This window comes from Rhizobium rhizoryzae (assembly GCF_011046895.1).
GTDB classification, from domain to species: domain Bacteria; phylum Pseudomonadota; class Alphaproteobacteria; order Rhizobiales; family Rhizobiaceae; genus Neorhizobium; species Neorhizobium rhizoryzae.
The window spans coordinates 57,672-171,830 of the sequence record NZ_CP049250.1 but is presented as its reverse complement, the minus strand read 5'-3'; the positions used below and the strand labels follow the sequence as shown (position 1 = coordinate 171,830).

Annotated in this window: 103 protein-coding genes and 2 pseudogenes (2 of these 105 running past the window's edge); 57 read left to right on the top strand and 48 right to left on the bottom strand. The window is 59.2% G+C overall.

Annotation, left to right across the window (positions count from 1 at the left end; all coding sequences use genetic code 11):
* A protein-coding gene (mutL, locus tag G6N80_RS07135) for a DNA mismatch repair endonuclease MutL (RefSeq protein WP_062553104.1) crosses the window boundary here: on the bottom strand, nucleotides 1-1,151 show its 5' portion. 682 nt of this gene lie to the left of the window's left edge; only the first 1,151 of its 1,833 coding nucleotides appear in the window; its start codon is at nucleotides 1,149-1,151; the stop codon falls past the left edge of the window.
* A 288-nt stretch (nucleotides 1,152-1,439) separates the two neighbouring features.
* Here mutL and G6N80_RS07130 point away from each other — a divergent pair, with 288 nt between their 5' ends.
* Nucleotides 1,440-3,104: a response regulator gene (locus G6N80_RS07130; protein WP_165132630.1), complete on the top strand. Its 1,665-nt coding sequence runs from the start codon at nucleotides 1,440-1,442 to the stop codon at nucleotides 3,102-3,104.
* A gap of 108 nt (nucleotides 3,105-3,212) precedes the next feature.
* Nucleotides 3,213-4,553 (top strand): putative bifunctional diguanylate cyclase/phosphodiesterase, encoded by a 1,341-nt coding sequence (locus G6N80_RS07125; RefSeq protein WP_165132627.1) that lies wholly within the window; start codon nucleotides 3,213-3,215, stop codon nucleotides 4,551-4,553.
* A gap of 83 nt (nucleotides 4,554-4,636) precedes the next feature.
* Here G6N80_RS07125 and G6N80_RS07120 read toward each other — a convergent pair whose 3' ends face one another.
* From G6N80_RS07120 to G6N80_RS07100, 5 genes are all read right to left on the bottom strand, one after another.
* Entirely contained in the window at nucleotides 4,637-5,269 is a 633-nt protein-coding gene (locus G6N80_RS07120; RefSeq protein ID WP_165132624.1) for a PRC-barrel domain-containing protein, read from the bottom strand.
* 206 nt (nucleotides 5,270-5,475) lie between these two features.
* On the bottom strand, nucleotides 5,476-6,363 hold the full coding sequence (locus G6N80_RS07115) for an SMP-30/gluconolactonase/LRE family protein (RefSeq protein WP_062553101.1): 888 nt from the start codon (nucleotides 6,361-6,363) through the stop codon (nucleotides 5,476-5,478).
* The gene (locus G6N80_RS07110) at nucleotides 6,360-6,998 is read right to left on the bottom strand and encodes a 2-dehydro-3-deoxy-6-phosphogalactonate aldolase (RefSeq protein ID WP_165132621.1); all 639 of its coding nucleotides are present in this window, start codon (nucleotides 6,996-6,998) and stop codon (nucleotides 6,360-6,362) included. The genes G6N80_RS07115 and G6N80_RS07110 overlap by 4 nt, the downstream gene beginning before the upstream one ends.
* Before the next feature lie 12 nt (nucleotides 6,999-7,010).
* Complete coding sequence (locus G6N80_RS07105) at nucleotides 7,011-7,925, bottom strand: 2-dehydro-3-deoxygalactonokinase (protein WP_165132618.1); 915 nt, start codon at nucleotides 7,923-7,925, stop codon at nucleotides 7,011-7,013.
* The gene (locus G6N80_RS07100) at nucleotides 7,925-8,701 is read right to left on the bottom strand and encodes an SDR family NAD(P)-dependent oxidoreductase (protein ID WP_165132615.1); all 777 of its coding nucleotides are present in this window, start codon (nucleotides 8,699-8,701) and stop codon (nucleotides 7,925-7,927) included. Before G6N80_RS07100 ends, G6N80_RS07105 begins: the two co-directional genes overlap by 1 nt.
* A 118-nt stretch (nucleotides 8,702-8,819) precedes the next feature.
* Between G6N80_RS07100 and G6N80_RS07095 the strand changes: the two genes are divergently transcribed.
* From G6N80_RS07095 to G6N80_RS07045, 11 genes are all read left to right on the top strand, one after another.
* Nucleotides 8,820-9,605 (top strand): IclR family transcriptional regulator, encoded by a 786-nt coding sequence (locus tag G6N80_RS07095; RefSeq protein ID WP_165132612.1) that lies wholly within the window; start codon nucleotides 8,820-8,822, stop codon nucleotides 9,603-9,605.
* Nucleotides 9,606-9,770: 165 nt separating this feature from the next.
* Entirely contained in the window at nucleotides 9,771-10,505 is a 735-nt protein-coding gene (locus tag G6N80_RS07090; RefSeq protein ID WP_062553096.1) for a helix-turn-helix transcriptional regulator, read from the top strand.
* A 391-nt stretch (nucleotides 10,506-10,896) separates the two neighbouring features.
* Nucleotides 10,897-12,084, top strand: a complete 1,188-nt coding sequence (locus tag G6N80_RS07085; RefSeq protein WP_165132609.1) for an Mrp/NBP35 family ATP-binding protein — start codon at nucleotides 10,897-10,899, stop codon at nucleotides 12,082-12,084.
* A 168-nt stretch (nucleotides 12,085-12,252) separates the two neighbouring features.
* On the top strand, nucleotides 12,253-13,224 hold the full coding sequence (locus G6N80_RS07080) for a magnesium transporter CorA family protein (RefSeq protein ID WP_246251461.1): 972 nt from the start codon (nucleotides 12,253-12,255) through the stop codon (nucleotides 13,222-13,224).
* A 15-nt stretch (nucleotides 13,225-13,239) separates the two neighbouring features.
* Nucleotides 13,240-15,153, top strand: a complete 1,914-nt coding sequence (locus tag G6N80_RS07075; protein ID WP_062553093.1) for a potassium transporter Kup — start codon at nucleotides 13,240-13,242, stop codon at nucleotides 15,151-15,153.
* A gap of 398 nt (nucleotides 15,154-15,551) precedes the next feature.
* The gene (locus tag G6N80_RS07070; protein ID WP_165136939.1) at nucleotides 15,552-16,724 is read left to right on the top strand and encodes a cell wall hydrolase; all 1,173 of its coding nucleotides are present in this window, start codon (nucleotides 15,552-15,554) and stop codon (nucleotides 16,722-16,724) included.
* Nucleotides 16,725-16,955: 231 nt separating this feature from the next.
* Nucleotides 16,956-17,312: an AtpZ/AtpI family protein gene (locus tag G6N80_RS07065; RefSeq protein WP_062553092.1), complete on the top strand. Its 357-nt coding sequence runs from the start codon at nucleotides 16,956-16,958 to the stop codon at nucleotides 17,310-17,312.
* Between the two features lie 61 nt (nucleotides 17,313-17,373).
* Nucleotides 17,374-18,126 (top strand): F0F1 ATP synthase subunit A, encoded by a 753-nt coding sequence (locus G6N80_RS07060; RefSeq protein WP_062553091.1) that lies wholly within the window; start codon nucleotides 17,374-17,376, stop codon nucleotides 18,124-18,126.
* A gap of 66 nt (nucleotides 18,127-18,192) precedes the next feature.
* Entirely contained in the window at nucleotides 18,193-18,420 is a 228-nt protein-coding gene (locus tag G6N80_RS07055; RefSeq protein WP_010026583.1) for a F0F1 ATP synthase subunit C, read from the top strand.
* Nucleotides 18,421-18,497: 77 nt separating this feature from the next.
* Nucleotides 18,498-19,100, top strand: coding sequence for a F0F1 ATP synthase subunit B (locus G6N80_RS07050; protein ID WP_183898012.1), 603 nt, complete (start codon nucleotides 18,498-18,500; stop codon nucleotides 19,098-19,100).
* A gap of 4 nt (nucleotides 19,101-19,104) precedes the next feature.
* Nucleotides 19,105-19,590, top strand: coding sequence for a F0F1 ATP synthase subunit B (locus G6N80_RS07045; RefSeq protein ID WP_165132603.1), 486 nt, complete (start codon nucleotides 19,105-19,107; stop codon nucleotides 19,588-19,590).
* 346 nt (nucleotides 19,591-19,936) lie between these two features.
* Here G6N80_RS07045 and G6N80_RS07040 read toward each other — a convergent pair whose 3' ends face one another.
* On the bottom strand, nucleotides 19,937-20,593 hold the full coding sequence (locus G6N80_RS07040; RefSeq protein ID WP_165132601.1) for a ribonuclease HII: 657 nt from the start codon (nucleotides 20,591-20,593) through the stop codon (nucleotides 19,937-19,939).
* A gap of 331 nt (nucleotides 20,594-20,924) precedes the next feature.
* Nucleotides 20,925-22,082, bottom strand: coding sequence for a PA0069 family radical SAM protein (locus G6N80_RS07035; RefSeq protein ID WP_062553087.1), 1,158 nt, complete (start codon nucleotides 22,080-22,082; stop codon nucleotides 20,925-20,927).
* 130 nt (nucleotides 22,083-22,212) lie between these two features.
* On the opposite strand from G6N80_RS07035, the gene G6N80_RS07030 reads away from it, so the two are divergent.
* Nucleotides 22,213-22,728 carry a glycosyl transferase gene (locus G6N80_RS07030; protein ID WP_165132598.1) on the top strand — a complete coding sequence of 172 codons (516 nt, stop codon included), beginning with the start codon at nucleotides 22,213-22,215 and terminating at the stop codon, nucleotides 22,726-22,728.
* Nucleotides 22,729-22,748: 20 nt separating this feature from the next.
* Here G6N80_RS07030 and moaB read toward each other — a convergent pair whose 3' ends face one another.
* From moaB to G6N80_RS07010, 4 genes and pseudogenes are all read right to left on the bottom strand, one after another.
* A complete protein-coding gene (gene moaB, locus G6N80_RS07025) occupies nucleotides 22,749-23,300 on the bottom strand; it encodes a molybdenum cofactor biosynthesis protein B (protein WP_062553085.1) in 552 nt (183 codons plus the stop codon).
* Nucleotides 23,297-24,166 carry a 4-(cytidine 5'-diphospho)-2-C-methyl-D-erythritol kinase gene (locus G6N80_RS07020; protein WP_165132595.1) on the bottom strand — a complete coding sequence of 290 codons (870 nt, stop codon included), beginning with the start codon at nucleotides 24,164-24,166 and terminating at the stop codon, nucleotides 23,297-23,299. The genes moaB and G6N80_RS07020 overlap by 4 nt, the downstream gene beginning before the upstream one ends.
* Before the next feature lie 209 nt (nucleotides 24,167-24,375).
* Nucleotides 24,376-26,196: pseudogene (locus G6N80_RS07015) on the bottom strand (tetratricopeptide repeat protein); the annotation flags it as partial.
* Nucleotides 26,197-26,376: 180 nt separating this feature from the next.
* Nucleotides 26,377-27,393, bottom strand: coding sequence for a polyprenyl synthetase family protein (locus G6N80_RS07010; RefSeq protein ID WP_062553083.1), 1,017 nt, complete (start codon nucleotides 27,391-27,393; stop codon nucleotides 26,377-26,379).
* A 104-nt stretch (nucleotides 27,394-27,497) separates the two neighbouring features.
* Between G6N80_RS07010 and G6N80_RS07005 the strand changes: the two genes are divergently transcribed.
* The 11 genes and pseudogenes from G6N80_RS07005 to G6N80_RS23530 all read left to right on the top strand — a co-directional run.
* A complete protein-coding gene (locus tag G6N80_RS07005; RefSeq protein ID WP_062553082.1) occupies nucleotides 27,498-27,725 on the top strand; it encodes a putative signal transducing protein in 228 nt (75 codons plus the stop codon).
* Nucleotides 27,722-28,492 (top strand): tRNA1(Val) (adenine(37)-N6)-methyltransferase, encoded by a 771-nt coding sequence (locus G6N80_RS07000; protein WP_062553081.1) that lies wholly within the window; start codon nucleotides 27,722-27,724, stop codon nucleotides 28,490-28,492. Before G6N80_RS07005 ends, G6N80_RS07000 begins: the two co-directional genes overlap by 4 nt.
* 96 nt (nucleotides 28,493-28,588) lie before the next feature.
* Nucleotides 28,589-29,461 (top strand): S49 family peptidase, encoded by an 873-nt coding sequence (locus tag G6N80_RS06995; RefSeq protein WP_062553080.1) that lies wholly within the window; start codon nucleotides 28,589-28,591, stop codon nucleotides 29,459-29,461.
* Nucleotides 29,462-29,595: 134 nt separating this feature from the next.
* Nucleotides 29,596-29,790 carry a hypothetical protein gene (locus G6N80_RS06990; RefSeq protein ID WP_062553079.1) on the top strand — a complete coding sequence of 65 codons (195 nt, stop codon included), beginning with the start codon at nucleotides 29,596-29,598 and terminating at the stop codon, nucleotides 29,788-29,790.
* A 119-nt stretch (nucleotides 29,791-29,909) separates the two neighbouring features.
* Nucleotides 29,910-30,842 carry a glycine--tRNA ligase subunit alpha gene (locus G6N80_RS06985; protein ID WP_183898023.1) on the top strand — a complete coding sequence of 311 codons (933 nt, stop codon included), beginning with the start codon at nucleotides 29,910-29,912 and terminating at the stop codon, nucleotides 30,840-30,842.
* A gap of 103 nt (nucleotides 30,843-30,945) precedes the next feature.
* On the top strand, nucleotides 30,946-31,497 hold the full coding sequence (locus tag G6N80_RS06980) for a LemA family protein (protein ID WP_062553077.1): 552 nt from the start codon (nucleotides 30,946-30,948) through the stop codon (nucleotides 31,495-31,497).
* Nucleotides 31,498-31,559: 62 nt separating this feature from the next.
* On the top strand, nucleotides 31,560-32,816 hold the full coding sequence (locus G6N80_RS06975; protein WP_165132591.1) for a 3-phosphoshikimate 1-carboxyvinyltransferase: 1,257 nt from the start codon (nucleotides 31,560-31,562) through the stop codon (nucleotides 32,814-32,816).
* Between the two features lie 27 nt (nucleotides 32,817-32,843).
* Complete coding sequence (locus G6N80_RS06970; RefSeq protein ID WP_165136933.1) at nucleotides 32,844-34,772, top strand: DUF2207 domain-containing protein; 1,929 nt, start codon at nucleotides 32,844-32,846, stop codon at nucleotides 34,770-34,772.
* Between the two features lie 126 nt (nucleotides 34,773-34,898).
* Entirely contained in the window at nucleotides 34,899-37,052 is a 2,154-nt protein-coding gene (gene glyS, locus G6N80_RS06965) for a glycine--tRNA ligase subunit beta (RefSeq protein ID WP_165132589.1), read from the top strand.
* A 7-nt stretch (nucleotides 37,053-37,059) separates the two neighbouring features.
* The gene (locus tag G6N80_RS06960; RefSeq protein WP_165132587.1) at nucleotides 37,060-37,548 is read left to right on the top strand and encodes a 2-thiouracil desulfurase family protein; all 489 of its coding nucleotides are present in this window, start codon (nucleotides 37,060-37,062) and stop codon (nucleotides 37,546-37,548) included.
* 149 nt (nucleotides 37,549-37,697) lie between these two features.
* Nucleotides 37,698-37,850 (top strand): annotated as a pseudogene (locus G6N80_RS23530) (DALR anticodon-binding domain-containing protein); the annotation flags it as partial.
* A 67-nt stretch (nucleotides 37,851-37,917) separates the two neighbouring features.
* Here G6N80_RS23530 and G6N80_RS06955 read toward each other — a convergent pair.
* The 5 genes from G6N80_RS06955 to purD form a co-directional block, all read right to left on the bottom strand.
* Nucleotides 37,918-38,454 (bottom strand): SRPBCC family protein, encoded by a 537-nt coding sequence (locus tag G6N80_RS06955; RefSeq protein WP_062553073.1) that lies wholly within the window; start codon nucleotides 38,452-38,454, stop codon nucleotides 37,918-37,920.
* Nucleotides 38,451-38,813 (bottom strand): ArsR/SmtB family transcription factor, encoded by a 363-nt coding sequence (locus G6N80_RS06950; RefSeq protein ID WP_062553072.1) that lies wholly within the window; start codon nucleotides 38,811-38,813, stop codon nucleotides 38,451-38,453. Before G6N80_RS06950 ends, G6N80_RS06955 begins: the two co-directional genes overlap by 4 nt.
* A 153-nt stretch (nucleotides 38,814-38,966) precedes the next feature.
* Complete coding sequence (locus G6N80_RS06945) at nucleotides 38,967-40,802, bottom strand: methyl-accepting chemotaxis protein (RefSeq protein WP_062553071.1); 1,836 nt, start codon at nucleotides 40,800-40,802, stop codon at nucleotides 38,967-38,969.
* A 390-nt stretch (nucleotides 40,803-41,192) separates the two neighbouring features.
* The gene (locus G6N80_RS06940; protein WP_165132585.1) at nucleotides 41,193-41,678 is read right to left on the bottom strand and encodes a plant virulence effector HPE1-like domain-containing protein; all 486 of its coding nucleotides are present in this window, start codon (nucleotides 41,676-41,678) and stop codon (nucleotides 41,193-41,195) included.
* A gap of 109 nt (nucleotides 41,679-41,787) precedes the next feature.
* Nucleotides 41,788-43,053: a phosphoribosylamine--glycine ligase gene (purD, locus tag G6N80_RS06935; RefSeq protein WP_165132583.1), complete on the bottom strand. Its 1,266-nt coding sequence runs from the start codon at nucleotides 43,051-43,053 to the stop codon at nucleotides 41,788-41,790.
* A gap of 172 nt (nucleotides 43,054-43,225) precedes the next feature.
* On the opposite strand from purD, the gene G6N80_RS06930 reads away from it, so the two are divergent.
* The 5 genes from G6N80_RS06930 to G6N80_RS06910 all read left to right on the top strand — a co-directional run bounded on the left by G6N80_RS06930 (nucleotide 43,226) and on the right by G6N80_RS06910 (nucleotide 50,937).
* Entirely contained in the window at nucleotides 43,226-45,544 is a 2,319-nt protein-coding gene (locus G6N80_RS06930; RefSeq protein WP_165132581.1) for a Tex family protein, read from the top strand.
* A gap of 479 nt (nucleotides 45,545-46,023) precedes the next feature.
* Nucleotides 46,024-46,404 carry a hypothetical protein gene (locus G6N80_RS06925; protein WP_165132579.1) on the top strand — a complete coding sequence of 127 codons (381 nt, stop codon included), beginning with the start codon at nucleotides 46,024-46,026 and terminating at the stop codon, nucleotides 46,402-46,404.
* A gap of 41 nt (nucleotides 46,405-46,445) precedes the next feature.
* Entirely contained in the window at nucleotides 46,446-49,442 is a 2,997-nt protein-coding gene (locus tag G6N80_RS06920; RefSeq protein ID WP_165132577.1) for a hypothetical protein, read from the top strand.
* Nucleotides 49,443-49,607: 165 nt separating this feature from the next.
* Complete coding sequence (gene ubiA, locus G6N80_RS06915; protein WP_062553065.1) at nucleotides 49,608-50,576, top strand: 4-hydroxybenzoate octaprenyltransferase; 969 nt, start codon at nucleotides 49,608-49,610, stop codon at nucleotides 50,574-50,576.
* 43 nt (nucleotides 50,577-50,619) lie between these two features.
* A complete protein-coding gene (locus G6N80_RS06910) occupies nucleotides 50,620-50,937 on the top strand; it encodes a hypothetical protein (RefSeq protein WP_165132575.1) in 318 nt (105 codons plus the stop codon).
* A gap of 78 nt (nucleotides 50,938-51,015) precedes the next feature.
* On the opposite strand, the gene G6N80_RS06905 is transcribed toward G6N80_RS06910, so the two are convergent.
* Complete coding sequence (locus G6N80_RS06905) at nucleotides 51,016-51,582, bottom strand: DUF6101 family protein (protein WP_062553063.1); 567 nt, start codon at nucleotides 51,580-51,582, stop codon at nucleotides 51,016-51,018.
* A 329-nt stretch (nucleotides 51,583-51,911) separates the two neighbouring features.
* On the opposite strand from G6N80_RS06905, the gene G6N80_RS06900 reads away from it, so the two are divergent.
* Nucleotides 51,912-54,209 carry a DUF1217 domain-containing protein gene (locus G6N80_RS06900; RefSeq protein WP_165132573.1) on the top strand — a complete coding sequence of 766 codons (2,298 nt, stop codon included), beginning with the start codon at nucleotides 51,912-51,914 and terminating at the stop codon, nucleotides 54,207-54,209.
* A 6-nt stretch (nucleotides 54,210-54,215) separates the two neighbouring features.
* Here the strand turns inward: G6N80_RS06900 and G6N80_RS06895 are convergent, their stop codons facing one another.
* The 3 genes from G6N80_RS06895 to G6N80_RS06885 are packed head-to-tail and all read right to left on the bottom strand — an operon-like array spanning nucleotide 54,216 to nucleotide 57,294.
* Nucleotides 54,216-55,643, bottom strand: a complete 1,428-nt coding sequence (locus tag G6N80_RS06895; RefSeq protein ID WP_062553061.1) for an FAD-binding oxidoreductase — start codon at nucleotides 55,641-55,643, stop codon at nucleotides 54,216-54,218.
* A gap of 12 nt (nucleotides 55,644-55,655) precedes the next feature.
* Entirely contained in the window at nucleotides 55,656-56,636 is a 981-nt protein-coding gene (locus G6N80_RS06890; RefSeq protein ID WP_165132571.1) for an L-threonylcarbamoyladenylate synthase, read from the bottom strand.
* A gap of 46 nt (nucleotides 56,637-56,682) precedes the next feature.
* Nucleotides 56,683-57,294, bottom strand: coding sequence for a DUF6656 family protein (locus tag G6N80_RS06885; RefSeq protein WP_165132569.1), 612 nt, complete (start codon nucleotides 57,292-57,294; stop codon nucleotides 56,683-56,685).
* 304 nt (nucleotides 57,295-57,598) lie between these two features.
* On the opposite strand from G6N80_RS06885, the gene G6N80_RS06880 reads away from it, so the two are divergent.
* The 4 genes from G6N80_RS06880 (at nucleotide 57,599) to G6N80_RS06865 (ending at nucleotide 61,258) form a co-directional block, all read left to right on the top strand.
* A complete protein-coding gene (locus G6N80_RS06880) occupies nucleotides 57,599-58,843 on the top strand; it encodes an aromatic ring-hydroxylating oxygenase subunit alpha (RefSeq protein WP_062553058.1) in 1,245 nt (414 codons plus the stop codon).
* A gap of 5 nt (nucleotides 58,844-58,848) precedes the next feature.
* Nucleotides 58,849-59,931 carry an FAD-binding oxidoreductase gene (locus G6N80_RS06875; protein ID WP_062553057.1) on the top strand — a complete coding sequence of 361 codons (1,083 nt, stop codon included), beginning with the start codon at nucleotides 58,849-58,851 and terminating at the stop codon, nucleotides 59,929-59,931.
* 82 nt (nucleotides 59,932-60,013) lie between these two features.
* Nucleotides 60,014-60,484 (top strand): BA14K family protein, encoded by a 471-nt coding sequence (locus G6N80_RS06870; protein WP_062553261.1) that lies wholly within the window; start codon nucleotides 60,014-60,016, stop codon nucleotides 60,482-60,484.
* 309 nt (nucleotides 60,485-60,793) lie between these two features.
* On the top strand, nucleotides 60,794-61,258 hold the full coding sequence (locus tag G6N80_RS06865; RefSeq protein ID WP_062553260.1) for a BA14K family protein: 465 nt from the start codon (nucleotides 60,794-60,796) through the stop codon (nucleotides 61,256-61,258).
* Between the two features lie 52 nt (nucleotides 61,259-61,310).
* Here G6N80_RS06865 and G6N80_RS06860 read toward each other — a convergent pair whose 3' ends face one another.
* Nucleotides 61,311-62,309, bottom strand: a complete 999-nt coding sequence (locus G6N80_RS06860; RefSeq protein ID WP_246251523.1) for a transporter — start codon at nucleotides 62,307-62,309, stop codon at nucleotides 61,311-61,313.
* A 236-nt stretch (nucleotides 62,310-62,545) separates the two neighbouring features.
* Between G6N80_RS06860 and G6N80_RS06855 the strand changes: the two genes are divergently transcribed.
* The 5 genes from G6N80_RS06855 to G6N80_RS06835 all read left to right on the top strand — a co-directional run bounded on the left by G6N80_RS06855 (nucleotide 62,546) and on the right by G6N80_RS06835 (nucleotide 70,009).
* On the top strand, nucleotides 62,546-64,324 hold the full coding sequence (locus G6N80_RS06855; RefSeq protein WP_165132565.1) for an acyl-CoA dehydrogenase family protein: 1,779 nt from the start codon (nucleotides 62,546-62,548) through the stop codon (nucleotides 64,322-64,324).
* A 24-nt stretch (nucleotides 64,325-64,348) separates the two neighbouring features.
* The gene (locus G6N80_RS06850; RefSeq protein ID WP_062553055.1) at nucleotides 64,349-65,104 is read left to right on the top strand and encodes a crotonase/enoyl-CoA hydratase family protein; all 756 of its coding nucleotides are present in this window, start codon (nucleotides 64,349-64,351) and stop codon (nucleotides 65,102-65,104) included.
* 330 nt (nucleotides 65,105-65,434) lie between these two features.
* The gene (locus G6N80_RS06845; RefSeq protein ID WP_062553054.1) at nucleotides 65,435-67,516 is read left to right on the top strand and encodes a methyl-accepting chemotaxis protein; all 2,082 of its coding nucleotides are present in this window, start codon (nucleotides 65,435-65,437) and stop codon (nucleotides 67,514-67,516) included.
* 138 nt (nucleotides 67,517-67,654) lie between these two features.
* Entirely contained in the window at nucleotides 67,655-67,933 is a 279-nt protein-coding gene (locus tag G6N80_RS06840; protein WP_062553053.1) for a hypothetical protein, read from the top strand.
* A 279-nt stretch (nucleotides 67,934-68,212) separates the two neighbouring features.
* On the top strand, nucleotides 68,213-70,009 hold the full coding sequence (locus tag G6N80_RS06835) for a methyl-accepting chemotaxis protein (protein WP_062553052.1): 1,797 nt from the start codon (nucleotides 68,213-68,215) through the stop codon (nucleotides 70,007-70,009).
* A gap of 31 nt (nucleotides 70,010-70,040) precedes the next feature.
* Here G6N80_RS06835 and G6N80_RS06830 read toward each other — a convergent pair whose 3' ends face one another.
* Nucleotides 70,041-71,288, bottom strand: a complete 1,248-nt coding sequence (locus tag G6N80_RS06830; RefSeq protein WP_165132562.1) for a class I SAM-dependent RNA methyltransferase — start codon at nucleotides 71,286-71,288, stop codon at nucleotides 70,041-70,043.
* Entirely contained in the window at nucleotides 71,285-72,073 is a 789-nt protein-coding gene (locus G6N80_RS06825; RefSeq protein ID WP_165132559.1) for a TlyA family RNA methyltransferase, read from the bottom strand. The genes G6N80_RS06830 and G6N80_RS06825 overlap by 4 nt, the downstream gene beginning before the upstream one ends.
* Nucleotides 72,074-72,311: 238 nt before the next feature.
* On the opposite strand from G6N80_RS06825, the gene G6N80_RS06820 reads away from it, so the two are divergent.
* The 3 genes from G6N80_RS06820 (at nucleotide 72,312) to G6N80_RS06810 (ending at nucleotide 76,378) form a co-directional block, all read left to right on the top strand.
* Nucleotides 72,312-74,357, top strand: coding sequence for a methyl-accepting chemotaxis protein (locus tag G6N80_RS06820; protein WP_165132556.1), 2,046 nt, complete (start codon nucleotides 72,312-72,314; stop codon nucleotides 74,355-74,357).
* A 297-nt stretch (nucleotides 74,358-74,654) separates the two neighbouring features.
* The gene (locus tag G6N80_RS06815; RefSeq protein WP_165132553.1) at nucleotides 74,655-75,662 is read left to right on the top strand and encodes a DUF4424 domain-containing protein; all 1,008 of its coding nucleotides are present in this window, start codon (nucleotides 74,655-74,657) and stop codon (nucleotides 75,660-75,662) included.
* A gap of 104 nt (nucleotides 75,663-75,766) precedes the next feature.
* On the top strand, nucleotides 75,767-76,378 hold the full coding sequence (locus tag G6N80_RS06810; RefSeq protein WP_062553048.1) for a 3'-5' exonuclease: 612 nt from the start codon (nucleotides 75,767-75,769) through the stop codon (nucleotides 76,376-76,378).
* A gap of 57 nt (nucleotides 76,379-76,435) precedes the next feature.
* Here the strand turns inward: G6N80_RS06810 and dxs are convergent, their stop codons facing one another.
* Both dxs and G6N80_RS06800 read right to left on the bottom strand, forming a co-directional pair.
* Entirely contained in the window at nucleotides 76,436-78,352 is a 1,917-nt protein-coding gene (gene dxs, locus G6N80_RS06805; protein WP_062553047.1) for a 1-deoxy-D-xylulose-5-phosphate synthase, read from the bottom strand.
* Between the two features lie 110 nt (nucleotides 78,353-78,462).
* On the bottom strand, nucleotides 78,463-79,380 hold the full coding sequence (locus tag G6N80_RS06800; protein ID WP_062553046.1) for a pirin family protein: 918 nt from the start codon (nucleotides 79,378-79,380) through the stop codon (nucleotides 78,463-78,465).
* 255 nt (nucleotides 79,381-79,635) lie between these two features.
* Between G6N80_RS06800 and G6N80_RS06795 the strand changes: the two genes are divergently transcribed.
* A complete protein-coding gene (locus G6N80_RS06795) occupies nucleotides 79,636-81,654 on the top strand; it encodes a DEAD/DEAH box helicase (protein ID WP_165132550.1) in 2,019 nt (672 codons plus the stop codon).
* Between the two features lie 226 nt (nucleotides 81,655-81,880).
* On the opposite strand, the gene G6N80_RS06790 is transcribed toward G6N80_RS06795, so the two are convergent.
* Entirely contained in the window at nucleotides 81,881-82,351 is a 471-nt protein-coding gene (locus tag G6N80_RS06790) for an Lrp/AsnC family transcriptional regulator (protein WP_062553044.1), read from the bottom strand.
* Between the two features lie 193 nt (nucleotides 82,352-82,544).
* Here G6N80_RS06790 and G6N80_RS06785 point away from each other — a divergent pair, with 193 nt between their 5' ends.
* The 5 genes from G6N80_RS06785 to G6N80_RS06765 are packed head-to-tail and all read left to right on the top strand — an operon-like array spanning nucleotide 82,545 to nucleotide 86,503.
* Nucleotides 82,545-83,324: an ABC transporter ATP-binding protein gene (locus G6N80_RS06785; RefSeq protein ID WP_165132547.1), complete on the top strand. Its 780-nt coding sequence runs from the start codon at nucleotides 82,545-82,547 to the stop codon at nucleotides 83,322-83,324.
* A 28-nt stretch (nucleotides 83,325-83,352) separates the two neighbouring features.
* Nucleotides 83,353-84,126 carry a transporter substrate-binding domain-containing protein gene (locus G6N80_RS06780; RefSeq protein WP_165132544.1) on the top strand — a complete coding sequence of 258 codons (774 nt, stop codon included), beginning with the start codon at nucleotides 83,353-83,355 and terminating at the stop codon, nucleotides 84,124-84,126.
* A gap of 12 nt (nucleotides 84,127-84,138) precedes the next feature.
* Nucleotides 84,139-84,864: an ABC transporter permease gene (locus G6N80_RS06775; RefSeq protein ID WP_165132541.1), complete on the top strand. Its 726-nt coding sequence runs from the start codon at nucleotides 84,139-84,141 to the stop codon at nucleotides 84,862-84,864.
* Nucleotides 84,865-84,874: 10 nt separating this feature from the next.
* The gene (locus tag G6N80_RS06770; RefSeq protein ID WP_062553040.1) at nucleotides 84,875-85,564 is read left to right on the top strand and encodes an ABC transporter permease; all 690 of its coding nucleotides are present in this window, start codon (nucleotides 84,875-84,877) and stop codon (nucleotides 85,562-85,564) included.
* A gap of 30 nt (nucleotides 85,565-85,594) precedes the next feature.
* Complete coding sequence (locus G6N80_RS06765) at nucleotides 85,595-86,503, top strand: homocysteine S-methyltransferase family protein (protein WP_165132538.1); 909 nt, start codon at nucleotides 85,595-85,597, stop codon at nucleotides 86,501-86,503.
* Between the two features lie 273 nt (nucleotides 86,504-86,776).
* On the opposite strand, the gene G6N80_RS06760 is transcribed toward G6N80_RS06765, so the two are convergent.
* From G6N80_RS06760 to xylF, 3 genes are all read right to left on the bottom strand, one after another.
* On the bottom strand, nucleotides 86,777-87,562 hold the full coding sequence (locus G6N80_RS06760) for an ATP-binding cassette domain-containing protein (protein ID WP_062553038.1): 786 nt from the start codon (nucleotides 87,560-87,562) through the stop codon (nucleotides 86,777-86,779).
* 14 nt (nucleotides 87,563-87,576) lie between these two features.
* A complete protein-coding gene (locus G6N80_RS06755) occupies nucleotides 87,577-88,899 on the bottom strand; it encodes a sugar ABC transporter permease (RefSeq protein ID WP_062553037.1) in 1,323 nt (440 codons plus the stop codon).
* Nucleotides 88,900-89,016: 117 nt separating this feature from the next.
* A complete protein-coding gene (gene xylF / locus G6N80_RS06750; protein ID WP_062553036.1) occupies nucleotides 89,017-90,057 on the bottom strand; it encodes a D-xylose ABC transporter substrate-binding protein in 1,041 nt (346 codons plus the stop codon).
* A gap of 181 nt (nucleotides 90,058-90,238) precedes the next feature.
* On the opposite strand from xylF, the gene G6N80_RS06745 reads away from it, so the two are divergent.
* Nucleotides 90,239-91,495, top strand: coding sequence for an ROK family protein (locus G6N80_RS06745; RefSeq protein WP_376748550.1), 1,257 nt, complete (start codon nucleotides 90,239-90,241; stop codon nucleotides 91,493-91,495).
* Nucleotides 91,496-91,501: 6 nt separating this feature from the next.
* On the opposite strand, the gene G6N80_RS23490 is transcribed toward G6N80_RS06745, so the two are convergent.
* From G6N80_RS23490 to G6N80_RS06735, 3 genes are read right to left on the bottom strand one after another with little or no spacing between them, the layout of a single operon-like run.
* Complete coding sequence (locus tag G6N80_RS23490; RefSeq protein WP_280139161.1) at nucleotides 91,502-91,627, bottom strand: hypothetical protein; 126 nt, start codon at nucleotides 91,625-91,627, stop codon at nucleotides 91,502-91,504.
* 48 nt (nucleotides 91,628-91,675) lie between these two features.
* Entirely contained in the window at nucleotides 91,676-91,930 is a 255-nt protein-coding gene (locus G6N80_RS06740; RefSeq protein ID WP_062553256.1) for an exodeoxyribonuclease VII small subunit, read from the bottom strand.
* 2 nt (nucleotides 91,931-91,932) lie between these two features.
* Nucleotides 91,933-92,868, bottom strand: a complete 936-nt coding sequence (locus G6N80_RS06735) for a histone deacetylase family protein (protein WP_062553035.1) — start codon at nucleotides 92,866-92,868, stop codon at nucleotides 91,933-91,935.
* Between the two features lie 177 nt (nucleotides 92,869-93,045).
* On the opposite strand from G6N80_RS06735, the gene G6N80_RS06730 reads away from it, so the two are divergent.
* Entirely contained in the window at nucleotides 93,046-93,447 is a 402-nt protein-coding gene (locus tag G6N80_RS06730; RefSeq protein WP_062553034.1) for an acyl-CoA thioesterase, read from the top strand.
* Here G6N80_RS06730 and G6N80_RS06725 read toward each other — a convergent pair whose 3' ends face one another.
* The 3 genes from G6N80_RS06725 to G6N80_RS06715 are packed head-to-tail and all read right to left on the bottom strand — an operon-like array spanning nucleotide 93,448 to nucleotide 95,343.
* Nucleotides 93,448-94,011: a biotin transporter BioY gene (locus G6N80_RS06725; RefSeq protein ID WP_165132533.1), complete on the bottom strand. Its 564-nt coding sequence runs from the start codon at nucleotides 94,009-94,011 to the stop codon at nucleotides 93,448-93,450. It lies immediately after the preceding gene.
* A gap of 40 nt (nucleotides 94,012-94,051) precedes the next feature.
* On the bottom strand, nucleotides 94,052-94,669 hold the full coding sequence (locus G6N80_RS06720; RefSeq protein WP_156379028.1) for an energy-coupling factor transporter transmembrane component T family protein: 618 nt from the start codon (nucleotides 94,667-94,669) through the stop codon (nucleotides 94,052-94,054).
* Nucleotides 94,663-95,343, bottom strand: coding sequence for an energy-coupling factor ABC transporter ATP-binding protein (locus tag G6N80_RS06715; RefSeq protein WP_062553032.1), 681 nt, complete (start codon nucleotides 95,341-95,343; stop codon nucleotides 94,663-94,665). The genes G6N80_RS06720 and G6N80_RS06715 overlap by 7 nt, the downstream gene beginning before the upstream one ends.
* A gap of 130 nt (nucleotides 95,344-95,473) precedes the next feature.
* On the opposite strand from G6N80_RS06715, the gene G6N80_RS06710 reads away from it, so the two are divergent.
* Both G6N80_RS06710 and G6N80_RS06705 read left to right on the top strand, forming a co-directional pair.
* Nucleotides 95,474-96,667: a winged helix-turn-helix domain-containing protein gene (locus tag G6N80_RS06710; RefSeq protein WP_165132530.1), complete on the top strand. Its 1,194-nt coding sequence runs from the start codon at nucleotides 95,474-95,476 to the stop codon at nucleotides 96,665-96,667.
* Nucleotides 96,668-96,728: 61 nt separating this feature from the next.
* Nucleotides 96,729-97,094, top strand: coding sequence for a GNAT family N-acetyltransferase (locus G6N80_RS06705; protein ID WP_062553254.1), 366 nt, complete (start codon nucleotides 96,729-96,731; stop codon nucleotides 97,092-97,094).
* 13 nt (nucleotides 97,095-97,107) lie between these two features.
* Here the strand turns inward: G6N80_RS06705 and aroC are convergent, their stop codons facing one another.
* Both aroC and G6N80_RS06695 read right to left on the bottom strand, forming a co-directional pair.
* Nucleotides 97,108-98,208, bottom strand: coding sequence for a chorismate synthase (aroC, locus tag G6N80_RS06700; RefSeq protein ID WP_165132527.1), 1,101 nt, complete (start codon nucleotides 98,206-98,208; stop codon nucleotides 97,108-97,110).
* A 126-nt stretch (nucleotides 98,209-98,334) separates the two neighbouring features.
* Nucleotides 98,335-101,430, bottom strand: coding sequence for a bifunctional diguanylate cyclase/phosphodiesterase (locus G6N80_RS06695; RefSeq protein WP_165136930.1), 3,096 nt, complete (start codon nucleotides 101,428-101,430; stop codon nucleotides 98,335-98,337).
* Nucleotides 101,431-101,808: 378 nt separating this feature from the next.
* Here G6N80_RS06695 and G6N80_RS06690 point away from each other — a divergent pair, with 378 nt between their 5' ends.
* Entirely contained in the window at nucleotides 101,809-102,069 is a 261-nt protein-coding gene (locus G6N80_RS06690) for a DUF1344 domain-containing protein (RefSeq protein ID WP_062553252.1), read from the top strand.
* A 19-nt stretch (nucleotides 102,070-102,088) separates the two neighbouring features.
* Here the strand turns inward: G6N80_RS06690 and G6N80_RS06685 are convergent, their stop codons facing one another.
* The 4 genes from G6N80_RS06685 to G6N80_RS06670 form a co-directional block, all read right to left on the bottom strand.
* On the bottom strand, nucleotides 102,089-102,685 hold the full coding sequence (locus G6N80_RS06685) for a histidine phosphatase family protein (protein ID WP_062553029.1): 597 nt from the start codon (nucleotides 102,683-102,685) through the stop codon (nucleotides 102,089-102,091).
* Between the two features lie 34 nt (nucleotides 102,686-102,719).
* Nucleotides 102,720-103,538 (bottom strand): enoyl-ACP reductase FabI, encoded by an 819-nt coding sequence (gene fabI / locus G6N80_RS06680; protein WP_062553028.1) that lies wholly within the window; start codon nucleotides 103,536-103,538, stop codon nucleotides 102,720-102,722.
* A gap of 194 nt (nucleotides 103,539-103,732) precedes the next feature.
* Nucleotides 103,733-104,968, bottom strand: a complete 1,236-nt coding sequence (locus G6N80_RS06675) for a J domain-containing protein (RefSeq protein WP_165132524.1) — start codon at nucleotides 104,966-104,968, stop codon at nucleotides 103,733-103,735.
* A 216-nt stretch (nucleotides 104,969-105,184) separates the two neighbouring features.
* On the bottom strand, nucleotides 105,185-105,655 hold the full coding sequence (locus tag G6N80_RS06670) for an RT0821/Lpp0805 family surface protein (protein WP_244484636.1): 471 nt from the start codon (nucleotides 105,653-105,655) through the stop codon (nucleotides 105,185-105,187).
* A 50-nt stretch (nucleotides 105,656-105,705) separates the two neighbouring features.
* On the opposite strand from G6N80_RS06670, the gene pdxH reads away from it, so the two are divergent.
* On the top strand, nucleotides 105,706-106,320 hold the full coding sequence (gene pdxH / locus G6N80_RS06665; protein WP_165132521.1) for a pyridoxamine 5'-phosphate oxidase: 615 nt from the start codon (nucleotides 105,706-105,708) through the stop codon (nucleotides 106,318-106,320).
* A 21-nt stretch (nucleotides 106,321-106,341) separates the two neighbouring features.
* Here pdxH and G6N80_RS06660 read toward each other — a convergent pair whose 3' ends face one another.
* The 6 genes from G6N80_RS06660 to G6N80_RS06635 form a co-directional block, all read right to left on the bottom strand.
* The gene (locus tag G6N80_RS06660) at nucleotides 106,342-107,400 is read right to left on the bottom strand and encodes a polysaccharide deacetylase family protein (RefSeq protein ID WP_165132518.1); all 1,059 of its coding nucleotides are present in this window, start codon (nucleotides 107,398-107,400) and stop codon (nucleotides 106,342-106,344) included.
* A gap of 105 nt (nucleotides 107,401-107,505) precedes the next feature.
* A complete protein-coding gene (locus G6N80_RS06655; RefSeq protein WP_062553025.1) occupies nucleotides 107,506-108,270 on the bottom strand; it encodes a sulfite exporter TauE/SafE family protein in 765 nt (254 codons plus the stop codon).
* Nucleotides 108,271-108,354: 84 nt separating this feature from the next.
* Complete coding sequence (locus G6N80_RS06650; protein WP_165132515.1) at nucleotides 108,355-109,047, bottom strand: HAD family hydrolase; 693 nt, start codon at nucleotides 109,045-109,047, stop codon at nucleotides 108,355-108,357.
* Nucleotides 109,048-109,080: 33 nt separating this feature from the next.
* Complete coding sequence (locus G6N80_RS06645) at nucleotides 109,081-109,509, bottom strand: bleomycin resistance protein (protein ID WP_062553022.1); 429 nt, start codon at nucleotides 109,507-109,509, stop codon at nucleotides 109,081-109,083.
* Nucleotides 109,510-109,516: 7 nt separating this feature from the next.
* Entirely contained in the window at nucleotides 109,517-110,932 is a 1,416-nt protein-coding gene (tldD, locus tag G6N80_RS06640; protein WP_165132512.1) for a metalloprotease TldD, read from the bottom strand.
* Between the two features lie 96 nt (nucleotides 110,933-111,028).
* The gene (locus tag G6N80_RS06635) at nucleotides 111,029-111,679 is read right to left on the bottom strand and encodes an invasion associated locus B family protein (protein WP_246251459.1); all 651 of its coding nucleotides are present in this window, start codon (nucleotides 111,677-111,679) and stop codon (nucleotides 111,029-111,031) included.
* Between the two features lie 295 nt (nucleotides 111,680-111,974).
* Between G6N80_RS06635 and coxB the strand changes: the two genes are divergently transcribed.
* Together coxB and ctaD are read left to right on the top strand one after the other, a co-directional pair.
* Nucleotides 111,975-112,859 carry a cytochrome c oxidase subunit II gene (coxB, locus tag G6N80_RS06630; protein WP_165132509.1) on the top strand — a complete coding sequence of 295 codons (885 nt, stop codon included), beginning with the start codon at nucleotides 111,975-111,977 and terminating at the stop codon, nucleotides 112,857-112,859.
* 13 nt (nucleotides 112,860-112,872) lie between these two features.
* A protein-coding gene (gene ctaD / locus G6N80_RS06625; RefSeq protein WP_062553018.1) for a cytochrome c oxidase subunit I crosses the window boundary here: on the top strand, nucleotides 112,873-114,159 show its 5' portion. The gene runs 405 nt beyond the window's last position; 1,287 of the gene's 1,692 nt are visible here — the first part of the coding sequence; it begins with the start codon at nucleotides 112,873-112,875; the stop codon falls past the right edge of the window.

The following is a 114,159-nucleotide window of genomic DNA, read 5'->3' as shown; positions in this document are numbered from 1 at the left end:
CTCGCCTCGGAGAAGCGCATGTCCTGCGTCGTGGAGAGGGGGCGGGACGGTGACGATGCCGCCGACCAGCCGGCATTGTAGCTCGATCTCGCCCAATTGGCTGGCTGTGCGGTCTCGGGACGAAAGGCACGCAGCAGCCCATCGGCGCCGGTCGTTGCCGCGCGATCTCCCTCTCGGTTCAGCGCCTCGCGGATGGCGCCGACGATGAGGCCGCGAACAAGCCCCGGATCTCGGAAACGGACATCTGCCTTCGCCGGGTGAACGTTGACATCCACCAGAGCCGGATCGAGCGTCAGCGAAAGCACGGCAACGGGATAGCGTCCTGCAGGAATGGTTTCGGCATAGGCTCCCCGGATCGCTGACAGTATCAGCTTGTCCTGGACGGGGCGTCCGTTGACGAAGGCGTATTGATGACCGGAATTGCCGCGGTTGAAGGTGGGAAGACCTATGAAGCCGGTCAGGCCCACATCCTCGCGCAGGGCGTCGATCTCGATTGCGTTATCCTTGAAATCGGCGCCGAGCACCTGCGCCATCCGCCCGAGCGGATCACCGCTTGTTGCGGGGAATTCCAGCGTTGATCGGTCTGAACCGCTCAAGGTAAAGCGGATATGGGGAAACGCGATTGCCATGCGTTTCACCACTTCGGTAATGGCTCCGGCTTCGGCCCGTTCCGTCTTCAGGAACTTCAGCCGGGCAGGGGTCGCGAAAAAGATGTCGCGAACCTCCACCACCGTTCCCTGATTGGCAGCGGCTGGGCGCACAGGCGCCATCTTGCCGCCGACCACCGAGACTTCCACGCCTGTCGAAGAGCCTGCCTGGCGGCTGGTAATGGAGAGTTTCGCCACCGAACCTATCGAAGGCAGCGCTTCGCCGCGAAAGCCCAGCGTCCGGATATCGTCAAGCGTTTCCGAGATCTTGGATGTACAATGACGACGCACTGCAAGTGCAAGATCGTCCGCAGTCATGCCGAAACCGTTGTCAGTAATGCGGATCAGGCTTTTGCCCCCGCCTGCGGTCGCAATCTCTATGCGTGTCGCACCGGCATCGATGGCATTCTCGATCAGTTCCTTCGCAGCGCTGGCGGGCCGTTCGATGACTTCGCCTGCGGCGATTTGGTTGATCAGTGTCTCAGGCAATTGTTTTACGGGCATGCCCTATTGTCTCGGATTTGTCTGTGCTTGAGAAGCCCGTATCGCTGGTTCTCCCCTACGCAGACAATTAAGTCGGGCTTAACATCCCTGCGATAGACTGAAGCAGTAAAATTGAAGGCCGGGGCAGCTTCGCGCCAGTTTGCTCCTGTCTAACTCAGTGCGGTGAGAACAACGACCCGATCTCCTTATTTTATCGGGTAGTAAGGAATGAAATATTATGCGTCCGGCCCAGCGTATCTGCCGGCTCCGCTTTACGGAGGTTTCCCATCGGTACCGGATGAGTACGCGATGAGTGAAAACACGCATCCGGACACTGAATTTCAATCGCAATTGCTTGAAATCGTTGCCGACGCCATTTCGGGTGGCTTCCTCGTCTATGACCGTAACGATACCATCCTGTTTGCCAGTGCGCAGGTTCGCAACTTTCTGCCCGTGCAGCCGGAACTGCTGGCGCCAGGTGCACGGCTTCGCGAACTGTTTGGCGCCCTCTATGACAATGGCGGCTATTCCCCTCTCAAACCCGATCGCCGCGCACGTCCGGCAGTGGGTCGGGATGACTGGATAGCAGGAGAAATTGCCGCCCTCTGGAAGGAACGATCCGAGTCAACCGAGCGGCGCGGACAAGACCGGTGGATGAGCCTGACGCGACGTCGCTTCCCCTCGGGCTTCGGCGTCTGCGTGCTGCGGGATATCTCCGAGCATCGCAAGCGGGAAGATCAGTGGCGTGCCGATCTGGAACGCGTTCAGGTTACCGAAGAAATTCTTGAAAACCTGCCGTTTCCGGTTCTGGTGAAGGATCGCTCGCTCACCTATGTCGGCGTCAACCGCTCCTGTGCCGCGCTCTACGATCGTCTTCCGGAAGACATTCTTGGACGCAATGCCCGCGAGCTTCTTGCGCCGGATCTGGCAGAGAGAGTGGACCGGATCAATTCCCAGGTTCTGGAAACAGGAGAGCCGTTCCAGATTGCCGAGCGCGTGGTACGCGCCGATGGTTCAACGACCGCCATGCTGACGCGCAAATTCAGGGTGGGGAAGCCAGGCCGGTATCTGGTCGTTACCATCATGGAAGATCTGTCGGATCTTCTTGGCGGTGGCCTGCCTGCGGACGCCATCTTCACCGGGATGGAGGGGCTTGATTTCGTTCATTCGGACATGCGGCCGCCGGATACTCTTGTAGAGGAAGCCGTTGTACCGGTCCTTCCGATTGCCGGTCGGCGTGTCCTGCTCGTGACGCAGGACAGCCGGATCGAGCAGGATGGTCTGCCACAGATGCTGGGGCTCGGCCTCGATGCCACATCGGCCCGAAGTGCTGCGGAGGTGAAGGCGATTACCGATATCGCGGCTGAGCGTCAGATGACGATCGACCTCATTGCGATCGACAGCGCCATGCCGTTCGAATGCCTCGAGGTAGCGCAGGCCAGCGGCATCGATGTGCTTGTCTTCGAAGCGTTCCAGATGGAACGCGAGTTGATGTCCAAGATCACGCGGCATCTGCTGCGCCCCAAGAACGACAAGGCTGAGGAAGAACCAGACGTCGAATGGCAGGTGGCCGCCGACACTGCGGTCGATGTGCTGGTGGCGGAAGATAACGCCGTCAACCGCATCGTCTTTTCCCAGATCCTCGAAGGTTTCGGCTACACTTATGTCATCGCGGGCGATGGCGAGGAGGCTGTCCGATTGTGGCGGGAACTCAATCCGCGTATCGTGTTGATGGATGTAACCTTGCCGAAGCTCAATGGATATGAGGCAGCCTCCAAAATACGCGAAACGGAAGAGACGCCGGGGCGGACCCCGATCATTGGCGTCTTGTCTCCTGCGGTGGAAGGCGACCGGGATGCCTGCTGGGCCGCCGGAATGAATGACGTCGTCATGAAGCCGCTGAGCCCGGATGTTCTTGAGGAAAAATTCCGCAAATATTTGGCCGATGGCGTTAGCGCTACCAAGCGTGCATAAAACTTGTGTGCAACACTGATCCGATCGTAAATTATTCTTAATCATTCAGCACCATTCTGCCGATGGCCACATGATAAGGTGTGGCGAAGAAATGAAGCGGCGGCCGCATTGCCACAGGTGACGCATAACGAACTTCAGGTCCTGGCCTATCGCGATCCTCTGACAGGACTCGGGAACCGCCATCGGCTGCGCGAAAAGGTCCGCGCTCTTGTCTCCGAGCGTGCTGAAGATCCGGCTCCCTTTACGATCGGCATTGCAAACCTCGACGGGTTCAAACCGATCAACGATCTGTTCGGCTCGCAGGCAGGCGACGAGATCCTGTGCCAGGTTGCCCATCGTCTCAAGGCCTGCATCCCCGATGGAGCGACCGTCACACGGCATGAGGGCGATGAGTTTGCCTTTCTGCTGCCTCTGGTCTTTGAGAAGACAAGTGCTGAACGCATCGGCCTGATGATCCGGGAGGTGCTCTCGGCGCCCTACGATCTGGGAGATCGCAATGTGCGCCTCTCGGCATCCTTCGGCTTTGCCATCTATCCGTTTGCGGGAGAAGAGTTCGACGAGCTGCTGAAAAGCGCCGAAACCGCGCTTTACCGCTCGAAGCGCCGAGGCCGCGGGCAGATCACGGTCTATTCCCGTGAGATTGCGCAGGAAATGAAGCGCTCCACCCAGTTGGAACAGGCCTTGCGGAACGCCATCATGGCGGATGCTGTGGATGTGCATTTCCAGCCCATCGTGCGTATCCGGGATGGATCGGTCGTGGGATTTGAAGCGCTGGCCCGCTGGATTGATGCGGATCTCGGCTTTGTCTCTCCTGCCGTCTTCGTGCCATTGGCGGAGGAACGGGGCTTCATCGATGCGCTGTCGGAAACGCTGCTGCGCAAGGCGGCGGAAGCGGCTCTTTCCTGGCCGCGAGAACTCTTTCTCTCCTTCAATCTCTCGTCGGCTCAGTTGATGGACCCGACCACCGCCCCGACGATACTTGCGACCTTGGCACGCGTGGGTCTCGATCCCGTTCGCCTCGAGCTTGAAATCACTGAAACCGCCGTGATGACATCCGCCGACACGGCAGAGCGCATCATCGCAGAACTGCGGCAAGCGGGCGTGCGCATATCGCTTGATGATTTCGGCACCGGCCAATCCAGTCTCGGGCGGCTGCGGGACTTCACCTTCGACAAGGTAAAGATCGACCGCGCATTCGTATCCCGCATCACCACGGATCGGGCGTCGGAACATATTGTGAAGGCCATCATCGCCATGTGTGATGGACTTGATCTGCAGGTTGTTGCCGAGGGAATCGAGGAAAAGGCCGACGCGGAGAAGCTCAAGGCGCTCGGCTGTTCCATGGGGCAGGGCTATTTCTACGGTCGGCCGGTCGATGCTGCCGCGACGCTTGCCTATCTTGAACGCAATTACCGCGATTTTACCGTCACCACGCGCGAGATTGCATGAAGCCGTAGAAGTCGAAAAAAGGGCGGTGCCGAAGCCCCGCCCTATTAAGTTGACAACGTGTCTCTCGTTCCAGAGGCTGCCCGTTATGGGCGGGCCTGCGTCGACGGGGTAGTGGCGTTGCCTGCCGGTACCGCGCCATTCGTCGAAGACGTGGTCGTGGTATCGGTTGCGTTGGAGCGCATCTCAGCCTGCTGATCGCTCAGTGTCTTGAACTCCGGAGCAGCCTTCAGGGAATCTGCTGTTTCGGTTGTTGTGAGGCGCACATTGTTGTTTTCATCGCGCGCCATTGTCAGCTTGCTCATCGGAACTGCGACGTCCTTCTCACCGATGCCGAGGAAGCCGCCAACGCCAACCACTGCAGCGACGATGCCGCCGTTCTCTTCCAGGATGAGGTCGTTTACATCGCCGATGCTGTTGTTCTCGGCGTTATAGATCGCCTTGCCGATGTAGTCGTTGGCGCTAACCTGCGTTTCGCTCTGCTGCGTGATGTATTCACCGGACGCTGCTGCAGATGTTGTCGGCGCGGCAGTGCCAGTGGTGCCATTCATCGCGCCGCTGTTCGTTGTGCCGGATGCCTTCGGCATGGTTGTGTCCATCTGCTGGGCGTTCGGCGTCGTGGCCGGTGCAGTGGTGCTGGACTGTGCAAATGCCGGCGCGATTGCTGTGGAGGCCATCAGTACGGCAGCGGCTGCCATGGTGCTAAGGGTCTTCTTCATCTCGAACATACCTTCCTTGGTTCTTGCTCTTGAAGCGCGGTTTGGAGTGTTCTTCACCGCGCCGGTTCGAGAGGAGAATGTCGTTTGAGAGGGTAAGTTCCGTTAGAAAATGCTAAAAAAACAGGCGAAAATGCCGGAACATTTTCGCCTTTTTGTGGTTTGCGGGTGCCTGCGAAAGCTGCCGAAAACGTTGATGAAGAATATCTTCAGAGTTTGAAATCGGGCTCGAACCGGCCTTTTACATCGATCCCCAGATCGAAAGTGAAGCCAGCCTTCGTGTCTGTCTGGCGCTCCTGTGCCGTTGCTCCCTCGAAGGCGGAGGTCACGAACATGCGGTTGGCATTCTCGCCAAAAAAAGCCGGGCAGCTTGTCCGCGCAGTGGGAAGAGCATATCGCGCAAGATGAGTACCGTCTGGCGCATATTTATCGACGGCCGACTGACCCCAGCGCGCATTCCACAGCGCTCCCTCGGCATCACACACGGAACCGTCTGCTCCGCCCGCCCGGCTGCCGGTGTCGATGAAGACCGAAGCCTGTTCAGTCGGCAGGCCGGTCTTGGCATCAAGCGCAACCCGCATGATGCGGCTATTGCGTGTATCGGTGAAGTAGCCGATTGCCCCGTCCGGTGAAAAGCAGATGCTGTTGGGAATGCTGATCCCGGTGAAGATGCGGGTGACCTGGTTTCCCGCAACGTGATAGATCGAACCCGCGCCGTCCTGTGCTTTCAAGCCCATCGTGCCGATCCACAAGGCGCCGCTCTGGTGCACGCGCCCGTCGTTGGAGCGATTTCCCATATGGGCAGGTTCAAGTTCCAGATAGGGAGATAGAACGCCCGTTGCGCGCTCGCGGATCATCAGTCCGCGCTCGGTTGCCAGCAATTGCCGCTCGCCGTCGATGCGGGCCAGAACACTTGCCTTGCAGGGCAGGGCATGCAGCTTCTTCTCGCCGGTATCCAGCGAAAGCTCATGCAGTTCCTGACCCAGGATGTTGAACCAGTAGAGCGTCTTCGTGTGCGGGTCGTAGGTTGGGCCTTCGCCCAGCATGCAAGGATGATCCGACAGGACGCTGCCTTTGAAGTCGAAGATTTCCGTCATGCGGCTTCTCCCACGGCGCGATCATAGGCCTCGATGGTGATACGCGCCTTGGCAATAACGTCCTCGGCGCTCATGCCCGGCTTGTAGAGGCTGGAGCCCAGACCAAAGGCCGTAATGCCACCTTTGACATATTCAGCGAAGTTGGTGTCGGACACGCCGCCCACGGCTGCAATCAGCAGATCCTTCGGCAAAACTGCACGGATGGCATTGATGCCGGACGGACCAAGAACGCTGGCAGGGAAGAACTTGAGGCCCGTTGCGCCTGCTTTTGCGGCAGCCAGCGCCTCGGTCGCCGTAAAGCAACCGGGTAGCGTGACCATGCCCTTTGCCGCCGCGAGCGAAATCACCTCCGGCTCCACATTCGGGCTCACCATCAATCTACCGCCCGCGCTTTCCAGCGATTGAACATCTCCGACTGTCAGAACCGTTCCTGCGCCGATCAGGCAGTCGGCAGGCGCCATCTTCGCGGCGATTTCGATAGAGCGGAACGGATCCGGAGAATTAAGCGGAATCTCGATGGCGGTAAAACCAGTCTCGATCAGACCGCCGACCACGGCCTGCGTTTCCTCCGGTTTCAACCCCCGCAGGATGGCCACGAGCGGACGCTTCATGTCTGGAAAGGGGATGCGGCTCATGTCGAAATCCTTTTAATGCGCGAAGAATAGAGAACGGGCAGCTGAGGCAAGCCCGTTGCGAACGGCGAGATCCGCATCCACGGACTCGAAGTCGAGATCGAGGGCGGCGAATGCAGCTTCATACAGCGTTAGCAGCTTACCGGATGCGACCAGTTGAACCGTCGCGTCTGTTCCGGCAATGGAAAGCCCGCCAGCGAATTCGGTACCAATCAACAAGCCCGACAAGCGAGCCGCCGCCGAGGTCGCATCCAGCCCGTGCAACAGCTGTCCGGACCGGCATGTAAAAATGAGATTGGTGAACATGGCCGGGTTTTCGCGTGCATGTCTCACCGCAGCGATAAAGGCCGGATGGGAGCCATCGAAACTGTCTGCCTCAGCCATGGCATGTTTAAGGATCGTATGCTTGGATAGAGCGTCGAAGACTTCGCCGGTCATGAATGACGAAAAGCTGGTGACGATATCGCCATTCACGCCCACCCATTTCGAATGCGTTCCCGGCATGCAGACAAGCCGTTGGCTGGCGATGCCGGCAGAGCCCAGCAATTGGGTTTCCTCGCCGCGCATGACATCAGGCATGGTATCGCTGCGCTGGGCGATCCCTGGCAGGATCCGGATGTCCCGCTCTTCCGCCGGAACGCGAACGGCATTTGAAAGAACCGTCGAAAGCCTTGCCGGGACATCGACATATCCGGCCTCCACCCAACCCTGACGGGCTCCTGCCATGCCGCAGATAACCACGGGCAGGGCAGCACTTGCCTGAACGGTCTGCAGGTGCGAGGACAGGACAGTGCCAAAGCCCATGGAGGCCGCCGTCGTCATGCCTTCGCCGCTGCGGCGCTCCGCCAGCACATGATCGTCTCTGTCCATCAGCCACAGCCGGAAGCTGGAGGTACCCCAGTCTACGGCCACATAGGCGGGCTCATTCATCAGAGCACTCCTCCATCTACGGTTATCCATTGTGCAGTCATTCCCGCCGATGCGGACGATGCCAGGAACAGGCATGGTCCCACGATGTCGGCGGGTAAAAGATTACGTTTGAGGCACTGCCGATCACGCATCGCGGCCATGCCATCTTCCGTCAGCCAGAGCTCCAATTGCCGCTCCGTCACCACCATGCCCGGCAGGATGGCATTCACGCGCACACCCTCCGGCCCCAGACGTCCAGCCAGGCTCTTTGTCAGGCCCAGAACGCCGGCCTTGGCGGTTGTATAGCTCGGCATGGCCCCCATATTCAGCATGAAGGCGATGGAAGACATGTTGACGATCGCGCCTCTGCCGTCCCGGATCAGAGCGGGTGCGGCAGCCTGGGCAGCAAAGGCCATGTGTTTCAGGTTGATCGCCTGGTTTTCATCCCAATAGTCCTCGCTCATGTCGAGAAACTCATGGCGGTCGTCTCTGGCCGCATTGTTGATCAGCACGCCCAGACCGCCAAGCCTTGCCACCGCATCGTCGACGGCAGCACGGACTTCGCTCACATTGCGAAGATCGGCCTTCAGATAATGGACCGCGTGCTTGCTCTGGTTGGAAAGGTCACTAGCCAGCTGGCGCGAAGGCTCTTCCGCCACATCGATGAACGCGACCTTGGCGCCCTGCATGGCGAAGGCCTCGGTCAGCGCTGCACCGATGCCAGAACCGCCACCGGTGATCAGAACGCCGCGATCCTGAAGATCGGGGAAAGTTGGAGCAGGGAGCATCGAACTCATTGGTTTCACGACAGGCTTGTCGGTTCCATTATTTGGAACCGTGTTTGACTATGTGGAATAAAACATCTATTATCGTCTCGATGTCAATAAGAGGACGCGCACGAACAACGAGGCTTCGATGTCATCCAGCGACGATACGGGCACTTTGGGCAAGGCGATCCATCTGCTGGATCTCATTGCATCGGCGCAGGATGCCTTGCGGTTCAGCGATCTGTTGAAGCTGACGGGACAGCCGAAGGGCAGCCTTCATCGGCAGCTGCGTCATCTGGTCGTAGAGGGTCTGGTCGACATATCCCCGGACGGCGCCTATCAGCCGGGAATCCGCCTCCTGAAATTCGCCTCACGGGCCTGGGCACGCAATACCGTGCGCAAGCTGGCAGAACCGCATATGAAGGTGCTGCATGAAATCACCGGGGAGACCGTCCATTTCGGGATGCTGCGTGGTGCCGAGATCGTCTATCTCGACAAACTGGAAAGCAGGCAGGCCGTCCGCATGCATTCCCAGGTGGGAAATGCATCGCCGGTCTATTGCACCGGCATCGGCAAGGCAGCCATTTCGTGTCTGCCGGAAGATCGTCTCGCCGACCTCGTTCATCAAATGCGCTTTCATCGCTATACGGCCAGCACGATTGCAGATGCCGCCGCGCTTCAGGACGCCTTGGGCCCGATCCGGCAACGCGGCTATGCAGAAGACCTGGAAGAACATCAGGCCGGAATATGCTGCGTTGCCGCTTCGATTGTCGTCGCCTCCCAGAATTTTATCGGCGGGATTTCGGTAACGGCCCCGGTTTTCAGGGCAGGGCCGTCGGAACGTGAAAAATGGGTTGCGCCTGTACGTCAAGCCGCAAGCTCGATCGCCGAAGACATGACCCACGGTCTCAGTCCTGCCCATCAGGACAGATGATAAAGATTCAGATTGAGACTCGATATTTGTAATACAATTGTGTACTGAACATCAGAAATTAAAAAGACTTCGTATTCACCCATTGAATACACGGTATTAGTTTAATTTTTCATTGCTAATGCAATGATGTGCTGAAACTATACAGAGAAAATGCGATACCAGCCCATGGATGGATTTGCCGATTTCACCGCCCACCAGGCATTTGTGGCCAATTGGCTGGCAGCGCTTGAGAAAATCAAAACGCAGTTTGAAATCTTTCGCCTGATGCGACAGCTTTCCGAGCAGTTTCACTGCAGTGCTTTTGTCGTCGCGGATCTGCCGGATCCCACGGTCACCGAGCTTTCCGCAAGCTCCATCATCACCAACGGCCCTCCTGAACTCATTGCCCTTTTCGATCAGGACAAATTTTTAGGCAGCAGTCCAGTCATCCATAGGATCCGCGCGAGTGTCCTGCCTTTCCAGTTCGACCTCGAGGAGATGGCCGAAGAACGTGGTAGCCAGGCGGTGAGGGAACTGTTCGCCCGTTTCGGAATGGACAGCGGCGCGGTGTTCCCGGTCCATGATCTATCCGGCAAGCGGGGTTGGGCAGGCCTTTGCGGGCAGGGGGTCGATTTTTCCCTCTATGAGATGATGGCGCTCTCTTACTGCCTAAACCATGTCTATCAGCAACTGGCGCATCTGCGCTCGCAGGATATCCGGGTCAGCGAGAAGCTGGCCGATCGGGAACTTGCATGCCTGACCTGGACAGCCGCCGGCAAGACGAGTGCGGAAATCGCAGAAATCCTGAGCCTGTCGGAGCACACCGTTAACCACTATCTCAACCGCGCGACCCGCAAGCTCGACGCCGTCAACCGCACGCAGGCTGTCGCCAAGGCGATCCGTGGCAATCTGATCGCCTGACAGGCATTCCCAGACGTCTGGTTCACAGGTAGCTTAAAGTTTCGGCAGCGGCACTCTTTCATCCCGCTCCCCACATGCCCTTTACGCAATAAATGGAGTTTCATCCTCGAAATCTGGTTTGGCACGCTTCGTGCATCTTCGACTGCGGTCCAGAGGGGACTGGAAAGCGCACAAAAGAGGCGCGATCAAAAAAACCGCCGGATGGCGTAGCGCGGTCTTGCAACTGCAGCAGCGCCATCCGGCGTTTTGGTTTTCAGTCATAGCCCGATTGTCTCACATGTCGCACACCTGTACTTGGCGGTTGCGCTTTCGTCGCGGCGCTTACTATATGTGCAGTCGATAACATCATCGGTCTGGAATAGCCGGTGAGAGACAGCAGGAGCGAGCGGGTATGGCCGAAGTAAACAAGGATCTTGTCATCGATACACTCCGCAAGGTGCGCGGACCGGATCTGGAAGGCGATCTCATCTCCCGCAACATGGTGTCGGATGTCTTCATCGCGGATGGCAAGGTCTATTTCTCCATCAGCGTGCCTTCGGAACGTGCTGAAGAACTGGAGCCCATGCGGCAAGCTGCCGAACGGGCCGTAAAGGCAATTCCGGGCGTGAAGGGCGCACTCGTCACACTCACGGCCGACCGCAAGGCAGGAGCCGCCGCCGCTACCAAGCCCGCAACAGTGCCGCCCCAGAGCCCAGGCAATTCCCACGCAGGCCATTCCCATGCAGGCCACTCTCACGCCGGGCATTCACACGGTGCGCAAGGCGGGCGAGCGCAGAAGGCTGGCGTTCCCGGTGTCGGCGCCATCATCGCTGTCGCATCCGGCAAGGGCGGCGTCGGCAAGTCCACAACCGCGGTCAATCTGGCGCTGGGGCTGATGGCGAACGGCCTGAAGGTTGGCCTGCTGGATGCCGATATCTACGGGCCATCGGTGCCACGCCTGCTGAAGATCTCTGGTCGGCCCAAACAGATCGACAATCGCATCATTGTGCCCATGGAGAATTATGGCCTGAAATCCATGTCGATCGGCTACCTGGTCGATGAGGATGCCGCCATGATCTGGCGCGGACCGATGGTGCAATCCGCCATTCTGCAAATGCTTCGCGAGGTTGCCTGGGGCGAACTCGATGTTCTGATCGTCGACATGCCGCCCGGTACGGGAGACGCCCAGTTGACCATGGCGCAGCAGGTACCGCTTGCCGGTGCCGTCATCGTGTCGACGCCGCAGGATCTCGCCCTGATCGATGCGCGCAAGGGCATTGCCATGTTCAAGAAAGTAGAAGTTCCGCTTCTCGGCATCATTGAAAACATGAGCTATTTTCTCGCGCCGGATACGGGCAAGCGCTACGATATTTTCGGCCATGGCGGCGCTCGCGCCGAGGCAGAGAGGATTGGCGTTCCCTTCCTCGGTGAAGTGCCACTCACCATGGAAATTCGTGAGAAGTCCGATGCGGGAACGCCCGTCGTGGTGGCGGACCCTGACGGTGCCGCGGCTGAAGTGTACAAGGGTATCGCGCGCCAGGTTTGGGAACAATTGGCCGGGCGCCGGGCAAGGCCTGCCCCAAGCATCGTCTTCGAATAAATCTGCGAAGCCGACGTTTCCAGTTTGATACAAATGCAAGCAAGGATTCGTTTTGCTTGCATTTACCAAGGGCAGGTCTTATACGCGCCCCCGTTTGGGACGGGGAACCGGAACTGAGGTCCTACTATTGTAATGTGCCGGGCATGATGCACCGGCACGGAGATGCCCTTGATCAACGCTTACCTGTCCAACGGTTCCGTCAGCGAGCTGACGCCCGACAAGCCGGAATTCCTTCTTCCTGACGATGTCGTATGGATTGATCTCCATCATCCGACATCTGCGGAAGATCAGTTTGTCGAGCAGCTTCTCAGCATCTCGATCCCCACCCGGGACGAGTTGAAGGATATCGAGCCGTCCAGTCGGCTCTATGCCGAAAACGGTGCGCTCTACATGACCGGTTCGCTGGTATGGCGCGCAGACAGCAAGGATTCCAAGCTCACCGACGTCGCATTCATTCTCACGGCGGACAGACTTGTCACGGTTCGTTACGCGGACCCGAAGTCCTTCAGCCTCTTTGTCGCAGCCCTCGGCCGCGCACCGGAGGAGACCTGCAACGGGCGTACCCTTCTCGCGCATCTTCTGGAGACGATCGCGGATCGCACGGCGGAAATCATGGAGACCGTAGTGTCTCGGGTGGATCACCTTGCCACGGATATCTTTCGCGAACGGACCGAGCGGCGCCCACCGAAATTCCTGGAAAGCAAGTTGGCGGAAATCGCCGAGGTTCACCGCCTTGTCGGAAAGGTGCGTGACAGTCTCGGCTCGCTCTCTCGCCTGCTGACCTTCTTGCAGAATGCCTCTGTCATCCAGAAGGACGAGGACGTACGCAAACTGTGTGCAACGGTCGCGCAGGACGTCACGACGCTTTCGGAGCATGCCAGTTTCGTGGCAGGTAATATAGCCTTCCTTCTGGATGCTTCACTGGGCCTGATCAATGTCGAGCAGAATGCCATCATCAAGATCTTCTCGATCGCCTCGGTGGTCTTCCTGCCGCCAACGCTTGTGGCATCGATCTACGGCATGAATTTCCAACACATGCCGGAACTGTCCTGGCAACTGGGCTATCCGCTTGCCCTGTTCGCCATGGTGCTATCCGCCATCATTCCCTTTTTCTTCTTCCGCTGGAAAGGCTGGCTCTAAAGGCCAGATCTTCGGATGTCACACGAGACTGAAGCACAGGTTCACGACGACAAGAGCCTCAAGCACATGCTGGCGCTCACGCTGGGTTCGATTGGCGTCGTTTATGGCGACATCGGCACCAGTCCGCTCTACGCCTTTCGCGAGGCGCTGCGGCCGGTATCCGCCGACGGTCTGACGAATGTCGAGATCATCAGCATCATCTCCCTGATGATCTGGACGCTCACCATCATCGTGACGATCAAATATGTCCTGTTCCTGCTGCGCGCCGATAACGACGGCGAGGGTGGAACACTGTCTTTGCTGGCCATGCTGATCAAGACCGCCGGCGGAAACAAGATGGTGCTCATCATCCTGGGCCTCATCGGTGCCGCGCTGTTTCTCGGCGATGCCATGATCACCCCGGCGCTCTCGGTTCTCTCGGCGGTGGAAGGGCTGAAACTTGTAACGCCCGCCTTCGACGAATGGGTGCTGCCGATCTCGATCGTCATTCTCATCGGTCTGTTCGCAATCCAGTCTCAGGGCACAGCCAAGGTTTCTCGGTTTTTTGGACCGATTACAGCTCTCTGGTTCATCGCCATGGGGCTAGGGGGCGTGCTGCACATCAGCGATGACCTCAGCATCCTCTATGCTTTCAACCCGGTTTATGCCGTTACCTTTCTGTTCAACGAGGGGTTTCTCGGGATCGTCGTTCTGGGCGCGGTCTTCCTGACCGTCACGGGCGCCGAGGCGCTCTACGCCGACCTCGGCCATTTCGGACGCCGCCCGATCCAGTGGGCCTGGTTCGTTCTGGTTTTTCCGGCGCTCACACTGAACTATCTGGGGCAGGGAGCCCTGGTCATGCAGAACCCGGAAGCGGCATCGAACCCGTTCTACCTGATGTTCCCCTCCTGGGCGCTTCTGCCCATGGTCCTGCTCGCGACAGCCGCGACGATTATCGCCAGCCAAGCCGTGATAACCGGCGGCTTCTCGCTTGTCCGGCAGGCGATTCATCTCGGCTATCTGCCGCGCATGCAGATCCTGTTCACCTCTGAAACGAATACCGGGCAGATCTTCCTGCCGGCCGTCAATCTTGTTCTCTTGATCGGTGTTCTCGCGCTCGTTCTTGGCTTCGAAAGTTCCGATGCGCTCGCCACGGCCTATGGTATTTCGGTGACGGGTGCGATGGTCGTGACCACCCTTATGGCGTTTGAATTCGTTCGCGCCCGTTGGCGCTGGCCGCGTTGGGTCGCGGCCCTGGCACTTGCGCCGCTTCTTGCACTCGAAGTCGTGTTCCTCGGTGCAAACTTGCTCAAGATCCACGATGGTGGCTACGTGCCGGTCATGATGGCTGCTGGCTTCACCATCATCATGTGGACCTGGAAGCGTGGCACACTCATTCTGGGCGAGAAGACCAAACGCATCGATGTGCCGCTGACAAGCTTTGCTACCTCCATCGAGAAATCCATCGAAAACAAGAGCAAGCATGCACCTGTCAGCGTACCGGGAACGGCGATCTTCCTGACCAGCGATCCGGAATCCGCGCCGGCCGCCTTGATGCACAATCTCAAGCATAACCATGTGCTGCATGAGAGAAACGTGATCCTGACCATTCGCACGGTCAACAAGCCGCGCGTGGCACAGGAGAATTCGTTCTCAGTCGAAAAGCTCAACGAGCGCTTCACGCTCATCGAACTGCGTTACGGCTTCATGCAGTCTCACAACGTGTCGCAGGCTCTGGGTTACCTGCGTAAATGCGGCATCAAGTTCGACATCATGTCGACGTCCTTCTATCTCGGACGCCGCAAGCTGGTGCCGGATGCCGAATCAGGCATGCCCATGTGGCAGGACAGGCTCTTCATTGGTCTGGCCAATACCGCGACGGATCCTTCTGATTACTTCCATCTGCCTGCCAACCGTGTGGTAGAGCTGGGTTCCCACGTCATCATCTAATTGCGTTTCATGCGCGGGAGGTCACACCCGCGTGAGCGCCACCGTACCGTTTTGATCGGTCATACCAAATGTCGATGATAGGGACCGATTGCGCCGGAGCGATTTGGGTTTGCGGCGAGAAGAAAACCACAGTCGGACCTGAAGGTCCGGCGCGGATTTTCGACGACGTCCGAAGACCAAAAGCGCCCGGTCCTCTGGATGGGCCGGATTTCCTCCACCGACTTTGTCGCAATCCTCGACCGATGCAGGAGCATCGCTCTCCGGTATGCTCCTCGTCGGATGAAGGTCTCCGGTCCCACGCAATCGGTTCATATCATCGACATTTGGTATTAACCGTCCATTAGGGTTAATATTAGATTCTCCACGCTCAAGAGTTGACGTGTTGGAGTTGTCTTGTGCTGCGTTTGAGAAATATCGCCCGAAAGCGGATTTCGCTTGCCGACCGCTGGGCAGCCCCCACCCTTTTTGGTCTCGCGGCCTGGTTGTCATTCCCCAGCCTCCCCGCGCACGGGGATCTGAGTGATCTCCTCTCCGGATTTGAACGCTCTGGTGCGCAGTGGCGCATGGTGATGACGAAATCACCTGCGGGGTCTATCCATTCGGCAGAGCTTGCCTTCCCTCCGGGTGAAGACCGCATTGTGTCCGATGCTGGCTTCAGCCTGCCCAACGGCCAGAAGATTGCCATCGTGGCGAGCAAGAAGGAAGATCAGCATATTCCCGACGAAGACCGGGTGAACCGCGCCCAGAAGAAGGGCAGAGTGGTGGCCGTCGTGCCCATGTTGCCGCCGCGGGCCTTCAGTGCCGGCTCCATTCTGCAGCGAAGCAGTTCGCTTCTCGCACCCGTCATCCGCGCCGAAGATCAGGTTGCGTTTGCCAAGGCGCCCAAGGCCAGCGAAGAGGTGAAGCTCGCTGCCTTCTATTTCCGCCGTTCGGAGGAAAAGAAACCCGATGCCGGTCTTTCACCCATGGTGGCAAAACTCGTTACAAATCCGAGAGCCGATATCCTTGCCACGGCCTATGCTCCTGCCAAGCCCGACTACGCACGGCAATCGCCTTTCGATGCGATCCTGACGGAAAAAAAGGATGACGGTCGTTTCATCCCGGATATTGGACCTGAGGACCATGCATGGGCGGCAACGCCCCTGCCGCCAGATGCCTTTTCCCCGCAGGAGCAACAGTGCCTTGCATCCGGCATCTACTTCGAGGCTCGCGGCGAATCGGTGAAGGGCCAGGCGGCCGTCGCTCAGGTTATCCTCAATCGCGTGCGCAATCCCGCTTATCCCAAGACGATCTGCGGCGTCGTCTACCAGAACGAGGATTGGCGCAACCGCTGCCAGTTCTCTTTCGCCTGTGACAACATCAAGGATCGTATCCGTTCGGAAGAACACTGGAAAATGGCACGTGAAGTGGCCATGGCAACCACGGCCGGCAAGATATGGTTGAAGGAAGTCGGTTCCGCAACTCACTATCATGCGGTCTATGTCCGTCCCAATTGGGCACCCACCATGAAAAAGGTAGGCCGCATCGGACTGCATGTCTTCTACCGCACCTATGGCGGCGGGTGGAGCTGAGGACCGTCGATTCCGCGACTTCCACAGGACGTACTAATCGTTCTTAATCTCAAGTAATTGATTTTTCGTCATAAATTTGTTCTGGATGAGTGTCGGTTAACGCCTTGACTATGGGGGCGCGCAAAACTATGTTGCGCCCGACTTCAAAACGGGCCGGAAGGCGCTATTTCCCAAGGCTTCGAGAGAGGCTTAAGACCGAAAATTCGGTCTGCTGAAGCCAGGGAGAGGCGCATGACCGACAACGATGACGATAGTCTGGAGCAACGACGCGATGCTCTTTCCGCAAAACTGGCGGCAAGGGAACGCAGCGAGGCGATTGAAACCGCGAAGGAAAAGCAATCCGAGGAAAGCCGTAAGGGAATGGCTCTCGGGTTGAAGATTTCTTCCGAATTCATTGCCGCCATCGCTGTTGGCGCCATGCTTGGCTATCTGATCGACCGTTTTGTCGGCACGACGCCTTGGGGGATGATCATACTTCTTCTTCTCGGTTTCTGTGCCGGAGTGCTGAACGTGCTTCGTGCCATGGGCATGGTCGCAACCCCGGATCCGGGTGTTTCTCGCGGCGATGATCCGAGCCACAAGCGCTAAGGCTCGGATTTAGAGGCTAGCTGCCAATTGCGGCGGCCATGAGGAAAGAAAAGGTAGAGCGGTGGCGAACGACCCGACGCATCAGTTCCAGATCTTCAAGATCGTGCCAATCGAAGTTGGTGGTATCGATTTCTCCTTTACCAATGCGTCCCTGTTTATGGTCGCCACGGTTGCCTGTGCTGCCGGTTTTCTCTACTTCTCGACTGCCAATCGCGGCCTGATCCCGGGTCGTTCGCAGTCGGTTGCCGAGCTTTCCTACGAGTTCATTGCTTCCATGCTGCGCGAAGGTGCGGGCAGCCACGGGATGAAGTTCTTCCCGATGGTCTTCTCGCTCTTCATGTTCGTGTTGACGGCAAACCTGCTCGGCATGTTCCCGTACTTCTTCACGGTTACCAGCCAGATCATCGTCACCTTCGCGCTGGCGCTGTTCGTCATCGGCACTGTTGTCGTCTACGGTTTCTACAAGCACGGTCTGCACTTCCTCAATGTTTTCGTGCCAAGCGGTGTTCCGGGCGTGCTCCTGCCGCTGGTCGTCACGATCGAAATCATCTCATTCCTGTCCCGTCCGATTTCGCTGTCGGTTCGTCTTTTTGCCAACATGCTGGCGGGACACATCACCCTCAAGGTGTTCGCGGGCTTCGTTGCTTCGCTTGGAACCCTGGGTGCAATCGGTATCGGTGGCGCGACATTGCCCCTGATCATGACGGTCGCTCTGACCGGTCTGGAATTCCTCGTAGCCTTCCTGCAGGCCTACGTCTTTGCGGTACTCACATGCATGTACCTCAACGATGCAGTTCACCCAGGCGGCCACTGAGGAACGACATTGGCGTATTGAAGCGTCAGTCAACCGCCGCAACAAACCATTCTAAGGAGTTCACACATGGAAGCGGAAGCAGCAAAGTTCATCGGTGCAGGTCTGGCTTGCTTTGGCATGGCTGGTACGGCTCTCGGCCTCGGCAACATCTTCGGCAACTACCTCTCCGGCGCTCTTCGCAACCCGTCTGCTGCTGACAGCCAGTTCGGCCGTCTGGTATTCGGCTTCGCCGTTACGGAAGCTCTGGGCATCTTCTCGCTGCTCGTAGCGCTCCTCCTGCTGTTCGCCGTCTAATAACCGGCAAACCGATCGGATCACGGCCGCCACGATGTGTGCCGTGATCCTTCTTATTGAATACCCCCCTGGAGGTGATGATGTTCGTGACACCGGCATTTGCGCAACAAGCTGCGCCGGCCAATGGCGCCACGCAAGGTGAAGTGCATACGGAGACGGGTGTCGCTCACAATGAGCATGGCACTGGCGTATTCCCGCCTTTCGACCAGTCGACCTATGCTTCGCAGCTGCTCTGGCTCGTCATCACTTTCGGTCTTTTCTATCTGCTCATGCAGAAGGTGATCGTGCCCCGCATCGGTGGCATTCTCGAACACCGTCATGACCGGATTGCACAGGATCTCGATGAGGCCTCCCGTCTGAAGGCTGAGGCAGACGCTGCCGTCGCCACCTACGAAAAGGAACTGGCGGAAGCCCGTTCCAAGGCCGGTGCGATTGCCGAAAGCGCTCGCGAAGCAGCGAAGGTCAAGGCCAACGCCGACCGTGCAGCCATCGAAGCTGAACTGGCTGGCAAGCTGGCCGCCGCCGAAGCCCGCATTTCTGAAATCAAGGCTGCTGCTTTTGCAGAAGTCGGTGCGATTGCTGAAGAAACGGCGTCTGCGATTGTCGACCAGCTCATTGGTCCCAAGGCCAGCGCCGAAGACGTCAGGGCTGCAGTTGCAACCGCAAAGGTAGGAGCCTGATATCATGGCATTTGATGCAACATTCTTCGCCTTTGTAGGCCTTGTTCTCTTCCTTCTTCTTCTCGTATACCTCAAGGTTCCTGGCATGATGGCCTCGTCGCTGGACAAGCGCGCCGCCAACATCCGCGAGGAACTCGATCAGGCCAAGCGTCTTCGTGAAGAGGCGCAGGCTCTGCTCGCCGAATACCAGCGCAAGCGCAAGGAAGCCGAAGCTGAAGCGGCTGCCATCGTTGCCTCCGCAGAACGCGAAGCTGCCGCTCTGACGGAAGAAGCCCGTCAGAAGACGGAGGAATTCGTCGCTCGTCGCAACGCTCTTTCGGAACAGAAGATCCGCCAGGCGGAAGCCGATGCGATCGGCGCCGTTCGCGCCGCCGCTGTCGATCTGGCAGTCGCTGCTGCCGAAAAGGTCATTGCTGCCAAGGCTGATGCCGCGACGCAGCAGGCTCTGTTCTCTCAGTCCGTCGGTCAGGTGAAGGCTCGCCTGAACTGATCTTTCAGACATTTGAGTTTGCAAGAAGGCAGGGGCAACCCGGCCTTTTTCGCGTCTGGAGCCTGTGGTGACGATCCGCTGGAGTGCGTGGAATCCTCGCCAGTCCGGGGTGATAGCATCGTGCTGCCAACCGAACAGCATGACGCGCCGCCAGGCTGCTGGGGTGAGGTGCGGGCACCAGAACCTTGATTCTAGAGCATGTCGTAGTAAAAGTGTGCAGCGGTTTTGCGCAAACGACATGCGTTAAAACAAAAAGATAAAGCGCCAGGAGCGAATCTGAAAGATCGCGACACGCTTAAGCCCCAAGCACGTCAGTTCCCTGACCGGTCGATAGAGAGCGTGCCGCTCAATCTTGTCGGAGTGGTCTGAAGCTCATTCTGTGAAGGGGGCATGGCCCATGCTCTTCGATGGCGCGCCGATGCTGGGCCGTGCCATAGCCCGCATGTTGGGCGAAGCCGTAGTTGCCATAAACCTGGCTCGCGCGGGCCATCATCCGATCTCTCGTCACCTTGGCGATGATCGAAGCGGCGGCAATGGAAAGGCTGCGCGCATCGCCCTGGATGACAGCCTTGCCCTGACAGGCAAGCCCTGGCGGTACATCGCGGCCATCGACCAGGACATAGTCTGCCCTGACGGGCAGGGCGTCCACGGCACGGCGCATGGCATCAAGGCTGGCGCGAAGGATGTTCTTCTCATCGATATGGCGGGGGCCGGAAGAGGCGATTGAAATATGCGCCGTGGCACAGATCTCCACGAACAGTGCCTCACGCTGTTTCAGCGTCAACTGCTTGGAATCGTTCAGTCCTGCGGGGATGTGGTCCGGATTGAGGATGACCGCTGCGGCGACAACAGGTCCAGCAAGGGGCCCGCGTCCAGCTTCGTCGGTGCCTGCTACCGGCCAATGACCTGCTTTCCGCACCATCAACTCCAGCGAAAAATCCGGAACGATCGGTTCGAGGGAGAAAAGATCGGGAGGAGAATCGGGGGGCGTGCGTCGTGACATGCGGCATCACTCGCACGCCCACCCGATTTCCCGCAAGCCCCGTCGAAGCAAATGAGGCGGCACTGCTTCAGGCCCAAGGGGATCAGGCCAACGGGGCAAGACCAGCAGGGGCGGCGCCGGTCCATTTCCATCTCGCTGGGGGGCGCCCAGCGAAATGGCAAAACATGTGTAAGGTGCATGGATCGCCGACGATCGCCCATCGCAGGAACGGCACAGGGCCGAAGCGCATCGCAGCCACCCAGGGAGAACAGGCTTTCAAGTCAGCAGTGCCCGGATCTTGGCCCGGATCTTGGCGCAGAATACACCGGGATCCAGCCTCCGTGCCGCAGCGTCACAAAAGCGACAGTTGAACTCCCGCGCCATCGGGGCGAACAAACAGATCGTCGCGCAGCGCTACACCTCTACGAGCAAGACCAAGGCGCTTCGTCGCCATTTCGAAACGCCGCGAGATCTGCCAGGCATAGGGACCTTCTCCTTTCATGCGCTTGCCAAATTCCGCATCATAGTCCTTGCCGCCACGCATCGATTTTATCAGCGACATCACATGCCGGTATCGATCCGGATAATGTCTCAAAAGCCAGTCTCGAAAGAGCGGGCTGACTTCCAGCGGTAGACGCAGCAGAATGTAGCTTGCAGACACGGCACCAGCCGCCTGTGCCGCATCGAGAATTCGCTCCAACTCATGGTCGTTCAGCGCCGGAATGAGAGGCGAGGCCAGAACGCCGGTTGGTATTCCTGCATCCGTCAACTGTCGTACGGCTTCAAGCCGCCTTGACGGCGTCGAAGCGCGCGGCTCCATCAGGCGCGCCAGCTTGCGGTCGAGCGTCGTGACGGAGATTGCCACCTTGGCCAAGCCCTTGGCGGCCATCTTGGCAAGAATGTCGATGTCCCGCGTCACCAGCGCCGACTTTGTGACGATCATGACCGGATGGTTGGCTTTTTCCAACACTTCCAGCAATTGCCGCATGATGCGCCATTCGCGCTCGATCGGTTGATAGGGGTCCGTGTTCGTCCCGATCGCGATGGGCTTCACCTTGTATCCGGGCTTGCTCAGCTCTCGTTCAAGCAGACGAGGGGCATCGGGCTTTGCAAAAAGCCTGGCCTCGAAATCCAGCCCTGCCGAAAGCCCCATATAGCTATGGGTTGGCCTGGCAAAACAATAGATGCAGCCATGTTCGCAGCCGCGATACGGATTGACCGATCGATCGAACGGAATATCGGGTGAGTCGTTGCGTGTGATCGCTGTCTTCGGCTTCTCGATCTGGACTTCGGTCTTGAAAGGTTCGAGTTCTTCCAACGACTGCCAACCATCATCGAACTGCTCGCGCCGCTGGTCTTCGAACCGGCCGCTCGGGTTCAAGCCGGCACCCCTTCCGCGCCGACGGTCCGTCTCGACGCGAAGTCCAGACGACTGGACCAGAGCGTCGGCAATATCAGCCGTATGAGCAGGCGCGAAAGCGTCCTGCCGCAGTTGAGACAGCTCGTTCATGGATAACTCCCAGCCAGATGTTCAACGCTGGCGTTCTCAAATTCGTATCGTCAAAATGAGAACATTGCAAGAACAAAATCTACCGCCTTTGTTGATGGCAATTTTCAGGCCAATGCGATAAAGGTCATGAATGCTGACTGTATTGATGGAATGCCATGATCAGGAATCCGAGCTGGCGCAGACTTTGTCTGTTCTGGTTGCCGGTGCTGTGGAAGGTCTGGTCAGTGACGTCGCAGTGCTCGATCGTGGTTCTACCGATGCGTCTGCGCGTGTTGCGGATGCCGCGGGGTGCAAGTTCTATACGCAGTGGGATTTGAAGAACGTGCTGCAGGAGGTGCGTGGCGAGTGGCTCATGCTGCTGGAGCCGGGAGCGCGCCCTCAGATTGGCTGGATCGATGAAGTCGCCGAGCATATTTCGCTCACACGGCATCCCGCACGCTTCACCGCATCCAGAAATTACCGGAGGCCACTGATTCAGCGGTTGTTCAGCAAGGATCCGCCGCTCGCGCAGGGTCTTCTTATTCAGAAAAGCGTGGCGTCATCCAAGGGTGTGCGCGCTACGCGGCTTGCCGATCTCGTGGAGGGGCACCGGCCACATACGCTCATCTCAGAACTGATCCCAGCCTGGGCTGCAGCGCGTAGCTAATATAATCCAGCCTAGCCTAATCAGGCTTTGCCGCCGCGTTTCAGGTGCTCGTCAAGCCGTGGCATGATTTCCACGAAGTTGCAGGGCATATGGCGATAGTCCAGCTGCCATTTCAGGATCCCGTCCCAGGCATCCTTGCAGGCGCCGGGCGAGCCGGGCAACACGAAAACGAAGGTCGCATTGGCAACGCCACCGGTGGCGCGCGACTGGATCGTCGATGTTCCGATCTTGTCGTAGGATATGCGGTGAAACACTTCGGAAAAGCCGTCCATGCGCTTTTCGAACAGCGGTTCCAAGGCTTCAGGCGTGACATCCCGACCGGTAAAGCCTGTGCCGCCGGTGGTGATCACGACGTCGATTTCCTCGGCCAGCGTCCAGTTCCGAACCTGCTCGTAGATCTGCTCCTTGTCATCGGCAACGATTGCCCTGGCAACGAGTTCGTGCCCCGCTTCCAGAATGCGCTGCACCAGCGTGTCGCCGGATTTGTCATTGTCGAGCCGCCGGGTGTCGGAAACGGTCAGCACGGCAATGCCGACCGGAATGAAGGGACGGCTCTCATCGATACGGCTCATGATGCATTTCCTTCCAAAGTTCGGCCCGCCCTCACATACCACTGCGGCTTGGCCTGCTCGAGCGTCAAAGCTGCACGTTCCAAAGCCATTTCGTCGCGGTAGAGGCCGAAACACGTGGCGCCCGATCCAGACATGCGACAGACCTTCGCACCGCTCTCCTCAAGCTGCTGAAGGCACTCACCGATGTCCGAAAGAAGCCTCTGTGCAGGCTCCTGAAGATCGTTTCTGAGACCAGCCAGATAATCCAGCCAGTCTGATTGCGCCGGATCAAAAGGAGGCAGCGGCCTGTTGGTCTTTGATGTCAATAACCGGAATATTTGTGGCGTTGAAACAGGCTTGAGGGGATTGACCAGCAAGATGAAGAAGGAGGGAAGCGTGGCAAGCGGTTCTATGTCCTCGCCGATTCCACGCGCGATCAAAGGGCTGGACTCAAGGCACATCGGTACATCCGCTCCCAGCGACAGGCAAAGCCTTGCCAGCCGGTCTCGCGGCACATCCAGGTTCCACAACCGCATCAGGCCGCGCAAGGTTGCCGCTGCATCTGCGGAGCCACCACCTATTCCGGAGGAGAGCGGCAGGCTCTTCGTGAGCGTGATGTCGACCGGACACGTCTCGTATCCGAGTTCTTCGGCAAGGCCCCGCAAGCCGTCCCGCGCCCGCGTCACGAGATTATCCGCATCAGCCGACAGGGTTTCTGCAAACCGCCCGGTTATCTCGAACCGGTCCTGCGCAGATGGGCGAATGGCGAGCTCGTCGCCGAAGTCTGCGAACGTCACAAGGCTATCGAGAAGATGGTAGCCATCTGCCCGCTGACCGGTCACATGCAGCGCGAGATTGATCTTCGCCCGCGCTGCCTCGATCACCATTCCGGTTGGACTCAATTGGATTTGGCCGGAATCTTGATCAATTGGCCCGGAAATAGCCGGTTGGGATTACGCTTGAGTTCCGGGTTCATCTCCAGAATCTCTCTCGCGCGTTCCTTGTCGCCCAGCCGATCGGTTGCAATCTTGGACAACGTATCGCCTTCGCTGACGATGTAATCGGCCGTGATCGGGGCGTTGGGCTGAGCTGCGCCCGGGGGAGTGGCAGGGGGAGTAGCAGGTGCGGTGGCTGCCGGAGAAGCCATGGCCGTCTGCACCGGAGGCGGACCTGCATCGGCAAGACCATCCCGGATCTTCTGCTCGATCTTCGGGATTTCCGTCATCTCCGGCTTCATGGTCAGGGCACGCTGCCACTGGAACTTCGCTTCCAGCTGCCGCCCTACGCGCCAGTAGGCATCGCCCAGATGGTCGTTGATCGTGGCATCGCCAGCGCGCAACTGCACGGCACGCTCAAGCTCGGTCACCGCATCGTCGTAACGGCCGAGGCGATAATAGGCCCAACCGAGCGAATCCACGATATAGCCGTCGTCTGGCCGCAGATCGACGGCCTTGCGGATCATATTGAGACCGTCTTCCAGGTTGCGGTTCATATCGACCCAGGAATACCCTAGATAGTTGAGAACCTGCGGCTGGTCCGGGTTCAGTTCGAGCGCCTTGCGGAAGTTCGGCTCGGCCTTGTCCCACTCCTTCAGACGCTCATAGGCGATGCCGCGCTGGAAAAACACCGACCAGTCGCTGGGCCGGGGGGCCGGACCGACCACTTCCACCGCCTTGTCATAGGTCTTTGCCATTTCGGCAAAATCCTTGGCGTCTGAAAGAACGCTGCCGTAAGCAATGTAGCTGCGAATGTCGGTCGGATCGGATTCGATGAGCTTCTTCAGATGCTCCTTCGCGCCGTCCACATCGCCTGTCTGCGCCAGTGTCAGGCCCAGTTGCAGCTCGGAAATGCGCCGCATGGGCGAATCCTGCGGAACGCGACCATAGAGCTCGATTGCCTGTTTCGGCTGCTCCAGCTTCTCGGCAATACCACCCAGCAGGATCAGCGTATCGGCACTTTTCGGATCAAGCGCATGCGAGATCTGCAGATAGAGCGACACCATTTCCTCCGCACCCTGGCGGTTCAGTGCACTGCCGATGGAAAAGAGAACGGCGGAGGCACCCTGCGTCGCGTCAGTAACCTGCTGCTCCGGCTTTTCGCCCTTTTCGATGCTCTGGCGAAGCGCCTTCAGCGGCGCGTAATTCAGCATCAGCCGTTCGGCCACGGAAATAGCATCAAGCGCCTTCTGCTTGTTGCCTTGGGCTGCCTCGAGGCGGGCCAGCGCCATGACCGATCGCATGAATGTATCCGGCGTGGTCGCAACCGCTTCCTGGCTGGTGATGGCTGCGCTGAGGTTGGTGCGGGCTGTGGCAGTATCGCCAGCCACCAGCGCCATGGCGCCCAGATGATACTGCGTGAAGACCTTGAACCAGTCCGGCCCCTTCAGCGCCTTGATCTGCTTGATAGCCTCTGCACCCTTGCCGGCACCCACCTTGGCCCAACCGATCAGCAGGGCGTGAGTCAGGCGGTCAAGATCATTGCCGCCCTTGTAGGTGAGGATCTTTTCCGCATCGGCGTAGGAACCCTTGCGGATCGCCTCCAGCCCGCGAACGATTGTCGTGATGCGTTCAACCGCGTCGTCACCCTTCAGGGCTTCGACATGCTTGAGGCTCTCGTCGAACTGCCCGTTCATCAGCAAGGACACCATCAGGCGTTCGCGAATGTCGAGATTGGCCGGTTCGAAGTTCAGGGCCTTCTGGTAGAGCGCGATTGCAGTCGCGTAATCGTGATCGACATCCGCGGTTCTTGCCGCCAGAAATGCGCCGGAAAACGTGTTGACCTTGTCGGGCGTGAACTCCACGGCCTCTGCGACCGGGTTGTCCTGCGCCATGGCAAGGCGTGGAACGACCGTCGCTGCCAGAAGGGCAGAGGCAAAAGCCACGCCGGAAAGCAGACGAAGGGCGAATTTCTGCCGCATGAAAGTGCCTTTCAAGAAGAACTGGGAGGCGGCCAACGGGCCACCGGGAATCTTCAACCGATGATTCATGATAGAATGGCTTTTTTGAAGCAGCTTCGCAAGAATCTCGAAGGCGGCCATTGTTCACGCCGCCTGTGAAATGCGTGGCCTCACCCTCGGCCACGCACACCGTGCCGGGTCTCAGTTGACCCGTTCGATACAGAAATCGATCACTTCCATCAGCGCCGCCTTGTGTGCCGATGCGGGCAGGGGCGACAAAGCGTCGCGTGCGATTGCACCATAGTGCTTGGCGCGGGCAATCGTGTCTGCCAGTCCATTGTATTTGCCGATCAGGGCAAGCGCCTGCTGAAGGTTTTCGTCGCTGCTCTGGCCATCTTCGATCGCGGTCTTCCAGAAGGCGCGGTCTTCAGGCGTGCCACGGCGATAGGACAGGATCACCGGCAGCGTGATCTTTCCTTCGCGGAAATCATCGCCGACGTTCTTGCCAAGGTCGGCCGCCTTGCCGCCATAGTCCAGCGCATCGTCCACCAGCTGGAAGGCAAGGCCCAAATTCATGCCATAGGAGCGAAGAGCCGAACGGGCGCTCTTGTCGTTTCCGGCAATGATGGGGCCGACTTCGGCAGCGGCGGCGAAAAGGGCAGCGGTCTTGGCGCGGATGACGGAGAGATAATCGTCTTCCGTCGTTTCCATGTTCTTGGCAACGGAAAGCTGAAGCACTTCGCCTTCCGCGATCACGGCGGCAGCGGAGGCCAGAACATCCAGCGCATCCATGGAGCCGGTCTCGACCATCATCTTGAAGGCCTGCCCCAGCAGGAAGTCACCAACGAGAACGCTCGCCTGGTTACCCCAGATCATGCGCGCGGTGGATTTGCCCCGCCGCAGATCGCTTTCGTCCACCACGTCGTCATGCAGCAGCGTTGCGGTGTGCATGAACTCCACGCTTGTGGCGAGCTTGATATGACCGTCGCCCTCGTAGCCGAACATCTGCGCGGCCGCCAGCGTCAGCATGGGGCGCAGACGTTTGCCACCGGAAGAAATCAGGTGGTTTGCCACTTCCGGTATCATCTGCACATCGGATCCGGCCTTCGACAGGATCAGCTGGTTGACCCGATCCATATCCAGTCTGGTCAGATCGACCAGCGGCTTGACGGATGCCTGCTTGTTTTTGCCCTCTTCGAGCGGAATAACGACGCCCAATGAAATGGCCTCCTGTTCAAATCTTGCGGCGGACAATAGAAAGGGGCGCAACAACCGGCAAGTGCCAAATGTTAGAATAACCCGGAATCGAGATCGTTTGACGCATGAAAGAACTGATCCGCACCAATGATCCTGTGGTCCTGTCCTTTGCCACCAGCCTGCTGAACGATGCAGGAATTCACTCTCTTGTCGCTGATCAATCGATGAGCGTGCTGGAAGGTTCCCTTGGCCTCCTCCCCCGTCGCCTTCTGGTGGAAAGCGAGCGGGCAGGTGAGGCGCGGCTTTTGCTGGTGGATGCGGGCCTCGGATCGGAACTGCGGACCGAAAAATGAACGAAACACTCGACGCCTTCCATCGCGGCGCATTCTACTTGCTGCAACCGGCGCAGGGGGCGCACCGCGCAGGCATGGATGCCATGCTGCTGGCCTCGCTGGTGGATGACGAGCGTCCCGTGCGAGTGGCGGACCTGGGTGCCGGGGCCGGCGCCGCCGGATTTGCCGTCGCTGCCCGTCTACCGAATGCCGAAGTCGTACTGGTCGAGCGTTCGCCGGAAATGGCCGATTATGCGCGTCGCAATACGGCGATCGAACAAAACAGGGCGCTTGGCTCCCGTCTCGTCGTGATCGAGGCAGATGTGACGCTTCGCGGAAAGGCACGCGTAGAGGCGGGCTTGCCGGATGATCATTTCCATCATGTCATCATGAACCCGCCCTTCAACGATGCACGGGACCGCCGGGCACCAAATGCCCTCAAGGCCGAAGCGCATGCCATGACCGAAGATCTCTTCGAAAGCTGGCTTCGTACCGCAAACGCGATCATGATTCCGGGCGGCCAGCTTTCGCTCATCGCGCGGCCATCATCCGTGGCGGACATCATCGCCGCCTGTGGAAAACGCTTTGGCGGGCTGGAACTGACGGCCATCCATCCGCGACCCGGCGAGGATGCCATTCGTCTTCTGGTGACCGCCATCAAGGGGTCGAAATCCCGTCTTGTCTGGCGTTCTCCGCTGTTCATGCATGGAGAAGAGGGCCATGCCTTCGCGGCCGAAGTCGATGGCCTCAACAATGGCCGCAAGGCCTACCGGCGCAAGGGTCGCTGAGCGATCTGGCCGATGACGCGGAATTTACGGGAACCAACCATTGCGCCCGCCATTCCGTTGCATACATGACGATGAACACCATTCCAAGGAGATGACATGGCAGGCCTTTTGACGCGCATTCTACCGAAGCGGTTCCGCAAGGAAGGCATAGCCATTCCCGTCGTCCGCCTGCAGGGCGCGATCATGACCGGCGGCAGCCAGTTTCGTCCCACGCTGAACCTTGCCAATACGGCCCAGATGCTGGAGCGGGCCTTTGCGAAAAAGGATGCGCCCGTCGTCGCCATCTCCATCAATTCGCCGGGGGGCTCTCCGGTGCAATCGCGTCTCATCTACCAGCGCATCCGCGCGCTTGCTGAAGAAAAAAACAAGCGCGTCCTCATGTTCGTGGAGGATGTCGCAGCCTCCGGCGGCTATATGATCGCGCTCGCAGGCGATGAGATCTTTGTCGATCCGACATCCATTGTCGGGTCGATTGGTGTCGTGTCCGGCGGTTTCGGCTTTCCGGAACTTCTGCGCAAGATCGGCGTGGAGCGCCGCGTCTATACGGCGGGCGAGAACAAGGTCATCCTCGATCCGTTCCAGCCGGAAAAAGAGAGCGATATCGAATATCTGAAGTCCCTTCAGCTCGAAATCCACAAGGTCTTCATCGACATGGTCAAATCCCGTCGTGGAGAAAGGCTTGCCGATGACGAGACCATTTTCTCCGGCCTCTTCTGGACGGGACAGCGCGGCGTCGAGCTCGGTCTTGTCGATGGCATGGGTGAAATCCGCGATGTATTGAAGCGCCGCTTCGGGCCGAAGACGCGGCTGGAACTGGTGGGTTCGGCACGCGGCCTTCTTGGCCGGCGCCTGCCGGGCATCGCCTCGCTTGGCGTCGGCAATGCAGGAGCGGAAATCGCATCCGGTGCGGCAGAGGGGCTTGCGAGCACCCTTGAAGAACGGGCATTGTGGAGCCGTTACGGGCTCTAGAGCATCGGGCGAAAAAGTGGCATCCGGTTTTTCGCTCAACCGATGCGTCAACAAAGAATCTAGAGCGGCGGGCCGTTTCCGATTAGTGTCCGACGCTCTAGGCCCGCCATTTCCGATTCGAGGACTTGTTACCCATGCCGCAGATCCTGTTTCTTGCCATTCTCATCGGCGGAGGCTGGCTGCTGTATCGGAAGTTTGTCAACGATGCGGAGAAGCTGGCACGGCTACGGCGCGCCAAGGAAAAGGAGCGCCAGACGGGTGCCATCGGCACTCTGGTGAAGGATCCGGTGACGGGCGAGTATCGCGTCAAGCGCGAGGATGAGGAATAGAGCGAGGTTCAGAAACGGCCTCAGGCTTGACCCTCACGCCCTCCCGTGGCACCAGACGGGCAAAAATCACGTATACTGGCTCCGGACACAATCCCATGACCACGACCCTTGCTCCGCATATGGACCCGAAGCGCTCTTTCCAGGCGCTGATCCTGACGCTTCACAACTATTGGGCAGACAAGGGATGCGCTGTCCTGCAACCCTATGACATGGAAGTGGGTGCTGGTACGTTCCATCCGGCAACGACTCTGCGTGCGCTTGGCCCCAAGCCCTGGAAGGCGGCCTATGTGCAGCCCTCGCGTCGTCCCTCCGATGGCCGCTATGGCGAGAACCCCAATCGCTTGCAGCATTACTACCAGTATCAGGTCATTTTGAAGCCGAACCCGTCGAACCTGCAGGAGCTTTACCTCGGTTCGCTGGCGGCGATCGGTCTCGATCCGCTGCTTCACGACATCCGCTTCGTGGAAGACGATTGGGAAAGCCCGACGCTCGGCGCCTGGGGTCTTGGCTGGGAATGCTGGTGCGATGGCATGGAAGTCTCGCAGTTCACCTATTTCCAGCAGGTCTGCGGTATCGAATGCTCGCCGGTTGCAGGTGAGCTGACCTACGGTCTGGAGCGTCTGGCCATGTATGTGCAGGGCGTGGACAATGTTTACGACCTGAACTTCAACGGTCGCGAAGGCGAGGAAAAGATTTCCTATGGCGACGTCTTCCTGCAGGCAGAGCAGGAATATTCCCGCCACAATTTCGAATTCGCCAATACCGAAATGCTGCATCGCCATTTCATCGATGCGGAAAAAGAGTGCCAGGCGCTTCTCGCTGCCGGTGCGCCGGGAGACAGCGAAAATCAGCGCCTCCATAAATGCGTCTTTCCGGCCTATGATCAGTGCATCAAGGCGTCCCACGTCTTCAATCTTCTGGATGCACGTGGCGTGATTTCGGTCACCGAACGCCAGAGCTATATCTTGCGCGTGCGCACGCTGGCCAAGGCCTGTGGCGAAGCCTTCCTGCTGACCGATGCTGGCGGCGTCAATCTCGGTGCTGCGGCCTGATCGGGCGAATACCGATACCCACGTCGGCACGGCAGAGAATCCCGATGACAGGAGCGCGCGAAACGATTAGGGTTCGCGCGCTGATCACGCCGGGGAGCCCTTTATGTATGTCGCCTTAGCCGCACTCGCGGCCATCGCCCTCTATGTCGTCTTCATCTATAACGGGCTGGTGAAGTCCCGTCAGATGGCGGAAGAGGCCTGGTCCGGCATTGATGTACAGCTGAAGCGTCGCGCCGACCTCATCCCAAATCTCATTGAGACCGTCAAAGGCTACGCATCGCACGAGCGCTCTACGCTGGAAGCCGTGGTCGAACTGCGCAACAAGGCGCAAGCCGTGCCCTCGGGCGATGTGGCAGGCCGTGCCGCTGCCGAAGGTCTGCTTGGCCAGGCGCTTGGCCGGGTGATTGCGCTTGCCGAAGCCTATCCCGATCTCAAGGCCAACGAGAACTTTGTGGAACTTCAGCGCTCGCTGGAAACCGTCGAGAACGAAATCCAGATGTCCCGGCGCTATTACAATGGTGCTGCGCGTGACCTGAACGTCAAGGTGGAAAGCTTCCCGTCAAATCTCATTGCGGGCCAGTTCGGCTTTGCCAAGAAGCCCTATTTCGAAATTGCCAACGAAGCGGATCGCGCTGTTCCGACGGTCAAGTTCTAGCGGCCGGGCCGTCTTCGAAATCCATGAAAAAAGGGCGCATGACAAGCGCTTGTGAGAGTATAATGAGTGCCGATCAACTGACCATTCTCCCGCCTGACCATTCCCTGAAGGGGCATGTGGCGCCACCCGGTTCCAAATCCATTACAAACCGTGCGTTGCTGCTGGCCGGTCTAGCCAAGGGTACGAGCCGCCTGACCGGGGCGCTGAAGAGCGATGACACGCGGTATATGGCAGAAGCTCTGCGCGCCATGGGTGTGACAGTTGATGAGCCGGATGCAACCACCTTCGTGGTCACCAGTTCCGGCAAGCTCAACCCGCCGTCAGAGCCGCTCTTCCTTGGCAATGCAGGCACGGCGACGCGTTTCCTCACGGCGGCCGTGGCTCTGGGGCAGGGGCGCTTCGTGGTCGATGGTGACCAGCACATGCGCAAGCGCCCGATCCAGCCACTGGTCGATGCCTTGCGCTCGCTGGGCGTTGCCGTGGAAGCACCGACGGGATGCCCGCCGGTGATGATCGATGCAACTGGCCGGTTCGAGAAGAACCGCGTTGTGATTGATGCCGGTCTTTCCAGCCAGTATGTGTCGGCTTTGTTGATGGCGGCTGCCATTGCCGCCGAACCTTTCGAGATCGAGCTGGCCGGTGCTGATATTGGCGCGCGCGGCTATATCGATCTCACGCTGTCTGCCATGCGCGCCTTCGGTGCAAAGGTCGAGCAACCGTCCTCGTCAGTCTGGCGGATCGAGCCGACCGGCTACACGGCGACCGACTTCCATATCGAGCCGGATGCGTCTGCCGCGACCTATCTCTGGGGCGCGGAAGTTTTGACGGGTGGTTCAATCGATATCGGCACTCCGGCAACCGAGTTCACCCAGCCGGATGCCAAGGCCTATGATGTCATTTCGGCTTTCCCGCATATGCCGGCCGTCATCGATGGCAGCCAGATGCAGGATGCTATCCCGACGATTGCGGTTCTGGCAGCTTTCAATCAGACACCAGTGCGTTTTGTCGGCATCGCCAATCTGCGCGTGAAGGAATGCGACCGCATTCGTGCGCTCTCGACGGGTCTGAACAATATCCGTCAGGGGCTTGCGACAGAGGAGGGGGATGATCTCGTCGTCGCCTCCGATCCAGCCCTTGCCGGTCAGACGCTTCCCGCCAGTATCGACACCTTTGCCGACCACCGCATTGCCATGAGCTTTGCACTTGCGGGTCTCAAGATCAACGGTATCACCATCCTTGATCCGGGCTGCGTGGCGAAAACCTATCCGCACTACTGGGATGCGCTGTCGTCGCTCGGCGTCGCTCTGGATCGGGGTTGATCCGGAATGAAGCGCGCCTGCCTGCCAATGTCCCGCCTGTTCCTGCTGCTGGCACTGCTGCAGGCCCTGGCGCTTGGCATGCCGGGCGCAGCGCGTGCGGCGGAATATATTGCGGCCTACCGTTCGGAAATCCAGCTCAGCCGTGAAGGCGATGTGACCGTGACGGAGATCATTACCGTCAATGCGGAAGGCAAGGACATCCGCCGCGGTATCTTCCGCGATTTTCCGCTCTACATGGTGGATGCCAAGGGTAAGCGGCAGAAGGTGGGCTTCGAAGTTCTGACCGTTACGCGCGACGGCCGTCCTGAAAACTGGCGCACGGAGGGCGTTTCCGGCGGTGTGCGCATCTATCTGGGTTCGCCCGAAACGCAACTCGATCGTGGCCTGCATACCTACGAACTGACCTACCGCACCGATCGGCAGATCCGCTATCAGGAAAGCTTTGACGAATTTTTCTGGAATGTCACCGGAAACGGCTGGATGTTCCGCATCGATCAGGCCTCCGCCGTGGTTCAGCTGCCGCCGGGTGTAAAGGCGCTGAACACGACCTTCTTCACGGGTGCCGAAGGCGCAACCGGCAAGGATGCCCGTCGCACCGGCAGCGATACGGCCCCAGGGTTTGTCACAGTGCGTCCTCTCAGCCCGAATGAAGGCCTGACGATTGCCATCGCCATGCCCAAGGGCTCGATCATGCCGCCCAGCGATGCACAGCAGCGCGGCTGGTTCTGGCGCGACAATATCAACTACATCATCGGCGGCACGGGCCTTCTCGTCGTCGCCGCCTATTACTTCTGGTTCTGGCGTCGCGTGGGGCGTGACCCGCCGCGCGGCGTCATGGTGCCACGCTGGCATCCACCGGAGGGTCTGTCTCCCGCGCTGGTGAACTATGTCGACAACAAGGGATTTTCCGGCGAAGGCTGGGATGCGCTGTCGGCCAGCTTCATCGATCTCGCTGTGGGTGGTTATGTTGTTCTGGAGGATCTGAAGAGCAGCATCATCGTGCGGCGAACGGGCAAAGCCGCTCCATCCAGTCTGCCCGCCGGACAGGCCATCCTGCTGCAGCAGCTGGGCGCGAAGGGCGAAGCTTTCACTATCGACAAGGCCAATGGCACGAAAGTGCAGTCGGTCGCCAAGCTCTTCCGCAATGCCATCGAGAAAGAGCATCGCGGTCGTTACTACAAGGGCAATGTCGGCTATATCGTCGGCGGTGTTCTCCTCAGCATCCTGGCTCTCGCTGTCCTTCTGTTCTTCGGCGATTTCGATCCGGATAGCATCGGCTTCCTGGTGCCGTCCGTGGTGTTTGGCGTCGTCTGGGGTGGCTTCGCGCTGAAAGCTGGCCGCTCGATGTTCCGCAAACGCAGTGTGATCGCACGCATCGGCGGCGTCCTGATGTTCGGGGTCTTCGGCTTTATCGGTCTCATCGCCGCAGGCGGTATTCTCGTCGCGGCCCTGGAAGCGCTGGATCATTCGGATTGGCCCGTTATCGCCGTGGTTGGCGGCATCACGCTGATCAATGCCGTCTTTTTTTTCCTGATGGGCGCGCCGACACCGCTTGGCGCCAGACTGATGGACGAAGTGGATGGGTTGAAGACCTATCTCACGCTGGCCGAACGCGATCGCATGAACATGGTCGAGGCGCCGGAAATGTCGCCGCGCCACTTCGAGACGCTTCTGCCCTATGCCGTGGCGTTGGGCGTGGAAAAACCCTGGAGCCGCACTTTCGAGACCTGGCTTGCCACAGCGGCAGCCGGTGCCGCGGCGGCGAGCTATCACCCCGGCTGGTACAGCGGCGACAGCTTCGGCTCGTTTGGAGAAAGCATTGGCGGCTTTTCCTCCTCCATGGCGTCGACCATTGCATCCACCATCCCGCAGCCCGTCTCCTCGTCGTCCTCCGGATTTTCAAGCGGTGGCTCGTCCGGTGGCGGCGGCGGTGGTGGTGGCGGCGGCGGCTGGTAGCTCTGGTCCAAACTCCTTTTTCGCGCCACTCCGCAGATGACAATTCCACGCTGCCTTGCTAAGTCCCGCGCAACACACTGCCAGCCGATAGAATAGACAAGCCCCTGCGGCTCAAGGAACTGAACAATGCCAGATCTTCTCCTAGAACTCCGCTCCGAGGAAATTCCTGCCCGCATGCAGCGCAAGGCTGCGGGCGATCTGAAGAAGCTCGTGACCGATGCGCTGGTGGAAGCCGGTTTGACCTATGAGGGAGCGCGTGAATACTGGACGCCGCGCCGCCTGACGTTGGATATTCGTGGTTTGACGGCCCGTTCCGCCGACCAGCGGGAAGAGATCAAGGGTCCATCCACCAAGGCGCCGGAACAGGCCATTCAGGGCTTCCTGCGCAAGGCAGGTCTTGACTCCGTGGAAGAGGCGCAGGTCGCCTCGGACCCGAAGAAGGGCGATTTCTACGTGGCGGTGATTTCGAAGCCCGGTCGTGCGGCGGAAGAGATCATTGCTGATGTCATGCCCGGCATCATCCGCTCCTTCCCCTGGCCGAAGAGCATGCGCTCCGGTGCCGCCTCCGCGCCCAAGGGCATGCGGTTCAACGGCATTGACGGCAAGGGTTCGGAAAGCCTGCGCTGGGTGCGACCGCTGCAATCCATCGTCTGCATGTTCGGGCCTGAACACGACGAAACACAGATCATTCCGTTCGAAGTGGATGGCATCACGGCCTCCAACGTGACCTATGGTCACCGCTTCCATGCACCGGAGGCCATTACCGTTCGTCGCTTCGACGATTACGTGGCAAGCCTCGAAAAGGCGAAGGTCATGCTGGATGCCGAGCGCCGCAAGGACGTGATCCTGCACGACGCGAAGGATCTGACTTTCGCCAACGGTCTCGATCTGGTCGAAGACGAGGGTCTTCTGGAAGAAGTGTCCGGCCTCGTGGAATGGCCGCATGTGCTGATGGGCGCATTCGAGGAAGATTACCTGCAAATCCCGGCGGAGATCATTCGCCTGACGATCAAGACGAACCAGAAATGTTTCGTCACCCGGCCACAGGGTGTGACCGAAGGCCTCTCCAACCACTTCATCCTCATCTCGAATATCGAGGCGAAGGATGGCGGCAAGGAAATCATCCACGGCAATGGCAAGGTCGTGCGCGCCCGTCTGTCAGATGCCAAGCATTTCTGGACGCGTGACCAGGGCAATCTGCCGGATCTCGAAACCTTGAAGGCTTCCGCAGACAAGTTCGGCCTCGATCTCTCCAAGCCGCTCGACCAGCGCATGGCCAAGCTCGATGCGCTGAACGTCACCTTCCACGCCAAGCTCGGCACGCAGGGTGCACGCGTGGAGCGCATTCGTGCATTGGCGAAGCAGATCGCAGGCGTTGTCGGTGCGGAGGAAACGCTGGTGGACCGCGCCGTGGTGCTTGCCAAAGCGGATCTGCGCACCGAAGCCGTGGGCGAATTCCCGGAACTTCAGGGCCTGATGGGCCGCAAATATGCGGGTATCCAGGGCGAAGATGCGTCCGTCGCCGCCGCCATCGAAGATCATTACAAGCCGCAAGGCCCGTCGGACCGCGTGCCGGAAGACAAGGTCGCCATCGCCGTTGCCCTGGCGGACAAGCTCGATACGCTTGTCGGCTTCTGGGCCATCGATGAAAAGCCGACCGGCTCCAAGGACCCTTATGCCCTGCGCCGCGCGGCGCTCGGTGTCGTTCGCATCATGCTGGAGCGCAAGGTGCGTCTGCCGCTCCTCAGCGTCTTCAAGGATGCCGACCTTCTCTCCTTCTTCCATGATCGCCTGAAAGTCTATCTGCGCGACATGGGTGCGCGTCACGATATCATCGATGCCGTGCTGACACCGGACGCCGATGATCTTCTGCTGGTCGCTCGCCGCGCCGAAGCACTTACCGCCTTCATCACCTCGGAAGACGGCAAGAACCTGCTGGCGGGCACCAAGCGCGCCACGCAACTGCTGGCGGCGGAAGAGAAGAAAGGAACCGTCGTTGCCGATGCCGTCTCTCCGGACCTCTTGAAGCTCGATGCGGAACAGGCGCTTTATGCGGCCATCACATCGGCAACCAGCGAGGCGGCAGCGGCGGTCAAGTCGGAAGATTTCCGTTCTGCCATGGAAGCACTGTCCAAGCTGCGCGGTCCGGTCGATACCTTCTTCGAAGCGGTGCTCGTCAATGATGAGGATCCAGCCGTTCGCGCCAACCGTCTGGCCCTGTTGAAGGCCATCCGCGAGGCGACCGGAACAGTGGCGGACTTCTCGAAGATCAGTGGATAACGAAGAGATGGCGGCAGGCAGGATCCTCATCAGTGCCTGCCTCCTCGGCCAGCCGGTCCGTTATGACGGCAAAGGCAAGCCGCTCCTCCATCCGCTCATCGAACAGTGGAAGGGGGAGGGGCGCCTTGTTGCCTTCTGTCCTGAACTTGCGGGCGGCATGAGCGTGCCGCGTCCTCCGGCGGAAATCGAAGACGGCCTTAACGGCGAGGATGTTCTGGCTGGTCGCGCCCGCGTTGTGGAACTGACCGGTGGCGATGTGACGGCCGCATTCATCGACGGGGCAGGGCGTGCACTCAAGCATGCCCGCGACAACGGCTGTCTCCACGCTCTCTTGATCGACGGCAGTCCATCCTGCGGCTCCCTGGCAATCTATGACGGGAACTTTAAAGGTGTGAAACACGCAGGCAATGGCGTCACGGCAGCGCTTCTGCGCTCCGAGGGGATTGCCGTTTACGCGCCTTCTCAAATTGAAGCGCTGGCCGCGAAACTTTGCTGAAACGCAAAACGCCGGCCTTTCGACCGGCGTCTGCCGTCATCGGATAAAAGCTTGTCAGCCGGCGCGGAAGCCGCGGATAATATGGAGACGATCGCCGGTATCGTTGGCGAGACCCTTGGCAACTGCGGTCGTCTCCTGCGCCTTGGACTCTCTCGCAGCTGCGCGGTCCGGTCGATACCTTCTTCGAAGCGGTGCTCGTCAATGATGAAGATCCTGCCGTTCGCGCCAACCGTCTGGCCCTGTTGAAGGCCATCCGCGAGGCGACCGGCACAGCGGGCGATTTTTCCAAGATCTCCGGCTGATCAAGGCCATGCCTGAATGCCAAAAACTCGGAATGTCCACGCCTTTTACGTCTATGCATCGTCGCGATCAGGTGGGCAGGCGGCGATCGTATTCTGCCTTCAGCCGTGTCCATTCCGTCCAGAAATCCGGACGCGGCGACCCGGTCGATGCTGCCAGCAGCGTGTCGAGATGTGCATGCCAGCCGGCAGAGACCATAAGCAGCATGGCCCGCTCGGCAACGCCGCTATGGGTGATTGTGAAGAGGACTTGGTTGCCTTGCTCTTTGAGGTCGAACACCACCTCCGCAGAGGTTCCCCAAGTGAATGCCAGGCGGCGGGGCGGGTCGATGGCCAGCACCCGACAGGCCAAGCTATGTTCAGCGCCAAATCCTTCTGGTCTCGGGCTGCCCGGTCCGTCTGTCAGGCTGTCATTTCGCCATGTCAGTTCGAATGACGTGCCGACCTCCGGCGTGATTTCGCCCGATGCAAGCCAACGGCTCCGCAGGTCGCTGTCCATCAGATAGGACCAGGCGCGCTCGATCGGACCTGGCAGAAGGCGCTTGATAACAAGCACTGTGGGGCCGGCAAGCGTGCCGTAGCGGTCCTGCATGCTGATGTCGTTCATGTCTGTTCTCCTTCTTCCGTTGATTTGCGGCGGGCGCGGTCGTCCTCGTGAAGCGCACGTTCCAGAGCGTCGAGACGCTCATTCCAGAAGCCCTCGTAGAAGCTTAGCCATCGATAGGCCTCGGCCAGTGGCCGGGGCGACAGGCGGCAGATATGCGTTCGCCCCCGCACCTCGCGTTCAATGAGCCCGGCGCTTTCCAGTGCCTTGATGTGCTTGGAGGCGGCGGCAAGCGAAATGGCATAGGGTTCTGCCAGCCGCGTTACCGTCTTTTCACCGCCCGCCAGTTCGCTGAGCATTCGGCGGCGTGTCGCATCGCCGAGTGCGTGAAAAACCAGATCCAGTTCCGTATGTTCAACCATGTGGTTAAATATACGGCGAAGTTTCAAATAGTCAACAATATGGTTGAATGTTTTTACGGGATTCAGGAATGCCGGTGCCAAGCGTGCCCGTTGTCCTGAAACGCAAAACGCCGGCCTTTCGACCGGCGTCTGCCATCATCGGATAAAAGCTTGTCAGCCGGCGCGGCGCATGCGGTTTGCCATGTCCTGCAAGCCATTGCCGCGTGCGTCAGCGGTGCGGAAGCCGCGGATGAGATCGAGAAGATCGCCGGTATCGTTGGCGAGAACCTCGGCGGATGCGGTCGTCTCCTCTGCCATGGCGGCATTCTGCTGCGTGGCTGTGTCCAGCTGGTTGAGCGCAGAGGAGATGGAGCGCAATGTGGTATCCTGCTCCTGCGCGCTGTGCGCAATCTTGGATACCACGTCGTTCGCCGCTTCGATCTGCGCCGAAATCCGCTTCAAGGCTTCTCCAGCCTGCGAAACCAGTTGAACGCCCTGTTCCACCTGGCCGCCGGACCGCGAGATCTGGTCCTTGATCTCCTTGGCCGCTGCTGCGGAACGCTGGGCGAGTTCGCGAACTTCCTGCGCAACCACCGCAAAGCCCTTGCCGCTTTCGCCTGCGCGTGCTGCCTCGACGCCTGCGTTGAGGGCCAGCAGGTTGGTCTGGAAGGCGATCTCGTCGATGACGCCGATGATCTTGGTGATTTCCGCAGAAGACTGCTCGATACCGCTCATGGCGGTAATGGCCTGCTCGACGATGGAGTCGCTCTGGCGGGCTTCGCCGCTGATCGTCTTCACGCGCTGGGCTGCTTCCTTGGCGCCATCGGCGGTCTGGCGAACGGCAACGGTCAACTCATCCAGGGCCGCAGATGTCTCCTCGAGATTGGCGGCCTGACGCTCCGTGCGCTGCGCCAGTTCGTTCGATGCGCGACGGATCTCTTCCTTCGATACGCCGATGTCGTTACCCTTCAGGCTGACGCGAGACATGGCCTGCTCGAGGTGCGAAAGCGCATCGTTGAAGTTATGGCGAAGACCCTCGTATTTTCCACCCAGGTCGGCACAACGGATGGTGAGGTCGCCCTTGGCCAGCTGTTCGAGCGCGGTGCCGATGGTTGAAACCACGTGAGCCTGTTCGGCGGCTTCGCGACGCTGCGCTTCTTCGGCCCGTACGCGTTGTTCCTCGATCTGCGCTTCCTGCTCCTGCTGGCGTGCCGCCATGGCATGGCGTTCGCGCACTTTCTGCTGAAGCGCCTCGGTCGCACGCGCCATCTTGCCGATTTCATTGTTCATGTCGGTATGCGGAACCGGCATGGTGGTGTTTTCATTGGCGACGGCGCCAAGCGTATCGTGAATGGCGCTCAACGGACGCGTAATCCCACGGATCACGACATAAGCGCCAGCAAGAGCGGCCAGGAACAGCGCAAGAGAGCCACCAGCGGTCTTGATGATGTTTTCGCGGATCTCGGCCTTCAGGTCGTCGGTGTAGAGGCCGGTGATGATGACAATGTTCCAGGGGGCAAAGGCCTTGCCGTAGGAAGCCTTGGGATAGCTGCGATCATTCGGATCCTTGCCAGGCTTCGGTCCGATGAACTCCACATAGCCACCACCCTGCTGACCAAGCCGCACGAGTTCGTCACGATACATGTAACCGGTCGGATCGGGCTTGCCCTTGTTGCTCTTGCCGACGTCCGGGGAGCTCGGATGGAAAATCATCTTGACGTCATAGTCATAGCCGAAGAAATAGCCATCCGGCTCGAACTTCATTGTGTTCAAGAGGCCGTAGGCGCGCTTTTGCGCTTCTTCCTTGCTGAACTCACCCTTCTTCGCACGGTCGTCGAAGTCTTTCAGCACCGAAATCGCCGTCTCCACCTGCGTGCGCAGCATTTCGTAGCGTTCGCGGTAAATGGCTTTTGTGGATGACTGGAGCTGGAAATAGGTCATGGCTGCGAACACCGCCATCATGGCGCCCACGAGCATGAAAAGCTGAAGTGATATGCGCATATTCTTCATTCTGACGACCGCCTATTCGATCTCGAACACTGTCAGAAACACAAGGTGCCGAGGAAGGTTGAGAGAGGCGCTTCCTGCACCCGACGAACGCTACAACGCGTTCCTGGACACAGAGAGTAAACCGGCTTCCTGAAAATTTGGATAATAGAAACTTTCCTGTCACGATGAACGGGAAAGACCTGCTTGACGTACGTCGCCGGTTTCACGGCGATACTACGTACAAAACTCCCCGAAAGGTTGTGGGCAGTTCCTGGTTTGCAGGAAATAGTTTGGCGTCGGGCGTAAAATTACAGAAAAGCTGCGGATCGTTCGCTTTCGGAGATGTCACGCGGATCGTTTGCTCAGTATCAGCTTTGCGCAATACCTATATTCGCGATCGCGAATACTTGGTCAAAGGCTTGGCCTAAGCTCGAATTTCGAGAAATCAGGTGCGGCGGGCTGCTCGACCGGCGTTGCAGCAACAGGCTTCGGGGCAGCATCCGCCGATACGGCGGACGTTGTCGCCCTCTGGTCCACGCCGTCGCTCTTGGTGGGTGACACGGTGCGCGACAGCATGAGTTGCTGTTCGCGCTCGACCCACATCGGGTTGACGCTGACGAAACGAACCGGCGAACCACCCATGAAGTTTTCGGTTCGGGTAACCGCCGGCTTTCCGCCGATTTGCGAAATCGTAACCCGTTCGTGGCCCGCATCCAGCGATGGAACCACGTACTCGGATTTCGAACGCCGGGGCGCTTTGCCGTCACAGTGTGTGCATGCGATCCGCACGACACTGGGTGTTGCCGCAAGAGGCTGACCGGACAGGACAGAGATCGATGTCATGTCTGCCGATACGGCTGCAACAGATGCTACCAGTGCCAGAACAGAGCTGATCATAGCGAATACCCTTCCCGATAATAGGGCAGAGAATTAGCAGAAGAATCTTTCCAAGCAGTCAGGAGGCGCGGTTAATGCATCGTTAACACGTGCAATTGCCGGTCGGCCATTATCCGCGATTGAGCGCTCGCCAGCCAATGTCACGACGACAAAAACCGTTCTCCCAGCGGACTTCATCCACCAGCGCATAGGCTTTTGCCTGTGCTTCGGCCACCGTGCTTGCGGTTGCCGTCAGGTTCAGAACGCGTCCGCCTGTCGCGACCAGTTGCCCGTCCTTGAGCGCCGTCCCGGCATGAAACACCTTCGCCCCATCGCGTGCCTGCGGCAGGTGTTCGATCTGGGTGGCCTTGTCGTAAGCGCCCGGATAACCCTTGGATGCCATGACGACTGTCAGCGCCGGTTCGTCGCGCCACTCAGCACTCACCTGGTCCAGTGTGCCCGTGGAGGCGGCATACAGGATTGGCAAGAGGTCGCTCTTCAGGCGCATCATCAGCACCTGACACTCAGGATCTCCAAACCGCACATTGTATTCGATGAGTTCTGGTCCCTTGGCGGTGATCATCAGCCCCGCGAAGAAGACTCCGGTGAACGGATAGCCGCTCTCTGCCATGCCGCGGATCGTCGGCTCGATGATCTCCTTCATCGTGCGTTGCACCATGTCCGGCGTCATGACCGGGGCGGGAGAATAGGCGCCCATGCCGCCGGTGTTGGGGCCAGTGTCACCATCGCCCACGCGCTTGTGGTCCTGCGCGGTTGCCAGCGCCAGGGCCGTCTTGCCATCGGAGAGGCAGAAGAAGCTGGCCTCTTCACCATCCAGATAGGCTTCGACGACAACCTCGGCCCCCGCCGCGCCAAAGGCACCGGCAAAGCAATCATCCACGGCGGCAAGCGCCTCATCAAGTGTCATGGCAACCGTCACGCCCTTGCCCGCGGCCAGACCATCTGCCTTGACGACGATGGGCGCACCCTGTTCGCGAATATAGGCCTTCGCCGGTTCCGCAGCGGTAAAACGCTGGTAGGCGCCGGTTGGAATATTGTAGCGGGCGCAGATATCCTTGGTGAAACCCTTGGAGCCTTCCAGCTGGGCGGCGGCCTTGGAAGGGCCGAAGACGACGAAGCCGGCGGCGCGCAGATCATCGGCAAGACCCGCCACCAGCGGCGCCTCCGGGCCGACCACAACGAAATCGATCGCCTGCTTCTGACAGAAGGCTATGACGGCTGCGTGGTCTTCCACATTCAGCGACACCAGCTCTGCTTCTTCCGCGATGCCGGGATTGCCCGGCGCGGCATAGAGTTTGGTCAACAGGGGGGATTGTGCAAGCTTCCAGGCAAGAGCATGCTCACGACCACCAGACCCGATCAGAAGAACCTTCATTGCCGCGCTCCGCTGCTGAAAAGAGATGCTGGGCGGTTAAGGGCAGGGGCGGCAAAGGTCAAGGCCATTCGGGCCCGGATCACGGTCTTCAAGCTGTGGAAGTGATCAGGCTGGCGTTGCCTTGCCACGATCTGCCGCTATGGTCGCCGCAGATCTGAGAACAGGATGACTCATGGCTGCCGATAACAAGCTCCTCGCCGCGACCATTGCCGCAGAAATCAACGCCCGCCCGGATCAGGCAGTTGCCGCAATCGGATTGCTGGACGAGGGGGCGACGGTTCCCTTCATCGCGCGCTATCGTAAGGAAGTCACGGGCGGGCTGGATGATACGCAGTTGCGCACGCTCGCGGAACGACTGGTCTATCTGCGCGAACTGGAAGCGCGGCGCACTTCCATTGTCGAGAGCATCAACTCTCAGGGCAAGATGACCGACGAGCTGGCGGTAAAGCTGGCGCGCGCCGTAACCAAGGCAGAGCTGGAAGACCTCTATCTTCCCTATAAGCCGAAGCGTCGCACGAAGGCAGAGATTGCCCGCGAAAAGGGTCTCGGGCCTCTGGCGGACGCCATCTGGGCGAATCGTGCGGCCGATCCCTCAAAGCTGGCGGAAGCCTATCTCTCGCCCGAGGTTGCCGATGTGAAGACGGCACTCGACGGCGCGCGGGATATCGTGGCCGAAACCATTACGGAAAACGCGGACCTTTTGGGCCGCCTGCGCCAGCATATGCGCGACAACGCCACGCTCCGCGCAAAAGTCGTGGATGGCAAGCAGGAGGCAGGCGCAAAGTTCTCCGACTATTTCGATCATTCCGAACGCTGGGCCACGACCCCCGGCCATCGTGCGCTTGCCATGCTGCGCGGCTGGAACGAGGAGTTTCTGACGCTGACCATCGATGTCGATCAGGATGATCCGTCACCGATCAAGCCGACTCACCGCATGATTGCCGGAGCCTTCCAGATTGGCGAGAAGGGACCGGCAGATCGATGGCTGATGGATGTGGCGGGCTGGACCTGGCGCGTGAAGCTTTCCATGTCGCTCTCGCTCGATCTGATGCGCGAATTGCGGGAGCGCTCGGAGGAAGAGGCGATCCGCGTTTTTGCCCGCAACCTGAAGGATCTGCTGCTGGCGGCTCCTGCCGGTTCGCGTGCCACCATGGGGCTCGATCCGGGCATCCGTACCGGCGTGAAAGTGGCCGTGGTGGATGGTACCGGCAAGCTGGTGGAAACGACGACCGTCTACCCGTTCCCGCCGAAGAACGATCTGCGTGGCACGCAGGCCGAACTTGCCAGCCTCATTCGCAAGCACAAGGTGGATCTGATCGCGATTGGCAACGGCACGGGTAGCCGCGAGACGGAAAAGCTGGTGGCGGATATGCTAGCCGCACTTCCAGCTGGTCCAAAGCCCACCAAGGTCATTGTGTCTGAAGCAGGGGCTTCGGTTTATTCCGCGTCCGAACTGGCGGCGGCGGAATTCCCCAATCTCGACGTCTCGCTGCGTGGCGCCGTCTCCATCGCGCGGCGTCTGCAGGACCCGCTGGCGGAACTCGTCAAGATCGAGCCGAAATCCATCGGCGTTGGCCAGTATCAGCACGATGTGGACCAGGGCAAGCTCTCCCGCTCGCTGGACGCCGTGGTGGAAGACGCCGTGAATGCCGTCGGTGTAGATCTCAACACCGCATCCTCGCCGCTTCTGGCGCGTGTCGCGGGCCTTACGCGCACAATTGCCGATGCCATCGTTGTGCATCGCGATCAGAACGGACCGTTTGCAAGCCGCAAGGAACTCTTGAAGGTGGCGCGCCTCGGTGCCCGCACCTTCGAACAATGCGCCGGTTTCCTGCGCATTCCCAATGGCAAGGAGCCGCTCGATGCCTCCGCCGTCCACCCGGAAGCCTATGGCGTGGCGAAGAAGATCGTGGCTGCCTGTGGTCGTGACCTTCGCGACCTGATGGGTGACAGCGCCGCCCTGAAACGGCTCGATCCCAAGCAGTTCGTGGATGATCAGTTCGGTCTTCCAACCGTGAAGGATATTCTCGCCGAGCTGGAAAAGCCGGGCCGCGACCCGCGCCCAAGCTTCAAGACGGCCACCTTTGCGGAGGGCGTCAATGAGATCAGCGATCTGAAGGTTGGAATGCTGCTGGAAGGCACGGTCACCAATGTCGCGGCTTTCGGTGCCTTCGTCGATATTGGCGTGCATCAGGATGGCCTCGTTCACGTCTCACAACTGGCGGACCGCTTCGTGAAGGATCCCCATGAAGTTGTGAAGGCAGGCGATGTGGTGAAAGTGCGCGTGGTGGAAGTGGATGCCAAGCGTAAGCGCATCGGGCTTACCATGCGCAAGGATGGCGGCGAGGCGGCACCGGCTTCCATGCGGGAAAACCGCAGTCCAGGTGCTGGCAATCCCATGCGCCATGCCCAGGCCAAACCATCGAAAAACGAAGGAAGCCAATTGGGCGGTCTCGGTGCGGCCCTGGCTGAAGCGATGAAAAAACGCTGATTATTCATCACCTTATCCTGAAGTTATGGACCCGTCAGCCACATCGGCTGACGGGTCTTTTTATGCCGCACATCAGGGACGCATCGGGAGTTCAGAGCAAACTCCAAAGACCAATTGGCCCCCCATCGCAGTGTTTTTGAGCTGCAAGTATAGTCTTCTCGTTATGTATCTTTCAAATAATGGCAGAAGCATAATCACTTAGGAAATTATCTAGGTGTGATGAATAATGTTTATCTTGGGTTGTGAGTAAAAATTACGCAGAAATATAAAATATAAAAAAATATAACTACAAATTTTATGGACAATATTTATTCTAAAATAGACAAAGTATATTGTGAAATGACGGATTTATTGACAGTATTAAATTTTTATGAAATTTTTTACCTTATCATGCTCCAGAAGAGAGGGAGAAGGTATGGCCGCAATTTCACGCTTCTCGAATAGCCAGACGACTACGCGCGCGAATGCGGATACAGCCAGTGATACCTCAAGCGGCGAGCCAACGTCGAATAAGGGGTCGGGAACTGGAACTGGTGCTGGAGCAGGCAGCAGCGCCGGTAGTGGCTCATCGACAAGCCGTGGTGCAGGTACAGGTACAGGTACAGGTACTGGTACTGGTACGGGTACTGGCGCTAGCTCCGGGACGGGAGGCGGTTCAACGGCGAGCCGTGGTGCAGGAGTCGGCGGAAGTAGTTCCAGATCCGGTACGGCATCGCTGTCCAGTCCCGGCAAAGGTACTGCTGGCGGTTCCGCAACCGGCGGCGGCACGCGCGCTCCCGCAACCGCGTCTGCTAGCGGTCGTGCGCCCGCTTCTGGTGGCGGTGCTGGCCGTCAACCGGCAGCAGCAAGGCCTCAGATAAAAACCATTTCGCCCTTCAAGTCAGGTGGCGGCCTCTCCGCAATGGGGAGCCTGACGGTCAATTCCGGCACCGCCGCCGGGGCTGGCAGCGGAACGGGTACTGGGACTTCCTCAAGGGTAGCCAGTCTGACTGCAGCAGGAGATTCCGGAAGCGGAAATTCTTCCGGGTCTGGCGCGGGTGCGCAATCCAAGTCCACCGCGGCAGCTGGCGTCAATGATGTCGGCGGCGCCGGAACCAATGCTGCGCCCTATAATCCGTCAACGGACGGACGATTGCTCGGCTATGACGAAAAAGGCAATGCGATCTCCGATCGAACGCTCGGTCTTTTGCCGGAGCAGCAAAATAGCGAAATCCAGAAGCAAAAGACGGTCGACGCGGAGATTGCCGGCGCGGGAACGTCGAAGCTGTTTTCGATTCTGCAAAAATCCGATCCCAAGATCCAGCATGAGATACTGTTTCAGTTCAACGCCATGTTCAATGATGGCAAGACGAAGCGTGATATCGATGGCATGGATATCTACGAGCATCCGGAGAAATATTCTTTGGATGAAAAGGTCGCACGCTACGCCGAACTTCTGCAGACCAAGTCCAATTTCGCCGGCTATCTTCAGGCTCTGCTGGACGGCACCATGCAGGAGTCCCGTCCGCAGCGTAATGCTGATGAGATCAACAGGGATCTTGATCAGGCCATGGCAACGCTTGCCGCCGATCCGGAGGTCTCTTCCAAGGTGACCCAGATCACGCTTGATCTCTACAAGCGGGTCCTGAACGGCGAGACGTTCGACACCGCTGCCGACCACGGTCCTGAATATACGGCAGCCGTGGCATCCCTGAAGACAGAACTCGAAACGACCTTCAAGGCGGATATCGTGGAGGGAGGGTTCTTCAAGCAATATGCGGGGCAGGAGAAAGGTAAAGAACTTAGTATACTGACCGGCTTCAACAATTACTTCAGTACATTCGGCGCCATCATGTCGAATGATTTCATGGCAGCCAATGCCGACGCTGCGCAAACCACGCTGAATAACTTCTACAATGCAAATGTTTCACCGCTGCTCCAGGATGCAAAGGCATCCATGGACGGAATGTTACGTCTTGCAAAACTGGGTCAGATGTCCGCCACCCAGCTTGCCAATCTTGGCTCCGTGACGCCGCTCATTGATGGCGGCAACTTTGGCAACATGCTCAGCGAATTGAAGACGAGCGGCGCCCTGGCCGGTTACGCGAAGCTGGCGGCAGATCCCGCCAATGCGGCGGAACTGCGCAAGCTCGGCGTCAAGGACGACGCTCTCAATTCGACGCTTCTGGCGTCCGCTCGCTACATGGCCAATAGCAAGCTGGGCGGGGCCCGCACGCAGATGCTCGATGGCTTCACCAAGACCCTTATTTCGGAGTCCCGAACTCTGATCGAGATGGCAGATCAGGGCCGGCTGGACGAAACCATCCTGGATTCCCGCCTGGGCTCGCTTGCAGCGGAAATCAACAACGGGGCGGGACCCAACAAGGGGCAGGGCAACCTGATTGCCGCAGGCGTCAAGGCCATGGTGCGGGGATCCATCCTGAGTTCGAACATGGCAAATTACGCAGCACAGAGAACGACGGGTTCGGGCAGCGGACTTGGCAATGCCGCGCGCGGAGGACAAACCGTCACTGCTCTGGCGGACAGCGGTCTGGTCAAAATGGGAATGGCCGGTATCGAGCGCCTCACAGGCATGGCGATCGGTTTCGAAGGCAAAGGTATCGCGAGCGGGAAGACTACTCTTCCAATCACCGTGAGTGGTAACGATCTCAACATGATGTTCCAGACCGCATCCAGGGGATGGGATGCTGCCTTGATCAAGAAATACGGCGCCGCAAGCCTGAAGGACTTCAGCGGTCTCATGGTCGCCTATGCCCAACAGGTCGGTTTGAAGAATGTCGAAGCTCCCCTCGCGAGTATCAATGACATCAGCGACGAGGACGCGATCAAGACACTGTATGAACCGATGGCAGAAGCGATCGCCAAAAGCACGCTCGGGGAAACCACCTCGGACGCGGCGCTGAAGCTGAAAGCCAATTTCTCGCGCATGATGTGGGATATGTATGGTCTCGTGAAACCGAACGGCACCGTACAAGGCCTCTACAATGAGGCTGTCAAACTTATCAACACCAAGTACAAGACAGAATTCTCCAATTTCGATACGCCTTTGAAGGTCGATGGCCTGGCACGCTTCGTGTCCATGGGGATCATGGGCATGCGCGTGGCCTGGGCGACCGTTGGCAAGGGAAGTCCTGACTCCACGGACACCGGCTTCATCGCGGCGATGGCGATCCAGGGGGCCGGCATGATGCTGACCTCGGCGCTTGCGCCGAAGGCGAAAGGCGCAACCCCGGAACTGCGCATCATGGAGGTTTTCGGCGACGAAGTCGCAGCAAAGCAGATCAAGTATCTTGAGAACCGGAAGGCCAATATCGGCCGGATTGGTGCCGGGGTTGATTTCATCGGAAGCGTTGCCTGGTTGGGAACCGATCTGAACTGGCTCATCCGCGGCTGGAAGAAGATGGATACGCCCGAGAAGGCATTCGTGACGGCAATCGTCGTGACGGATTTCGGCGCAGCGAGCCTCGGCTTCCTCAGTGCCGGTGCCGCCGTCGCCTCGATCTCCGGGGCCTCCCGCTTGTCCCAGATATTGAGTACCGTTGCGGGCGGCAGCGCAGCAACAGGCGTTGGTCTCGTGCTGGCGGGTATTGCCCAATTCGTGACGCTGGGGCTGCAGATCTGGCAGGAGGTCAAGAAAAATCGCGCCGAATCCAAGTACAGGGATTCGATCTATGATTCGGTCTGGAAGCTGACCCGCAACGACGTGCCGAACAATTATGCCCAGACCTGGGACAAGCATGGCTTCGCCTCCCAGGGACGCGGCGCCTACGATCGCTCCAAGCTGTCCCACAAGGAATACCAATACACCTATGACGCCAATCCGTATGACTGGGCCAAGGTACGAGCGGATAATGAGCAAAAGTACAAGGAGAAGTATGGATCCAATCCGCAGATGTAACGCCTGGCGTCGCAACAGCGACCGATTGCGCCATGCAGTCTGTTGCCCGCCGGTAGAGTAAGCCGCGGCGTCTCAGCTACGATCCGAATTCTGACGCGTATAGGCGTTCGCTGCGGCCAAAAATTCAATTTCGGTCAGGCGTTCCATGCTGTAGAACATCTCGCCATGAGCACGCAGATTGACGATAGCGGCCGCGTGGCCGACGCACCCTCCCACAACTTCGTTTACCGGGTCCTGCCGCGCTGGCTTTGGCCCTATGCGCAGTTGGCGCGTTGGGACCGGCCGATCGGATGGCAATTGCTGATGTGGCCGTGTTTCTGGTCGTCGGCGCTCGCGGCCAATGCGGATGGCGCGCCGGATGGCGGGTTCTCACTCGAACTCAAGCTTGCGCACCTCATCCTCTTCTTCATCGGCGCGGTCGCGATGCGCGGTGCGGGCTGCACCTATAATGATCTGGTGGACCACAGAATAGACCTGCAGGTCGCGCGCACCCGTTCGCGCCCATTGCCCTCGGGGCGGGTATCGCGTCTGCAGGCCAAGGTCTTCATGGCGCTTCAGGCGCTTGTCGGGCTCGTCGTGTTGTTGCAATTCAATACATTCACGATCTGGCTGGGCTTCGCCTCATTGGCAATCGTTGCGATCTATCCCTTTGCCAAAAGGTTTACGGATTGGCCGCAATTCTTCCTGGGGCTTGCCTTTTCCTGGGGTGCCTTGATGGGCTGGGCTGGCGTTTACGGCAGCCTTGGCTTGCCGGCTCTCTGGCTTTACTGCGCAGCCATCCTGTGGACGATCGGCTACGATACGATCTACGCCCATCAGGACAAGGAAGACGATGCGCTGGTTGGCGTCCGGTCAACCGCGCGCCTGTTCGGGGAACATACGAAGATATGGCTGTCGGCCATTTACGGCGCGGCCTTGCTGTTCTTCATTGCTGCGTTCATGACGGCACACGCTGGCCTGTTCGCCTATCTAGGTCTGCTTGTTGCCGCCGTCATGCTGGCCTGGCAGATCCTGGTGCTGGATATCGATAATCCCGATCAATGCCTGAAGCTGTTCAAGTTCAACAACCGGGTGGGCTTCATCATCTTTATCGGCCTAGCGGCGGCTCTGGCGCATTACAACGGCAATGCCTAGAGCACTTCCGGTAAACTCAGGGTCATGCTGACGGAGCGATTTTGTGACGAGATCAAGCCGAGACACGAAGGGCATATCCTTTGATACGGTCGAGTGGCTCGGCGCCGGTATCGGCGCAAAAGCGCCCGTCCCACCGATCGCTTCGCTTCGCTCTGGCGAAGCGGCAAAGGCGATCGGCAGGTTTGTCCGTGTGCGCGTTTGCCAAAGGCAAACGGCGCGGCGGGGTTTCCGATTGGCGGACGCCCGATGGCGAACCGGTCTTGCCCGATGCGGGAGCATCGAACTTCACCCGTTTCACCACCGGATCGCACGCACCAATCGAGAAACAGAACTGACCCCGAGTTTGCCGGAAGTGCTCTAGTGACGATGCCTCAACGAAATCGCCCGGCTGACAGGAAACGTCGGCGCCGGGCGATTTCGATACTGAAATTATTGATAATCAGCGTCTTGCGATGATTTCCTTGCCTTCGATGCGCATGGCGACCCCCAGGCTGCCGGTCTGGCGGCGAACCAGGAAGCGTGGTCGGCGTGCGGCGAAGTAGGAATGGCGGCGGCGCTGCTTGCTTTCCCCGGTCCGAATGTTTCCGAGGTGGTTTTCCAGCGGGCGGGCAATGCCGTCTGCCTCGACCATCAGCATCGGGATCCGGAATGCTTCCGACCAACTGCGCCAGTCGGCTGCGATATCGCAGAGGTCGTGAGCGACCAGCAGCGGGATGCAGAGGTCCGCATCTTCGTGGTGGAGTTCAAGTGTCACGGTCACTTCGCCATTGCCGTGATCGATGGCCCGAGCCGCGACCCCTTTGAAGGCGCGAGCGGGAAGAGCGAAGGAAAGCGGCAGGCCGCTCTCGGGGAGGATCTTGCGCAGGACTGCGCCGCGTTCGTCGATGGTAATGGTGACATCGCCGGCGGCATCATGCAGCCCGTACGTGATCTGCTGGGGAAAGCGCGCCGGGTCGAGCCGCAGCGTTGCACCTGCCCATGTGGGTTTCAGAACCGTATTTGTCATCTCGAATGCTACCCTTGTTTTACCTGAGAGCCGTTTCGGTCATCTCCCGGGACTTTTGTCCTCTGGTGGGCTCAACATAGGCGGCGCATTTGCAGAACGACTTAAAAATTGCGGTTAAGAAATTCTAGCGTCGTCAGATGGTTAGCGAATGTCAACTTCTCAAGGTTTCATTTGAGTGAATCCGGTAATCGCAGTGCGAGCCTGATACGAAACGCTCAAATGCGACAGGTCCGGGCAAGGGAAACGTGACACACTGCGAGAGCAATTCCTTAAGTTTCCGTATGTATTGTGGCGTCTCACACGTCGCATGAGGGTAAGAGGCCCCGGCCATGGTATCGACCTTTCTCAGCTACGATCTCGTCAACCGCGATCTCTATACGAGTCTCAATCGCGTGGCCAAACAGCCCGAGATCTCGCGAGAGGCTGACTATTACGAAGCCAACATCGCCAAGGTGAAGACCGTCGATGAGTTCATGAAGAACGATCGGCTGTATAACTATGCGATGAAGGCGTTTGGTCTGGGTGAGATGACCTATGCCAAGGCCTTCATGCAGAAGGTTCTGGAAAGCGATCTCGGTGACGAGACCAGTTTTGCCAATCGCCTGAGCGACAGTCGTTACCGCCAGTTCGCAGCTGCCTTCAATTTCAACAATACAAGCTCTGCGGTGGCCCAGACATCCAACCAGATGGATGATGTCATCGGGCTCTATTCCGCGACGATGGATGCCAAGGAAGAATCCGTCTCCGTCGAGGCAGGATATTTCAACGCGATGATGGGCACGATCACCAGTGTCGATCAGTTGCTGAGCGACGACCGTCTGCGCTCCTACATGTTCACCGCCTACGGTCTGGACCAGACCTATTACTCGCGCGATTTCGTGAAGGGCGTCCTGACCAGCGATACCAGCGATGCGAACAGCTACATCAACCAGAACCTCAAGCCTCGCAAGGATGCGCTGACGGCGGAAAACGCCGATCTCCAGGCGCAGGTCGATGCCGAGACAGATCCCGATAAACGCATTGCGCTTCGCAACAAGATCTTTGCCAACGACAAGACGCTGGGTACAATCGACCAGTACTACAAGCTGGCGGATGCCTTCCAGTTCAATGCGGATGGAACGGTCCCTTCGGGTGGTGCGCAGACGACTGATCAGTCCAAGGCCACCTATGAACTCTACCTCAGCAATCAGACCCGTGTATCCACCACGACGGCCACCAATGAGGATGCCTACTTCAAGTCCAAGATCGGAAGCGTGACGAAGATCGCGGATCTTTCCACGGACAGCCGCCTCTATGCCTATATCAGCAAGGCGTTTAATCTGGACGGTGTCATCTGGTCGAACATCGAGACAGCGCTGAAAAGCGATCTCAATGACCAGACAAGCGCAGTCTATACACTGGCGCAGGAAAAGCCGGGCCTGCTGGAACTGGCAAAGGCGTTCAATTTCGCATCGGATGGAACTGTCGCAGCCGGAAGTGCACAGACGGCAAAGCAGCAGGAAACGACGTCGAACTACTACTTCAGCCGTTATGACGACACGCAGGACGAAGCCGATGAGCAGGCGGCGCTTCTTTACAAGACGGCGATGACGGGTATCACCTCTGTCGACGACTTCATGGCAAAGCCCAATGCCTATGAATTTGCACTGAAGGCGGTCGGCCTCGATCCCGCCGATGTCTCGGCCTATACGCTCAAGCAGGTGCTGACGAGCGATCTCAACGACAGCAAAAGCTTCGTCTACACGCTTGGCGACGACCGTTATCTCCAGCTCGCCAAGGCGTTCAACTTCGGCAAGGACGGCAAGACGACGTCGCCTGTCATTGCGCAGACGAGCGCCACGATCACGTCCATCGGTTCTGCTTATACCATTCAGCAGACGCGCCTGTTGAAGGGTGCGGAGCTGACGGCCGCCCAATCGAAGGCCAAGGAAGAAGTTAGCTATTATTCGAAGCAGATGGTCGAGATCGAAAACGCTTCGCAGTTTTTGGCCGATAGCCGTCTCGTCAACGTGCTGTTGACCTCCTACGGGGTCGATCCGAAGAGCGTGACCAATGATTTCCTCAAGCAGGTCTTCAAGTCGGATCTGTCTGATCCTGCGAGCTTCGTGAACCAGCAGAAGAATGGCGTCTGGGCGGAAATTCTTGGCTCGTTCAATTTCGACAAGAACGGAAACATCTCGCGCAACGTGAACACCGGCGTCCAGTCTCAGGGCAAGATCATCGAGATCGAGAACAAGTATAACCGCCAGACGCTGGAAGAGCAGCAGGGCGAAGCCAATCCGGGCGTTCGTCTGGCGCTCTACTTCGAGCGTATGTCGCCGAAGATCACCTCTGCCTATGATATCCTGGGCGATACGGCGCTTCTGGAGTTCTTCCGCGTGTCCTACTCTCTGCCGGAAAGCTTCAGCAACATGGACGTCGACAAGCAGGCGGCCCTCGTCGAGAAGTACATGACCTTGTCCGATCTCAAGGATAGCGACAAGGTCGCCAAGATGATCAGCAAATTCACGGCGCTCTACGACCAGCAGAATTCCAGCGCAAGCTCGTCAGCTCTCTCCATCCTGAACGGAAGCGGCGCCGCTGCCGGCATCAGCGCAGACCTGTTGTATTCGCTCTCGCAGCGTTGATCCGGTTCAGACGTTGATCACCTTGCCGGGGTTCATGATCCCGGCGGGGTCGAATGAACGCTTTATGCGGCGCATGAGATCGATTTCGATGGCCGGGCGAATACTGGCAAGCTCGTCCCGCTTCAACTGACCGATGCCATGCTCGGCAGAGATCGAGCCGCCCTTTTCCAGTACGATGGCATGAACGATTGCATTGATCTCGCGCCAGCGGGCAAGAAACGCGGCCTTGTCGGCACCGACCGGCTGCGAGATATTGTAGTGAATATTGCCGTCGCCCAGATGCCCGAACGCGCAGATGCGCGCACCCGGCATGGCGGCCAGCACGGCCGTCTCGGCTTGTGCCATGAATTCGGGAATGCGCGCCACCGGAACGGAGACGTCGTGCTTGATCGAGCCACCTTCCGGTTTCTGCGCATCCGACATGCTTTCGCGCATGTGCCAGATCGCCTTGGCCTGAGCGACAGAAGCGGCAATGACCGCATCCTCGACAAGGCCCGCCTCAAGCCCCTGTTCCAGAACCTGATGCACCATGGTTTCCGCTGTCGCGGCTGAATCATTGGTGGAGATATCGATCAGGACATACCACGGGTGAGGGGAAGCGAGCGGATCGCGCACGCCCGGAATATGGCGGGTCGTGAAGTCTATGCCGATCCGCGGCATCAGTTCAAAGCCCGTCAGTGCCGTGCCACACAGGTTGGAGGCCTTTTCAAAAAGCTGGAGTGCAGCCTGCGGTGAGGGCACGCCCGCAAATGCCACCTGATGTCCTGCCGGGCGGGGAAACAGCTTCAGAACAGCACCGGTAATGACGCCAAGCGTTCCCTCCGCGCCGATGAAAAGGTCTCGCAGATCATAGCCGGTATTGTCCTTCTTCAGGCGGCGCAGACCGTCCCATATTTCGCCGGTGGGAAGGACGACTTCGAGCCCGAGGCAAAGCTGGCGCGTATTGCCATAGGCGAGAACGGCGGTTCCGCCTGCATTGGTGGAGAGATTGCCCGCAATGCGGCATGAGCCTTCGGAGCCGAGCGAGAGCGGAAACAGCCGCCCGACATCCTCGGCAGCCTTCTGGATATCGGCGAGAATGCACCCGCCATCGACCACCATGGTGTTGCCCAACGGATCGATGTCGCGGATGCGATTCATACGCTCCAGAGACAGGATGATGGATTTGCCGTCTTCCGAGGGTGTCTGCCCGCCGACCAGTCCGGTATTGCCCGTTTGCGGCACCACCGGCGTTCCGGTTTCGCTTGCCAGAGCCAGGATCTGGGAGACCTCCTGCGTTGAAGCCGGCTTGACAACCATGGCTGCCCGACCGTGATAGAGCCCACGGTTCTCGGAAAGGCGGGGTGCCATCTCCTTCTCATCCGTGATGACATTGTCTTCGCCCACGATTGCGGCAAAGCGGGAAAGCAGGTCGGAAGAGGGGAGGCTGTCCATGATCGCTATCCTTTACGTGTCTCTCGGTGCAGCAGCCCGCATCAATCGGTCATTGATCGCTTCGCCAAGCCCGTGGTCGGGAACAGGGCCAACCGCAATTTTATCAACGCCTGTCGCGTCAGCCTGTTTCAACAGCCCGAACAGATTGGCAGCCGCTTCTGCAAGATCCCCTTCAGGGCTGAGATCGAAAACGGCATGCGCCTTTTCGCTTCCCGCTACGGGCTGACCCGCAAAGCGGATCAGCGCCTCACCGGCCTGCGCATCCACGGCATTGAGCCGCACGAACGCCCCCGGAGCATAATGCGAAGCCAGCATTCCGGGCGCCTCGATTGTCGGTGCCGGACCCTCCTGGCGCTCAACCGGATGACCTAGCAGCGCCTCAATCTCCTCTGCCGCAATGCCGCCGGGGCGCAGCAGTCGCACGCGCTCGCCCTCGACGCGGATGATGGTGGATTCGACGCCGACCGGCGCAAGGCCACCATCCAGAATGAGGGACAGTTTGTCGCCCAGATCCTCTGCCACATGCTCCGCACTGGTGGGGCTGATCTTGCCGGATGTATTGGCGCTGGGGGCTGCAAGCGGTTTTCCGAAGGCGGCGATCAATTCGCCCGCAAAGCCTTTCGGCACACGCACGCCAACGCTATCGAGGCCAGCGGTTGCCAACGGATGAATGGGACTTATATCCCGAAGCGGCAGAACCAGCGTCAGCGGCCCCGGCCAGAACGCACGGGCAAGCTTTTCGGAAATCGGATCGAACGTGGCATGGTCCTTGGCCATGGCAAGATCTGCCATGTGGCATATCAACGGGTTGAACTGCGGACGCCCCTTGGTCTCGTAGATCGCAGTCACGGCTTTCGGGTTCGTGGCATCCGCGGCCAGGCCGTATACGGTCTCGGTCGGCAAGGCGATGGGCAGCCCTTCGGCAAGCCGTGCCACGCCTTCCTCGAGCGCGCGTTCATGTTCGGAGCGAATGGAAATGATAGTTGCAGCCATGATGATCTGGTGAATAACGCCAAATCCATCGGCCTTGCAAATTCTTTCAGAGCTTGCGGATGATCTCGCGAACCGTTTCGTCCGGCGCACCCAGCACCAGCACGTTCTTCAGCGCCTCCGCCGGATCATTCGTCTTGAACAGCAGCCCATTGCCGCGAATGCTGCGATCGATCTGCATGCGTCCGTCTTCGGCCTGCTGCATGGCAACGGCAAAATACATGCGCGAGTAGTCGGTGCGGATGTGCTGGAAGAAGCCCTCTTCCTCGCCGATATCGGCTGCAAAATTGCAGATGTAGAACGACCAGACGATCGGTCTTTGGCGATCGAAGCGCGTCTTGGCTGTCGTGACGTGGCAGTAGCCAAGATGCGGACGCTCATCCAGCGCCTTGCTGAAAATGATCTTCGGAAAGCGGATCAGCTTGTGAACGTTGTTCAGCCGCTCGTGGGTTGTCTCGCCCGCGGTGGTCAGCTTCTTTTCCGTGCGCTCCGCTACCTCCTCATAGGTCAGATAGCGGCGCTCGTCTGGCAGCCAGTCGCCTTTCTCGCGTGAGATCCGGCCTGTGCGCAAGAATTCCGAATGAGAAGCCTTCTTAGGCTGCGGCAGCAAAGGTCTGAGCGCCGCCGCATCAAAATAACGGAACTTCCTTTTCTCTTCCACGCCACGCTCTCCGAACCGGTACAGCCAAAAGTTTATTGCACTATCCTTAACGCTGGCTTGCGTGATTGCTGATTTTGATCTCTGTTCTGTTTGCGTCGTCCATTCCCACTTGGAAGCGACGATACTTTGACTTAAACCATTGGATACTTGAGATAGTTTAGCGAATGCGCCCATTGCGACATGTCGTTTTTCCTGTCGTCAATGCGGAACTGCATGTCGCAATGCCCTCTGTCGTGGCTGACCTGCTGTCGGCTATATTTATAGTCGACATTTCGGGGTCAATCCAGATCGACAGGAACGCAAGATGGATATTCGCGAAACCGTGCTGCGCCAGCTGAAGAACCACCGTGAGGGCTTCAGCCTCGAACAGCCCTTTTACATCGATCAGGATTACTTCCGCCTCGACATGGAAATGATCTGGTATCGCGACTGGCTCTTCATGGGTCATGATTGCGAGATCCCACGCGCCGGAAACTATTTCACGGTGCAGATCGGCGATTATCCGGTCGTTATCGTGCGCGGTCGCGACAAGATCATCCGTGCCTTCCACAACACCTGTCGCCACCGTGGCCACCGCGTCTGCACGGCACAGAAAGGTGCATCCGCCAAGCTCGTCTGCCCCTATCACCAGTGGACCTACGATCTCGATGGCTCGCTGGTCTTTGCCCGTCAGATGGGCGAGGATTTCGACAAGGCGCAGTTCGGCATGAAACAGGTGCACTGCGAAAGCGTCGGCGGCTACATCTTCATCTGTCTTGCGGATGAAGCGCCGGATTTTTCAGCGGTTCGCCAGACCATCGAGCCTTACATCGCTCCCCATCGCCTGTGGGAGAGCAAGGTGGCTTTTGAAAGCACCATTGTCGAGAAGGGAAACTGGAAACTCGTCTGGGAAAACAACCGCGAATGCTACCACTGTGCCGGCAACCATCCGGAACTGTGCCGCACCTATCCCGAAGCGCCGTCCGCAACCGGCGTGCAGGGTGCCGCCGACGATCCGGTTATCTCGGAACACTGGCAGCGTTGCGAGCAGGCAGGCCTGCCTAGCGCCTTCAACATGCATCAGAGCGGCCAGTTCCGCGTGGCGCGCATGCCGCTGATCGAGGATGCCGAAAGCTACACCATGAGCGGAAAGCGGGCCGTAAAGCGTCCTCTGTCCGATGACGTGACGATCTCGCATATCGGCACCATGCTGCTGTTCCACTATCCGACGACCTGGAACCACATGCTGGGAGACCACGCGATATCGTTCCGTGTGCTTCCCCTGTCTGCAGAAGAAACGCAGGTCACCACCAAATGGCTGGTGCACAAGGATGCCGTGGAAGGCGTGGATTACGACCTGCATGAACTGACCCATGTCTGGCAGATGACCAATGATCAGGATCGCTCGATCGTTGAAGAAAACGCCTTCGGCATCCGTTCGCCAGCCTATGAGCCGGGTCCTTATTCGCCGGATCACGAAGGTGGTGTCATGCAGTTCGTCGAGTGGTACACGAACTTCATGACGGAACGCCTGCAGGGCGACCGCGCCAAGCTTTCCGCCGTGGCCTGAGCATCATGACGCCAGTTCATCCGTACAAGCATGTCGATGAGATGCGGCCCTGGTCCGACCGGACGCATCTTCTGGAACTCGTCGCCTGGACGCCGGAAGCGCCAGACGTGATGACGTTTACCTTCAAGCCGGAAAATCCCGGCCACTGGTTCCGTTATCTGCCCGGCCAGTTCGTCACGCTGGAACTTCCGGTGGGGCCGGAACCGGTTCTGCGCACGTATACGCTCTCTTCCAGCCCCTCGCGACCCTATACGGTCTCGGTCACGGTGAAGGCGCAGAAGAACTCCATCGGCACGCGCTGGATGTTCGACAATCTGAAGCCCGGCATGAAGCTGCGTGCCATCGGGCCATTGGGGGATTTCTCCTACGTCAGGCATCCGGGCGACAAGTACCTGTTCATCTCCGCCGGATCCGGCATCACGCCCATGATGTCGATGACGCGCGACATGGCCGATCGTACGCCGGATACCGATGTCAGTTTCATCCACTGCGCCCGCTCGCCGGATGATATCATCTGCCGCTGGGAACTGGAGTATCTCGCGCGCCACCTGCCGCACTTCCAGCTTGGTTTCATCGTGGAGCAGGTCGGTCGGTCGCAGCTCTGGGCAGGCCTCAAGGGCTTCGTCGACAAGGCAAAGCTTTCGCTGCTGGCACCCGATTTCCTCGAGCGCACAGTATTCTGCTGCGGGCCGGAGCCGTTCATGGCAACGGTACGGGAAAGCCTGAAGAGCGCAGGCTTTGATATGAGCCGTTACCACGAGGAAGCCTTCCAGCCTGTTGCGGCGGAACTGCCCGTGGTCGTCGCAAACGCTGACGGAGAGGTGAAGGCCCACAAGGTTTCCTTCTCGATGTCCGGCAAGGACGGCAAATGCGAACCGGGCTTCACGGTCTTGCAAACGGCCCGCGCCAGTGGTGTGCGGATCGGGGCTGCCTGCGAATCCGGTCTGTGCGGCACCTGCCGCGTCATGCTTCTCTCTGGCGAGGTCGACATGGCGCACAACGGCGGTATCCTCGATGAGGAGATCGAGGAGGGCTATATTCTCGCCTGCTGCTCGCGTCCGAAAACGGATGTCGAAGTGGAAGCCTGATCACGCTTTCGTGCCTCTGCTGGCGGAACCTGTCTTCCACGACTGCGTTGGACGGCAAACCAAAAAGCAGAGGAAACCGAAAATGGGTATTTTCACCAGGAAGCTGGCGGTCATGGCAACGGCGCTCGTTGTAACGGTCACCGGCCTTGCCCCGGCTCAGGCCATGCCGTTCGCGCCGGTACAGCAAAAGCAATCGGCGGAAGCACCGGTCGTCAATGTCCAGTTTGACCGCCGATGGGATCGCCGTCATGACCGACGCTGGGACCGTCGCCACGAATATCGCGGCGGTTACTATAATGGTTATCGCGGTTACCGTGAACGCCGCTCGGGCTATCGCTACCATAATGGCTACTGGTTCCCGCTGGCAGCTTTTGCAGCCGGTGCGATTATCGGCGGTGCGACCACGGCACCCCGCGCGGTGGCCCCGGCTGGCGCATTGAGTTCCCGCCACTACGCCTGGTGCCAGCAGCGCTACAAGACCTACCGCGCCTACGACAATACTTATGTCGCCAATAGCGCGGGCGAGCGCCGCTACTGCAACTCGCCTTATTGATTTCTAAAGCATGTCGCGCAAAAGTGTGCAGCGGTTTTGCGATAACGACATGCGATAAAACAAAGAGTTAAAGCGTCAGGAGCGAAGCTGAAAGATCGCGACGCGCTTTAACGGCAGCAATTCAACAAGGCCCGGACTGTCCGACAGTCCGGGCCTTTTGCTGGAAATCTGAAGAAATTGTTAATGAGCGGTTCAGCTTCCGGTTTGTAAGCTTTCTCTATTCGGATTACACTCAAGTTGAACCCGGACAAGCTCGATCGTGAAGGGTTCAACACCTTCCAGATGATCGTTTCGGGTTGGAGACTGGATATGACAAGTTTGATGAAGAAAATCGCACTTCTCGGAGTGTCTGCTGCGGTTCTGGCGACCTCATTCCTGCCCGCCGAAGCGATGCCCCTGACCGCACGTCCGGAAGTGAAAAGCGATGTGCAGACCGTGCAATACTGGCGCGAACGCGATTACTATGGCGGCCATCGTGACGGATATTACGGCGGCTATCGCGGCCATCGCGAGCGCCGGGATGGCTATCGCTATCACAACGGCTACTGGTTCCCGCTCGCAGCCTTTGCAGCAGGTGCCCTGATCGGTGGCGCGGTTGCAGCCCAGCCGCGCTATGTGGCTCCGGCTCCACGCTATGTCGCCCCGGCGCGCTCCGGCATTAATCCACGCCACTACGAATATTGCGCGGCGCGTTACCGGTCGTATGATAGCTACAGCAACACCTTCCAGCCCAATCACGGGCCGCGTCAGCAGTGCTATTCGCCGTTCTATTGAGCGATTGAATTGCGAAGATTATAAAGCCGTCCTTCGGGGCGGCTTTTCTGCTTCACAATATCCTTGCTCGCCGCAGTATCCACCAGGCGCAAAGCACGGAAAGCACAATGAAGCCGAAGGCCAGCGTGGTGCCACCAACGCCATGGGCAAACGGCAGGTCTGAGGTATTCATCCCGAAAAAGCCGGTGACAAGCGAGGGTGGCAGCAGGAAGGCTGTCATCAGCGACAGGATGTAAAGGTGCCGGTTCGTTTCGGAGGAGAGCTTCGAGTCGATTTCCTCGTGCAGCAAGCGCGCGCGCTCCTGCAGCGCATAGACATCGTAATCCACCGATTCCAGTCGCGCCATCAAACGGCTGGCCGTATCGTCAAAGCCGGGCGGCATCTCGTCGTCGTCCGAAGCGCTGGCGCGGCGCATCAGGGTGAGAATGGTGCGAAGATGTCGATGCAGGCGCACGATGGTCCGGCGAACCGGCGCCAGTCTGCGGCGCTCGTCCCGCGCATCCACATCATAGACGATATCCTCGATCTGGTTCAGTTCTTCCGTCAGTTCCATGACGAGCGAAATCAGCGTGCGTTGGAATTCGATGACAATCAGTTCGAAGATGTCGATGGGCTGACGGCAACGTCCCGGGTTCTTCTCAAGGCTTGCCCGTACGCGGTCGATGGAGCGCAGCGGTTGCAGCCGCGTCGTGATGATCATGCGGTCGACGACAGCGTAATGCAGCCAGCCGATATCCCGCGTCTCGCTGTCGAACTCGCGCTGAAAATCCACCAGCGTTCCGTAGATCTTCTGCTCGTCCAGCGTGATGGAGGCATGCGTTTCGTGCGTGGTCAAAGCTGCAACGACATCCGCCGGAACAGTGCCAAGGCTCTCGAGAAATGCTGGAACGCGCTGATCTGCAAGGCTCAAATGCAGCCAAACGAAACCGTCGAACGGCAGCATGATCTGGTCGTGCGTGGCATCGGGCGGCAGCCGAGTGCACGATCGCTCTTCCCCGTGGCAACGATAGGCCCACACGATGCCGGGGATGGTGGGTCCTGAGAGATTGATCGTCACCCGGAACCTCGTGGATCGCGCGTTGAAAATGGTAGCGAACTCAATGGAGAAGGCCGTCCCCATTCGCCGTAATCAACTATCGCAACAGTTTTGTGACAGCGCTCTCCAGCGCGATCAAGAGGGTCAGAGCGAACGGGAGATTGACAAATCGTCTTACGTTTACGTAAAAAGCAGGAAGGAGACGCCGCGCCCAGCGCGGTGGCATGAGGATTGTTGCGAGGAGACGCGCCATGTACAAGGCCCCGGTCGAAGATATTGCCTTCACACTCAACCATGTTGCAGGTCTGAAAGGCGCAATCGCTGAAGGTCGGCTGGGCGATCTCAGCGATGATCTGGTCGATGCCATTCTGCTGGAAGCGGGCCGCTTCGCGTCCGACGAAATGGCGCCTCTTGGTCCGGTGGGCGACAAGGAAGGTGCTCGCCTCGTGGATGGCAAGGTTATCGTGCCTACGGGCTGGGACAAGCTGTACCAGGATTGGGCGGCCGGTGGCTGGAACTCCCTGACTTCGGATCCGGATTTTGGCGGCCAGGGCCTGCCCCATATGCTCAATGTCGCGGCGCTGGAAATGTGGAACGGCGGCTCCATGGGCTTCACGCTCGGGCCGACGCTAACCATGGGGGCCGTTGATGCGCTGGTTGCGCATGGATCGGACGCCCTCAAGGCACAGTATCTTCCGAAAATGGTGTCCGGTGAATGGATGGCCACGATGAACCTGACGGAGCCGCATGCCGGTTCCGATCTCGGCGTCATGAAAAGTCGGGCCGAGCGCCGGGACGATGGCACCTACCGGATTTTCGGCCAGAAGATCTATATCACCTGGGGCGAGCATGATGTGACCGAGAACATCATCCACCTGGTCCTCGCCCGTCTGCCGGATGCGCCGGCCGGCACGCGCGGCATCTCGCTTTTTCTTGTGCCAAAGTTCCTGCTCAATGCGGATGGCTCGCTCGGCGCACGCAATGATCTGCACTGCCATTCTCTGGAGCACAAGCTCGGCATCCATGGTTCGCCAACCTGCACCATGATCTATGGTGACGGAAAGTTCGGGGATGAACCGGGTGCGATCGGTTACCTGATCGGTGAGGAGAACAAGGGTCTCGCCTGCATGTTCACCATGATGAACAATGCGCGTCTGGCGGTGGGAATGCAGGGGGTCGCGATCTGCGAAGCGGCCACCCAGAAGGCGGTCCAATATGCAAAGGACCGAACGCAGGGCAAGGCGCCTGGCTGGTCAGGTTCGGGCATGAGCCCGATCATCGAGCATCCTGACGTGGCGCGCATGCTGGTGACGATGAAGGCCCTGACCCAAGGCTCTCGTGCCATCTGCTATTCCTGCGCCCATGCAACAGACCTCAGCCATCATGGCGACGCAGACGAGGCGCGTCATTGGGCCGAACGGGCGGCTCTTCTGACGCCAATTGCAAAAAGCTTCGCGACAGATGCGGGCGTCGATGTAGCGTCACTCGGCATTCAGGTGCATGGTGGCATGGGCTTCATCGAGGAAACCGGTGCCGCCCGCCTGTGGCGCGACAGCCGCATCGCGCCGATCTATGAGGGAACGAACGGCATCCAGGCCGCCGATCTGGTAACCCGCAAGCTGCCGCTGTCCAATGGCGACCACGTGCGCGGCTTCATTGGCGAACTGAAGGAGATCGCAGAGCAGGTGCGCGCCTCCAATCTCGAAGCTTTCGGCGAAACGGCGGCCCGTCTTTCGTCCAGCCTCGCAGATCTCGAGGAGACCACGGAGTGGCTGCTGGCAAGGCTCGCCGCGGGAGATTCGGCCTCGGCGCTTGCAGGAGCCACGCCCTATCAGCGTCTCTTCGGGCTTGCGTTGACAGGCGTCTATCTCGCCAAGGGCGCTCTTGCGGAAGAGGATCACGGTCGCGACCAGCGTCTTTCGCTTTGCAGGTTCACGGCAGAAAACCTGATTGCGGAAACCGCCGCACTGAAGGATCGCGTCATCAATGGCGCAGCCAGCCTTCAGGCAGCCCGCGCCGTGCTTGCTTAATCCGTCCGAGGAAGAGGACCAATCATGACCGACCATATTCTGATCGAGCGGCCGGAAGCCTTTCCCGGTGTTTTCGTCATACGTTTGAACCGGCCCGAGAAGAAGAACGCCATCACGTCGGACATGTATCGCAAGATGGTCATGGCTCTCCATGAGGCGGGCCATGATTCATCCATCCGTGCCGTGGTCTTCCTGGGCTCCGAGGGATGCTTTTCCGCCGGTAACGACATGGGTGATTTCCTCACCTACGCCATGTCGGGAACGAAGGAGCCTCCGGCTGCCGTCGATTTTCTTAAAGTTCTGGCAAGCTTCGGCAAGCCACTGGTCTCGGGCGTGGATGGTCTTGCCATCGGCATCGGCACCACGCTGCACCTGCATTGCGACCTGACCGTCGCCTCCACGCGCAGCCAGTTCCGCACGCCTTTCACGGACCTTGCCCTGGTGCCGGAAGCAGCATCCAGCCTGCTGGTTCCCCGCATCATGGGTCATCAGCGCGCATTCGCTATGCTGGCCGTCGGCAAACCGTTCTCGGCCGAACAGGCTCAGGCGGCAGGCCTGATCTGGGACGTCGTGGAGCCGCAGCAACTGGAGGCAGAAACGCTTGCGCTGGCGGCCTCAATCGCGGCAAAGCCAGTCAATGCCGTCCGGATTGCTCGCAACCTCGTCCGAGGCGATGCGGAGGAAGTGCTGACGCGCATCGACGCGGAAATGGTGCATTTCGAGGCGCAGCTGCGGAGTCAGGAAGCACGGGCAGCCTTCGAAGCCTTCATGAAGCGTTGACCTGTACAGATTGGGCAAGCTCAGCCTGTCCAATTGTAATACAAGTATAACAGGATAAGCTTCTTTTCAGTCTTGATAATTGTCGTATTTATGAAGTGGAATTCCGGCGATACTCTCCCGAGTGGTACCGCTGGAAGTCTGCTGGCTTAAAATATTCTTAAAGCTTTTGCCTAATAATTACAGTCGAGAGCACGTCTCGGTTCGCGGCCTGACATGATATCGGGTCTCATGCGCTGAACGATACATTTTATAGTTGGCAAGCCAGGCGCGTTCCTTTGGGTCGAGGAACGCGGACACAAGCCGTGCAAAAAAACAGAAGAAGGCATCGGGATGCTCAAAAATACCAAACTCATGACGCGTATACTTGTTGCCGCTACCTCGGTTGTTGTGGTTGCTCTGGGCAGTTTCGCCTATTACGGCGATCGCGTTCAGTCGAACCTGTTGCACGATGCCATTCAGCAGAAGGTGGATGTGGCCGGAAAGCTGGCAGGCGAGAGCATGACCAACTGGCTCAACTCCAATATTCGCCTGACGGAGATGATTGCGTCTGCTGCGGAAAAGCTTTCGACGCCGGACCAGATCCGATCCATGCTGCAGAATGAAGCCCTGAAGGGCTTCAACAGCTCCTATGTCGGTGATGAGCAGGGTGTCTTCACCAACTGGCCGCAGAAGTCCGTGCCTGCAGATTACGATCCCCGCAAGCGCCCGTGGTACAAGGCGGCTCTCGCTGCCAATGCGACGATTCTGACGGAACCCTACATGTCGGCTTCCGACAATGAATTGACGATCACGTCTGCGGCGCCCATCCGCAAGGATGGCAAGATCATCGCCATCGCTGGCAGTGACTTCCCGCTGAAGACGCTGGTCAACCAGATCAAGTCGCTGGACTTCAATGGCATGGGCCATGCTTTCCTGATGAACGATGCCGGCAAGATCCTGCTGCATCCGAATGCCGATCTCATCAACAAGTCGCTGACGGACATTCTTCCTTCGGTAAAGGACCGTACAACCGCGCTCGCCGAGGCAGAATTCAACGGCAAGCCGGTTCTGGTCAGCTTTGTCGCAGTTCAGGGTTTGCCCAACGTGAAATGGCAGCTGGGCTTCGTGTTCGACAAGGATGTCGTCTTCGCATCTCTGGTCAATGCGCGATTGGGCGGTGCCGTTGCCACTCTGCTGGCAGTTCTCCTGATGACCGGCATGCTCGGTTACGTCATTTCCCGCGTTGTCGTGCGCCCCGTCACGGCCATGACGGCCAGCATGGACAAGCTTGCGGCGGGCAATCTTTCCGTCGAGATCCCGGGCACGGAGCGTCAGGATGAAATCGGCCGGATGGCCGCAGCCGTTGCGGTGTTCAAAAACAGCATGATGGAGCAGTCGCGTCTCGAAAAGGAAGCGGAAGAGAACCGTTCGCTCACCGAAGAAGAGCGACTACAGCGTGAAGCTGCCAAGGCCCGTGAGGCGGAACAGATCGCCTTCGTCGTCAACTCGCTTGCCACCTCGCTCGGCCAGCTTGCCGATGGTGATCTGACCTGTCGGATCAATACGCCCTTCGCCGGCGATCTCGATCGGCTGCGCAATGACTTCAACGAAGCCGTTGAACGCCTGAATGATGCCATGGCAACAGTGGGCCGCAATGCGCGCGCCATTGATAACGGTGCAGCTGAAATCCGCTCCGCCGCGGACAACCTCGCGCGGCGTACCGAGCAGCAGGCGGCTTCGGTCGAGGAAACGGCAGCGGCGCTGGAAGAAATCACCACGACTGTGAAGGACTCGGCGCGACGGGCAGAAGAAGTGGGCAATCTGGTAACACGCGCTCGCTCCGGTGCGGAAAAGTCCGGCGAAGTGGTGCAGCGTGCCGTCGAGGCCATGCAGAGCATCGAGAAGTCGTCCGAAGCCATTTCCAGCATCATCGGCGTTATCGATGAAATCGCCTTCCAGACCAACCTGCTGGCCTTGAATGCCGGTGTCGAGGCAGCGCGTGCGGGTGAGGCAGGCAAGGGCTTCGCCGTTGTGGCGCAGGAAGTGCGCGAACTGGCCCAGCGCTCCGCCACGGCTGCGCGCGAAATCAAGGCACTGATCAGCACGTCTGGCGATCAGGTGCGTGGCGGTGTCGATCTCGTCAACCAGACGGGCGAGGCGCTCGCCGTCATCGTCCGGGAGGTACAGGAGATCAATACGCATATCCACGCTATTGTGACCGCCTCGCGTGAACAGTCGACTGGCCTTCAGGAGATCAACACGGCGGTCAACACCATGGATCAGGGAACCCAGCAGAATGCTGCCATGGTCGAAGAGCAGACGGCGGCAAGCCATGGCCTTGCCAGCGAGGCTGCGACTTTGAACAGCCTCATTGCGCAATTCCGGATCGATGATCGCCAAGCGTCAACCGGGCATTCGCGCCGCGCAGCATAACTTGCTGTTAACAACGTTTGAAACGCTTCACGAGGCGCCGGAACTTCCGGCGCCTCTTGTCGTATCCGCAGGCAAGACGTTCATCTCCGGTTAACGGCGGAGATTCCAGGGTCGGAAACAGCTTTTCGGGAGATTGTCATGAAACGTTTGATTTCTGCAGCGCTCATCATCTTCGCCAGTGCCATGACTGCCGGCGCCCAGCAGGGCGGCACGGTGATCGGCGGTGGCGGGGTCAATACGCGCACGGACAACAGCAATGACTACAAACCAAGGCAGCGTTACGTCTGCGTCGTGCCGCAGCCGCAAAGCTCCAGCCAGCAATATCCCAATGTTTGCCGTGCCACGGAAGGTCGCGTCGGCGGACGGTGTCGCTGCGATGGCGTCACCGGCAATGGAACGCTTCAGCTCGCCAACTGATGCTGTCTGCACGATGGGCCACCCCGGCAAATTTCTTGCGATCTTCCCTCATTGGTGTCGCGCAGGTGATCAGCTGAAACCGAGGATTTTATTTGAATAACAGAAATATATAATGTAAAAGAACAGAAGATATCCAAATATAGCGGAAATTTATATTTCGATTAAAACTTTACCGACCGTAAAGTTATTTGCCTGACAAATTGCGTCATCGGGCTCCGTGTTTCGCTTGTGTTCAAGCAACGGGCAAGGAGCGGGCCAAGAGCAATTTCGGGGGAAAAGATGTTTGGAATTGGTAGCGCGGATGCAAAAGCAGTGCTGGAGGCGATGAACAGATCGCAGGCCATCATCGAGTTCAAGCCGGATGGCACCATCATCAGCGCAAACGAGAATTTCTGTCGCACCCTCGGCTACCAGCTCTCCGAGATCGTCGGCAAGCACCACCGCATTTTCCTGCGTCCGGAAGACGCGTCATCGAAAGCTTACCAGGAGCTTTGGGAAGGGCTTGCCCAGGGTCGGTTCGACCGCCGCCAGTATAAGCGGGTCCGGAAGGATGGAAGCGAGATCTGGATCGAAGCATCCTATAATCCAGTGATGCGTGGCGGTAAGCCTTACAAGATCGTCAAGTTCGCAACCGATATCACCGAGCAGAACCTTCGGCGTTCGGAAGACAAGGGCAAGCTGCAGGCATTGGGTCAGGCGCAGGCCGTGATCGAGTTTTCGCCAACCGGCGAGGTCCTGACGGCCAACGAGAATTTTCTGAACGCGCTTGGATATCAGCTGTCAGAAATTCAGGGCAAGCATCACTCCATGTTCTGTGACGTCCAGCATTCCAGCAGCGAAGAATACCGGGGCTTCTGGAGCAGACTGGCCAGTGGCCATCATGTCTGCGACGAGTTCCTGTTTGTCGGCAAGGGCGGCAGACGGGTCCATATGCAGGCGTCCTACAGTTCGATCACCGATATCGGCGGCAATGTCTTCAAGATCGTGGCCTTCGGCACGGATGTCAGCGAGCGGGTATCGAATGTCCAGCAACTCGCCGGTGCGCTGAAAGCCATGTCGGAGGGAGACATGACCCAGGCGCTGGCCGTTCCTTTCGTTCCGGCGCTGGAAACCCTGCGCGTCGATTTCAATGAAACATCATCGAAACTGCGTGCAGCCCTCCAGACGATTGCGCAGAACGCCAGCGCCATCAGCGCTGCTTCGCAGGAAATCCAGTCTGCCTCGAACGACCTGTCCAAGCGGACAGAGCAGCAGGCGGCCTCCGTCGAGGAGACGGCAGCAGCACTGGAGGAAATTACCACAACGGTTGCCGATAGCAGCCAGCGTGCCCAGGACGCCGGTCAACTGGTACGCCGCACCAAGGAACATGCGGAAAACTCAGGCCATGTCGTAAGCCAGGCGGTTGAAGCCATGGGCAAGATCGAGCAGTCCGCGGGCGAGATTGGCAATATCATCGGCGTGATCGATGAGATCGCCTTCCAGACCAACCTGCTGGCGTTGAACGCAGGTGTCGAGGCCGCGCGTGCAGGCGAAGCAGGCAAGGGCTTTGCGGTCGTGGCGCAGGAAGTGCGTGAACTTGCCCAGCGTTCCGCAACGGCGGCCAAGGAAATCAAGGCGCTGATCAATACCTCGAATGATTACGTCAAGAATGGCGTGAACCTGGTTGGCAGCACCGGCAAGGCACTACAGGAGATCGTCAGCCAAGTCGTGCAGGTCGACGGAAATGTCGGCGCGATCGTCGAGGCCTCGCGTGAGCAGGCGACGGGGTTGAAGGAAATCAACACCGCAGTCAACACGATGGATCAGGGCACGCAGCAGAACGCCGCCATGGTTGAACAGACGTCAGCAGCCTCTCACGCTCTGGCGCGGGAAGCCGAGCAACTGTTCGCACTGCTCAGCCAGTTCAAGATCGGTGGTGAGCCGATGGCCCGTCGCACGGGACCATCCATTGCCCAGGCCGCAGCCATCTCGCGCCCGGTCGCGCCACCGCCCGTCAAGAAAATGACGGCGAAGATCGCCCATGCCTTCCATGGTAACGCCGCAGTCAAGTCCGGAGAGAACTGGGAAGAGTTCTGATCGATCCTTGCAAAGGCGCTTCTGCGGAATGTTACTTTTCCAGAAGCGCCACAGCTTCCACATGGGGTGACCAGAGAAATTGATCGACCGGGATCACTGACTTGATGCGATAGCCGCCCTTCGCGAGAATGGCGAGATCGCGTGCAAGCGTAAGCGGATTGCAGCTGACCGCAACGATCCGCTTGACCTGTGAACGGGCAAGTTCCGCGCTTTGTGCTTCGGCGCCGGCGCGGGGTGGGTCGAAAATTACAGCGTCATAGACCTTGAGTTCCTGCGGGGTCATCGGGCGGCGGAAAAGATCGCGTCTCTCCACCGTAACGGGCTTCAGCCCTTGCGTCATACGCGCGGCCTGATCCAGCGCCTTGACCGCCCGCTCTTCGGATTCGACGGCGTGAACGCTTGCCTTGCGGCCAATTCTCAGCGCGAAGGTACCAATCCCGGCAAAGAGATCGGCCACACGTTTGGCTTTGCCGATATGCTCGATGGCAAGCTTTGCCATGGCCTCTTCCGCTTCACGCGTGGCTTGTGTGAATGCACCGGGTGGAATGATGACGCAGGCACCGTCGAAATCCAGCTGCGGCTTGTGCGGCTCGACCACGATCTCGCCATTGGCCGAAACGCGCGCAATGCCGCGAAGACCCATGACAGCCTCCGTCACGGCACGCCGCTCACGCTCGCCAAGGCCGGAACGTAATCCATCCATGGAAATATCAAGACCGGTCAGCGTTTCCGTCACCGTGATGCGGAACATGTCATGGCCTGTTGCACGCGCAATGATATGCAATGCGTCCAGCCGCGAAATCAGTCCGTCCGACGCGATGGGACATTCCTCGACCGGCACGACATGATGTGTCTCCGCCTGGTTGATACCGATGACAAGCGCCTTTTCCGGCCGCCGGACCGTGAACACCAGCCGCCTGCGCTGGTGCGGCTGTGCTTCGATCAGGTCGCCGACCGGCGCGTCGATGCCCTTTGATTTCAGCGCGTTGATCAGCAGATCACGCTTGTAGGCATTGTAGGCGGGTTTCGCCTGATGCTGCAGCGAACAGCCGCCACAGGTGCCGCCTTTGCCTTCAGGCCCGAAATGACGACAGGCAGGCTGAATGCGATCGGGGGAGGGAGGGCCGTAGGAAATGACCGTGCCCTCATTACCCACACGCGCCACCGCCACGGTTTCGCCCGGCAGCGCAAAAGGCACATAGACCGGCCCATCCGCCGCATGGGCCAAGCCCATACCCTTGGAGGTGAGTGAGGTGATGGTGTAGGACTCGGTGCTCATGATGCGGTCGTTTCCGAAGGGGCGGCGGGCTTTTTTCCAGCCAGAAGATATTCGTGATTGCCATCGCCACCGGCAATGGGAGAGGGGATCAGGCCAAGAGCCTTCCAGCCCATGTCCTGTTCGAGCCATGCCTTGAGGTTCTCCGCGATGGCGGGAGCGGACGAAGGATCGCGTAAGAGGCCGCCTTTGCCGATATTTTCACGTCCGGCCTCGAATTGCGGTTTGACGAGCAGCACACACAGCGCGCCCGACTCTGCGAGTTCCAGGGCTGGCGGCAAGGCGAGCTTGAGCGATATGAACGAGACATCCGACACGACGAGGTGGATGTCATCGTCGCCGATATCGTCTCGCGTCAGGTTTCGCGCGTTCAAGCCTTCGAGATTGGTTACTCTTTCATCGGAGGCGATGCGTTCGTTCATCTGGTCATGACCCACATCGACGGCAACGACATGGGATGCGCCCCGCTCCAGCAGCACCTCGGTAAAGCCGCCGGTGGAGGCGCCGATGTCCAGACAGCGCATGCCAGCCGGGTCGATGCCGAAATGATCAAGCGCCGCGATCAGCTTCAGGGCCGCGCGCGAGACATAGGCCTGTGCCGGATCGTCCACCACCAGCGCGGCGTCGGTCGAAACCACCTGACCAGGCTTGGTCACGGTCAAGCCATTGACCTGCACCGTGCCACGGGCAATGGCATCGCGTGCGCGAGACCGGCTTTCGAAAAGCCCTCGTGAGACGAGAAGTTGGTCGAGCCTCTCGCCCGCTTTCTGTGATGTCTTTGCTGTCATACTGTGTCCATGCCGTTCGCGCTCGTTCAACGCAAGGCTTTTCGCACCTTGCATCCGCATTCCCGAGTCTGGCCTGAAAATGACGAATGCCATTTTATTCAAATCGTCTGTTTAAGTATCTGTAGAAACACGTGGTTTCCGACGGGCAATTATCGTTTCGAGCGAAGAGAGCAACGCAATATTAACTCAACTGCGATTCTGTAAGGCTATGCATATTGCTGTTCGAAAGCGGTACCCGATGTCATTCCGAGACCTGTCCATCAGTAAGAAAATCATTTCGACATTCCTCGCCCTGATGTTTGTCTGTGGCTGCGCCTCTGCCGTTGTTTATTGGCAGGGCCTCAAATCGTCGCAAGCGTCCGGTGCTCTGGTCGTGGCGCAAGAGGCAGACACCATTGTGGCTGCCGCGTCAGAAGCGCAGCTGGAACAGGCTCTGGCTCTGCGCGGATACCTTATCTCCGGCAATGCAGAAATGCTGGCCAGCATCAGCGCCCAGCGTTCCGCGACCATTGCGGCTCTGGATGCCGTACAAAAGCTGGCGGTTGGGCAAACAGGCATTCTGACTGGCTTGCAGCAGATGCGCAGCGCAGCGGATGCCTTCAACAAGGACGTGGTCGAGCCGCAGGTGAAGGCCTATCAGGCCAAAGGCACCGTCGCTGACACAAAAGCTGGGGAAAGCACCGCGCAGCTGGCAGATTTCCGAAAGGCAGCAGCCAAGGTCCGCGCTGAGGCGCAGGCCTTCAAGAACGGCATGATTGCACAGCAGCAATCTGCTCATGAAGCCGTTCTCTGGACCTTGATTATCGGTGGCGGCGTAGCGGGTCTCATTGCAACGCTGCTCATCTGGCTCTTGTCTCGCGCGATTGTGACGCCAATCGTTGGCATGACGAGCGCCATGACGGAACTGGCAAACGGCAACCATGAGATCAAGGTTCCGGCACTCGATCGCGGCGATGAAGTGGGCCAGATGGCCAAGGCCGTTGCCGTGTTCAAGGATGCGGCGGTCGAGAAACTGCGGCTTGCATCCGAAACGGACCGTATCCGCCTGACCTCGGATCGCGAGCGTCAGGATAATGATGCCCGCAAGGCGCGCGAAACGGCAGAAATCGAGTTCGCCATGAATTCGCTGGCCGAAGGACTGGTCAAGCTGGCGGATGGCGATGTCGCCTACCGCCTCAACAATCCCTTTGCCGATCATCTGGATCGCCTGCGTGTGGACTTCAACCAGGCGCTCGCAAAACTCCAGGGCGCTCTGGAAAGCGTCGGTCACAACGCCTCTGCCATCAATGCCGGTGCTGCCGAAATTCGTTCCGCGACGGACGATCTCGCCAAGCGCACGGAGCGTCAGGCTGCCTCTGTCGAACAAACGGCTGCCGCCATCGAGGAAGTCACCACGACCGTCAAGGATTCCGCCAAGCGCGCCGAGGATGTCGGCCAGCGCATCGAGCGGGCGCGCGTGGGGGCCGAGCGTTCGGGCGAAGTCGTGCGCCGTGCCGTATCCGCTATGGAGGGCATCTCCAAATCATCCAGCGAAATCAACAATATCATCAGTGTCATCGATGATATTGCCTTCCAGACCAACCTTCTGGCTCTGAACGCGGGTGTCGAGGCAGCGCGTGCCGGTGAGGCCGGAAAGGGCTTTGCGGTCGTTGCGCAGGAAGTGCGCGAGCTGGCCCAGCGCTCCGCCAATGCGGCCCGCGAAATCAAGACGCTTCTGACCACATCCAGCCAGCAGGTGGATGCAGGTGTGGCGCTCGTTGGTGAAACCGGCGAGGCACTCCAGGCCATCGTTGTCGAGGTTCAGGAAATCAACGACAACATCAAGGCGATTGTCACCTCGACGCGGGAGCAGTCGCTTGGTCTTCAGGAAATCAATCAGGCGATTTCCGCCATGGACCACAACACCCAGCAGAACGCGGCCATGGTGGAAGAGCAGACGGCAGCCAGCCATTCGCTTGCCCGCGAAGCCAGTTCGCTGGACGAGTTGCTGCGCCAGTTCAAGTTGGGAACGCCTGCAAACGGTGCCGCGCGCTCTTCCTTCAACGCAAGCGCTTCTGCCGCCCCTGCCGCCAGCGCCAAGCCCGCATCTGTGGCACAGCCAGCGCCACACGCAGCGGCAAGGCCTGCTGCACGTCCCGCCATTGGCCGTGGTCCCGTTGCGGCCACAACCACTTCGCGCCCGAAAGCTTCGCCCGCCAATGCATTGCACAACACGCTGGCCAAGGCATTTGGCGGCGGCGCACCGCAGGCCAAACCGTCTCAGGATAACTGGGAAGAGTTCTGATCAATCCTCATGGATGAGACATCCGGAAGGGGCTGCGAAAGCGGCCCCTTCAATGTGTTGACAAAGGGTTTTCCGCAGTCTTCCGTCATGCTCGGGCTTGTCCCGAGCATCCACAACAGATTGATTTTATTGGACTTCAGTAGATTCTCGGCACAAGGCCGACAATGACGTCGCGGCTGGTAGGCAAGATTGTCAGCAGTCTGAGGGGCTGCGAAAGCGGCCCTTTTTCGCATTTGACGCCCTTCCGGTAAAATCCATGCCGCGCTAAGTTCCCCGGTAATCTGAGGGGACCCGATCATGAAACATCTGCTTCTTGCAACCGTGGCGGCGCTTTGCCTGGCCGCACCCGCGCTCGCCAATGATACGATGGCGGAACTGCGCACGGGCGGCCTGGCCTATGTCATCAGTACCGATGTTTCGATGGTCGAGGAAAACCTGTTCCTTTCCATGGACGAAGTGCGCGTTGACTATGTCTTCCAGAACAGTGGCGACAAGGATATCGAAAGCATCATCGCCTTTCCCATGCCGGATATTACGGCCCGTCCCGATAGCAACGTGGCAATCCCGGATTACGAGACCGATAACTTCCTTGGCTTCTCCGTGACGCAGGACGGCAAGGCGATCACGCCGCAGTTGCAGCAGCGTGTCAGCGCGCTCTCCGTCGATTACACGGATCTGCTGAAAGCCAGCAAGGTTCCGTTCCGCCCCTATGCAGACAAGACGCTCGAAGCGCTGAAGGCGCTGCCGCCGGAAACCCTGAAGGATTGGGAAAGCAAAGGCCTCGTCTATGCCGATACCTTCGATGCAGGGCAGGGGATGCAGACTGTCTACACGCCGATGTGGACCCTGCAATCGGTCTATTACTGGAAAACCACTTTCCCGGCCAAGAAGCCGGTGCGGGTCAGCCATCGCTACAAGCCGAGCGTCGGCGGCACGGTCGCCATATCGTTCCTGAGCGAAGGCAAGACCAACGAGACCTATGCGAGCTACAAGGACCGTTACTGCATCGACGACGCCTTTCTGAAGACGGCGATGAAGCTGGAAAAGGCATCCCGCTCAGGTGGACCCTACTACACGGAGAGCTGGCTCTCCTACGTGCTGAAAACCGGCGCAAACTGGGGCGGCTCGATCTCCAAGTTCAAGCTGACCATCGACAAGGGCAAGCCCGACAATTACCTCAGCCTCTGCGCCGATGGCATCAAGAAAACCGGCCCCACCACCTTCGTGTTGGAGAAGACCGATTTCTGGCCGGAAAAGGATCTCGATATATTGTTTTTGGTCTCAAACCCGCCGTTGCAGCAGTAGCGACGGAGTGTCAGTATACCGCAATTAGGTGCAAAACTCCGACGTTGCCAAGCCGACAAATGCAAGTAGTTTCCTCGTAAGATCACTTCTGCGAGGAGAAACGCGTGAAAACAGCTATCATATTCGATTGCGAGTTTCTCTGCGTCAAAGGTTCCCAAAGCCGATTCTGGTGCGCGGCTATTGATCCCGATCCCGTCATTGCGCAGATCGGGGCAGTGAAAATTGGTCTCGATGATGGGTTCCCGATATTGGAGACCTTTAAAGCGTACGTAAAGCCCCATGACCGGCATGGTGCTCGTTATCCAATTGACGGATTTTTCACAGATCTGACCGGTATCACCGAAGAGCAGATCAACGCAGACGGCAAGCCTCTAGCGGCAGCGCTGGATAGTCTTGACCGCTTTTCTGATGGCGCAAATTTCTGGTCATGGGGAAAAGACGAACTCAACATGGTTGCAATCAGTTGCTACGTTGAGGGTATTCAACCACCTATTCCAGCGTTCCGGTTCGATAACGCAGTCAAACTATTGCTTGCAGCTGGGATGCCTTTTGAGGACTTGGCAAGAACTCCCAGCAGCAAGTTGGCAAGCTATTACGGTCTTGAGCACCCAGATTTGAAGAGACATGATGCGTTGGACGACGCCCTTTCTGTCGCTTACACGCTGCAATTTCTGCTAAAATCTGGGAAACTTAAACCCGCCGCCTTTGGTACCTAAGTTCCAAACCCGTCGTTCGCGTTGCCTAAATTCTGATCCGATTAAAATAGGCACACCTCACCCAGCCGCACCCACCTTCGCCCCACGGCCCAGCGCGTCGAACACGGTTTTCACGATGCCGGCGCGGTCGAGGCCTGCCTTGGCATACATGGTTTCCGGCTTGGCCTGATCCATCCAGAGATCAGGCAGCACCAGCGAACGGATTTTGAGGCCGCTGTCCAGCAGTCCATCATTGGCGAGGAAGTGCATGACCTGGGAGCCGAAGCCGCCGATTGCGCCTTCTTCAACCGTCACCACAATCTCGTGGTGGCGGGCAAGCTGGCGGATGAGGTCGTGATCCAGCGGCTTGGCAAAGCGCGCATCCACAACCGTGGTTGAAAGACCCGCGGCGTCGAGGTCTTCCGCCGCCAGCAGACAGTCGGCAAGGCGTGTGCCGAAGGAAAGCAGCGCAACCTTCGTACCCTGCTTCATCACGCGGCCCTTGCCGATCTCGAGAATTTCGCCGCGCTCCGGCATGTCCACGCCCACGCCTTCGCCGCGCGGATAGCGGAAGGAAATCGGGCCGTCATTGTAGGCGGCAGCCGTGCGTACCATGTGTTTCAGCTCCGCCTCGTCAGCTGCAGCCATCACCACGAAGCCGGGGAGGGAGGCGAGGAAGCCAGTATCAAACGAACCCGCATGCGTGGGACCATCGGCACCCACGAAACCGGCGCGGTCAATGGGGAAGCGCACGGGCAGACCCTGGATCGCCACATCGTGCACCACCTGATCGTAACCACGTTGCAGGAAGGTGGAATAGAGCGCGCAGAAAGGCTTGTAGCCTTCGGCGGCGAGACCGGCGGCAAAGGTCACCGCATGTTGCTCGGCAATGCCCACATCGAAGGTGCGTTCGGGAAACAGGTTCTGCAACTTGTCGAGGCCGGTGCCCGATGGCATGGCCGCGGTGATGCCGACGATCTTCTCGTCCAGCTTTGCTTCCTGCACCAGCGCTTCGGCAAACACGGATGTATAGGCAGGCGCGTTTGGTTTCGCCTTCGCCTGCGTGCCGGTAATCACATCGAACTTGTTGACGCCGTGATATTTGTCGGCTGCCGCTTCCGCCGGGGGATAGCCTTTGCCCTTCTGCGTCACGACGTGGATCAGAACCGGGCCCTTGGCATTGTCGCGCACATTGCGCAACACGGGCAGCAGGTGTTCGAAGGAATGCCCGTCGATCGGGCCAATGTGGTAAAAGCCCATTTCCTCGAACATGGTGCCGCCGGTCACATAGCCGCGCGCATGCTCCACGGCGCGGGTAATGGCGCGGTCGACATTCTTGCCCAGATAGGCGGTCAGCTTCTTGCCGAATTCGCGGAAGCCCATGTAGGTGCGGCCAGAGGCCAGGCGGGCCAGATAGGCGCTCATCGCCCCGGTAGGCGGCGCAATCGACATGTCGTTATCGTTGAGAATGACGATCAGCCGCGCATCCAGAGCGCCCGCATTGTTCAGCGCCTCATAGGCCATGCCAGCGGAAAGCGCGCCATCACCGATCACGGCAATCACGTTGCGCGGCGTGGCCGAAAGATCAGCCGCCACCGCCATGCCAAGGCCTGCCGAAATGGAGGTGGAGGAATGGGCCGCGCCAAACGGGTCGTATTCGCTCTCCGCCCGTTTGGTGAAGCCGGAAAGGCCGTCTTCCTGCCGCAGCGTACGAATGCGGTCACGGCGTCCGGTCAGGATCTTGTGCGGGTAGCACTGGTGGCCGACATCGAAGATCAGCCGGTCATCCGGCGTATTGAAAACCTTGTGGATGGCGATGGTCAGCTCCACCACGCCCAGCCCCGCACCCAGATGGCCGCCGGTCTTGGAAACCGCATCAATCATCTCGTCACGCACTTCACGGGCGAGTTGCGGCAGTTCGCGATCGTCGATCCTGCGCAAATCAGCGGGCCAGTTCACCTGGTCCAGAAGGGGCGTATTCGGGGTAGAAGTCACGGAACTGGCCTTTTCTGCTCTCGCGTCCGGGAGCCTGCGTTTTCTCTCACATTGAGAGGAAAGGCGGCTTTTTCAAGTGTTATCTGCCGCGCTTCTATAGGATTCCCCGCTCAAGGCAAAGGCACGAACTCTTCTTCGTCTCCGGGGACGATATCGAAGCGTCCGGTGCGCCATTCTTCCTTTGCCTGCTCGATCCGTTCCTTGGAAGACGACACGAAATTCCACCAGATATAGCGTTTCGAGTTCAGGGCCGCGCCACCGAACAGCATGATGTGACAGCCTTCCGGCCCGCCCTCCAGCGTGATCTCGTCGCCGGGGCGAAAAACCAGCAATTGGTCCTGCGCAAACCGGTCGCCCGCCACCACCAGCGAACCGGATAGAACATAGATCGCGCGTTCCTCATGCAGGGCTGAGAAGGGGAAGCGGCGGCCAGCTTCCAGCCGCAGGTCGACATAAAGCGTATCGGTGAAGGTGTGGACCGGGGACTTCAGCCCGTCCAGCGCGCCGATCACCACCTGTCCCGAAATGCCCGCCAGATCGATCAGCGGCATGTCGCTTTTGGCTGTGTGGGCAAAGGCAGGGTCTATCTCTTCCTTGTCGTCCGGCAGCGCCAGCCAGGTCTGAAGGCCGGACATGGAAAGCGGATTGCCGCGCAGGTTCTCCGGCGTGCGTTCGGAATGCACGATGCCGCGTCCTGCCGTCATCAGGTTTATGTCGCCGGGGCGGATGACGAGTTCTGTGCCGAGGCTGTCGCGATGCTTGATTTCGCCGTCGAACAGATAGGTCACGGTGGAGAGGCCGATATGCGGATGCGGCTTCACATCCAGCGCCTCGTCCGCACGAAGAACAGCCGGTCCCATGCGGTCGAAGAAGATGAACGGGCCAACGAGACGCCGCTGGCGGGTGGGCAGGGCACGGCGCACCGAAAACCCGCCAATATCGCTGGAGCGCGGAATGATCAGGTTTTCGATGGCATCGCAGGCAAAGGCATCGCCGGGTTCGGGGTCGTTTCCGGGGAAGAAGGACATGAGCGGGCGCTTTCCTAATGATTTGCAACCAGTCTAGATCGTCTGCATGGGAGGCGATAGGCAGATCTGAGCAGGAATCTGGCAAATATTAGCATTAGCCATGCAAGAAGGTTCTAGCAGACCTCGCTTTCCCGGCTTTGACATTTGCCCCACAAATGAGTAGGGAGAGCCCAATGTTGCGCTGCACTCAGAACGGATCTCGATCTAGGGGCAGCGGCGCGCCAATGCGCTCATCCCCATTCCGAAAGAGAAGTGATGTCCGATCTGAAGAACGCCGTTCCGGCGATTGCCAAGGCGTTGTCAAAACGCGGTTATGAAACCCTGACGCCTGTTCAGGAAGCCATGCTCGATCCAAACCTGTCCGGTTCCGACGCTCTGGTGTCAGCCCAGACCGGTTCTGGCAAGACGGTTGCGTTCGGTATCGCAATCGCGCCGAACCTGCTGGATGACGGTGAGCGTTTTGGCCGTGCAGAAGCACCACTGGCGCTGATCATTGCGCCGACGCGTGAGCTTGCCCTTCAGGTAAAGCGCGAATTCGACTGGCTGTATGAGCCGGCAGGCGCCGTGATTGCCAGCTGCGTGGGCGGCATGGATATCCGCAACGAACGCCGCGCGCTGGAACGTGGCGCCCATATCGTTGTCGGCACACCGGGCCGCATCTGCGACCATATTCGCCGCAACGCGCTGGATATGTCCAACATCCGCGTCGCCGTTCTGGACGAAGCCGACGAGATGCTGGACCTCGGTTTCCGCGAAGATCTGGAATTCATTCTGGAATCTGCACCTGAAGAACGCCGCACGCTGATGTTCTCGGCAACCGTTCCCTCCGGTATCGCCAAGCTCGCCAAGCAGTATCAGAACAATGCCGTGCGCATTCAGATCGCGTCTGAAGAAAAGCAGCACGCCGACATTGAATATCGTGCGCTCGTCGTCGCTCCCGCAGACCGCGAGAGCGCCATCGTCAACGTGTTGCGCTTCTACGAAGCCAGAAACGCCATCGTGTTCTGCTCCACGCGCGCCAATGTGAACCATCTGACCGCGCGCCTCAGCAACCGCAACTTCTCGGTCGTGGCGCTTTCGGGCGAACTGACACAGAACGAGCGCACCCATGCGCTGCAGGCCATGCGCGATGGCCGCGCGCGCGTTTGCATCGCGACCGATGTGGCCGCCCGCGGTATCGATCTGCCGGGTCTCGAAGTCGTCATCCATGCCGACCTCCCCACCAATTCCGAAACGCTGCTTCACCGTTCGGGCCGCACGGGCCGCGCCGGAAACAAGGGCATCAGCGCGCTTATCGTGCCCGTCAACCAGCGCCGCAAGGCAGAACGTTTGCTGGGCGGCGCCGATGTAACGCCGAACTGGGTTCGTCCGCCAAGCGCCGATGAAGTCATCGCCCGTGATCAGGAGCGCCTTCTCAACGATGCAATCTTCCAGGAAGAGGCTCGTGAGGAAGAGCAGGATCTGATCGCCAAGCTCGCTGAACAATATGGCGCCGAGCGACTGGCAACGGCTCTGGTGGCGCTTCACCGCGCCCGCAATGCGGCTCCGGAGGATCTGATTGAAGTTTCCGTTCAGGGCAAGGATGCGCGCAAGCCTCGCGAAGGTGGCCGCGAGCGTCAGGAATTCGAGCCGACACCGCGCACGCCGCGCGGCGAGTTTGGCCCCGCCGTCTGGTTCTCGCTGTCGGTTGGCCGCAAGCAGAATGCAGAGCCGCGCTGGCTCATCCCCATGCTGTGCCGCAATGGCAGCCTGACCAAGGCCAGCATCGGCGCGATAAAGATGCAGCCGGAAGAGACCTTTGTGGAAATTGCCGCCGATCAGGTGGATGACTTCCTCGGTGCCATCGGCCCGAACAAGACGCTGGAGCGTGGCGTTCGCGTCAAGCAGCTGGATGGCGTGCCGGATCTTTCCCGCCCGTTCGAAAACCGCAGCAACGACAAGCCGTTTGCCAAGCGCTCCTATGAAGATCGTCCCGCCCGTTCAGAAGGTCGCGATGACGCCCGCAAGGAGTTTCGTGGCGAAGCACGCAGCGAGCGTGGCGGCGAGTGGACCAAGGACAAGCCGAAGAAGCGGTTCAACGAAGACCGTCCGGCAGGCGAGCGTTCCTTCTCCGAGCGTCCTTTCCCGGATCGGCCCGCCCGCGGCGATAAGCCAGCCCGCAAGGAAGGCGCAAAGCCCTACGCCGCCAAGGCTCCCTTCAAGGATGGGGCAAAGCCCTACGCTGCGAAGAAGGGTAAGCCCAAGCAGGCCAATGCCAAGGGCAAGACCTGGTAGTCTATAAAGCAAGAGGCCCGGAGCGATCCGGGTTTTCGACTGCGGACAATCTGCCTACCATCCGCCCCTGACAGCCGCGACGTCATTCTCGGCCTTGTGCCGAGAATCTACTGACGTTCAATAAAATCAATCGGTTGTAGATGCTCGGGACAAGCCCGAGCATGACGGAATATTGCGGAAAACCCTTTGTCAACAAGATGTGGATCGAAGCGATCCGGGCCTTTTCTTACTCCTCCACCGGAATAAACAGGCCCGTCTTTACATCGCGCAGAACGACATTGGTCGTCATACGCTTGATCTGCGGATTGTCGGCCATCAATTGCGCGCTGATATCGTCATAATGCTCCACATCGCGCGCGGTAATGATGGCGATCAGATCCACCTGGCCGGTGACATAGTAAACCTGCTGAACATTGGGCTGTTTTTCCGCCCACTGGCGAAAGCGGGCCAGCGCATCGTAGTTGTCGCGTTCGATTTCCATGCCCGCAATGAAGGTCATCGGAAAGCTGGTCGCCTTGCGGTTGATGACAGCCACCTCCGCCTGGATGACGCCATTGTCGCGAAGTCGTTTCAGGCGGCGCTGCACGGCAGAGGCGGAAAGGCCTACCTCGTCGGCAATGGTTTCCGCCTTCAGCTGGCAGTCCTTCTGAACGAGGTCCAGAATTGCACGATCGAAGGTATCCAGCGCTTCAGCCATACCCGGTCTCCTCTCCTTGCGAGAACTTTCTCACGTTGACCACATTCGAGACGAATTTTCCCTCAACTGCAGGGAAAATATGCGTCTGTTCCTTTAAGATGACGATTTTATGCGCCATTAAACAATGAAGCGAGGATAAACCGCGCAATGAAGCTTTATTGTGCGCAAACTCATCAGGCAACAGAAGTTTTGAATGAACCCGCAACAGACCGCAGCCTTGCAGATCGAGAATGTGCACAAGACCTTCGGCGGTCTCGAAGTGCTGCGCGGGATTTCGCTGACGGCGCAAAAGGGCGACGTCATCTCCATCATCGGCTCGTCTGGTTCCGGCAAGAGCACGCTTCTGCGCTGCATCAACCTGCTGGAAAAGCCGGACCAAGGCCGCATCATCGTGGCAGGCGAGGAGCTGAAGCTGAAGCCCGCGCGCCAGGGGGGATTGGAGCCGGTTGATCGCCGCCAGCTGGAGCGGCTGCGCACCGGGCTTGGCATGGTCTTCCAGAGCTTTAATCTCTGGGCTCATCGCACGGTTCTGGAAAACCTCATTGAAGCCCCGATCCATGTTCAGGGAAAGTCACGCCGCGAAGCCATCGAGAAGGCTGAGGCGCTGCTGGCAAAGGTGGGACTGTCCGACAAGCGCGATGTCTATCCGGCTTTCCTGTCCGGTGGTCAGCAGCAGCGGGCTGCCATTGCGCGGGCTCTATGCATGGATCCGGCGGTCATGCTGTTTGACGAGCCGACCTCCGCGCTCGATCCGGAACTGGTCGGCGAGGTGTTGAAGGTCATCCGCGATCTGGCAGAGGAGGGGCGCACCATGCTTCTCGTGACGCACGAAATGGCCTTTGCCCGTGATGTGTCCAGCCATGTCGTTTTCCTCGACAAAGGCGAGATTGCCGAACAGGGGCCGCCGCAACAGGTTTTCGATGCCCCGCTGACGCAGCGGGCGCGCAGTTTCACCAGCGGTTTTTCCCGCTAATCATTCAACTCCATCAAGGATTTGCCGAATGAAGCCTTTTTCTCTCCTTCTCGCTGGCGCAGCTTTCATTGCCTCAGCCTTTGCCGCTCAGGCTGAGGTGCGCTTTGGAATCTTGAATGAAGCCTATCCGCCCTTTTTCGCCAAGGATGCCAGTGGCAAATGGCAGGGTTGGGAAATCGAGCTGATGGATGCGGTCTGCGCTGAGATCAAGGAAAAATGCACGATCGTGGAGTCTTCCTGGGATGGTTTGATTCCGGCGCTTCAAGCCAAGAAGCTGGATGTGATCTGGGCGTCCATGTCGATCACCGATGAGCGCCTGAAGACGATCGACTTCACCAACAAATACTACAATACGCCGAGCAAGCTCATCGGCCCCAAGGACCAGAAGCCGGGTGCCACGGCCGATGCGGTGAAGGGCAAGACCATCGGCATTCAGGTCTCGACCATCCAGACGGAATACTACAAGAAGTATTTCGCCAAGCAGGCAGACGAAAAGACCTATCAGACCCTGGATGAAGCTCTGCAGGATCTGGCCAATGGCCGCATCGACTATGTGTTTGCCGATTCCATCGTTCTGGGCGATTTCCTGAAGAGCGAAACAGGCAAGAATTGCTGCGCCGACATGGGCAATGTTGATGCTGATCCGGCCGTTCTGGGTATCGGTGTCGGCGGCGGTGTACGCAAGAGCGATACCGAGCTGAAGGCGAAGCTCAACGCGGCCATTGCCGCCGTGCGCGCCAGTGGAAAATACGACGAAATCACGAAGAAATATTTCGATTTCGACGTCTACGGCGCAAAGTAAGAGGTAGCCTTGATGGCGGCGAGCCAGATGAGCGTTTGGGAACTGCTGTCTCCCTATCCTCCGGGATGGGGCGGCTTGCTGCTGACCGGCGCTCTCTCCACCGTCGCCATCTCGGCCTGCGCCTACGCTATCGGTCTGGCTATTGGCCTTGCCGGTGCGTTGGGCAAGCTTTCCGGCAATCGTGCATTGGTGTTTGGGCTGAATGCCTACACGGCCATCATTCGCGCGGTGCCGGAACTCATTCTCATCGTTGGTCTCTACTATGCCGGCACAGACGGGCTGAACCGGCTGCTTACGGCGGTTTCCCTGCCCACCATCGAAATAAACGGCTTTGTCGCCGCCGTATCTGTCCTTGGCTTCGTGCAAGGGGCCTATATGACGGAAGTGCTTCGTGGGGCGGTTCTGGCAATTCCCTCCGGCCAGATCGATGCTGCCAGGGCTTTCGGCTTCTCGCCCTTCCTTGCCTTTCGCCGCGTCACCCTTCCGGCACTGTTGCCGAATGCGCTGCCCGGCATGGCAAACCTCTGGATGTCCATCATCAAGGATAGCGCTCTGGTCGCCGTGGTCGGCTATCAGGAACTGGCGCTGGCAACCAGGCTGGCAGGGGCGAATACCAAGCAATATTTCCTGTTCTTCCTTGCGGCGGCCTTTCTCTATCTGGCCATCACGCTCGTCTCGAACCTCGTTTTCACCGCACTGGAACGCCGCGTGCGACGCGGCCAGCCACAGTTGAGCTGAGGAGGGCGAGATGAGGTTCGACTGGATTGCGAAATATTGGCCGCTTCTGATCGACGGCGCGATACAGACCGTGTCGCTGCTCGCGATTTCCGTATCCGTGGGCTTCGTGCTCGCCATCGGCCTCGCCTTCGCGCAGGTGTCCGGCGGGCTGATATCCCGCAATCTCTCGCGGGCCTATTGCACCTTCCTGCGCGGCACACCGCTGCTCATCCAGCTTTGGCTGCTCTATTACGGTGTCGGCTCGCTCCTGCCATTGGTGCCGGGCCTCAGACAAAGCTTTCTCTGGCCCATCCTGCGCGAGGGCTTCTTCTTCGCGGCGGTCTCGTTCACGCTGAATTTTGCCGCTTATCAGGCCGTCATCCTGCGGGGCGCGCTTCTCTCGGTGCCCAAGGGCGAGCTGGAAGCGGGCCGCGCGGTTGGCATGGGCCCGTTCACGCTGGTGCGCCGTATCTGGTTGCCACGCGCCATCCGCATCGCGCTGCCCACCATTGCGGGCGAGGTGGTGCTGCAATTGAAATCAACGCCGCTCGCCTTCACCGTCACGGTCATGGATCTCTATGCGGTCGCCTACAAGGTGCGGCAGGACACGCTGCTGGTCTATGAGCCGCTGATCGTGGTGACCTTGTTCTATGTCGCGCTGACGGCCGTGATTGCCCGCAGTTTCAAGTTTGTCGAAGCACAGGTGCCGATCCGGCGCTGAGCTTCAGTTTGTATTCCATGAGGTAACCCTATGACGACGCTCAAAATTCTCGATGGCGGCATGAGCCGGGAACTCCTGCGTCTTGGCGCTGAACTCAAGCAGCCGGAATGGTCGGCGCTGGCGCTGATCAATAGCCCGCAGATCGTGCGGCAGGTGCATGAGGAATTCATCGCCGCCGGTGCCGATGTCATCACCACCAATTCCTATGCGCTGGTGCCGTTCCACATCGGCGAAGAGCGTTTTTCCAAGGAAGGCCCGGCGCTCATTCGTCTCTCTGGCGAACTGGCGCGACAGGCAGCGGAGAAGGCTGGTCGTCCGGTGACGGTCGCGGGTGGTCTGCCACCGATCTTCGGCTCCTACGAGCCGGAAAATTTCGATCCTTCCCGCGTGCAGGATTATCTTTCGGTGCTGGTGGAAAACCTCGACGCCTATGCGGATGTCTGGCTGGGCGAAACGCTGAGCCTGATTGCCGAGGGCGAAGCGGTGCGTGTCGCGGTGAAAGATACGGGCAAGCCCTTCTGGATCTCGTTCACGCTGGCGGATGACGAGGCGCAGGTGAAAGGCGGCGAACCGAAACTTCGCTCTGGCGAGACGGTGGCCGATGCAGCGCTCTGGGCGGCAGGTTCCGGCGCTGAGGCGCTGATGTTCAACTGCGCCAAGCCGGAAGTCATGGAAGCGGCGGTGCGCACGGCGTCCGCCATCTTCAAGGAAAAAGGCGTCCCGATCGAAATCGGCGTCTACGCCAATGCTTTCGAGGCCGATGCGGATGACAGCGCCGCCAACGAAGGCCTGCACGAAACCCGCAAGGACCTGACGGACGATGCCTATTCCCGCTTTGCCTGCAACTGGGCGGATGCGGGCGCCAGCTTCATTGGCGGCTGCTGCGGCATCGGTGCCGCCCATATTCACACGCTGGCCGGTGTACTCAGGGGCAGGTGAGGGAGGGTAGGATCGAGCTGCACGGCGAAACAGTGCATCACCCCACCCGGCGCGCCGCGCCGACCTCCCCCTCAAGGGGAGGTGGGAATATGTAGCCTGCACTTGTTCCTACTTTAGCTTTGGTGTTCTGGACTGCCTCGGGTGAGACCAGATTTCACTGGGTGACGCATTCTCCCACCTCCCCTTGAGGGGGAGGTCGCAGCGAAGCTGCGGGAGGGGTGAACGAAAAACGGCGAGCACATGGCCCGCCGCTCGATTTCAAAAATGCTACCCTCACGCCATCTGCATGGCGCCGGGACCGGCGGTGGCACCCGGCGGCACCTTGCCCAGGATGATCATGCCGAGAACTTCGTCCTTGGTCACATCCTCAGTGCGCGCATGGCCCACCACGCGGCCGTTCTTCATCACGAATACCCGGTCTGCCAGATCGAACACGTCATGAATGTCGTGGCTGATCAGGAAGATGCCGATGCCTTCGCGCTTCAGCTGGGTGATCAGTTCACCAACCTGCGCCGTTTCCTGCGGTCCAAGCGCTGCCGTTGGCTCGTCCATGATGAGGATACGGGCGTCGAACAGAATGGCGCGGGCAATGGCAACAGACTGGCGCTGACCGCCGGACAATGCCTTCACCGGCTCCTTGAAGCGCTGAAAGTTGGGGTTCAAACGCCCCATAACCTCACGCGCCTTGGCTTCCATCGCCACATCGTCCAGCGTACCCCAGGGCGTGCGAAGCTCGCGGCCGAGATAGAGGTTGGCGGCAGCATCGACGTTATCGGCCACGGCCAAGGTCTGGTAGATGGTCTCGATACCGTATTTCTTGGCATCGCGCGGGTTGTTGATATCAGCCGCTTCGCCATTGATGAGGATTTCGCCTGAATCCCGGCGATAAGCGCCGGAGAGGATCTTGATCAGGGTGGATTTGCCCGCACCGTTGTGGCCGAGAAGAGCCACGACTTCGCCGGGGAAGAGATCCACCGAGGCACCATCGACAGCGTGAATGCCGCCGAAGGAGATGGAAACGTCGCGCATTTCCACCAGAGGTGTTTTGTCTTGCGTCATTTTTCCTGCTCCTTCTAGCGGGCTCTTGCGCGATAGATGGTGTCAAGCCAGACCGCCAGCACCAGCACCATGCCGATCACGATGCTCTGCAAGGGCGCATCCATGCCAAGCAGAACCATGCCGGAATTCAGCGATTGCATGACCAGCGCGCCCAGAACCGCACCGGCAATGGTGCCCACGCCACCGGCCAGCGACGTGCCGCCGATCACGGCTGCGGCAATGGTATAAAGCTCGTCCAGCGTGCCTTGTGCATTGGTGGCGGCGTTGAGGCGGGCGGTAGAAATCGCGGCTGCGATGGCGCAGAGCGCTCCCATCAGTGCAAACAGGCGAACGGTCACCCAGCGGGTCTTGATGCCGGCCAGTTCTGCTGCTTCCGGGTTGCCACCGATGGCGAAGACGTAGCGGCCAAAGCGCGTGCGGTTCGTCAGGAAGTTCATGCCGATGGCAATGCTGAGCGCAATCAGGACCGGAATAGCGATGCCGAGCGGAATGTCGAGACCGTTTTCCGGCCAGGCAATGCCATTCTCTTCCGCATAGCGGCGGGCCAGATTGACCGGCATGTAATAGCTGTTGAGAACCTTCACTGCGCCGAGCACGATGCCGCAGCTGGCAATGCCGACGAAGAATTCGGCCCAGATCGGCTTCAACGGAAAGCCGAAGCGCTTGCGCTGCTTGCGCGAATGCAGGATGGACAGCACGATGAAGCCGCAGGCGATGACGCCGACGATCCAGCTGGCGGTTGCCCCGATGGAGCCATCCGCGCCGCCGCCCATCAGGCGGAATTTGGTGTCCATGGGTGCAACGGTCGCACCGCTCGTCACCATCCAGGCCGCGCCGCGCCAGACCAGCAGGCCGCCAAGCGTAACAATGAAGGAGGGAACATTGAGAAAGGCGATGATTGCGCCCTGAAATGCGCCGATGGCGGCGCCCAGAACGATGCCGACGCTCAGCGCCAGGATCCATGTCATGGGGTGGTCATAGCCAAGCCATGCGGGCAGGAACTTTGTCTGCGTCACGGCCATGATCATGCCGACGAAACCGAGGATCGAGCCGACGGAGAGGTCGATATTGCGCGTCACGATCACCAGCACCATGCCCGTTGCCATGACGGAAACGGAGGCCGCCTGGACCGAGAGGTTCCAGAGGTTGCGCGATGTCAGGAACAGGCCGTCCGACAGAACGTGGAAACCAAGCCAGATCAACAGCATGGCAACGACCATGCCGAGAAGGCGCGTGTCGATTTCCGTTGCCTGGAAGAAGCGCTTGAGCGGGTTGCCGGGTGCCGCGCGAGCGCCACTGGCGGGTTTGATGGCGACCGGAATGGTTTGATCCGTCATAAGCCTTGAACTCCCTCTTCTTGTCGGCAAGCCTCCGCGAGCGAAGGACGCCGCAGGTGTGCTGCGACGTCCCTTGCGGAACTTTTGTTGCCGATGATCGACTTCTAAAGTCCGAGCTTAGCTGCAGACCTTGACGGAACCAGCCTTTACACCCTGGCAAAGCTCCTTCTTGGAGATCCAGCCAGCATCGAGAACAATGTTCAGGTTGTCCTTGGTAATGGCGATCGGCGTCAGGAATACGGAGTTCATTTCAACGCCCTTGGCGCCGCCCTTGAACTTCTGTGTGCCCGGAAGCGCTTCCATCTTGGTGCCCTTGGCAAGTGCCACGGCCACTTCGCCAGCCTTCTTGCCCAGTTCGCGGCTGTCCTTCCAGACAGAAACGGTCTGGGTGCCAAGCGCGATACGGTTCAGAGCGGCCTTGTCGCCATCCTGACCGGAGACCGGAACGGAACCGGCAAGACCCTGCGCTTCGAGAGCGGCCACAACGCCACCGGCCATACCGTCGTTCGAGGAAACGACTGCATCGACCTTGTTGTTGTTCTTGGTCAGGAACTGCTCCATGTTCTTCTGGGCAATTTCCGGCTTCCAGCCATCCGTATAGGCTTCGCCGACATTCTTCACCTTGCCGGAAGCGATGGCGTCCTTCAGCACTTCCTGCTGACCAGAGAAGACGAAATCAGCGTTCGGGTCGGTGGAGCCACCCTTGATGAACACGTAATTGCCCTGCGGCTTGACCTTGAAGACTTCCTTGGCCTGAAGGCGACCGACTTCCTTGTTGTCGAAGGTGATGTAGTAGGTCTTCGGGTTTTCGATCAGGCGGTCGTAGCCGATGACCGGAATGCCTTCGTTGGTTGCCTTTTCAATGGCCGGGCCGATAGCGGACGAATCCTGCGCCAGAACGATGAGGGCGTTGGCGCCCTGCGAGATCAGGCTTTCGATGTCGGTCAGCTGCTTGGCAGCAGATGTCTGGGCGTCAGCAGAAATATACTTCGCGCCAGCGGCTTCGAGCGCCTTCTTGATGGCCGCTTCGTCGGTCTTCCAACGCTCTTCCTGGAAGTTGGACCAGGATACGCCAACGACGAGATCCTTGGCAAAAGCCGGTGCGTGAACAGCGGTGATGACAGCAGCAGCGGCCATCAGCTTCAGAACTGATTTCATTAAAACCTCCCGAGTGAATACGAGGCAGCCTCGGACCTCGGTCCGCTCCTCCCCCGCCCAAATACCGTCGACAACCTCCGCTCCCATGCTGGAAATTGTTTTTCTCGACAGTCGAGAAAATATCTGGCAGATGATTGTCAGGGTGTCAACAGCCCTTTCGAGTGGTGATAGTTGTGAAATCATGTGGGTGAAATCTTCGCCGACCGGAGACGAGGTTCAGGGACTACGCTTTTCTACGGCAAAGCCCGGCACCGAGCTTCTGCGCCGCCAGAACATGCTGGCCGTGCTGGGCGTGTTGCGGCTAAAGGGCGCGCTTTCCCATACGGAGCTTTCGGAACTGACAGGCCTTGCCTCTGCCACGGTCACGGCGGTCACGGTCGATCTGGAAAAGGCAGGCGCCATCGAGCGGCAGGAGCAGAGCGCGCCCAGCGGGCGAGGGCGGCCGCGCGTCTTGTTCGAGCGGGCTGCCGGGTTTGCCTATGCGGTTTCGGTGCAGATCTCTTCGGATGCGCTGCACTACGCGCTTTCTGATTACCGCGGCAAGCTGATTGACCGGTTCAGCACGGTTCGGGATGTCAACGTTGCGAAGGCGGGTCCGCTTCTGCAGGATATGGCCGCATCGCTCGCCAGGCTTCTGGGGCGCTCCAAGCTTCCGCCGGAGGCTTTCAGCCAGCTCTCCTTGAGCAGCAAGGGCATCGTGGAGCCGGAGGTTGGCAGGCTTGTCTGGTCGCCGGTTCTCGGACGCGAAGAGGTGGATTTTTCAGTGCTGGCCGATGCCTATCCCAATTGCCACCTGTCGCTCAGCAATGAAACCCTGCTCGTGGTTCAGGCCCTGGCACGGCGCCAATCGTCGAGATCGGAAATGCCGCCGAACGGGCTTGTTGCCCTGTCGCTTGGCCACAGCATAGGCCTCGGCATTGCGCGCATGGAGGCAGGCGAAATCATGACGACCGCCCCGAATTTCGGACATATGCTGAATGCTCCCGACAACCGGCTCTGTCGCTGCGGCGCCTATGGCTGTATCGAGGCATCGGCCGGTTTCTACGGCATCCTGCGCTTGGCGTTCCAGGTGCCGCCGAACACTATACCCGCCAAGTTCGTTCCGCTTGTAGAAATGGAAAAGATTGCCCAGTCGGCACGTCAGGGCAATCGCATGGCGCAATATGCCTTCCGTCAGGCGGGTCTTGCGCTGGGGCAGGGGTTGTCGCGCGTGCTGAGCCTTGCAGGCGACATGCCGGTTGCGATCACCGGACCGGGCAACCGCTTCTACGATCTCCTGACGGGCGGTATCGAGGAAGGGTTGTCGCAATCGCTGCATGTGAGGCTGAACGGTCAGCCCGCCATATCGCTGGTGCAGGACGAACAGGCACTGGTGTTCGAAGGGCATGTTGATCGATCCCTGAACGCCATCGATCATCGTGTCACGCAAGTGCGGTGACGCCGATCAATTCGTCTCGCCGGGCGTGAAACCGATCATGTAGATCGCGGCCAATATGAGGGCCACGACGAAAATGGTAACAACGAAGCTGATCATGCCCTTGCGGGCGCGGGGTCCGGTATCTCTTGCCATGGCCCGGAAACGGCGGGAGCCCCGTTCAGGTTCCCAACTGGTCTGCGATTATTCGCCGTCGAGAGGCTCTGCTCCCTGCGGCTTGCCAGCCCGGTCGAGACGGATTTTCTCGATACGGTTTTCCGCTGCATTGAGAAGCGTTTCGCAATGTTTCTTGAGCGCTTCGCCCCGCTCGTAGATGGCGATGGATTCGTCCAGCGCCACATCGCCCCGCTCAAGCCGTGTCACGATACCTTCCAGCTCGGCCACCGCCTTTTCGAAGCTCAGGCTGCCCACATCCTGGTTTGCTGCACTGTCGCTCATCATCAACCCTTCATCAGTCTGCAAATGTGAAGTCCGGCGGATTCCGCCAGTCCTTCAAGATCATAGCCCCCTTCGAGAAGGCTTACGAGGCGGTTGCCCGCATAGCGTCCGGCAATTTCCATCAAACGCCCGGTCGCCCAGTCGAAATCATCGCCAACCAGATTGATCTGCGCCAGCGGATCGCGGTGATGTGCGTCGAAGCCTGCCGAGATCAGCAGGAAATCCGGACGAAAGTTGTGAAGCGCGGGCAGAACGCGGGTGGAGAATGCTTCGCGAAAATGATCGCCCGCCGCATGCGGCTCGAGCGGCGCATTGATGATGTTGTTGTGCGCTCCCGTTTCGCCAAGCTCACCCGTCCACGGGTAGAGCGGCATCTGGTGCGTGGAACAGAACAGCACGTTCGGATCGTCCCAGAAAATATCCTGCGTTCCATTGCCGTGATGCACATCCCAGTCGACAATGGCGACGCGCTCGACACCATAGGTCTTCTGCGCATGGCGGGCCGCAATCGCCACATTGTTGAACAGGCAAAAGCCCATGGCCTTTGACTTTTCGGCATGATGGCCCGGGGGGCGGGAGGCCACGAACACATTGTCCGCCTTGCCGTTGAACACATCATCCACGGCGGCAATGGCCCCGCCAATGCCGGTCAGCGCCGCCTGCAGGCTCTTCTGGCTGACATGCGTATCCGCTTCGATCTGGCGGATGCGGTTTTCCTCTTCGGGAATTTCACGCATGACGGAGAACAGGTGCTCTTCCGGATGCGCCAGCAGAACGGCATCCTCGTTGGCCTGGGGTGCCTGCACACGCTCCAGCCGTTCGAAGTTCGGGTGCTCCAGCGCCAGCGCCAGCGAGCGCAGCCGGTCGGCGCGCTCGGGATGGCCTTCTGGCGTATTGTGTTCGAGGAAAATCTTGTTTTCGTACAGGCGGGTCGTCATGCACTCGGCCTCCTGCCGCTTCAACCAAAAAGGCGGGCGTCACCGAAATGGCTTATAAGTGATGAGATTTCAAGACGTCGAAACCCGCCACCCACCGCTTCCTGCTTGTGAGGGGCGCGTCTGTCCTCTTTAATGTCTGGAACGGGTGGAAGACCGGGAGACCGGTTGAGGGGCAGAATGACGGCGAAACAGATCAACAACCGGCATGTGTTCGAAGTGCCGTTTCGAGATGTCGGCATGCGCGGCGAAATGTTCAGCGCGGCCTATATCATTCATGCGGAAGAGGCGCTCGCGCGCTTCTGGGACCAGCGTGAACCGCTGGACACCGATCCGGCCTTCTATGTCTCGAAGGTCAGCTGCAATCTTCTGCGAGCCGTGCGCTTTGGCGATCGGATCGAAACCACCGTGCGGGTCAGCAAGATCGGCGGGCGCTCCGCCGGCTTTTCCATCCTCATGCACCGGGGTGCGGAACAGGTGGCGGAGGCCGAAATCATCTGGAGCGCCTGCGACCGGCAAAGCGGCGCCCCGGCACCGCTTCCCGAAGACCTGCGTGACTGGCTGTATCGCTTCCTGGATTGATCAGGCGCGCTGTGGAAGCAGCGGATAACCGACCATGACGGCGCGTGCGGCAAGCGATGCGATCACAGCCTTCAGGATGTCGCCGGGCAGGAAGACGACCGAGCCGGTGACGACCTTGTCGAAAGGCGTGCCGGTAATGAAGCTCAGCCAGGGCATGCCGATGGCATAGACGACGACAATGCCGCCCACGACGCCCGCAATCAGGAAACCCGCCATCTGGCGCAGCGCGGGCTGGCTTTCGCTGACGAGTCGCTGAGCGAGAAGGCCAGTGACGAAGGTGCCGACAATCCAGCCGAAGATGTAGCCTGCTGTCGGTCCCATGAGGACGGCAAGACCGCCGCGACCGCCGGACAGGACCGGCAGGCCGACCGCCACCAGCACGACGAGCAGAACATAGGCCAGCGCACCGCGCCTAGCGCCGATGATGCAGCCTGCCAGCATGACACCCATGGATTGCGCGGTGATCGGCACCGGCAGAAACGCCAGCGGAACCGGCGGAATCAGGCCCAGAACAACGATGATGGCGGTAAACAGCGCCGCAAGCACGAGATCTCTGGTGGACATGAAAACTCCTGTCGAGGCTGAGCGCCTCTTTTAAAAAAGATCAATGGCGGCTTTTCTGGCCTCGAATGCCGCGTGCGTCAATCGCGTCGGCAATGCTATCCGCATCCTTGAGGGTTGAAATGATCAGCGGACCGAGCAGGCGATGCAGCTTCACCGGAATACCGCGTGCCTTGTGCGCATCCTTCAAGGCCCCGTAGCGCGCATGAATCTCAGGAACGAAGCGCAGGACAAGGCCAAGCGCCAGACCCAGATCCGCCGCTCTGATGAGGCCAAGCCTTTCCAGCGGCATGGCGGCTCGCGTCAGTGTATCGATGAACGCAGAGAGGGATGTGCTTGCCGTCACGGCACTGGCAAAAAACAGGATGGCAGGCAGGCGTAGGAGAATGACCAGACCGTCGCGCGGCGACAGGAGCACCATGTTGACAAGTGCAAGAAAGGCAATCGTCAGGAGCACCGGCTTCGTTCTCTGCCAGAGCATCCTCTCCGTCATGCCGATACTGCGCGAAACCATAAGCGAAGCGACAAGCGCGGCTGCAAGCAGCGGCAGGTTGCTGATGAGCGTGAGCACGAGGCTGAGCACCAGCAGCGCGAAAAGCTTCCAGCCGGTTCCCATCCGGTGAAGCCAGCTTTCCCCCTCGATGTGGAGGCTGTTCAGCATCCGACCAGCTCGCAATAGAAACGGATCGCTTCGTGACCCCAGCCATCGAAAACGATCCGACCTTCGTGAAACACCAGCACTCGCTCGAAGCCTGCGACCAGATCCAGATCATGGCTCACCACAATGGCCTGTTCGGCCAAGTCGCCAATCGTGTCCTTGACGATGGCCCGGTTGCGCAGGTCCAGTTGATTGGTCGGCTCGTCGAACAGTAGCAGATCCGGCTCCGTCACCGTCACCGCCGCCAGTGCCGCCAGTTGCAACTGGCCGCCGGACAATTCATGCGGACGCCGCCTTGCAAGATCCTCGATCCCGAACCGCTGGAGCACTGCGCCAACACGCCGGCTCACCTCCGGTCCCTTGACGCCTCGGCTCTTCAGGCCAAGCGCCACGTCATCCTCAATCACTGGAAGAATGATCTGGTGTCCCGGGTTCTGGAAAATGAAGCCAATACGTCCGCGCAAGGCATCACCGTCCTCGGCCCAATCCAGACCATCGATGAGAATCTTGCCGCGCGTGGATTTGGCAAGTCCGGCAATCAGCCGGGCAAAACTGGTCTTGCCGGAACCGTTCAGGCCAATCACGCCGATCCGGTGTTCAGTCAATTCGAGAGAAAGCGGATGAAGCGCCACCCGTTCTCCAAAGCTCAAACCCGCGTTTTCAAGTTGAATGCGCAACCGTGAAGGCCTCTATCCGTTTCCGCAGTCTCTATAACGCTCCGCTTCGATCAGGGGAATGCCTGTCTGAATACGGAAAAATCGACGCGCCGCATTGAACAAAACAAGAACAAGCGCTAGCGTGAGAATTATGACGATTCTGATTGAAAACGAGCGTGCACGGCGAATGTTTCTGGAGCGGCAAGGCCTTGCCGCCGCGCCAAATCGCGCGCTTGGTTTGCAGGGGCTGCAGCGGCTGATCGAGGATCTCGGCTTTGTTCAGGTCGATAGCGTCCAGACCGTGGAGCGCGCCCATCACCAGATCCTGTTCTCCCGCAACCAGACCTATCGGAGGGAGGATCTCGTCCGGCTGCTGGAGAAAGAGAGAAGCCTGTTTGAACACTGGACGCATGATGCCTCGGTCATTCCGTCCGCCTTCTTTCCCTATTGGAAGCATCGCTTTGTCCGCCGCGAGGCAAAGATCATGGAAAACTGGGCCAAGTGGCAGGGGGAGGGGTTCGACCGCGCTTTCGAGGCAACCTATCAGCGCATCCGCACGCTGGGGGCCACCATGTCGCGTGATGTGAAAGCGGAGGATCACAAAGGCGGCGGCTGGTGGAACTGGCATCCCTCGAAGACTGCGCTCGAATTTCTATGGCATACCGGCAAGCTCGCCATCGCGCGGCGGGAAAACTTTCAGAAAGTCTATGATCTGGCGGAGCGGGTCATTCCGCCGCATCACTATGAGCCGGAGGTCAGCCACGATGAATTCGTCGATTGGGCCTGTCGCTCGGCGCTTTCCCGGCTTGGTTTTGCAACGCATGGAGAAATCGCTGCCTTCTGGGCGCTGGTGTCCCCGCAGGAGGCGAAAACCTGGGTGGATAGCCACCGAGAGGAATTGCAACTGGTCTCCATTGCCTGTGTCGATGGCACGTCACGTCCTTCCTTTGCGCTGAAGGAGCAACTGCCCGCAATTCTGGAACCCCCTGTGCCGCCGCAGCGGATCCGCGTCCTGTCACCGTTCGATCCACTGCTGCGGGATCGCAACCGCGCCGAACGCCTGTTCGGCTTCTTCTATCGCATCGAGATTTTCGTGCCCGAACCCAAGCGGCAATATGGCTACTACGTTTTCCCGCTGCTGGAAGCGGATCGGATGATTGGGCGCATCGATATGAAGGCCGACCGCAAGACAAGCCTTCTTGGCGTCAAGCGGCTGTGGCTGGAGCCGGGCGTCAAGCTATCCACCGGACGGTTGGAGCGCCTGAACGCAGAGCTTTTGCGGCTTGCGCGCTTCACCGGTGTGGAAGGGGTGAACTATGCCGATGGCTGGCTGGCCGGTGCCTGAAGGAGTGAATGAATTGAGTGGTTACGCTGTTGTTTCAAACTTTCCCGAACTTGGCGATTACATGCGTCTGCGAACCATATCGGGATTGACGCCATTTTCGGAAGAGGCCTCCCGCAAAGGGCTGAAGGGCACGGTTTTCGGCGTTTCGATCTATTTGGGCGATGATGTTGTCGGCATGGGCCGCATCATCGGCGATGGCGGGTGTTTCTTCCAGATTACGGATATCGCCGTGGACCCTACACACCAGGGCAAGGGTCTCGGCAAGAAGATCATGGGCGCGCTGACCGATTATATCCGTCAGAATCTTCCGGCCACAGCCTATGTGAGCCTGATTGCAGATGTACCCGCAAATCGTCTTTACGAACAGTTCGGCTTCAAGGAAACGGCTCCTCGGTCCGTCGGCATGGCTATGATCGTCGGGCGGTAAACCGCAGCGTGGTTCAGGCGCGCACCTTTCCCACCTGGCCACGGTCGCGCAGATAGTGGTCGGCGATGGCGCAGGCGACCATGGCTTCACCAATCGGCGCAGCGCGAATGCCAACGCAGGGGTCATGGCGACCCTTGGTGCGCACATCCACATTGTTGCCGTCGGCATCGATCGACTGGCGCTCCGTGAGGATTGAGGAGGTGGGCTTTACGGCGAAGCGGGCGACGATGGGCTGACCCGTGGAAATGCCGCCCAGAATGCCGCCTGCATGGTTGGAGAGAAACAGCGGCTTGCCGTCGTTGCCCATGCGCATTTGGTCGGCATTTTCTTCACCGCTCAGTTCCGCCGAGGCAAAGCCTTCACCGATCTCGACGCCCTTCACCGCATTGATCGACATCAGCAGCGAGGCGATATCCTGGTCGAGCTTGGAATAGATCGGCGCACCCAGACCGGCGGGCACATTTTCCGCCACGACTTCAATCACCGCGCCGATGGACGAGCCAGACTTGCGAATGCCATCCAGATACTCTTCCCAGACCGGCACCATGGCAGCATCCGGGCAGAAGAAGGGGTTCTGGTCGACCTGCGCCCAATCCCAGTTGTTGCGGTTGATCTTGTGTTTGCCGATCTGGGTCAGGACACCCCGAATGGTCACACCGGGAATGACCTTGCGCGCCAGCGCTCCGGCGGCCACGCGTGCTGCTGTTTCGCGGGCCGAAGACCGTCCGCCACCGCGATAGTCGCGAATTCCATATTTCAGGTCATAGGCAAAGTCGGCATGGCCGGGGCGATAGCGGCGCGCGATGTCGCCATAATCCTTGGAGCGCTGGTCGGTATTTTCGATCAGCATCGAGATCGGCGTGCCGGTCGTGGTCATCGTCACACCATCGTCGGAGAGCATCACACCTGACAGAACCTTGACGATATCGTCCTCGCGGCGCTGCGTCACGAAGCGGGATTGACCCGGCTTGCGCTTGTCAAGGAACACCTGAAGGTCTTCAAGTGTGAAGGTGATGCCGGGAGGGCAGCCATCCACCACACAGCCAAGCGCAGGACCATGGCTTTCACCCCAGGTTGTAACGCGGAAGAGATGACCAAATGTGTTGTGCGACATGAGACCCGACCATTCGGCGGCGAAGAGCCGCTCCCTTTGAAATCGGGTTTGTCATAGTGGAAAAGACTGGCACGAGGAAAGCCCTTTTATCGGGCAATCCGTTCGCCGGTCCTGCACCCGTCTGGATCAGCTTGCCTGTCGGAAGCCTGCCATCGCCATGGTGCTGAAGTTTTCATAGGGAAGGGGACGCGAAAAGGCGTAGCCCTGCAACAGGTCGCAGCCCATGTCCCTCAGCACCTTGGCGTGCTGCATTGTCTCCACGCCTTCAGCCACGGTCTCGACCCCAAGCGATTTGGCGATGTCGATGATCGCGCGAACGAGCGTCAGCTCCTGACGGGACTCCAGGATTGGCATCACGAGCTGGCGGTCGATCTTCAAGCGCTTCGGTCTGAGCTTCAGCAAGCTGACAATCGAGGTATGCCCCGTCCCGAAATCATCGATCTCGATGTCGATCCCAAGGGCCTTGATGCGATCCAGATTGGCGGTCACGCCATCTTCGCTTTCGTCCAGGAAGATCGACTCGATGAGTTCGAAGGAGATGCGTCCGGGCGTGATCTGGAGCGTTTTCAGCGTTTCGATGAGACCCTCGTCCTTAAGACGCTTCGAAGAAACGTTGACCGATACCTTCGGCACGTCGATCCCGGCCGCCGCCCACCGCATCTGGTCCTTGAGAACAGTTTCGAGAACGATCTGGTCGAGTGTCGCAGTGACGTTCAGGTCTTCCGCGATGCCGAGGAATGCATCCGGCGCCAGAATGCCGCGATGCGGATGACGCCACCGTACGAGTGCTTCCACGCCGGTCAGCTTCATGCTGTTCGCGCAGAATTGCGGCTGGTACCAGGTCACGAACTGCTGCTCTTCGATAGCGGTCAGAAGCTCGTCGGCGGTTCGTTTCTGGGTAATGATTTCAGACTGCAGGTTCTGCGTGAAGAACTCGTAGCGGTTTCTGCCGAGATTTTTCGCCCTGTAGAGTGCGATATCCGCATTGACCAGCATCTTGCGTCCATCGATGCGCGTTCCACTGGCCTGTGCAATGCCGATGGAAACGCCGCAGCGACAGGAAAAGCCCTCGAAATCAAGTGGCTGGCGGATTTCCGTGATGATTCGGTTCGAAAGCTCGGCCACGGCGTCGGCGTCGCTTTCCCCCTGTATGAGGATAACGAATTCGTCGCCGCCGATCCGCGCAACCACGTCCTTGCCGCTGACGTTGCGCGTCAGGATCTGCGCCGCATAGACCAGCATGGCGTCGCCCGCCGCATGGCCCAGCGTATCATTGATCTGCTTGAAACGGTCGAGGTCAAGATGCAGGATCGAGACCTGCATGCGTTGAGCACGGCTTTGCTGGGTCAGCGCATCGAGTTCGATGTCGAGCTTCCGGCGATTGGCAAGACCGGTCAGTGGATCATGCAGAGCATTGTGCTCGATCCGATGTTTTGCCAGTTCCAGTTCGACGTTCTTCGCTTCGGCTTCCCGCTTTGCGGCCTGCAACTGCTGGGTCATCAGCATGTCGCCGGTCACGTCGAAGGCAATCCCGACGAGTTTGGTGGAACCATCACGCATCGGATGCATCTTGCCGATGGATCGGACATACCGGATGCTTCCATCCGGTTGGGGAACGCGCACCGTCAGCGGTTTGGCAGAAAGATCATTGGGACCCTCCCTGACAAGACCACGCGCCATGAATCGGTCTTCTGGATGGATCATGCTGATCCAGGTTCCATGGTCGACCGTGCGCCCAGCCTCCGGAATGCCGTAGAGCTGACACATGCGCTCATCCCATATTTCCGCTCCGCCATAGGGTATGGATTCCCAGATACCGCAATTGTAGGAAGCGAGCGCCAAATTCAGGCGTGTCGACAGTTCTTCCAGTTCCTGCTCGCGGTTCGAAAGCTCATCGAGCGCCAGCTCAAGCTCGGCATTCTTGATGTCGCTGTCGGCCTTGGCTTCCAGCAGCGTCTTGTTGACCATCATGTCGGACGTAACATCCCAGACGATGCCCGTGGTGTGGGTCGTCAGGTCGCTCTTGCGATAGCTTGCGCCCGCCGATCGCAGATAACGGATCTCGCCCTGAGCAGTGCGGATGCGGTAGATATTCGTGCAAGGTTCCGAAGAACAGATCGCCGTGAAGAAATGGGCCTCTGCCGCGGCAAGATCGTCCGGCACGATCAGATCCAGCCATTCCTCAAGCCTGTTGGCCTCCATATCGGGAGTCTTACCGTGCAGGGTGGCTGCCCGCTCGTCCCAGATCAGGTGGTTGTCTGCCTTCACTTCCCAGATGCCGATGTTCGACGTTTCCATGGCGAGGTTGAAACGCTGCGATAGCTCCAGAAGATTGGCCTCGCGTGCCTTCAGCATCTGGATATTGCGGTTGCGCTCGCCGATCAGGAAGGCTGCGATGATGATGGGAACGATGACTGCCAAGCCTGTCAGCGTCAGGAAGATGCGGAAAGGAACCAGATCTTCGGGCGCAGCGTCCCAGCCCGCCTGCGGGATCGCGCGGATATGCCACTGGCCCGTTCCGAACAGGTCCAACTGGCCCGACAGTGCAAGTATGTCTGCAGCATGCGGTTTCCCCGTAATGGGCGATGTTCCATTCAGTCCGCGATGCTCGATGGAAACATGAAGCGAGTGGGTGCTTTCAGTGTGCTGCAGGGAAACGCTGGAGGATGGGGCGTCGAGGCCCACGTCCGACAGAAATGCATTGCGGTCGATCAGCAGAACCAGTGATCCCCATGATTGCTCATCTGCGCCCGGCACAGGCACCGCAAGGTTGAGAACATCCTGGTCCGGATCCGGCAGGAGGATTGGCTCCTGCGTCGGGGAAAGCCCGCTCAACTGTCGAGCCAGAATCTTCAGGTGCAGGTTCTGCTGGTCCGGGCGCGGCTGATTGCTCGACAGATCGATGGTGCCGTCGCGCGTCAGGATGTGGCTGAGCTTGTTGTCCGGCGCAACCGCGATGGCACGAATGTGACGGTTCATCTGCAGAGCGGATCGCGCCTCGTCATCCAGTTGTACAGGAGAAAAACGCGATTTATACCGCAAGACATTCGCCAGGTTATCGGCGATCATCAGATCCCGGCGCAAATGTCCGTCGATTTTCTGGACGAGGTCGGCGAGAGAATGTTCAGCAGACTCGCGCAATTCGGCCTGATGCCGCGATGTACGCTCAAGATCAATGACGAGTCCGAGCGCTATGATCCCGATGACCATGACAAAAGCCATGGCAAGCGGCGTACGCCGTGTCAGATATTGGGGGCTCTCCCGCTTGAAAATATTGAGTGAAGAGAGAAACCGCACCAGCCATGTCATCCTGTTTTACAACCATCGGGATCAAAGCTAAGGGGCGCGAGTTAATTTTCTGCTTTAGATGAACAGCATTAACTGGCCTGTGATTTCTTGTTTTCCTCTGTGGTAAACTGTCGGAACATCATCGACATTTGGTCTAAAGCATCATCTCGCCACCTGACGCAGCGGATCGTGTTTCCCGATCTGTGGAGGAAGCCGGAAATCGTCATCATCGGGGGCGAATTTCGCCACAATCTGCCAGCAAATTATGTGTCGAAACAAGACACTCGATCCGTCAATGAAAGCAGTATCTCCATGCGTCTCCTGATTGCGGCTCTCCTCGCCACCGCCAGCATCCTGTCGCCCTTGGCCAGTTCCGCTCAAAGCGTGGATGTCGAAGCCACGATCAAGGCGGTTGATACGAAAAAGCTTTCCATTACGCTTGATGACGGCAAGACCTACAAGGTACCGGAAGAGTTCAACTTCGACGGGTTGAAGTCGGGTGTGAAGGTCGTGGTCTTCTACACGGTGGTCGACGGAAACCGGATGATCGACGACTTGCAGGTCAGGCAGTAACGGCCTGGCCGCATTGCGTTCAGTTTGCGTGCCACTGCGCCTTGCCCGCGTCGCGGTCTATAACCAGCACCTTGTCTTGCGGAATGTCGCATTTTGCGGCTTCCATCTCATCCCATCCCCCGACAAGCTTCAGGATGGAGCGGACCACGCCGCCATGGGCAACACAGACTGTGGGCTGCGTTACCGTTTGCAGCCAGGCACCAACGCGCCATGACAGGATTTCATAGCTTTCCGCGTCAGTGCCCGGTGGGATGAAGGACCATTTCTGTCGGGAGCGTGCCTTCAGACGGTCCGGCGCCACGGCACGAACCTCATCCAGCGTATGGCCCTCCCAGTCTCCGAAGGAAAGCTCCACCAATCGCTCATCGGTGCGATAGGCCATGGGGTCGAGGCCCATTTCCGTTCGCGCCAATTGCATGGTTTCGCGGGTGCGGCCAAGCGGGGAGGATACGTAGTCGAAATGCGGCGCCTCGGGACCCAGAAGGCCGCGCAGGGTGCGCCCGTTCAGGCGGGCCTGAGCCCGCCCTGTATCATTCAGGCCAATATCCTTTTGGCCTTGCAATCGCCCTTCGGCATTCCAGTCGGTCTGACCATGGCGGATCATGTAGATCAGCAAAGCACGTGCTCCGTCTGTTGCCGGAAAAGACAACTCAATCCTTGACGACCGAGATATCCGGTGCGTCCACAGCCTTCATTCCGATGACATGATAGCCGCTGTCGGCATGGTGAACTTCGCCCGTGACCGAACGCGACAGATCCGAAAGCATATAGAGGCCGACATCGCCCACTTCCTCGATCGTCACGGTCCGGCGCAGAGGTGCGTTGTACTCGTTCCACTTCAGGATATAGCGGAAATCGCCGATGCCCGAGGCTGCAAGTGTCTTGATCGGACCTGCCGAAATGGCATTGACGCGGATGTTCTTCGGTCCGAGGTCGACTGCCAGATACTTCACGCTCGCCTCGAGAGCTGCCTTGGCAACGCCCATGACGTTGTAGTTCGGCATGACCTTTTCAGCGCCGTAATAGGTGAGCGTCAACATCGAGCCGCCATCGGTCATCAGCTTTTCAGCGCGACGCGCGACCGACGTGAACGAATAGACGGAGATCTGCATCGTCTTGGCGAAGTTTTCCGGCGTCGTATCGACGTAGCGACCCGTCAACTCGTCCTTGTCGGAAAATCCGATTGCGTGGACGATGAAGTCGATCTTGCCCCAGACCTTCTCGATATGATCAAAAACGGCATCGATGGTCGATTCGTCAGAGACATCACAGTGGCCCGCCAGGATCGCGCCGATTTCGTCGGCCAGCGGCTCGACGCGCTTCTTCAGCGCATCGCCCTGATAGGTGAGTGCGATTTCGCCGCCCTGCGCATGAATGGCCTTTGCGATACCCCAGGCGATGGAACGATTGTTCGCAACACCCATGATAACGCCACGTTTGCCTGCCATGAGGCCGGTTGCCTGAGCCATACGGTATCCCCTAAGCTAATTTGGAGTTTGCCTATGGCATAGGCCGCCCGCGGGTTCAAGCACAAGGCAGATCATCTCCTGTAAGCTTCCGTAACACGGCGTGCATTCAGGCATGCTGGGCAAATAGGGCTGCAATTTCGCGGCGATGACGGGCCTTTGTCGCCGGATGTGCAGTGGATAACGTCATATCTCCGTTACACAAATAATCCGTAGCGCATGTGCCGCATGAGATCGATGACCTTGTCATCGGGCTTCTCCCAGAGAAGCACGCGGAACTCCACCACCAGATCACCGCGGCTGCCGTCTTCCTTCTGTAGCCCCAGTCCTTCCAGCCTTGCGGTCTGGTCGGAGCCGGTCCAGGCCGGAATAGATACGGGAACAATGCCGCCCGGGGTCTCGACTTCGGCCTCTCCGCCAAGCACGGCGTCTTCAAGCTTGATGGGTAGAACGGTATGAAGGTCGAATTCCTCGAGGCGGAAACGATTGTCTCTACGAACTTGAAGCGTGACAACGAGATCGCCCCGCTGCATGTTCGGCAACCGCAGGCCCTGGCCCTTGAGGCGCAGCACATGCCCGTCGCTCATGCCGGGCTCCAGTGCAAAGCGCACCTCGCGCTCGTCGGAGAGGGTTACCTGCGATGGCTTCAGTTCAAGCAGGTCCTCAAGCGAAACGCTCGCCGTCACTGTGAGATCGGGCGCTTTTTCCGGCGGTGGTACCTCGCCGCGGATACGACGAACGAGCGTCGAAATGAGTTCGATGGCCTGAAGCGGCAGAGGGGTCGCGGGCTTCGGCGCTTCCGGCTTTTCATCCGGCTCGGCTTTGCTGGCCTGATCCTGCGAAGGGTCGGAAGCCCGGGCCCCGGAAGAGGCCTGTGCCTGCTGCTGGGCATTGGGCTTGGGTCCAGACGACTGCTGACCCGCCGACTGCTGACCCGGATGCTGGCTGCCTTGCGCAGTGGATTGCTGCTGGGCGCGATAGGAACCGCCGCCGCCGGCTGCCGCGCGCTGGGCGCCGCTGCCGAAAATGCGTTCGACCATGTCTTCGGCCGGCTCGGATGCAGCACCTGCCTGGTTCTGGGCCTGTTGCTGCGCTTGTGCCTGTGCACGCTGGGCATTGGCGCGGGCAAGCTCTTCCATCACCGCTTCGGCGCGCGCGCGGGCCGCCTTGGCCCGTTCCTCCGCCTGCCGTGCGGCTTCGCGCTGTTGCATGATCGTCTGTTGAGTGTCAAAGCTCTGGTCGAAGCGGCGCCGGCGCTCGGGATCCTTCAAGAGATCATAGGCCTGACCGACCTCCGTAAAGCGCTTGGCCGCGTTCGGGTCGTCCTGATTATGATCGGGGTGCAGCGACTTCGCCTTGGATCGCCATGCTGCCTTGATCTCGTCGGCTCCTGCGTCTCTCTTGACGCCGAGAAGGGAATAAGGGTCACGCATCTTTCGCCACCGGTTCGCTGCAAAGGCCCGCGCCAGGCGCGAGCATTCCTCCATTCAACTCACGTTTTGCCCTTTGGGTTCCGTTCGGCCAGAAGAGTAATCCGCGATGTTGAGCACGACGATAGAGGCTGAGTTTCTAAAGATGCTTTTAAGAGAAAAGTGAAAACCGCATTAAGCTTAACCCAAGGTAAGCGTCTGGCGCTGTTGGCGGATTGTTCAGTTCGTCTGCGGAGCGAACGAGGTCATGGTCCATTCCGTGCCGACAAGGCACGCATTGCCGCGCATGCGCGCAATTCCTTCATAGGAATGGCGGGTCGTCAGAAACTGGCGGCACACCTGGCTGTTGAGATTGACCTCGTGAATTTCGGAAACGACACCGGCGCTTCCCGTCGATGTGTTCGCCCAGGGCAGAGGCGAGGAGCCGAGCTTGACCAGATCCGCAGAGGAAACGGCGTTCAGCACCGTTTTTTCATCCGACACTGATTCGGTGGTCCGGGTAGGGACAGTGGCCGTAGAAAGGGTTCGATCCACCTTCGGCGTGGATCCGAAAAGATCCATGGCACCCGTAGTGCAACCAGCCAAAGCGCATGCCATAACAACGAGAATTGCAGTCTGGACCGAACGCAACGAAGTGCCGGGGGTGCGGTTGATTGTCTTGTGCGTCACTGCCACCTTGCGTCCAATCACGGAAAGATTCTAGGGCTGCATTCGATCAGATCGGGAGCATTTTAGTCAATATGTCGCAAGAACGGTTAACAAGCGGTGACTTCACCCAGGAGAGCGAGCCCTTTGAGCTTTTTGCCAAGTGGTTGAAGGATGCCGAGGCCTCGGAGATCAATGATCCGAACGCCACTGCACTGGCCACTGTCGATCAGGATGGTCTGCCAAATGTTCGCATGGTCCTCCTGAAAGGTCTGGATGAGCGAGGTTTCGTTTTCTACACGAACTTTGAAAGCCAGAAGGGACAGGAAATTCTGGGTCAGAAAAAGGCGGCCATGTGCTTTCACTGGAAATCGCTGCGCCGCCAGGTGCGCGTCCGCGGTCCGGTAACAGTCGTTTCCGATGAAGAAGCGGATGCCTATTATGCCTCTCGCGCACGTGGCAGTCGCATCGGTGCCTGGGCGTCGAAGCAGTCACGGCCGCTGGAGGGCCGGTTTGCGCTGGAGAAGGCCGTTGCGGAATATACGGCCAAGTTTGCAATCGGCGAGATACCGCGCCCACCCTACTGGTCGGGCTTCCGTATAGAGCCGACCTCTATCGAATTCTGGCATGATCGCCAGTTCCGGCTGCATGATCGCGTGGAGTTCCGGCGAGCGGGCGAGGGCTGGGAAAAGGTCCGCATGTATCCCTGACACCTGTCTCTCTGAGACGTGTCACGCCGCGCGCGAGATTGCGAAGGGGATGCCGGAAGCAAGGGCCGCGACGTAACGCGGCTCCTGATAGAAGCCATTGAGCGAAATGCGTGGCAACCCCGTCAGCCTCTCAAGGCTGTCGGGGCCCAGCGTGCCGGGCTGTGTGGTGACTGCGACCGAAAAACCGAGTTCGCGGGCGAGACGCTGGTCTCGCTCCGAAACGGCTGATTTCGTACCATAGGGATAGGCAATGGTGGTGGGCCGCGTGCCAGTCACCTCTTCCAGCCAATCGGCGGAGCGCCGCATCTCGTGGCCTGCAACGTCCGGCGAAAGCCGCATCAGGGCGCGATGGCTGACCGTATGCGCGCCGAGCGAGGCAAGCGGGTGCCGGGCAAGCGCGCACAACTGCGCCCGGTCCATCGTGAGGGCCTCCGTGATCGCCAAAGGCTCGATCCCGTAGCCTCGTGCTGCGTCATCGAGACGCTTTACCGCCTGGGCCTCGCAATCCTTCTGCATGAAGCGGGCGAAGCGGTCGAAGGCATCGAGCTTGCTCTTTGGGCAGGACAGCCTGATCTCTTCCTCGCCATCACCGAAATCGAAGCGGATCCGGCTTTCCTGGTTGATCAGCGCCGCCACCGTTTCCCACCAGATCGTATGCGTGCGATCCGCGAAACCTTCGTTGATGAAGATCGTGAACGGTGCGCCATGGCGTTCGAAGACGGGCAGGGCGTGATCGGCATTGTTGCGATAGCCATCATCCAGCGTAAAGCAGGCGAAGGGCCTCTCACTCGGGTTTGCAAGGCGGGCCGGAACCTCTGAAAGCGGGATGAAATCGTAGCTTTCTTCCTTCAGTCGGCTCAGCGCCTGATCCAGAAATTCTGGCGTGATTTCCAGATGGGCATTGGGTTCTACGATGCGCGGTGCATGAGGCCGCACATGATGCAGCGTAAAGATGGCGCCATCCCCACGCGCAGTGCGCAGGACACCAAGGTTAGCCAGCACGTAAGCCGCTTCCAGGCCGCCGGCAATCATTGCGCGCTTGACGCTACGGCGCCAAATGGCCTGTAACAATACGCTCATCTGATTGTTGATCCGGTTCTCGCCTTTGTCGTGGACACGCTAGCGCGTCAACCGTTAAGCACTTCTAAAAATCACCGTCTGAAACTGAAACGAATTGCGCGGTTTCTACCGGAGGATGCTGTCGAGAACCGGCAGGCTGATCACTCCCGCTGCACCGATCAATGCCAGGCAGATGCGGCGGAACGTTTTCTCGTCCGCCAGACCGAACAGTCGCGATCCAAGCAGAATACCAAGCCCGTAGCCTGGGCCTGCAACGCAGGAGACCAGCACGACGTCCAGTGTCAGCAGTCCTGCGCTGACATAGGAGACCGTGGTGATGATGGTTGAAAGGGCAAAATAGGCCACGAGATTTGCCCGAACCCGTGCGGCGGGAATGGCACCGCCCAGCCAATAGGCCACAACCGGTGGACCTGAGAGTTGTGCGACGCCACCGAAAAGACCGGCGATCAATCCGGTGCCAATGCTCAAGCCTGTTTTCGGTTTGCCCTGGTAGCGCCATCCGCTGATCAGGAAGGCAAGCAGGCCAAGCACGATGGCCGCAATGCACCAGCGCAGGAAGAGGGACGGCGCATAGGCCAGCAGCACGGTTCCCGTGGGAACGCCCACCAGTGCACCGATGGCCACCATGCCCACCTCCCGACGGTTGGCGCGACGAATGGCATCCGGCAGCATGCCGACGGTCATCACGGCATCGACGATCAGAAGAACCGGCGCCGCCACCTGTGGCGAGGCCAGCGCACTTGCCAGCGGCACGAAGATCAGGCCGCCGCCAAAGCCCGAAAAGCCACGCGCCGTTCCTGCTACGAGCGCGACGAAACTGAGAAGAAGAATCTGCTGTAGAGGGTGATTGATAAGAAAATTATCTAGCATCAGACCGCATCACGATAAAAATGATGCGCAATGAGCGCGTTGAGCCTGAAGATGTCAAACAAACAGATTTGATCCGCCGATCAATCAGGCAGATAGGTTGCGACGCGCCGGATGCTGATCGAAGAACGCACAGCAATGCACAAGGCTTTCTGCCACCTGCGTGCAGATCGCACGGATATCATCGGTCGGCTGCAGAAGATCAGGCACCATGACAGCCATCATCCCGGCGCCGGCCGCGCTTCGGATGCCATTGTAGGAATCCTCAAGCGCCAGGCAGTCGGCAGGATCGACCCCGATGCGCGCGGCAGCCGCCAGATAGGGTTCGGGATGCGGCTTCCCACGCGGATAGTCGCCCTGTGCGATGACATGATGGAAGCGATCCAGAATACCCAGCGTCCCCAGATGATGTTCGACCTGGAAATGCGCCGACGAGGTACAAACGGCGCGCGGAAGTTCAAGCGCGTCAAGTACATCCAGAAGCTCGCTCACGCCTGCCTTCAGGCGCAGTTCGGTTTCCGTCAGGAGGTCGAAATGGGCAAGCCAGACCTGACGGAAGGCATCGGCATCGAAGTCCGTGCCGTAATGCTCACGCAGCAGATCGGCGATACTGATCCACGGCCGCCCCAGCATGCCTTCGTAGATCGAGGGACCAATCGGCAGGTCGTGATGGGCCGCAGCCGAAATGATCGACTGGCGATACAGCACTTCGGTATCGAGCAGCAGGCCGTCCATATCAAAGATGACGGCTTTCGGAGGGCGGGGGAGGGATAGATGCATAAGATCAACTTTGCCTGGTCGCGTGTGTCTGGTTCAGGGCGAGATCGGCCTTGTTCCTGATTCTTCGAACAGGCGAAGCAGATAGCCATCGGGATCGGCAACGATGAATTGCTTCTGTCCAAGCTCTTGATCGTTACGGCGATACCACTTTTCTTCCGGGGCCAGATACAACGGATAGTGCAATTTGGCCAGACGATTTAGGATCGGCTGAATTGAGCTGACCCGGATCTGCAGGTTCATGCCGCGTCCGAGAGGCCGTTCGAGCGGCGCGCCTTCATTTCCAAAAGTCCGACCCAGACCGATCTGGTCGATCATCAGTTGCGCTGTGCCGAGTGTCAGAAAGCTGAAACCTTCCTCTGCTCGTTCATAGAGAACATCAAAGCCTATGAGCTCAACGTAGAAGTCGCGGCTGACGGACCAGTCGAAAACCGCCAGTTCAGGCACCAGCGCGTTTTCGTTCATCACTCTTTCACGCCTTCGTACCGCCGACCGTGACCTGATCCATGCGCAGATGCGGCTGGCCCACGCCGACTGGCACCCATTGACCTGCCTTGCCGCAATTGCCGATCCCGGTATCCAGTTTGGTGTCGTTTCCGACCATGGAAACGCGCTGCATGGCATCCGGTCCGTTGCCGATCAGCATTGCGCCCTTGATGGCGGGACCAACCTTGCCGTTCTCGATGAGATAGGCTTCCGTGCAATCGAACACGAACTTGCCGGAAGTGATGTCCACCTGTCCGCCGCCGAAGGAAACGGCATAAATGCCCTTCTTGACCGAGGCGATGATTTCTTCCGGCGTCTTGTCTCCACCCAGCATGTAGGTGTTGGTCATGCGCGGCATGGGCTGGTAGGCGTAGCCCTGGCGGCGGCCATTGCCGGTGGGGCTCATGCCCATCAGCCGGGCATTCTGCCGGTCCTGCATATAGCCGACGAGCTTGCCCTTTTCGATCAGCACATTGTAGGCCGACGGCGTGCCTTCGTCGTCGACGGTGATCGAACCGCGACGGTTGTCGATTGTCCCATCGTCCACGACGGTCACGCCGGGTGCGGCTACCATCTGGCCCAGAAGCCCGGCAAAAGCGGAGGTTTTCTTGCGGTTGAAATCACCTTCCAGGCCGTGGCCGACAGCTTCGTGCAGCATCACGCCCGGCCAGCCGGAACTCAGGACGACATCCATGGTGCCAGCCGGTGCGTCGACCGCTTCCAGATTGGTCAGGGCCTGCCGCAGCGCCTCATCGGCGCCCTGTTGCCAGTTGCCGTTCAGCAGAAAATCCGTGAGACCGATGCGGCCGCCCTTGCCCGACGATCCGCTTTCCTGGCGATCGCCTTCACCGACAATCACCGAAATATTGACGCGCGTCATCGGGCGGACATCCGTAACCAGATGACCGTCGGCGCGCAGAATATTGACGACCTGCCAGCTTGCCGCAACCGAGGCGGTCACTTGCCGGACCTTCGGATCCTTGTTGCGCAGATAGGCGTCGATCTCCGTCAGAAGCTTCACCTTCTCTTCGAAGGTGGGAGAGCCGATCGGGTTTTCGTCGCCATAAAGCTTTTTGTTGGTGCGTTGCGGTGCCGCCGAATAGGTGCCTGCATAGCCGCGCGTCACCGCCTTCACCGCATCGGCGGCACGCGTCAATGCCGAGGCCGAGAGTTCGCCCGCATGCGCATAGCCCACTGCTTCGCCTGCCACGGCCCGAAGGCCGAAACCCTGGTCTGTATTGAAGGAACCGCCCTTAAGCCGCCCGTTATCGAAGGTCAGCGCTTCTGCCTGCGCATGCTCGATGAAAAGCTCGCCATCATCCGCGCCGCTCAGCGCTTCGGAGAGCATGGCGCGCAAGCGCGTTTCATCGCAATCGAACAGATTGATAAGGTCGGTGGTCATGATTAACTCCTTCGCCGATCCAGACGGTCGGCCTGGACTTCGATGTAGGAGCACACTCGCGAACGCGCAAGAAAAAGTCAGCGGAACGAGTATGGTTCAAGGCAGGGCGTCGTAGCCCTGGGCAAAACCGGACAGCTCGATCGGAATGCCGACGCGATCTTGATCAACGGATTCCCGAAGCGCGAAAACTGCGTTCTTGCCAGCCCTGAGGATCTTCATCAACTCGTCGTCGATTTCGACTTCCACATAGCACCCTTCGGAGAAGCAGCGCGTGAAATAGGCGCGACCGATATTGTTGCCGTCGACGAAGAGATCCATGCCGTCCTTCAGAAGAACGCCGAGCGGCGCGAGGATGCGCAGAATGCGGGCCTTGCGGTCCACGGTCTTCAGCACGACGACGGACAGGCCGACTTCCGGGCGATCATCGGCGATGACGTTCTGCATCATCGCACATTGTTCGACGGAAGAACCCGCGGGCTTGTCGCATAGGATCGACCAGGCGCCATGGCTCTCGCGCACGGTGCCGGGTGCTGCCGGCGAGCCAGTCTGAGGAGGGGAGGTTCTCGGCGCGGAACCGGCAGACGGGGAAGCTGGCGCCGGTTGCGCCGGCGCTGGAGACTGCGTGGGACGAGGTTGCTTGTCTCCCGATGACGTCTGGGCCTGGACGGGCTCTGCCACGAGCTGCGCCGCAAGCGCCAAGGGCAACAGTGCGGCCATTGTGGCGGCGCGCAGGGTCGGGAATTTCATGAAAACCTCTCAAACGAATCAGTCGCGCTATTCTTGTCGCCGGGGAGCGGGAATGAAAAGCCCTCTCGTAATTTCAAGCGACTGCGGCGAAAATGGGGAGCGAACCGGAAGCCAGCAATTCCGGGCTCTTTTGTGGTTAAAATTGATTCTGGGCAAAAATGCCGCACGAACAAGCGCCCGCAACCCCCTTTACGGATATTGCGGCAGGCGTGATTCTGTGGTTGAACCGGAGGTCTATAGCTAGGGAATTTGCGTTGTGGTCTGATCTAGATCAAACGCAAGGGGAGAGAAATCGATGAACAGAGCCTATGCAGCCTTGGCTGCGACGATCTGTCTGCTCTTTGCCTCGGGGGCAGGGGCGGATCAACCTGTGCCGTGGCAGCTTGATCTTCAGCAGGCAGCATCGCCGATCATGCATGAAATCCGGTGGTTTTCGCACTACAGCCTCTGGTTCATCGTGCCGATCACCCTGTTCGTGCTGGCGCTTATCGTCTGGGTCGTGGTGAAGTTCCGCGCCAGCGTCAATCCGGTGCCATCCAAGACGAGCCACAATACCGCAATCGAAGTGGCCTGGACGCTTGGTCCGGTCGTCATTCTCCTTTTCCTTGCGATTCCGTCGTTCAACCTTCTGAACGCGCAGCTCACCATTCCTGAAAATCCGGACGTGACGGTCAAGGCAACTGCAACGCAGTGGCTGTGGTCCTATGAATACCAGGGATCTGAAAATCCGGTTGGTTTTGACAGCTACATGCTGAAGGAAACCGATCGCGCGGCAACGGGCAAGGTTGATCCAAAGGTCTATCCGCGCCTGCTGGCCGTCGATAACGAACTGGTTCTGCCGGTCAACAAGACTGTGCGCATGCTGGTGACGGCTGCTCCGACGGATGTCATCCATGCCTTCGCCATGCCAGCCTTCGGCGTCAAGATCGATGCCGTCCCGGGCCGCCTGAACGAAACCTGGTTCCGCGCCGAGAAGGAAGGCCTCTATTACGGCCAGTGCTCCGAGCTTTGCGGCAAGGACCACGCCTACATGCCGATCGCCATTCGCGTCGTCTCGGACGAGCAGTACAAGGCATGGATGGCCAAGGCCGGCAGCGATCTGCAGGGCGCCAACAAGGCACTCATGGCTGCAACCGATGCCAAGACCGGCGTGAAGCTGGCCTCCGCGGAAATCAAGTAAGGGAGTGGGGACAATGGCTGGACCTTCCGCACATGATCATCAGCATGCCGCGCACGGCGCGCATGCTCACGATGATCACCATCACGATCACAAGCCGGGCTTTTTTACCCGCTGGTTCTTCTCGACCAACCACAAGGATATCGGCACGCTCTACCTGATCTTCGCGATCATGGCAGGCATCGTCGGCGGCCTCATGTCAGTCGCCATGCGCATGGAGCTGCAGGAGCCTGGCATCCAGATCTTCCACGGTCTGGCATCCATGGTCTACGGCTTCCAGGGTGATGCTGCCATCGACGGCGGCAAGCACATGTACAATGTGTTCACCACCGCCCACGCACTCATCATGATCTTCTTCATGGTCATGCCCGCTCTCATCGGCGGCTTTGCCAACTGGATGATCCCGATCATGATTGGCGCGCCGGACATGGCGTTTCCGCGTCTGAACAACATCTCCTTCTGGCTCATCGTCCCGGCTTTCCTGCTGCTCGTCCTGTCCATGTTCGTGGAAGGTCCGGCAGGCGCGTTCGGCGTCGGCGGTGGCTGGACCATGTATCCGCCGCTCGCGACATCCGGTCAGCCCGGTCCGGCCGTCGATCTGGCGATCTTCGCGCTTCACGTCTCGGGCGCGTCTTCCATCCTCGGTGCCATCAACTTCATCACCACGATCCTGAACATGCGCGCGCCGGGCATGTCCCTGCACAAGATGCCGCTGTTTGCCTGGTCAGTTCTGGTCACGGCATTCCTGTTGCTTCTGTCCCTGCCGGTTCTGGCAGGTGGCATCACCATGCTTCTGACGGACCGCAATTTCGGCACGACCTTCTTCGCGCCGGAAGGTGGCGGTGACCCGATCCTCTACCAGCACCTGTTCTGGTTCTTCGGTCATCCGGAAGTCTACATCCTGATCCTGCCCGGCTTCGGCATCATCAGCCACATCGTGTCCACCTTCTCCAGAAAGCCGGTTTTCGGCTACCTCGGAATGGCCTATGCCATGGTGGCCATCGGCGCCGTCGGCTTCATCGTCTGGGCGCACCACATGTACACGGTCGGCCTGTCGCTCGATGCGCAGCGCTACTTCGTGTTCGCAACCATGGTCATCGCCGTTCCAACGGGCGTGAAGATCTTCTCCTGGATCGCAACGATGTGGGGCGGTTCACTGACCTTCCGCACACCGATGATCTGGGCGATCGGCTTCATCTTCCTGTTTACGGTCGGTGGTGTCACGGGCGTTCAGTTGGCCAATGCCGGTCTCGACCGCTCTCTGCATGACACCTATTACGTCGTCGCGCACTTCCACTACGTT

Bases quoted from the DNA above. Each gene is read 5' to 3' on its own strand.
- G6N80_RS07130 (WP_165132630.1), top strand. From the start codon at position 1,440: ATGAGTGAAAACACGCATCCGGACACTGAATTTCAATCGCAATTGCTT.
- G6N80_RS07120 (WP_165132624.1), bottom strand. From the start codon at position 5,269: ATGAAGAAGACCCTTAGCACCATGGCAGCCGCTGCCGTACTGATGGCC.
- G6N80_RS07115 (WP_062553101.1), bottom strand. From the start codon at position 6,363: ATGACGGAAATCTTCGACTTCAAAGGCAGCGTCCTGTCGGATCATCCT.
- G6N80_RS07110 (WP_165132621.1), bottom strand. From the start codon at position 6,998: ATGAGCCGCATCCCCTTTCCAGACATGAAGCGTCCGCTCGTGGCCATC.
- G6N80_RS07105 (WP_165132618.1), bottom strand. From the start codon at position 7,925: ATGAATGAGCCCGCCTATGTGGCCGTAGACTGGGGTACCTCCAGCTTC.
- G6N80_RS07100 (WP_165132615.1), bottom strand. From the start codon at position 8,701: ATGAGTTCGATGCTCCCTGCTCCAACTTTCCCCGATCTTCAGGATCGC.
- G6N80_RS07095 (WP_165132612.1), top strand. From the start codon at position 8,820: ATGTCATCCAGCGACGATACGGGCACTTTGGGCAAGGCGATCCATCTG.
- G6N80_RS07090 (WP_062553096.1), top strand. From the start codon at position 9,771: ATGGATGGATTTGCCGATTTCACCGCCCACCAGGCATTTGTGGCCAAT.
- G6N80_RS07085 (WP_165132609.1), top strand. From the start codon at position 10,897: ATGGCCGAAGTAAACAAGGATCTTGTCATCGATACACTCCGCAAGGTG.
- G6N80_RS07075 (WP_062553093.1), top strand. From the start codon at position 13,240: ATGTCACACGAGACTGAAGCACAGGTTCACGACGACAAGAGCCTCAAG.
- G6N80_RS07065 (WP_062553092.1), top strand. From the start codon at position 16,956: ATGACCGACAACGATGACGATAGTCTGGAGCAACGACGCGATGCTCTT.
- G6N80_RS07055 (WP_010026583.1), top strand. From the start codon at position 18,193: ATGGAAGCGGAAGCAGCAAAGTTCATCGGTGCAGGTCTGGCTTGCTTT.
- G6N80_RS07050 (WP_183898012.1), top strand. From the start codon at position 18,498: ATGATGTTCGTGACACCGGCATTTGCGCAACAAGCTGCGCCGGCCAAT.
- G6N80_RS07045 (WP_165132603.1), top strand. From the start codon at position 19,105: ATGGCATTTGATGCAACATTCTTCGCCTTTGTAGGCCTTGTTCTCTTC.
- G6N80_RS07040 (WP_165132601.1), bottom strand. From the start codon at position 20,593: ATGTCACGACGCACGCCCCCCGATTCTCCTCCCGATCTTTTCTCCCTC.
- G6N80_RS07035 (WP_062553087.1), bottom strand. From the start codon at position 22,082: ATGAACGAGCTGTCTCAACTGCGGCAGGACGCTTTCGCGCCTGCTCAT.
- G6N80_RS07030 (WP_165132598.1), top strand. From the start codon at position 22,213: ATGCTGACTGTATTGATGGAATGCCATGATCAGGAATCCGAGCTGGCG.
- moaB (WP_062553085.1), bottom strand. From the start codon at position 23,300: ATGAGCCGTATCGATGAGAGCCGTCCCTTCATTCCGGTCGGCATTGCC.
- G6N80_RS07020 (WP_165132595.1), bottom strand. From the start codon at position 24,166: ATGGTGATCGAGGCAGCGCGGGCGAAGATCAATCTCGCGCTGCATGTG.
- G6N80_RS07005 (WP_062553082.1), top strand. From the start codon at position 27,498: ATGAAAGAACTGATCCGCACCAATGATCCTGTGGTCCTGTCCTTTGCC.
- G6N80_RS07000 (WP_062553081.1), top strand. From the start codon at position 27,722: ATGAACGAAACACTCGACGCCTTCCATCGCGGCGCATTCTACTTGCTG.
- G6N80_RS06995 (WP_062553080.1), top strand. From the start codon at position 28,589: ATGGCAGGCCTTTTGACGCGCATTCTACCGAAGCGGTTCCGCAAGGAA.
- G6N80_RS06990 (WP_062553079.1), top strand. From the start codon at position 29,596: ATGCCGCAGATCCTGTTTCTTGCCATTCTCATCGGCGGAGGCTGGCTG.
- G6N80_RS06985 (WP_183898023.1), top strand. From the start codon at position 29,910: ATGGACCCGAAGCGCTCTTTCCAGGCGCTGATCCTGACGCTTCACAAC.
- G6N80_RS06980 (WP_062553077.1), top strand. From the start codon at position 30,946: ATGTATGTCGCCTTAGCCGCACTCGCGGCCATCGCCCTCTATGTCGTC.
- G6N80_RS06975 (WP_165132591.1), top strand. From the start codon at position 31,560: ATGAGTGCCGATCAACTGACCATTCTCCCGCCTGACCATTCCCTGAAG.
- G6N80_RS06970 (WP_165136933.1), top strand. From the start codon at position 32,844: ATGTCCCGCCTGTTCCTGCTGCTGGCACTGCTGCAGGCCCTGGCGCTT.
- glyS (WP_165132589.1), top strand. From the start codon at position 34,899: ATGCCAGATCTTCTCCTAGAACTCCGCTCCGAGGAAATTCCTGCCCGC.
- G6N80_RS06960 (WP_165132587.1), top strand. From the start codon at position 37,060: ATGGCGGCAGGCAGGATCCTCATCAGTGCCTGCCTCCTCGGCCAGCCG.
- G6N80_RS06955 (WP_062553073.1), bottom strand. From the start codon at position 38,454: ATGAACGACATCAGCATGCAGGACCGCTACGGCACGCTTGCCGGCCCC.
- G6N80_RS06950 (WP_062553072.1), bottom strand. From the start codon at position 38,813: ATGGTTGAACATACGGAACTGGATCTGGTTTTTCACGCACTCGGCGAT.
- G6N80_RS06945 (WP_062553071.1), bottom strand. From the start codon at position 40,802: ATGAAGAATATGCGCATATCACTTCAGCTTTTCATGCTCGTGGGCGCC.
- G6N80_RS06940 (WP_165132585.1), bottom strand. From the start codon at position 41,678: ATGATCAGCTCTGTTCTGGCACTGGTAGCATCTGTTGCAGCCGTATCG.
- purD (WP_165132583.1), bottom strand. From the start codon at position 43,053: ATGAAGGTTCTTCTGATCGGGTCTGGTGGTCGTGAGCATGCTCTTGCC.
- G6N80_RS06930 (WP_165132581.1), top strand. From the start codon at position 43,226: ATGGCTGCCGATAACAAGCTCCTCGCCGCGACCATTGCCGCAGAAATC.
- G6N80_RS06920 (WP_165132577.1), top strand. From the start codon at position 46,446: ATGGGGAGCCTGACGGTCAATTCCGGCACCGCCGCCGGGGCTGGCAGC.
- ubiA (WP_062553065.1), top strand. From the start codon at position 49,608: ATGAGCACGCAGATTGACGATAGCGGCCGCGTGGCCGACGCACCCTCC.
- G6N80_RS06905 (WP_062553063.1), bottom strand. From the start codon at position 51,582: ATGACAAATACGGTTCTGAAACCCACATGGGCAGGTGCAACGCTGCGG.
- G6N80_RS06900 (WP_165132573.1), top strand. From the start codon at position 51,912: ATGGTATCGACCTTTCTCAGCTACGATCTCGTCAACCGCGATCTCTAT.
- G6N80_RS06895 (WP_062553061.1), bottom strand. From the start codon at position 55,643: ATGGACAGCCTCCCCTCTTCCGACCTGCTTTCCCGCTTTGCCGCAATC.
- G6N80_RS06890 (WP_165132571.1), bottom strand. From the start codon at position 56,636: ATGGCTGCAACTATCATTTCCATTCGCTCCGAACATGAACGCGCGCTC.
- G6N80_RS06880 (WP_062553058.1), top strand. From the start codon at position 57,599: ATGGATATTCGCGAAACCGTGCTGCGCCAGCTGAAGAACCACCGTGAG.
- G6N80_RS06875 (WP_062553057.1), top strand. From the start codon at position 58,849: ATGACGCCAGTTCATCCGTACAAGCATGTCGATGAGATGCGGCCCTGG.
- G6N80_RS06870 (WP_062553261.1), top strand. From the start codon at position 60,014: ATGGGTATTTTCACCAGGAAGCTGGCGGTCATGGCAACGGCGCTCGTT.
- G6N80_RS06865 (WP_062553260.1), top strand. From the start codon at position 60,794: ATGACAAGTTTGATGAAGAAAATCGCACTTCTCGGAGTGTCTGCTGCG.
- G6N80_RS06855 (WP_165132565.1), top strand. From the start codon at position 62,546: ATGTACAAGGCCCCGGTCGAAGATATTGCCTTCACACTCAACCATGTT.
- G6N80_RS06850 (WP_062553055.1), top strand. From the start codon at position 64,349: ATGACCGACCATATTCTGATCGAGCGGCCGGAAGCCTTTCCCGGTGTT.
- G6N80_RS06845 (WP_062553054.1), top strand. From the start codon at position 65,435: ATGCTCAAAAATACCAAACTCATGACGCGTATACTTGTTGCCGCTACC.
- G6N80_RS06840 (WP_062553053.1), top strand. From the start codon at position 67,655: ATGAAACGTTTGATTTCTGCAGCGCTCATCATCTTCGCCAGTGCCATG.
- G6N80_RS06835 (WP_062553052.1), top strand. From the start codon at position 68,213: ATGTTTGGAATTGGTAGCGCGGATGCAAAAGCAGTGCTGGAGGCGATG.
- G6N80_RS06830 (WP_165132562.1), bottom strand. From the start codon at position 71,288: ATGAGCACCGAGTCCTACACCATCACCTCACTCACCTCCAAGGGTATG.
- G6N80_RS06825 (WP_165132559.1), bottom strand. From the start codon at position 72,073: ATGACAGCAAAGACATCACAGAAAGCGGGCGAGAGGCTCGACCAACTT.
- G6N80_RS06820 (WP_165132556.1), top strand. From the start codon at position 72,312: ATGTCATTCCGAGACCTGTCCATCAGTAAGAAAATCATTTCGACATTC.
- G6N80_RS06815 (WP_165132553.1), top strand. From the start codon at position 74,655: ATGAAACATCTGCTTCTTGCAACCGTGGCGGCGCTTTGCCTGGCCGCA.
- G6N80_RS06800 (WP_062553046.1), bottom strand. From the start codon at position 79,380: ATGTCCTTCTTCCCCGGAAACGACCCCGAACCCGGCGATGCCTTTGCC.
- G6N80_RS06795 (WP_165132550.1), top strand. From the start codon at position 79,636: ATGTCCGATCTGAAGAACGCCGTTCCGGCGATTGCCAAGGCGTTGTCA.
- G6N80_RS06790 (WP_062553044.1), bottom strand. From the start codon at position 82,351: ATGGCTGAAGCGCTGGATACCTTCGATCGTGCAATTCTGGACCTCGTT.
- G6N80_RS06785 (WP_165132547.1), top strand. From the start codon at position 82,545: ATGAACCCGCAACAGACCGCAGCCTTGCAGATCGAGAATGTGCACAAG.
- G6N80_RS06780 (WP_165132544.1), top strand. From the start codon at position 83,353: ATGAAGCCTTTTTCTCTCCTTCTCGCTGGCGCAGCTTTCATTGCCTCA.
- G6N80_RS06775 (WP_165132541.1), top strand. From the start codon at position 84,139: ATGGCGGCGAGCCAGATGAGCGTTTGGGAACTGCTGTCTCCCTATCCT.
- G6N80_RS06770 (WP_062553040.1), top strand. From the start codon at position 84,875: ATGAGGTTCGACTGGATTGCGAAATATTGGCCGCTTCTGATCGACGGC.
- G6N80_RS06765 (WP_165132538.1), top strand. From the start codon at position 85,595: ATGACGACGCTCAAAATTCTCGATGGCGGCATGAGCCGGGAACTCCTG.
- G6N80_RS06760 (WP_062553038.1), bottom strand. From the start codon at position 87,562: ATGACGCAAGACAAAACACCTCTGGTGGAAATGCGCGACGTTTCCATC.
- G6N80_RS06755 (WP_062553037.1), bottom strand. From the start codon at position 88,899: ATGACGGATCAAACCATTCCGGTCGCCATCAAACCCGCCAGTGGCGCT.
- xylF (WP_062553036.1), bottom strand. From the start codon at position 90,057: ATGAAATCAGTTCTGAAGCTGATGGCCGCTGCTGCTGTCATCACCGCT.
- G6N80_RS06745 (WP_376748550.1), top strand. From the start codon at position 90,239: ATGTGGGTGAAATCTTCGCCGACCGGAGACGAGGTTCAGGGACTACGC.
- G6N80_RS23490 (WP_280139161.1), bottom strand. From the start codon at position 91,627: ATGGCAAGAGATACCGGACCCCGCGCCCGCAAGGGCATGATCAGCTTC.
- G6N80_RS06740 (WP_062553256.1), bottom strand. From the start codon at position 91,930: ATGAGCGACAGTGCAGCAAACCAGGATGTGGGCAGCCTGAGCTTCGAA.
- G6N80_RS06735 (WP_062553035.1), bottom strand. From the start codon at position 92,868: ATGACGACCCGCCTGTACGAAAACAAGATTTTCCTCGAACACAATACG.
- G6N80_RS06730 (WP_062553034.1), top strand. From the start codon at position 93,046: ATGACGGCGAAACAGATCAACAACCGGCATGTGTTCGAAGTGCCGTTT.
- G6N80_RS06725 (WP_165132533.1), bottom strand. From the start codon at position 94,011: ATGTCCACCAGAGATCTCGTGCTTGCGGCGCTGTTTACCGCCATCATC.
- G6N80_RS06720 (WP_156379028.1), bottom strand. From the start codon at position 94,669: ATGCTGAACAGCCTCCACATCGAGGGGGAAAGCTGGCTTCACCGGATG.
- G6N80_RS06710 (WP_165132530.1), top strand. From the start codon at position 95,474: ATGACGATTCTGATTGAAAACGAGCGTGCACGGCGAATGTTTCTGGAG.
- G6N80_RS06705 (WP_062553254.1), top strand. From the start codon at position 96,729: ATGCGTCTGCGAACCATATCGGGATTGACGCCATTTTCGGAAGAGGCC.
- aroC (WP_165132527.1), bottom strand. From the start codon at position 98,208: ATGTCGCACAACACATTTGGTCATCTCTTCCGCGTTACAACCTGGGGT.
- G6N80_RS06695 (WP_165136930.1), bottom strand. From the start codon at position 101,430: ATGGCTTTTGTCATGGTCATCGGGATCATAGCGCTCGGACTCGTCATT.
- G6N80_RS06690 (WP_062553252.1), top strand. From the start codon at position 101,809: ATGCGTCTCCTGATTGCGGCTCTCCTCGCCACCGCCAGCATCCTGTCG.
- fabI (WP_062553028.1), bottom strand. From the start codon at position 103,538: ATGGCTCAGGCAACCGGCCTCATGGCAGGCAAACGTGGCGTTATCATG.
- G6N80_RS06675 (WP_165132524.1), bottom strand. From the start codon at position 104,968: ATGCGTGACCCTTATTCCCTTCTCGGCGTCAAGAGAGACGCAGGAGCC.
- pdxH (WP_165132521.1), top strand. From the start codon at position 105,706: ATGTCGCAAGAACGGTTAACAAGCGGTGACTTCACCCAGGAGAGCGAG.
- G6N80_RS06660 (WP_165132518.1), bottom strand. From the start codon at position 107,400: ATGAGCGTATTGTTACAGGCCATTTGGCGCCGTAGCGTCAAGCGCGCA.
- G6N80_RS06655 (WP_062553025.1), bottom strand. From the start codon at position 108,270: ATGCTAGATAATTTTCTTATCAATCACCCTCTACAGCAGATTCTTCTT.
- G6N80_RS06650 (WP_165132515.1), bottom strand. From the start codon at position 109,047: ATGCATCTATCCCTCCCCCGCCCTCCGAAAGCCGTCATCTTTGATATG.
- G6N80_RS06645 (WP_062553022.1), bottom strand. From the start codon at position 109,509: ATGAACGAAAACGCGCTGGTGCCTGAACTGGCGGTTTTCGACTGGTCC.
- tldD (WP_165132512.1), bottom strand. From the start codon at position 110,932: ATGACCACCGACCTTATCAATCTGTTCGATTGCGATGAAACGCGCTTG.
- G6N80_RS06635 (WP_246251459.1), bottom strand. From the start codon at position 111,679: ATGAAATTCCCGACCCTGCGCGCCGCCACAATGGCCGCACTGTTGCCC.
- coxB (WP_165132509.1), top strand. From the start codon at position 111,975: ATGAACAGAGCCTATGCAGCCTTGGCTGCGACGATCTGTCTGCTCTTT.